The sequence below is a fragment of the Marinobacter sp. F3R11 genome, assembly GCF_003318275.1.
GTDB lineage: Bacteria > Pseudomonadota > Gammaproteobacteria > Pseudomonadales > Oleiphilaceae > Marinobacter.
The window spans coordinates 1-112172 of record NZ_QOCH01000004.1 but is presented as its reverse complement, the minus strand read 5'-3'; the positions used below and the strand labels follow the sequence as shown (position 1 = coordinate 112172).

The following is a 112172-nucleotide window of genomic DNA, read 5'->3' as shown; positions in this document are numbered from 1 at the left end:
CCAATCCCTAGCCAAATATTTTGCTGCACCTGCTTTAGCTTTTTCTGGCTGGGCTGCTCTGGGCCACCTCGTTACCTTGGATGATGAAGCTCCAGGCGAGTGGTCCAATCCGGAAGGTTCTAAGGCGATATGGAAACGCTCCGTCGTAGAGTTAATCATTAAGGTCGTGGTTTTTGCGGCCGTAGGCATAGCCTTCTATGTCTAGCCACATAACCAGTGCATTAAATTCGTTCCCGCCTGCGGCCTCCACCGGACGCCCCTGTCGGGCCGCCGCTAAACCAAGGCGTTATAAGCCAAGGCTCTGGTGATTTTTTGGTGGTTGGGTGCATGGGCCTTGGCGGAAAACCTGGAGTAAAGATTTAAACTTTCGGTAACGGCCAAGGCCATCGAACTCTGCATCAAAATTGGTAGCCGGCATTGGTTTTTACGGGTTATCGGCAACGTGCCCAGGTTGTGGGGCTGTTCGCCGAAAGTTCTGAGTAGGCCGGGTAAGTTGGTGGTTTGTATCGGTGCCGGACCGCGAGCCAGTGCTTGTTTTTTTTGGAGTACGCATGGACGTTTTGGTGTGGACCGGAAACCATCGGGTGACCGGCTTCTAACCAATGCATTAAATACGTTCCGGGCCGATGGCCCTCCACCGGACGCCCTAGTCGGGCGCCGTTTATGCAGGCGTTATGCACTAGGGTAGCTATGGAATATCTTCTCAGAAGGCTGGAATCGGAATTCGACGAAGCGGAAGGTTTGATTCGTATAGTCGACGCCGATTGGTATGCGGACGACCTGCGCATAAATCTATCCATATCTATGCGCGAAGAAACACAGCCTGAAATTTGGGAGGTGTCATGTGCTGGAGTAGTCGAGGAGCGCATAGCCTCGGTTGGTGAAGAGACACTATCCGTTAGCGAAGAGTCGGCACTTCTTATCCCCTATAGGGAAAGCGAAGTAGACCTCATGTTTTCAGAAAATCATTGTGATCCCGCATGTCTTTTGGGAATACTATTGAGTAACTGTATTGAGGTATTCGGAAGGGCAGAATATTTGCACCGGTTTTTGAATTTATACCCTACGGTCGACGGCATCGTTGCTTCTAAGTACGGCACGCTGGGTCGCTTTCCCCGGCCATTGGCAGACAAGATTCTACAGGCACTGAAAGAACATCCAATCCGAGTAAATCCCCTTGAGGGTAGCATTCCTAAACGGTGGACTGGCACAGAGTTTATAGCCTATCCCACGCTGAAAGCGCTTGAAGTGGGAGCGTCATACGTTATTGGAGAGAGCTTCAGTGCAGAGCGCGCATAACCAAACCATCAAATTCGCTCTGGACTTCCCCCGATTCAGTAGACACGCATTGATAACTCTTCAACAGGAGAAGAGCAATGCCGAAGATGATCACGGGGAAGAAAACCCAACAGTACAGCACTGAGTTCAAAGTCAAAGCGGTGGAGTTGAGTCACCAGGCCCACCGCAGCGTCAAAAGCGTTGCCGAAGCGCTGGATATTCACCCCTTCATGCTGTCACGCTGGCGCAAGGAATATCGTGAAGGAAAGTTCGCAATGAAACGGGTCAAGAAAGCGCCGGCAGACGCCAAGAAGAAAATACAGGAGCAGGATGAGGTTGCCCGCCTGAAACGCCGCATATCGGAGCTTCAGGAGGAAAATGACATCCTAAAAAAGTTTCAACGTTTTCTGGCCGAGGAACGACGGAAGCGTTCCGGTTCGTCTGGAAACACCGACGGGAATACAGCATAAAAGCGCTGTGTCGTCACCTGAATATCTCTCGGTCTGGCTACTATGCCTGGGTAAACCGAAAACCCGGTCAGAGAGCTGCTGAGAATGCGGATCTGTTACTAAAGATCCGTCGCATCTACGACAGTAGCAAAGGTCGCTACGGCAGCCCCAGGGTCTATCAGGCACTGCGTCGGGAAGGCGAACAGGTTGGTGAGAATCGTGTGGCGCGCCTGATGCAGGAATGGGGTATGAAAGCGCGTGTGATGCGAGTGTATCGTCGAATGGCTAAACGCCGTGAAGAACTCAAAGCCCTCCCTAATCATCGCCTGAGCGTTGAAAAGCCCGTTGCGGTGAATCAGCAATGGAGCAGCGACGTCACCTACATCAAGCTTGGCAGAAAGCACGTGTTCCTGGCCGTCGTTCTGGATCTGTTCTCGCGCCGGATCGTGAGCTGGCGCTTGGATGAAAGCTTGAATGCGGCACTTGCCAAAGGCGCGCTGCGGGAAGCATTTGCAGTGAGGCAGCCGGCAGCCGGATTGCTGTTCCACACGGATCGAGGCACGGAATACCGAGCCCATAAAACTCAGCTATTTCTGAACCAGAACCGCGTGTGCCATAGCATGAACCGGCCGGGTCAGTGTACGGACAATGCTGAGGTGGAATCCTTCTTCAAAACCCTCAAGGGAGAATTGCTGCATGCGACAAGTTTTGTGACGATGCGGCAGTTACGGAAACATATAAAGGGCTATATTGATGGCTTTTATAACAGCCAAAGGCTGCACAGTAGCCTTGGCTATCGGTCTCCGATAGAGTTCGAGGGAATTAACTGATTGGGCGTGTCCATTTTATTGGGGGAAGTCCAGCCCTGCGGGCTGGACGCGCTAACGCGCGCCGCTGCTTTGGGCGTTATGTTCTAGGTGGAAACCTCATGATCAGGAAATCAAAAAATCGGATTTTGAGTCATTTTGATCGACGTATTCGGCGGTAGTTCAGGCTCAAAAAACCTACACATTTGACTTCGATCTGACATTATAACAGGCGTTTAATCGCCGTTGCTCCGATATACGCAGGAGAGCTTGGGATAACGGTAGTGTAAGTTTAAAATGTTTCTATTTTTTAAGCTTTTATAAAAAAAGCCGTTCTATTCATTTTAGGGCTGTCTGATGAAATCCTTTTCTACAATTGCGTATCTTCTTCTTGTTCTCATGATGGTATTTTTTTACTCAATGAAGTCAGATAATTTGGCTAGCTCAGAGTGGGAATTGAAGGAGGTTGACGGGAAATGGCGTAACCCTACAGGAGGCGCTCATGGCCTCATCTTAGATGACGTCGACTATCCAATCAGCATTGTAAATCAGGATGTAAGACTTTTTTATTTGAAGATAAGTTCGGGAGATATGGTTAAAGTAAAATTTACCGAGAGATCTCGAATTGGGGCTCTAAGCTACAAAGGCGAAATTGTTTTCGATGAGCGGGATTTTATCCGGGCTGACGATATAGCAAGAAAAGTCACCTTGAATTTTACTATTCATATTACTATTTTATACATAATAGTGATTATTTTTCTAATCTATAAAAAGCTATAATGATGTGTTTTTTAAAATTCTGATCTTATTGCTGATTTTATAAGACCGAAATCGAAGTTCCTGTTGCGGAAAACGCGACGAAAAATCGTACGTGTTCGAAAAAAACGTGGTTCTGGATTCTTATTAAATTTAGCCGAATACAATGGGATCAAACAGTCACATTTGCGATTGTGGCTACATGCTCATATGGGGTGTGTTGATAGCTATTTCATGTATAAGTGGTTTCGAACACAACAAGTGGCTGTTGGCGGACGCACCTACGCTGCGCTCCGGCACGCCGCAAAGCCAAAGCGTTAAGTGTCTATGAGAACTGAGTACGATATAGAATTAATGCAATACGCCCAAAGTGCGCTTCTTGGAGAGGTCGCGCCTTCCTTTAGGGCTGTATCGTTTCAATTATCTCCTGACGGTGAGGATTTTATTGCTCGCTTTATATTCGATGGTGAGCCGAGCGAAGAGGCTAAGGAAGTAGCAAGCGTTGTGTTAACCAACATATTTGCAAATTACTCCAAGAACCATCGCAGCTATAAGGAGGAGATGCTAGTTATTCCATACCCAAATCAAATGGAGCATCTGCCACTATTGGTTTATCTGCGTAACGAAGATGATTGGAACTCATGGTCAAAATTGTACAAAAATACTTAACAAGCAAAGGCAGCATCGCCCTGCGGGCTGGATGCGCTAACGCGCGCCGCTGCTTTGGGCGTTATACCTGAGAGGGAAGATGAGCCTGAAAGATCACTTTGAATTGCTGTCCATTTATAATCAATGGATGAATTCTAAAATTTATGAGTCTGCAAGTTCGCTCTCTGCAACAGACTTAACTAGGGATCGCGGGGCTTTTTTCGGTTCTATTCTTGGAACTCTGAATCACATCGTCGTTGGTGACACCATCTGGTTGAAGCGGTTTGCCACCCATCCATCCTGCGTGGGTTCGTTGCAGGAGGTCGCCAACCTTCCAAATCCGACAAGCCTAAGCCAGATAGTGTTTGAGGATATTGCTCGCTTATCTGAACACCGGGCTTGGCTTGACCGACAGATTATCAGCTGGGTAGCGGGGCTAACCGAAGGTGATCTGAATTTCGTTCTCAACTACCACAACACCAAAGGGAATCCGGCCAACAAGCGATATTCGAGTCTTGTTCTCCACTTTTTTAACCATCAGGCCCATCATCGAGGGCAAGTTTCTGCTTTATTATCACAAGCGGGTGCGGAAGTTGGAGTTACTGACCTATTGGCTCTGATTCCGGAGGAAACTCATGTATAACAAAAAGCTGCACGCGGATAAATTACTCGCTGCGCTCCCAAATTACCGGTGAGCTTGGCGTTATGAAATTGAGTAGTTCATGATTCGAGGTATTAAGTTTTATTTTCCGTTTTTGGCTCCGGCGCTTTTGGCAATGGCGTTTGCCGCATATGTGTCCTTCCTGGATAACACTGAGTGTGCGTTTTTGCTTGGGATTAATGTGTCACTTTTGGGTCTGGTTATATTCTGTTTCGTGTTGCCAGGTACTTTTGCCATAGGCTCGCTGTACTTTCTCTATTTTAGTATCAAGAGCAGAGGGAGCGATTTTTATCCACCCTCTGGCATCCCATGGTCTGGAATATTTAGGAAATGCAGCGGAAACCGGGCGAAAATACCGAAGCTAATGGGCTACCTTCTCCCAATAGCCGGTGCTTGGACGGTCTGGCTTGGTATATCATCTTTTATTGAAATCGCTGATGGACGTACGCTTTCCGAAATGAGTGCTGCTATTGGTTCAGCATGTGAGCATTCATAACCATGCCCGTCACGGCTATGGCCCTCCCGCAGGATGCTTGGACACGGAAGTTTCTATAGCGCCGACAGCGCATATCTTTTTAGCCAGAAAAGCTGCTTGGGATGGGAAGTCATGGACAGTGCCAAAGTTCGAGGAGCTGCCAGATTGAGTTACCATATCGCCTGAGCAGAGAACGTTCGCAGTATGCTCAGTTCAAGCCCGGCAAACAGGTAACAAGTTTATCAGCCATTGTCTGGACATCCTCCCCCGGTATTCAGCCCCCCGACCAGCCTGCAAGAATAGGAACGTAGACGACCAGCAACAACACGCCGATCAGTCCCAGCAAGTAGGGAATGATTGCCCGGGTTATGCGCTCCAGAGGCAGTTCTGTGACAGAGGATGCCACATAAAGATTGATTGCGACCGGGGGGGTGATCATGCCGATTGCCAGGCCGACCACGATAACCAGGCCGAAATGAATGGGGTCAATTCCCAGTTGCAGCACCAGTGGCAGCAATACCGGCGTCAGAATGATCAAGGCACTGGCTGTTTCGATGAATACGCCGGTCAGTAGAATTATCCCGACTATCAACAGCATGATTACGTAAGGATTGGTGGAGATAGACAGTACGGCTTGAGCAATGGCACCAGGTACCTGCCAGCTGGAGAGTGTCCAGCTCAGTACTGCAGAGGTAGCTATCACCAGCATGATTACTGAGGTGGTAATCGCCGAGCGAAGCAAAATGCGGTACACGTCGGGCAGCTTGAGATCCCGGTAAATGAACAGTGAAACCAGTAAAGCGTAATTGACCGCCACTACAGCCGCTTCACTGGGAGTGAAGATGCCCGAGAAAATGCCTCCCAGAATAATAACTGGCGTCATCAACCCCCAGCTGGCGCTTTTCAGGGTGCGCCAAATAGTGGTGACGGAGAGTGGTGTGCCTTTGGGATATTGGCGTTTGTAGGCCTGCGTAATAGCAATAGCCATCAACCCCAGCCCCATGGCGAGCCCCGGTAAAAAGCCGTTCAGGAATAACTCAGACACGGATTGCTGAGCAATCACCGCGTAGATAATCATGGGTACGGACGGTGGTATGACGACACCGATGGTGCCGCTTGCAGCAATCAGGCTGGCGGCGGAAGCCGGGTCGTAGCCCTTTTTACGCAATTCCGGCACCAGGCTTGATCCCACTGCTGCCGTGGTTGCCGCTCCAGAGCCAGAAATTGCAGCGAAGAACATACCGGCCATTACTGATACTACCGACAGGCCTCCCCGTAGAAAGCCGAACAGGGAGTCGGCGAAGTTGACCAGCCTCTCACTGACCTTGCCCTGAGCCATCAGATCGCCGGCAAGAATGAACATGGGAATAGCCACCAGGGCAAAGGAGTTAATGCCCTGGAACATTTGCTGGGTGACCACCATCAAGGGTACATCTGCCTGACTTAGGGCGACCATGGTGCTGGCGCCTATCGCGAGGGCGATAGGCACGCCAAGTAGCATGAATACGAAAAATAGTCCGAATAGCAGCACGGTCATTGGCCTGGCTCCACAAGGTCTTCGCCACCTAACAGTAGCGCCGCGAGATCGACCAGAGCATACCAGACCATTATCGCTGCGCTGATCGGAATAACGGCGTAAACATAGGTCATGGAGATCTGCAGGGAGGCAGACTTCTGAAAACTCTGTACTTGCATGTAGCGATAGCCTATTACCACTAAGGCTACCAAAAATGCGATCACAGAAAGCGTTGCTACAATGCGTGAAACCTGTTTCAGGTGTCCCGGCAGGATGTCCACAGCAAAAGTCACTGCAATATGCCGGCCACGCTGAAACGCCAGCGTAGCTGCCAGGAAGGTGATCCAGATCAGCAAAAAGCGAGCGACCTCTTCAGTCCAGCCCACTGCGCTGAACAGCACCCGGGATAGAACCTGCAGGGTGATTACCCCAATCAGTGCCACCATGCCAGCAAAGACCACGGGCTGGATGATTGCATCCAGCCCGCGCTCAATTTGCTTTAGTGGCTTTAACAGCGGGTGAGTCGATACAGACACTTACTTGAGCGCCTCTTGAATGCGCGGTAGGTAATCGCCAAACTGCTCGCCGTACTTTTCATAGATCGGAGCCACAGCGGATTGGAATGCCGCAATATCAGGGTTGTCATTGATCTTCATTCCGGCTTTGCGCAAATCTGCCAATTGCCCGGATTCCATCTCAGCGTTTACTTTGCGTTCATGCTCGGCTGCTTCCTGGGCCGCATCGGTCAGTACATCCTGAGCTGCTTCCGGCAGTTTGTTCCAGGCGGGCATGCCCATCACAAAAATCGCCGGGGCATAGGTATGCCGAGACAGAGTCATATAATTCTGAGTTTCGTTTAACTTGAATGAGTGGATGACATTGACCGGGTTTTCCTGGCCGTCAATGGTACTTTGTTGCATCGCCGTTAGAGCTTCCGTCCAGGCCATTGGAATGGCATTGGCACCCAGTTCACGGAATGTATCCACGTACACAGGGTTTTCCATCACGCGAATGCGAAGGCCGTCCATGTCCTCCGGCGTATTGACCTCGCGTTCGCTGTTGGTCAGATTACGAAAGCCGCGTTCGGCATAGGCCAGGCCTTTAAGGTTAACCTCAGAGAGCTTGTCGAGCAGTTCCTGACCGATGGGGCCGTCGAGCACATCGTATGCAGCTTCTGGTGAAGGGAACAAAAATGGCAGTTCAAAAACAGCCATCTCGCCAACAAAGTTAGCTACTGGACCGTTAGTGATCACACCCATATCCACAGTGCCGATCTGCATGCCTTCCAGCAGGGTGCGCTCGTCGCCCAGGGAAGCATTCGGGTAAAGTTCAATGTTCACTGCGCCTTCTGTGCGCTCGGCCACCAGTTCCTGAAATTTAACGGCTGCAATATGAAAGCCATCCTGCTCGTTGACCACGTGTGCCAGGCGCAGGGTAACTGGGTCCATATCAGTAAAATCAGACGCAAAAGTGGTGCTGGCTAATGCCAGGGACATACCGAGTGTGAGCGTACTCAATGCAAGTTTTTTCATTATATTTGTCCTTGAGCTCAAAGGGATTAGATGTGTGACGCCCCGAAATAATGCACCAAGGCGGAACGAATGGCTAATGAGACTTTTTTTCGCCTCCCATTCACGCATTTTGTGTAGCCAGTAGCTGGCTCTGTGGGTGAGGTGCAGCCCTACCGGAGTGGCAGGATTTTTCATGATAGTATCGACTCTGCGTATGTTGCGGTTGAGTAAAGCTGCGCGCCATATTTCGAGCCAGCTTGGGGATCAGGGAGCCGTAATGAGTGGAGATGCAACAGGGGGTAAATCCCAATGTCTGTTTGTGTTTTTTCTGATTCGAGCTTCGTTGCAGGCGTTGTTACTGACAGTTCTGCTCTCTGCTTGTGCCCGGGCAGATACCTTTAACATCTCGTGGGATAACGACCTGCTTCTGGGACTGGATCAGGGCTATACCAATGGCGTACGCCTGTCCTATTTAACGTCAGCATCCAGCGATGCCAAGTCAGACTCTGCCAGGGTTTCACGTGCGGTAGGTGAGTGGTTTGAGGCATTTCCGGGGGTTAATCCGGAAAGTCAGGACCAGGCTGTAGCGTTCAGCCTTCGACAGCTCATGGTTACCCCCGCTGACATTTCCCGTGAGGAACCGCTCCTGAGTGATCTTCCCTACGCTGGTTATCTTGCCCTGAGCAGTGCGGTATGGAGCTGGGATACAGAAACCATTACCGGTTACGGCATTCATATTGGCGTGGTTGGCCCGGAAAGCGGGGCTGCTGCCTCGCAAAAATGGGTGCATAAGCTTACCGGCAGTGAAAAGCCCAGAGGCTGGGATGAGCAGTTAGGTACGGATGTCGTCGGGGGCGTGCAGGCCACCCATGCCCGTAAACTATGGCGAAGCGGCAGCAAAGGTGAATTGGAGAACGAGATTGCGTGGGTTGGTTCTGCAACGGCTTCCAGCTTTCTTACCAGCGCAAGAGTGGGGGCAATATGGAGACTAGGGAAATATCTTCCAGTGAACTTTGTACCGGACTACGCGGGAACCTCCAGCACTGTCGGGTTACCATCAGCATTAAATGACGCAGGTGAGGGATGGTCTGTGTTCATGGGGCTGGGCCTGGAATATATTCCCTATTCTTATCTGAAAGACAACGCGGCCCCTTATCAGTTTAAGGAAAGTCTGTTGCTGGGGCAGGCTGGTATCGGTGCTACCTGGCAATGGCAGAATCTCCAGGCTGGTCTGATCATCCGGGCTACTTCCGGTGAAGAGCAGTCCAACAAAGACAGCTTCAGCTTCGGCACTCTGTCTCTGACCTGGACCTACTGAGTCCTTTCTCGCTCCTGGACGCTCGTTTTTATATCCCGTATTTAAACCCGGACTCACCATGGGAATGCATGCATCATCTTGGGCTTTGGCCTGCATTTTCGCACTAAAACGAGTCTGTAGGCCGGGGCCTTCGGGTTCCTTTACATGGTGTTTGTGCAAAGTGCACATGTTCAGGTTGGGTTCGGCTATACCGTGAAGGCCCCAGACAGGGTATGGCACGAAGGTTGCGGGCTCTGTTTGTGTTCACACCAAACGGAGAAATTGCGATGACATCCCAGACAACCCCCCAGGAACAGGACTATCCTTTGAGTCCGGTTCCCATGGATCAGCGTAAAAGCCTCTGGTCCATGGGTTTTGTTTTGCTCGGCTTTACTTTCTTTACGGCGACTATGTGGGCTGGCGGTTCCGTAGGCGTGGCCTTCGATTTTTCCACCATGCTTCTTGTTCTGGGCACAGGTAACCTGTTGCTGGGAATCTATGCGGCCATACTTGGTTATATTGCAGCGAAAACCGGCCTGAATACCGCTCTGATGAGCCGCTTCACCTTCGGGGAAATCGGCAGCAAGCTCTCGGATATCATTCTGGGCTTTACGCAAATTGGCTGGTACGCGTGGGGAACTGCAACCATGGCCATTCTCCTGGTTAAACTGACCGGCCTGCCTGAAAGCTGGACCACTCCCTTAATGGTGTTATTCGGGTTCGGCTTCTGTGTCACGGCTTTTGTTGGCTACCGTGGTCTGGAGTTGCTATCGCGGTTTGCGGTACCAGCGATGATTATTCTTGTCGCCGTGAGCATGACCATCGCAACGTCCGATGCCGGCGGTCTCTCTGGCCTGCTGGCAATTACGCCTTCAGAGGACATGACCGTGGCTGCGGCGATTACTCTGGTGTTCGGTACCTTCGTTAGTGGCGGAACCCAGGCTACTAACTGGACGCGTTTTGCCAGGAGCGGGAAGACGGCTGTTATTGCCACACTGCTCGCATTTTTCCTCGGTAACGGGCTGATGACCTTGATTGGAGCTTTCGGTGCACTGGTTTATCAGCAGGCCGATATCGTTGACATCATGGTGGCCCAGGGGCTGGCAACACTCGGTATTCTGATGTTGTTCCTTAACCTGTGGACGACCCAGGACAATACGGTCTACAACTTTGCCGTTGCAGGCTGCAACATGCTCCGTACCCGCCGTCGAAAGCTGGTAACAGTCGGCGGTGCGGCGATTGGTACTGCACTGGCAGTGTTGGGGATGTACGAATGGCTGATTCCGTTCCTGGTTCTCCTTGGAACATTTATTCCACCTATCGGTGGTGTGATCATGGCCAGCTATTTTATTGGCTACAAACGGCAATACCCGGACCTGGCGCAGACAAAACTGCCTGCATTCAACGTACCCGGGCTGGCGGCTTATGTTATTGGTTCTGCTGCAGCTTACACCTCACCCTGGATTGCACCCATTATCGGGGTTGTGGTTGCTGGTGCCAGTTTCGGGCTGGTCTTGTTGATCAGCGACGGGGTGCGTGAAAGGCGAGCTCAGGTGATGGGGACAGTCTGAATGGCATTGCGCTGCCGGGATATACCGGAACTTGCCGGCCTTGAATCGATCAGGCTTCGGGCGGGCCACTGTGGCGGAGACAATGAAGTGCGCTGGCCTTATCTCGCGGAGAACCGTTCGTTTCGGCCGTGGGTTAAAGGTGGGGAGCTGGTCTTCGTAACCGGGATAGGCCGGCAGCGCAACCCTGACAACCTGGCTGAGTGCCTGTATGAGGGCAAGGGATGTGGAATTTCCGGTCTTGTGGTACTCACAGGCGACGCATACATCGGCCAGTTACCCAGAGTGCTGAATCAATTGGCGGATGAACTCGCCCTGCCGCTGTTTGAGCAGCCATACTCCCTTCCAATGGTTGAGGTCACCGAGATTATCAGCCGGGCGGTCGTTTCGTCGGAACGGATAGACTCAAGGCCCCGAGGGGACTCACTGGCAGAATCCCTGGTGAGCCTGGCCGGATCCCGTGAGGTGGAAGCAACAATCCGGCGTTGTCTGCCGGGTGTGGACAATCTGCTTCCTGAGTCAGCCGATATTCTGGGAGCCTGGCTTGCTCATCGCGGCAATCAGTGTGCAATGGCTGAAGCACTGGGGTGCCATCGCAATACTATCCGGAACCGAATGCACCGTCTGGCCGGGGAGTTGCCCGGGGACAGGGATGTGGCCGAAACGTTCAAAGACTTGATACTGGCGCACCTGCTGACACAGCAATCCGGGCCGGCAGATGTTTATAAGGAGACGTAATGAATCATTCATTGAGTAACATTATCAACGCCCGGCTTCAGGGCCGCGACGGGTTATACAGGATTTCCATTGGTAACGGTCGTTTTTCCGATATCTCGGCTCAGACTGGTTTTGATGATGCTGGTGAGGGAGATCTTGATGCGGGTGGTAATCTCGTGGCACCGCCTTTTGTAGAGCCACATATCCATCTGGACGCGGCGATGACTGCCGGTGAGCCCCGTTGGAACAAGAGCGGGACTCTTTTCGAAGGGATCGAGTGCTGGGCTGAGCGCAAGGTTACTCTGACTCGCGAAGATGTTATCGAACGGGCCGAACGGACTCTTGCACTCTTTGCCGATCATGGCATCCAGTATGTCCGTACCCATGTTGATGTAACAGATCCCCGGTTGACTGCCCTGAAAGCCATGCTGGAAGTTCGGGAGCGTGTTGCTGACACAGTGGATCTTCAGATTGTTGCCTTTCCGCAGGAAGGTATCTGGTCATTCAGGAACGGCAAAGAATTGATGGAGGAGTCGGTGAGAATGGGGGTCGACGTGGTTGGCGGCATTCCTCATTTTGAGTTCACCCGGGACTATGGTGTCGAGTCCGTGCGCTGGCTGGTGGAACTGGCCCATAAAAATGACCGCCTTGTTGACGTTCACTGTGATGAAATTGATGACCCGGAATCCCGCTTTCTGGAAGTTCTGGCGGCAGAGGCATTGCGCCTGGACTATGGCTCCCGGGTAACCGCAAGCCATACCTGTGCTATGGGCTCATACAACGATGCATACTGCAGCCGGCTTTTCCGGTTGCTCAGGAAATCCGGCCTGCGCTTCTTGTCCATGCCAACCGAAAGCCTGCATCTGCAAGGGCGATTCGATGGGTATCCGAAGCGCCGGGGCCTGACCCGGGTGCCGGAACTACTGGATGCCGGCCTGAAAGTGGCGTTCGGGCAGGACTCTATTCGTGATCCCTGGTATCCCCTGGGCAACGGCAATATGCTGCGGACTCTGGATGTCGGATTACATGGCTGCCACATGCTGGGTATGAGCTGGATTGAACGCTCACTGGAATTAATCACCGACAACGGTGCTGCTGCGATGGATCTCAAGGAGTATGGCATTGCTGAAGGCATGCCGGCCCGATGTGTGGTGCTGCAGGGGCAATCACCCTATGAGGTGCTGCTGGGCCAGCAACCGGTTCTGGCGTCGGTACGTGATGGTCGGGTACTTGTAAGTCGTCAGGGCCAGGGCACTGCGACTCCACACTAAATGTATTCGGTCAAATATTCCAGCGGGGGGACTAATCCGGGGTCAGGTTGCAGAGTTCTGCAAGCGTCAGGCGCAGTTCCCGCAAATCCACAGGTTTCGATAGATAGGCATCAAAGCGTCCGGTGGTATTTTCTGCGGGTTGAGGATTGCTGTTCTGTGTTGCCGATAGCAGGATGACCGGCACATCCGGCCACAGGGATTTTGCAGCTCTCAGAACGTCATCGCCTGAGGCTCCTGGCAGGCAGTAGTCCGTAACAATAACCGCGGGTTTATTGCAACCACTGGATACGCTGGCTCTGAAGCCTTCGGCGGTAGACGAAAGCTCTACCTCGAACCCCAGGTCGGTCAGTTCGCTGTCCAGTAGTTCGCGAATCTGTGAAGCGTCTTCCACAACCCATGCTTTCTGGCCCCGAGCGTCAAAGACTGGCAGAAACTCATATACAGCCGGGAGTGAGGGGGTTACGAGTTGCTCATCCCCGCGAATATACGGAATTGTACAGGTAGCTGTAGTGCCTTTTCCTGGCTCGCTGTCGAGGTGAAGTGTCCCACCCAGGCTCTCTGTAAGTTCAAAACAAATCGCCAGGCCCAGCCCCGAGCCAGGGTTGTTTTCTGAGCCCTGGTAATATGGCGTGTAGATTTTTTTGAGTTGATCGGGGGGGATGCCCCGGCCTGTGTCACTGACTCGGAAAATGAGCGACGGTGTAGCATCCTGAGGGAATTCCAATGCAATGGATAAGGAAATCTCGCCCTGATCTGTATATTTTGCGGCATTGTCCAGCAGATTTAGCAAAATGCGCTGCAACTGCTTACTGTTGCAGCGAATTACCGTAGGGAGATCTGTTTCTAGCTTTAGCTGGAAGCGGTTGTTTTGCGTGTGCGCGATGATGTGTGCGTGGTTGACCAAATTGTCGATAAAGGCGATGAGATAAATGTCGTGAAATTCATCCTCATTTGCTGTGATATCGCGGGCATAATCTACCAGGCCATCTATGAGCTCTTTCATGTAACGCGCACGGTCCTGAATGACCTGAGTTGCTTTTTGAGGGCTTATCGAGTGGGTGGCCTGCAGTTGTGCGTAGCCCAGAATAGCGGTTAACGGAGACCTTAAGTCATGGGTTACCTGGCCCAAAAAGTTCACTTTTGCTTTGCTGGCTTTTCGAGCGGTTTCGAGCGCCATGTTCAGGTCTTCCGTACGAAGTTTTACGGTCTGCTCCAGAACTTTCCGGCTTTCCTTTTCTTGCAGTTCCAGCGCCTTGGCAGCTGATTTGATCTCATGTTTTTGTTGCCAACTGTAGGTCAGCATCAAGGTCAGAGCGATCACAATTTCGATGCCAATGCGGTAGGGCGCGAAATGGGCGGTGTAGTAAAAATTGAATGTGTAGCCGAGCAACAGGAACGATGTGGTAGCCCAGTAAGCCGAAAGTAACAGTAGCATCCACAGCATTGAGTTTTGGCCGGGGCGCCTTAGTTGTAGAGCTGGGGTGATCATGAATGGCCAGCTGATCAAATACGAGGATAGGAGCAGGATCCCCAGTTTGCGAATAGTTGCGCCATCGACAACAAACGTAAGGCCAGCAAAGACGACCACTGACAGAGAAGTCAGAAGCAGAAATCTTCGCCAGAACCGCTGATGATTGAGGCCCAGGATGAAAACTGACGTGGCCAGAAATAATTGTACCGAAAGCATGGCTGTGGTTGTCCTCAGATTGACCGCGTAGCTTTCAAGAAAGGGCAATAAGTAGTTGCTTAAAAAGCCATTTTTCTCGGCTTCCAGAACAAAGGCTGCTAGTAGCCAGGTTCCCGTGACCAATAACCCGGCATTTAGCTGGAAAACAAGAACCAGCAGTAGCGTTAGAATGCCTGCCAAAAGAGCCGCCAGGATGGTCCGGTTTTCAGTGAGGCTTTGGGTATATGAAGCCGGTTCCCAGCTTTTTACGCTGATGAATGGAAGGTTGTCGCTGTATATTTTCAGGAATAGTTGCTGTGTCTCACCAGCATTGAGGTTTACCGGGATGATGGTTTTTCCATTATTTACGGCACGGTTCTGAAGTGGTGTGGCCAGCCCTGTGGTTTTTTGCCAGAGGGTTTCGCCTGTAGCCGGGTCGAGAAAGAATGCGTCTACACGATTCAGCCGCCATGGTTCCAGAACCAGCCACCGGATCAGAGCCTGATCACTGCTGTTGTGCAGTGAGGCTGTCAACCAGTTAGTTGTATGCTGGCGTGGTGCCTCCAGGATGTCTTCATCCGGCTGCACCCAGCCTGTAAAACTCCGGGCGTCACTGAGGTCTTGAATTTCGTTGTTGCCTGGGATCGCCAGCATGACACTGATGAGCTCACTTTTGTCCGGCATTTTTGCAAGGTCTATGGAAGCGCTTGAGCTGGCATCTGCGTGAGCCAGAGCGGGTAAGGATGTAATTAGAAATAAGGCCGCAACAATAGCGGGGAGTACGGCTACCCAATGACGCTGTATCAAAAGTTGTTCCTGGGATCAGTTGTGTTGCTGGCGGAATTCTCTGGGCGATAAACCGAACCGCTCTTTGAATGCAGTGGAAAAGTTTGCGCTGTCCTTATAACCAACCTGGTGTGCGATATCTTGCACCGGGAGCCTGGTTTTTTGAAGTAGTGCCCGGGCTTCTTTCATCCGCTCTTCCCTGAGATATTCGTATACTGTTGCGCCAGCACATACCTTGAAAGCCATATTCAGTTTCTTGCTGTTGGTTCCTGTCAGTCTCTCCAGCTCACTTATAGGCAATGTTGAAGACAGTGACTTCAGAAGATGAACACGGGCAGAGTGAAACAGGATTGCATGCAGGTTGTTCGCCGGGAGAGGCTCGTTTTTTCGAGATTCCTTGGTGTCTGTGGAGCGTGGCCGGTTCCTTAAGTGAATGACCAGCCGCAACTTGACCTCATTAAAATCAAAGGGCTTGTTGATGTAATCAACGGCCCCGGCCAGAAGACCTCGAACTCGCTGCTCAGCAGAGGTCATGCCGGAGATAAAAATGACCGGAATGTCCCGTGTTCTTGGGTCCTGAGTGATAATTTTACATGCATCATGACCATTGCAACGAGGCATTTTCGCATCCATCAGGATGATGTCAGGCTGGCGCGCGCGTGCCTGTTCGATGCCTTCAAGACCATCGTTAGCATAAAACAGCTGGCAGCCCTGGCTTTGGAGATAGGCCGAAATCAGCATACGGTCAGCTTCTTCATCTTCAATGATCAAAATCCGTTTTTGTGCTAATGCCTCCATCCCTTGCCCTTTCACTTCCTTGCAGTATGGTTTTTCAGGCTGAACAAGCCCCGAATTCTAACAGCACAGGGTACACAGAGTTTATTACAAAGCGTTGTAGTTATTGAAGAATACGTAAATTTACTGACATCGAAACCAGCTTGTCATAGTACAAAAAATACTGCGCGCAGGCACAGGTTTTGTCGCGCAATCAAAAGTCTTGTGCCTGGGGAGTGTTAGGGTCACGTAATCCGGTTTTAATAAGTTCGTAGCTTTATATCCCAAACCCGCGTAACGACCACACCCGTTTCAGTGCTAGCAGCCTGAGCGTGCTGTTCAGAGGATTTTATGGCCAGAATACCCTTCGCCGCGAAACTTGCCCTTGTGTCATCTTTAAGCCTTGCCGCAACGGTTGTTGCTGCACAAGAAAAACCACAAGACGATTTATTGAGCGTTGTGCAGGAAACGCTGGAGACCAACCCTGAATTGCAGATTCGTCTGCATGCATTTCAGGCCTCGACCCATGACCAGCGCGAGGCCTTTGGCGGGTATCTGCCGTCTCTTGATGTCAGCGCCGCCGGGGGCATTGGCGCCCGTGAATACGATGGTCGCGGTAGCTATAACCGCAATTACGCTGAGGTGTCGCTTACCCAAATGCTGTTTGATGGATTTCGGGTGCGAAATGCCGTCGCCAGAGCAGAGCACAGCAGTCGGGCACGCTATTACGAGCTTCTGGATGAGGCTGAAACCAAAGCGCTGGAGTCCAGCGAGGTTTATCTGAGCGTCCTCCGTTACCGCGAGCTGGTTACCCTCGCACAGCAGAACGTTGCAAACCATCAGCGGGTGCAGCGCCATGTGAGCGATCGCGTTAGCCGGGGAGTCAGTAATCGTGCTGATCTGCAGCAGATTGATGGACGCCTGTCCCTTGCCCGTTCTAATTTAATGACCGAGGTTGCAAACCTGCAGAGTGTAACAGCCCGCTTCCAGCGACTGGTCGGTCGTTTTCCCGCAGAGCACTTAACCCCGTATGAAGTTCAGACGGAGGAAGTACCAGAGGAATTGTGGCAGGTACTTAAAACGGCCTATGCCAACAATCCGGCACTGTTTGCTGCATTTGAGGAGATTCAGGCATCTGAGGCCTCATATGGGGAGGCGAAAGCCGGGCGCTATCCGACAATCGAGTTCGGTGCCCGTCATGGTACCTACAAAAATAATAACAGTTTCGATCAGCGTACAGACCCGAGCTCTTACGGGGATGAAACCGTCATTGAGTTGCGGGCCCGGTATAACCTGTACCGCGGAGGCAGTGACCGTGCGGCCGAGCGCGCTGCAGATCGCCGTATCAGCCAGGCAGAGAGCATGCGGGACAAAACCTGCGTTGATTTGCGTCAGACAGCGACCATTGCTCACAGCGACGTACGTAATCTGGAAGTGAAGCTTGATTCTTTGGCGCGTCATCGTGAGGAGGCTGAGGGAGTGCTTACTGCTTACCGTGAGCAGTTTGATATCGGGCGTCGTTCGCTGCTTGATGTACTGGATTCGGAAAATGAGTATTTCCAGGCAGAGCGGGCCTACATCAACGGTATGTATGATCTGGAAATCAACCGCCTTCATACCCTCCACAGCATGGGGCGCCTGCTGGAAACTCTCGCGGTAACCAGTGAGGATTTGCCAGATCTGGGGGATATCAATAAGTCGGTAAACCCGGGGTCAAGTCGCTACTGTACTCTGCCGGATGATGGCGCCCTCGGCTTTGATCGCTTTCTGCAAACGCCAGATACGGAAGAAGTCCTGAGTCTGGGTAGCGACACTCTCTTCGATATAGGCAGCGCTGAATTCAAGCCAGAAGCCATGGCCCGTCTGCAGCAGTTTGCCCAGCGACTGTTGGAGCGGGGAACAGTGAAATCGATCAATATTGTTGGCCACACTGACAGTACCGGTTCCGATGCACTGAATCGCGAATTATCACTTGCCCGGGCGATAGCTGTGCGGGATGCGTTGATCGACAGCGGCGTTACGGACACAGTGATGCTGGTGTCAGGCGTTGGTGCGTATCAGCCCTATGCGAGCAATGACACAGCAGAGGGCAGGGCGTTGAACCGTCGTGTCGAAGTGCGTGTTACTCATGCCAGAAAATAGGCCTGAAAGGCGGTTATGGATCTGACTGACGACTCCTTAAGCGCTTGTTTGTTGTGGCTGGCCGCCGAAAACGGTACCACAACGAGTCGCGATGCGCTGATTGCAGGGCTGCCGTTGGTTGACGGTCGCTTGTCGCCGTCTGTATTTGCCCGCGCTGCAGAGCGGGTTGATATTAAGGTGAAGCTGGTACGCCAGCCCTTGGAGCGACTGAATAGTTTGCTGTTCCCTTGTGTTGTCTTACTGGAAGGCAATCGAGCCTGCCTGCTGCAAAGCATAGATGCGGAGCGCCAGAAAGTTCAGGTTCTGTTGCCGGAACTGGACATGCAGGTAGAGGAACTGGAGCTTGCCAGCTTCAAAGAACGTTATTCGGGCGTCACGCTTTATTGTCGTCCGGAATTTCGTTTGGACCAGAGCAAGGTTGGCACCAGCCCGGCTGCGGGTAAGGGGCATTGGTTCTGGAGCGTAATCAAGGCCAACAGGCCGGTGTACCGCGATATTCTGATTGCGGCTTTTTTCATTAACCTGTTTGCCTTGACGATGCCGCTGTTCGTCATGAACGTGTATGACAGAGTGGTACCGAACCACGCCACTGACACGCTCTGGGTGCTCGCTTTGGGAGCGCTTCTTATCATATGTGCCGATCTGGCTTTACGCCTGTTGCGCAGCTGGTTTGTTGAGCTGGCGGCGAGCCGGGCTGATATCACATTGTCGGCTCGTATAATGGAGCGCATTCTGGGCGCCCGCCTTGAGCACGCACCATCCTCTGTAGGTTCATTTGCTGCCAATGTTCAGTCTTTTGAGTCCGTGCGCTCCTTCATCGGCTCAATGACTGTTACCGCGTTGATTGATCTGCCTTTTTTCCTGTTGTTTGTCATCATCATTGCCCTGATCTCTCCCGTATTGATTATTCCGGTACTGATCGGCGCTGCAGTTATCATTCTGTACGCGCTTTCGGTACAGGCCACCATGCATCAGCTTTCAGAAACCATGAGCCAGGCCAGCGCCCAGCGCAACTCCGGATTGGTTGAAAGCCTGGTTGCTGCTCCAACCCTTAAAAGCTTCAACGCTACCAGCCGTATGCAAAACGCATGGGAGCAATCCACCCGGTTTTTATCGGGCTGCTCGGGCAAGCAACGCATACTCGGTATGTCTGTCGGGGCGGGTGCGTCATGGATTCAGCAGGTTGTTTCTGTCGTGATGATTATCACCGGGGTTTATCTGGTGATAAACGGTGAGCTGAGCCAGGGAGGCCTCATTGCGGCCTATATGTTGTCTTCCCGTGCCATGGCGCCTGTTTCGCAAACAGCTTCACTGCTGACTCAGTATTACCAGGCGGCCACAGCTCTGACCTCCGTTGAACAGATCATGGATGCGGAGCAGGACCGGGTGCCCGGAAAACAGTTAATCAGTCGTGGCAAACTGCGTGGCGAAATTGAGTTGCGCAACGTGACGTTTCAGTATCCGGATGAAGAGCGCGAGGCTCTGTCAGAGGTATCACTGCATATCCGGGCTGGCGAACGGGTGGGAATACTCGGGCGGGTTGGATCTGGCAAGAGTTCCCTGGAAAAACTCATTCTCGGTTTGTATCGCCCTACCTCTGGCAGCCTTCTGATAGATGGTGTGAACATAGGCCAGATTGATCCCGCAGAGTTACGTCGCAACATTGGTTATATTCCGCAAGACGTGCAGTTACTCAGCGGTACGGTGTACGACAATGTCACTCTGGGAATAGAACACCCCAGCAATGAACGGCTGATGCAGGCCATCAATATATCTGGCCTGAAAGCTCTGGTAGGTGATCACGCTGACGGCCTGTCGATGCAGGTAGGTGAAGGTGGCAGTCGTCTGTCCGGCGGGCAACGTCAGACGATTGCAGTGGCCCGGGCTGTGATGGCCGACAGCAGCATTCTGTTGCTGGATGAGCCTACCAGTGCCATGGACAGCATGCTGGAAAATCATGTCAGCAAGGGCTTGAACCAGCTTAGTCAGGGCAAAACCCTGTTATTGATAACTCACCGCACCAGCCTTTTGGATCTGGTCGATCGCCTGATCGTTATGGATGCGGGGAAAATTGTTGCCGATGGTCCGAAGCAGTCTGTATTAAAGGCGCTCCAGCAGGGAAGTATCCAGCGGGGGGCAAAATGAGCGAAGACGTTAAGGTTGTAGAGAAAGCTGATCAAAAGCACCTTGAGCAGCAGGCTTTTGAACGTTTGCAGATGTCTGAAGCTGCAGGCGCCAGGGGCAGGAGTTTTGTCGATCGGCTGTTCAGGCCTTTTTTCTCGGCTTTTCGCAACAACTCAAAACAATGGTCTGCTGATGCGGACCAGGCCATAGAGCAACAAGGCATTCTGCGCGCCCGTAGCCTGTTATACGGCATTGCGTTGACTTTTACACTGCTGATCGTCTGGGCTGCATTTGCACCAATAGATGAAGTGACCCGTGGTGAAGGAAAGATAATTCCGTCGCGGCAATTACAGATCATACAGTCGGCAGATGGCGGTGTGATTGAGGAAGTATTTGTCGAAGAGGGTTCAGAGGTAAAGCAGAACGACCTGCTGGTGCGGATAGATCCCACCCGGTTTGTTGCCAGCTACCAGGAAGGCAGTGCGCGGGCGTTTGCGTTGGCTGCAAAAGTTAAGCGGTTACGTGCTCAGATACAGAATGAGCCGCTTGAGCTTGATTTCAGTGAAGCTGTCACACCTGAGCAAGAGCAGATCTTACGTCAGGAACAGAGCTACTACCAGGCCAGCCTGGATGAGTTGCGTGATCGACTTTCAGTTGCACGAGAGCAACGGGCACAGCGACAACAGGAATTAAGTGAAGTTCAGGCGCAGGTGTCTGCCGCTGAAAAGTCCTACCAGATGTCGACACAGGAGTTGCTGGCGACTCAGCCATTGTTAGCCTCTGGAGCTGTGTCAGAAATAGAAGTCCTGCGCCTGCAGCGGGACCAGGCTGCTGCTGATGGTGAGCGGCTTCAGGCTGCCGCCCGTGTCCGCCAGGTAGAAGCCAGTATCCAGGAGGCGGAATCCAGGCTGTTGGAGGTTGAGTCTTCGGCCCGCAATCAGTGGCGTGCAGAACTCAGCGACGCAAATTCACAGTTAAACAGTCTGGAAAAGAGTGTCGCCGGATTGGCTGACAAAGTAAGGCTGTCGGAGATCCGCTCGCCAGTAAATGGCACAGTACAGCGAGTGCTTTTGAATACCATCGGCGGGGTTGTCCAGCCCGGGAATGCGGTCATGGAAATAGTGCCCAGTGATGACCGGCTTCTGGTTGAGGCCAAAATTGCACCCAAGGATATCGCTTTCCTGCGCCCCGGGTTACCCGCGACGATAAAACTTCATGCCTATGACTTTTCTGTTTACGGCGGGCTTTCGGCAAGGCTCGAACATATCAGTGCCGACACCATTACCGATGAGCGTGATAACACGTTTTATCTGGTGCGCGCCGTAACAACCGACAACGAAGCCACACAACAGTTATCTGTTATTCCCGGTATGACGGCGCAACTCGACATCATGACCGGAAAGAAAAGCATTTTATCTTATTTACTTAAACCGTTGCTGCGCGCTAAAGCCAATGCTTTGAGCGAGCGCTAAATCAGATTCCTTACATGCGCTCAAGCTGCATGCATCACTATTTTATGAGGTCCATATGACTACTCTGGCGATTATTGTATCTATTGTAGGACAAGCCTGGGCAGAGAATGCGAATGGCGAACGTCGTGTGCTTGCAGTTGGTGACCAGCTCGGTGTTGATGAAACACTGATACTGGAAGAGGGCGCCCGTATTGATCTGGACTTTGGAGATAACCAGCAGCTGACCTTTGTTGGCGAACAGCAAGTCACGGCGGATCAGAGAAGTGAACTTGTTGAGCAGAATGAAAATGTACCTCCTCTGGACGCATCAGAACGACCGGTAGTGGATGCGCGCCCGCAGCCAGGTCAGGACTCAGCGCCTGAAGGGCACAGCTTCGTCCAACTGGTACGTATCGGCGAAATTATTGAAGCAGATGGCATAACTCCGCTTACCGTTGCACGCATTCAGGAGGTGCTGCGTCCGTTCGGAATGAGCTTGCCGGAAAGAGAGTTTACGAGAGAATGGCGCTATGAGCACGGTTCCCATGATAGTCAGCCAGAAAGCGGGTCCAGACTGTCACAGCTGACCATTTCAATTGATGTCATTGCCGGCGACGACCTTATTGATGCCGCTGAAGCCGGGCAGGCTATTACGCTGACAGGCACCGTAGGCGGCGGAGCGAAACCGGGCGATGGAATAAACGTTACGGTTAACGGTAAAGACTATAGCGCCACCGTTAACCCCGATGGCAAAACCTGGGAAGTTGATGTGCCGGGCAGTGAACTGGCACAAGACAGCAGGGTTCAGGCACGGGTTAACAGTGTTGAGCCTAATGGAACACCCGTTTCGGTTGGTACTGAGCGGCCCTATGAGGTTGATGATGCAGCCCCTGGTGCCAGTGTTGAATTAGTAGGCGCTGGCCCGGATGGCGTCTACAACGAATCCGAAATCCCGAACGGCAAAGTACCTGGTGTTATCACCCTCGATCCCGATACCGAGCCAGGTGACACCATTGTCGTCACTGACGGCAATGGCAATGAACTGATTAACCGCCCTGTCACTCAGGATGATATCGACAACGGCATCAATGTGGATGTACCGGTTGATCCCGGCCAGACTGATGTTGAAATTAACCTGGAGCTGAGTGACCCGGCCGGGAACAGCAGTACGACCAGTGACAGTAAACCTGTTGATATTGTCACGCCTGCGGTTGAGGTTGAGCTGGAGGAGGGAAGTGATCCGGACGGCAATTATAATTTAGCCGACACCGCCGACGGCATAGTGAAAGGTACCATTACGCTAGACCCCGGCAATACGGAGCCTGGTGATACCATTTTAGTCGAGAACGGCGACGGCGACGTGTTGATAAACCGCCCGGTGACGCAGGATGAGATCGACAACGGTATTGTGCTGGATGTACCTGTCACCCCTGGACAGACAGAAGTTGAACTGATTGCAACAGTTACAGACCCGGCTGGCAACAGCAGCACAGACACCGATAGCAAGCCCTCCGATAACAGGCCCCCGGAGGTCGTTAATCCGGTCAATAACCAGGCTAGTGATGATGGTGAAATCGTTAATCTGGACCTTGGCTCAAGCTTCAACGATGCAATTGATGGCGGGGACCTCATTTACAGCGCCAATGGCTTGCCAGACGGGCTTAGCATCGACCCCGATACAGGTATTATCAGTGGCACCATCGACAAGTCTGCCAGCCAGTTTGGTGGTAATGGTGAGCATACCGTCACTATTACTGTTGCCGACCAATCCGGAAACAGTACCGACACTGATTTTATCTGGAATGTCAGCAACCCTGCGCCGGTTGCTCAGGATGACTCCGTCACATTATATGAAGACAGCACCTTAACGGTTGATAGCGCCAATGGTGTTCTGGCTAATGATAACGACCCGGATAGTGATAACCCGCTTAGTATCAGTAGCTACACTGTCGATGGACAAACTCTTGATGCCGGCGATACGGCAACGATTGCAGGTATTGGCGAGCTGACACTGAACGCAGATGGTAGCTATGATTTTGTACCTGAGCCCGAATACAACGGCGTTGTGCCGACTGTCACCTACACGGTGGCTGATGCAGATGGTGGCACTAGCACTGCTGATCTGAATATTACAGTTGAGCCTGTACTCGACATCAGGTTAAGCACCCCTGCACAAGTGAATGAAGGCGATAAAATCACGGTTACTGCAACCGTTGAAACGCCGGTGCAGGATAATCCGCTCTACGTCATCCTGGATAATGGCCAGACAGTTACCATCCCGGTTGGTGCAGTCAGTGGCAGCACCGAGGTTGATAGTCGTACAGATGACCCCTACACCCAGGGTAGTACAACCCTGGAGTTTGAAGTTGTAGGCGCAACCGGCGGCAGTGAACACATTAACGACTCAAGTTTTGGCAGCAAAGCCAGTACAGAGGTTGTTGATAGCAGTGATGCAACCACCATCAGTGTCTCTACCACGGATACCACCGAAGACGCCGCTGGCGTTACCTTTAATTTCCAGCTGAGCAATCCGCCGGCAGCAGGCGAAACTGTTACGCTGACAGTAGATGTTGAAGGCACTGAACACACCGTAACGGTTGATGCCAATGGATACGGTGACTTGTTTATCAATACTCAGGACTCCGATGTTTACATTGATCCTGACAGCGTGACTGCAGAAGTTACTGCCATCAATGGTGGAAGCTTTGAAGCGACGGATCTGTCGGGCGCAAGCGCTACGGCGCAGATTGTCGACACAATCGATCCTGTGTATGCACAGATTACGGTTGATCATGATTCGGTACTTGAAGGTGGCTCACTTAACTACACCGTGACACTGGTGGATGCCAACGGTGCCCCTGCGCCTGCTGTTGCAGGTAAAGACGTTACCGTCAATCTGGATTGGAGCGGTGCAGCTGCCAATACCAGCGATATCGGTACGTTACCCGCAAGCGTGACGGTCAGCGGGGGTAGTGCTTCTGCGAGCTTCGCAGTAAATACCAGCCCGGACACAGTCGCGGAGCTGAGCGAGCCGCTTACTGTCACCATTGAAAGCGTTATTGATAACGCTGGCACGGAGCCCGGTTTTGAGAACCTGCAAGTGAGCTCTGGCAGCAACAGCGTCACGGCTCACGTGTTGGATGCACCCACAATCGAAGTGCTGGATGATAATGGCAGTGCCAATGGTCAACTCACTGTGCATGAGCAAGGCCTGAACACCGGCGATGGCTCAAATACAGTCAGTGGCGTACTGCGTATTACCGCACCGTCCGGACTTGATTCCATCGAAATTGGTGGGCAGGAATTCACCCTGGCGGACATCGAAGCTCTGGATGGCACTCAGACCATCACGGTTCCCGGCCATGGTGAGATCATTCTGAACGGCGCTACCATGGTGGAAACCGCCAATGGCCAGCCCGCGGTGTGGGAAGTTGATTTCGACTACGAGTTAACCGACGCACAAGCGCACAGTGCACAAGGTGCTGATGACGCACTGAAAGAGATTGACTTAACAGTGACTGCCACAGACCCGCAGGACGCCGCTAACAGTGTTACCGGCTCTGGCAGCCTTGGCGTATTGGTGGTTGATGACGTGCCCGAAGTGGATCTGACCGGTGTAGAACTGGATGAGGCCCGGGTAGAAGAAGCGCAGATTGGTGCACCTGGGGGCGCCCAAGCCACCGTTGATTTCTCCGGCGCCTTTAATATTGATCACGGAGCTGATGGTGACGATGGTGTTAGCTATGAGCTGGTGGTTGATAGCCCTGTTTCAGGTCTTGTAGACACGGCCAGCGGCGACCCGGTAACGCTGGTTGATAATAACGGTGTTGTCGAAGGCCATACGTCCAGTGGGGACGTGGTCTTTACCATTGAGGTAAATCCGGCCACGGGCGAAGTGACGCTGACCCAGAACCGCGCTCTGGAACATCAGGATCCGCTCACCCCTGACGACGCCGTCAAAATCACTAACGGTGCGATTGACCTGAAAGCCACAGCCAAAGATGGCGATGGCGATGAGATCAGCAATACCGTCAATATTGGTGACCGGTTCGTATTCCAGGACGATGGCCCGGCAGCCGTGGCGGATAGCAGCAACGTCACCGAAGGCGGCAGCACAACGGGCAACGTACTGGATAATGACGAGCCAGGTACTGACGCATGGGCGAATAACGGCAATTCGATTGTAGGTGTTATATCCGGCGGCGGCAGTGCTGTTGAAAACGCAAACGTAGGCCAGGCCATTTCCGGCTTATACGGCACACTCACGTTAAATGCCGATGGCAGCTATACCTATCTGGCCAACCCGGACAGCGTATCGGCCGGAGCCGAAGACCTGTTCACCTACACTGTGAAGGATGGTGACGGCGATCTCGCAGAAACCACGTTGACCATTAATGTGGCCGACGTGATGGCTGCACCCGAAGACACCCCAACAAGCGTGGGTGAATCGGGTGTTGCAGGTGGTTCTGCAGAAGCGTCCGGCAGCGAAATGGCCAGCGGTAATCTCAGCCTCCAGGCTGGCTGGTCTGTTGGAACCGCCCAGAGCGGTACCAGTGCTCATGGTACCTGGGCCGTCGACACTGACGGCACCTACAGCTATACGTTGACAGATTCAACATCAGGCGATAACACCAGTGACAGTTTCAGTTACACGGCTATTGATGCGAATGACAACACCGTCATTAATACGGTGACAGTCACTATCGTTGACGATGTGCCACAGGCTGTTGCTGATGAAAGTGCAGTGGTTGCAGAGGGCGAAACCCTAAATGTTGATGCCGCTGGCGGCGTACTGTCCAACGACACCTCCGGCGCCGATGGCTGGTCGGATACCGGAGAGGTTGTCGGTATCGAAGCGGGCGATACAGGCACCACGGCTACAGGTGGTGTAGGCGGCCGGATTGATGGCCAATACGGCTATATCACCCTGAATGCGGACGGTAGCTACGAGTATGTTTCAACCGCAGATGCCATTACGGCGGATGCCGAGGACGTATTCACCTACACCGTTCGTGATGGGGACGGCGATGAAACCAGCACCACGCTGACCATCAAGGTAGCCGACGTGACAGGTACACCGGCTGATACTACAACGAGTGTGGAGGAATCTGGCCTCGAAGGTGGCTCTCAAGAAGCGTCTGACAACGAAATAACCAGCGGTAGCCTCAACCTTCAGGCAGACTGGTCTGTTGGAGCTGCCCAGAGCGGTACCAGTGCTCATGGCAACTGGACTGTCGATACTGACGGCACTTACAGCTACACCCTCACCGAGCCGACTTCTGGTGATAGCACCAGCGATAGCTTCAGTTACACGGCTGTTGATGCGAACGGCAATACAGTTACCAACACAGTAACGATTACCATCAACGACGATCAACCGGTAGCCGTTGCGGATGTAAGTGCAAATGTCACAGAAGGCGCAACCCTCAACGTTGAGGCAAATGGGGGCGTGCTGTCTAACGACACTGCCGGGGCTGATGGCTGGAGCAATAGTGGCAGCGCGGTCATTGGCGTGCGTGCCGCAGGTGGTGACACCAGCACTGAGGTAAGCAGCGGTGTTGCAAGCTCAATCGCCGGTCAGTACGGCACTCTGACATTGAATGCAGATGGTAGCTATAGTTACGAAGCCAGTGCCAATGCCACCACAGCAGATGATCAGGATATCTTTGTCTACACGGTCGAGGATGCCGACGGGGATCGCTCAACCACCACCTTGACCATCAACATTGCGGATGTAACGGGCACGCCGGCAGGTACAACTGGCTCTGTGGATGAGGCCGGCCTTACTGATGGTTCTGACGAAGCGTCAGGCAGGGATTCGACGACTGGCAACCTGAACCTGCAGACGGGCTGGAGCCTGGATTCCACCAGTGTGGGCGATCAGGCAGGAAGCCGCGGTACCTTGACCATCAATGGCGACGGCACATACAGCTACACGTTGACCTCGCCCGTTGACGATGTTGATGGCGCGGATGAAACCGAAACCTTCACCTACACCGCAGTAGACCAGTACGGCAACACCGTAGAAAACACAGTGACCATCAACATTGTCGACGACGAGCCGGTAGTGACTCTGACGGGTACGTCTCCTGGCAACCTGACTGTTGATGAAAGTGATTTTTCGGGTGGCAGTGTTAGCAGTACCAATGCGGACTTTGTGACAGGTGTGTTTGATTCGGCATACGGCGCAGACGGCGCGGCGGCTGCAGATGCAACGGTTTACAGCCTGAACGTATCAGACGGCACGGCCAGTGGTGTAACCGATACGGAAACCGGTACCGAAATCCATCTGTTTATGGATGGCGATGATGTGGTTGGCCGTGTGGGCAACGACTCTAGCGGTGATATTGCCTTCCGTATCGAAATAAACGAAAGCACCGGCGCGGCGACCCTGACCCAGAGCCGTCCGTTGGAGCACCCGGACGCAGCCTCTCACAATGATGAGCTGCGTCTGACTGACAACGCCATTCAGTTAGTTGCCAGCGCAACGGATGGTGACGGTGATACAGGCACAGCATCTGTGGATGTAGGCGGCAAATTTGTCTTCAGGGATGATGGCCCTTCGGTGTCCGCGGCCCCCACAGACGGCACAGTCTATGAGGCACATCTGGCTCAGGGTAGCGCCACGATTAAAGATGCCAGTCAGATTGAGGTGTCCAACAGCCTGAACGTGGTGTTTGGGGCTGATGGTGCAGGGGATGTGCAGTTTACCGCTTCAACAGTTGCAGGTCTTGATACTCTTGGTCTGGAATCCTCCGGCGCCTCCCTGAACTACGAAATCAGTAACGATGGGCACACGCTGACAGCCTATAAAGGTAACGTGGTTGACGACATTAAAGTATTTGTTGTCGAAATTACCGATCCTCAGGGCAGCCCGGGTTATGAGTTTGAACTGCTTGGGGCAATTGACCATGTCAATGAGTATGGGGACTCCGTTAGCGGTTTGAATCTTGGATTTGAGAACCTTCATATTACTGATGCAGATGGTGACGGAACAACGACGGATTTTAGTGTTGTTGTTATAGATGATGCGCCAGATCCCACTCAGGCTCAGGTCCACACGGTCGATGAGGACTCGGACGGCACTGACGACGCTAATACCTTCGCCACCAACGCTGATGCAACGAAAGATAACACCACCATTGGCGATGGCAGCCCGGGAACCGCGGCGCCGAGTCATGGTACTGCTACCGTCAATAACGATGGCACGATCACTTACACGCCTATTACCAACTACAGTGGAACGGATACGTTCACCTATACCACGGTGACGGATAACGAGACCAAAACCTATACGGTTGAAGTGACCGTTAACCCGGTGTCCGATGCGCCAGGCTTTACTGATGGTGGGAACGTTACGACGGACGAGGACGTTGCTGTCGCCCTGGGACTGAACACGCCTACCATTACCGACGATACTCAGGAGGCAGGAGCCAGCGCGGATTTTCCGGAGCGCCTGAGTGCAATTACGCTGGACGGTATTCCGAGCGGCGCGCAGCTGTTGGATGGCAATAGCTCGGATGCACTGCTGTTCGCCGCTGACGGCTCTCCCATTACGGTGCTGATTCAGGAGTATCTGGATGGTGACAACCACCTCAATGGTCTTGATGCAGGCGATGTTGATCTGGTGCTGACACAAGATCAGTTCAATGCGTTGAAGGTCCTGCCACCAGAGCATGATGCGGATAACTTTACTGTTACAGCTGGCGTGGATTCCTATGAGGTGGATACCAATGGTGATCCTGTCGCGGGCGTGGATCCGGCGAGCACGGAAACCAGCGTCAACGTCGACGTCGTCGCAATTACAGATCCCGTTAAATTGTCGATCAATGGCATGGAAGAAGGTTCTTATGATGCGACTATTGATGAAGACACGGCGTTCGATCTGACCAGTGTGTTGTCTGCCAGTTTTGAAGATTTGGATGGTAGTGAAACGCGGGAACTGGTGATTGAAAGCCTGCCCGCGGGCAGTATTGTTAATGTGGACGGTACTAATACGACCGTTGGTGCTGACGGGAAAATTACCATTCCTGCACCGGATCTGAATGATTCAGCTACGGATTTTCCAGTCGTTAGCATCACACCACCCAAAGACTTCAGTGGTGATATAGAAAACATCTCTGTCACTCTGAAGGCTGTGGATACTGATTCAGATACTGATCTTGATAGCTATGGTGGAAAGCCGGGAGAAGAAACCAGTTCGGTCACCCTTAACCTTTATGTTGAGCCGGTTGCCGGTGATGTAAACACTTCCAGCAGCCTGGAAACTAATGAGGACACCGCAGTTGCCTTCCTGTCAGGTATTCAGGTAACAGATGACAACAGTGATGGTGGTAGTGAAATTATCACCGAAGTCAGCTTTACAGTGCCTACAGATGCCAATGGCGCCTGGACAATTACCAAGCCTTCAGTTGGCGAAAATACTGACTGGGAGGTAGTGGAGTCTGGTGGGTCGTACACCATTACAGCCTTGGGTAGTTACGATCTTCAGGATGTTCTGGGCGACTTTGAGATTACCCCGCCAGGCCACAGCAGTCTGGATGCTGATATTGAGGTAACGGTAACCTCTAAAGATACCCAGACGGTGAATGGTTCACCGGTCACCCATGAGGCTACAACCAATCATAATGTTGCTATCACTGTAAAACCGGTAGCTGAACGTACCGATTCAGATACCGATGGCCAGGATGGTAATGATGTTGATATGACCGCCGGTCATGAATACACCACCGAAGGTGAAGAAGACCAGTGGTTCACTCTGGGGTCCGAGAGCGGATTTAATCTGGGAGGTGGCTGGAGCGTTGAAGATGATGAACAGGTGTTCGCCGCCTTGACCCCTGAACTGACAGCTGACAATGGTATTCAAACAAACCCTGCTGGTTCCCAGTTCAGTTACACCGATGGCTCGGGTAATACGATCACCCAAACCTTCGGCGGCGATGCCGTCCGTGTTCCGGTCGAATACCTGGATAGCCTGCAATTCAAGGCACCGGAAAACTTCTCTGGTCAGTTCAAAATCAACGTGCAGGCCGTGACTGTGGATACCGATGATGATGGCGGAGAATCGGTCGAGGCGGTTAGTGGTTCTGCTGAGTTGACTAATATTCTCATTAAGCCGGCTGCGGATGAAGTAACCACCACGGTCACTGCGCGGGTTAAAGGTGATGAAGATGATGAGATGCCGTTGTCCATACGGCCCAGCAGCTCAGATCCTTCTGAAACCTTTAACGTCACTATCGACAGCATTCCCGATGGCGCTGAGCTGAAGTATGGCACTGATACCATCTCAAAAGCGTCCCCTGGTGGCTACACCGTTGCGGATAACGGGGATGGTACCTGGAAACTGGTGATCGAAGATTTCGATCCGGTTACCGGAGATGAAATGAAAATTACTCCACCCGAACACTCTAATGAGCCGTTTACCCTGAAAGTTGAAACTATTTCAGTAGACACTCTGGAGGTGGGTGGCACTCCGTATCATAGTGAGTCAGACCCGTTTGAACTGAAGATCAACATTACCCCCAAAGGGGATGCAGACCCGGCAAATGTTGCTGTTAAAGTGGTTGGAGATCAGAGCTTCACCGAAGCCGATGTGGACAGCGCTGACGGCGTGATGCTGACAGAACTTCTTGACGGCACTCCTTCACTGGTTGATACCGACGGCTCCGAAACCCTGAGCTTCAAGCTCTCCGATCTGCCGGACGGCTTCGGCGTGGAGGGTGCTACCTCTCTGGGCAATGAGGAGTGGGTCTTTGCAGCCAGTGAACTGAGCAGTGTGAAAATCACCACCCCGACCAATTTCAGTGGCACTTCGGCCGAGTTCACTCTGGCTGCGGTCACCACCGAAAACGATGGTGACTCGCTCACGGCAGAGCACAAAGTTCAGGTCAGGATCACTCCGTCGCCGGAAGCGACCATGAATCTGAGCACTGGTGGGGTTGAGGATACGCCTGCAAAACTGGACTTCAGCGCCCAGCAGCAGAACGGTGAAACCGGGGAGACCATTACCGAAGTCTGGATCAGCAAGGATGATCTTGATAACGCAGGCGGCTATATCCTGACCTATGGCGCATCAGGCAGCGCTCTGGATGGTACTGAATCGGGTGTCACTCTGGAGGACGGCTGGTATAAGCTGGACAGCACCGCCATGGACAATATCTACCTCAAGGGTGGTGACAACTGGCACGGTAACGGCAGCTTTACCGTTCAGTACAGGGTTGAAGATCCGGGTGATGATGGCACCGTATCTCCGGCATCCGAAATGTCCGGGGATCAAACCTACAACGTTAGCGTAACCGCAGTCACCGACCAGCCGGATCTCACGGTGACGTCTGGTGATATTTCCATGACCTCAACAGGTGATGCAACCATCAACCTGAATATCGCCAACGAAGGTATCAATGGCGGTGACTATGATGGCAGCGAGAAGCTGACTCGTATCCTGCTGGATAATGTGCCCGAAGGTGTCATCGTTGAGGGAGCCGATTTTATCGGCGGAAACCAATGGTTGTTTATCACCGATGACAGTTTTGGTTCAGCCCTGACTCCGTCAATTAGTCTTAAAGTACAGTCGGAAGCGGGTGGCCTGACTGACCACGAAATCTCCATTACGGTTACTACGGAAGATGCCAGCAATGGTCAGCTGAAGACAGATAGCACAACTGTCTCTTTAACAACGAATTTCCCGGCTGGAGATGAAAGCCAGGAGCCAGCGGAGATTATTGCCTGGGAGCAAAGTGAGTTTGACCCAACTGAAGACATCGCATTTACACTGAATGAAGCCTTCAATGGCGAGATTGAAGACGGTGTTACCGATAACGGCTTCAATATCACTCTGTCCAACCTGCCGGTAGGCACGGTTGTAACCGGCATGACCTCAACCGTTATCGGTGGCGAAACGGTGTGGACGGCTTCAGGAACTGGGGGAAATAGCGAGCTGCAGACCCTTATGGACAGCATCACGGTAACCCCGCCGGCTGACTGGAATAGTAATAAGGGCAACTTTGACTTTGATGCCAAACTGACCACCTATGTGCCTAGTGGTTTGAGAGATGACGAGACCGTTAACGCCAGCTTTGATGGGGTACAGCCGGTCAGTGATGAGCCGGAGATCAGCATCAGCGCACCGGCTGTGGATGAAGGCAGCGATCTGACCTTTACCATCGATCTGTCCAATGGGGCGGATGATCCCAATTGGACTCTGGTGGATGGCAAACTTTATTTGCAGCTGGATGAGTCAGGTATTGATGGTACGGGTGTACTTGAACAGGGCGGAACGGCCCTGAGTACTTCTCCGGTTAGTGGCGTCGCCGGGATTGCGGATGGTGACTACTATGTGATTGAGGTGACTGACCCGGCCAGCACCATTGCGCTGAGCTACACCGCTTCCGGCGACCATGTGAGCGGCTCCGTGAGCCTCTCGGCCTGGACCAGGAGCCGTGAAACCGGTTCCAGTGCAGTTGAAACCGGCACGGTGACCCAGGCCGGAGTGATCAACCCGGTCAACAGCGGCTACGACTTTGCCGTGGCGGATGTATCTGGCACAGAAAACGCCAGTCAGTTAGTGGCAGCGGACAAATCCAACGTGATTCAGTTGAATGTGACCGATAGCGGCCTCGAAGACAATGATGGCTCCGAATCCATCGGCACCGTGCTGCTGCGCGATGTGCCCAACGGCTTCCTGGTCTATGTGGGTGACAGTGCCAGCGATGCATCACTGGCTGACCTGTCCAACAACGCCGGTGGTGACGGCACCACCAACAGCTGGCTGCTGGGGAATGGTGAAATCCCGAACTATATCGGCATTATGCCCCCTCAGTACTGGAGCGGTACGGTCAGTGATCTGAAGCTGCAGGTTACATCCGGTGAAAATGCGCTGACCGAAGATTTTGTTAGCGAGAAAATTTTTGACCTGAAGGTTAATCCTCAGGCGGATGGTGTGATCTTGGCGCCCACGCCGAGTTTTGGTGAAGAAGGCGATAGGATTGTGCTTAACCTCAACCATGAGCTCAGAGATCCGGAACAGATTGATCTGCTGGATAGCTCAACGGAAACTCTGACCCTGGAGTTCTCCGGCATGGGCGAGCATGCCGCCTTCTATGTGGATGGCAGCCTGATCAGCGGTACCGATAAGGTCTCTTACAATGAAACCTCGGGCGTCTATACCCTTAGCGGCTTGACCACGGAAGATGCGGAAAAACTGACCTTTGTGCAGGCGGCCAATGCGCTGAATGACGTCAGGGTCAGAGCGAAAACCGTGGAAAGCGAAAATGGTGACAGCTCCGAGTGGACTACTCTGGACAACGACCCAAGCACTTGGGCCAGTATCGACACCAGCGGTGTGACAGAGCAGTATTCCACCACCGGCGATGACACCCTGCTCTGGACCGGTGAAGGCATCGACGGCTTCGGTGGCGAGGATACGATTCAGCTCCGCTTCGGTGAGAACCTGAGTGCACAGGATCTGACAAACCACCTGCAGAACATTGAATCACTGGACCTGGGAATTGGTGGAAGCAACGCCGTTGGGGATAGTGGCCAGGGAATAAGTGTCCAGGACGTTCTGGATATAAGCGGTGACAATGAGATGCTGACCATTGACGGCGACAGTGAAGATACTGTCTATCTGAGTAACGAGTGGACAACAGATGGAAACAGCAGTGGTGGCTACGTTACCTATGAAGGTGCTGGCGGTGTTACGGTGAACATTGCCGAGTCGATAACCAATATTGAGGTTGTTGATTAAGGCAACTGCCCATTTGCTGAACAGTCCGCCAGGCTCACGGCTTTGTCCGTGAACTATTCACTGTATACTGCAGGTTTCAAGAACGACCTGCCGTTACGGGGAAATCAGTTTGTCTGGCGAGACTGTAAGCTACGGATTGGAAAGCATCGTCCTGCACCACTCCTTCAAGCAAGTGAAGGGACGAACCATCAAAATCGATTGCCGCGAACGAACGCACCTTGGTGGTGTGAACGGGGCCGGCAAAACGTCTGTTCTGGCTCTTGTTCCGGCTTTCTTTGGTGAAGAGCCGGAACGGATAGTCACCAAGGCATCGGGTAAACTGTCCTTTCTGGACTATTATCTGCCCACTTTTCAAAGCCTCATTATTTTCGAGTACCGGCGACATACAGGGCTTTATTGCGCGGTAATGTATCGTCATGCTCAGGGTAAGCCCTGTTATCGCTTTGTGGCCGGGTCCGCCGAAGAAACTTTCTTTGCAGCAGAAATCAAAGAGCTTCTTCAGGGTGGGGCCAGTGCAGACGATGTGTTTGCTGCTCTGCGCCAGAGAGGCACAACTGTCTCGAAGATGATCGATACCATTACCAATTACCGGGCAATCATTCAGCGTAATCAGAAACTTCTGAAGCGTTTACCTGCGGACGCCCGGGCCCTTCGCGCACTGGCTGCAGAGTTCGGCCTGGGTGACAGCGATACCCAGATGACCAATATTGAACGGCTCACCCATGTGGTGCTGAACAAGCATCGGCTTCTGAGCAGCTTCAAGACCATGATCTGCGAGACGCAGTTCGAGAATATCCACCAGCATGCAAGGCCCCGGGCCATTGACCGCAAGGATCTGATTGCGGATATACAGAGCCTTTCCGCCTTTGCGGGTGAGGAAGAAAAAATCCGCACCTGCCTGAGAAAAGACGCAGAGCGCCGGGCGATACTTGAACAGGCCGATAAAACGGTCGCTAATTTGTTTGTAACTCTTGAGGAAGCCCGGGAAAAAGCGGGGGAGTTGAGTCAGCAAAAAGAGCGACTTGAAACAGAGAGAACCGATCAACGATCGGCATTTGAAGAAGCGGATCGCCAGCTTGCTCGCCAGATTACCGATCACAACGCTGATTTTGAGTCGTTGGACAGGCAGGTTGCGGCCCTGCACCGGCAGAACGAAAAGTATGAGGCAGATGATCTGCCCGATCTGGCCCAGCGTTTTGACAACCTCGCGGACTACCGGCAGCGGCTGGCGACGGCACAGGCTGATTACGACAACCTCACCGGTAAGGCCTCCGCCATCGAGGGTGAATTCGACCTCGAGAAGCAACGTATCCAGCGCGAACATGAGAAACAGCAGGCTCAGCGTCAGCAGCGCCTGAGGGAAGCTGAAGCTGCACTGACCTCTGCGAAGCACGCTTATGAACTGAAGCTGAACTCGGTCAAAGCAGACAAAGTGACAGCTGTATCTGAATACAAAGATACCCGGTCGCTCGAACGCTCGGAGCTGACCAGCGAACAGGCCCGTTTATCGGCGCTCAGGGATAATCCGGGGCAGACCGGGGCGGAACAACAGGAAATCGCTTCCGCAGAGCAGGCTTCCGAGGAAGCTTCCGAACAGCTCGCTCAGGTGCACGAAAATCGTCTGGAAGCCGGGCGTAAGCGGGATCAGGCAGATAGAGACTGGAAAGCAGCTCAGGAACAGGTTCAGCACATGGATGTAAAAGTCCAGGAGCTGGAAGACAGATTTAACGAGCTGCAAAAACAGATCGCCCCTGAAAATGGAACCTGGTTGTCGCAGCTACGTAGCCAGGACCCGGAGTGGGGCAGCCGTCTGGCAAAGGTGGTTAATCCGTCGTTGCTGCACAGAAAGGATCTGGCACCAACCCGTGATCCGGACGCCAGTGAAACAGCATTGATGGGGTGGCAGCTCGCGCTGGATGCCTTGCCGGTGCCGGATTTTGCCGCGTCCGAGGAGGCTCTGCAGGAGCGCAGTCGAAGCATCGACACCGAACGGCAGGAGGCAATTAAACTGCGGGCAGAAACCGAGCGTGAGGCCCAGCGCCGGCATGCTGCCTATAAAGAACGTGCTGAAATTGCCGAACGGCTGGAAACAGAGTTCTCGCTGGTTGAACGCACTCGCAATAACGCCCAGGACAGGCTTGCCAATGTGCGCCTGCGAGTGAAGGAAGCGCAGGCTGCCCGAGTCGCAACAATCAGCAAGGATCTTGAGGAAGTTCAGCGCAAGCTGAAGGCTTTCGATGAGCAGACCGGAGAGGGTATCCGGGACGTTGAAACCAGTTTTCATCAGCAGATTCTGGATATACGGGCTCACTGGGCGGAGCAGGAGTCGGAGCTTCAGTCCAGCGTTGACAAGCAGAATGAACTCATAGCCTCGGCAGATTCTGAATATAAAGCGCGCCTCAGGAAAAAGCGCCAGATATACGATCAGCGCCTGTCTGAAGAGGGTATTGATCCGGAAGTAGTTAAAGAGGCCAGGGAGGCCCTGGCTAAACTCACCGGGACAGTCGAAAAAATTATCGCGTCTGAGGACCTTGTACGCGGATACCGGAAATGGCGTGAACAGGAATGGAGCAAAGTTGAAACGCTTACGGAGCAAGCCAACCAGGCCAATGCAAAGCGCGAGGCAGTGCTCCGTGAACGGAATGAAGCCGAGCGAACCTGGAAGGAACAGGACCGCAGGCTGAAGGTATCAATTGCCGAGCACCAGAATGCTGTCAAAACGCTTCGGGATCAGATGGAGGCCGCCGAAGGTGTGCTTAAGCACTTCCCGGGTGAGACTCTCGCTGAAGGCTTTCCGGGCAATATTGCTGATCTCACGCAGGAGCTTCAGGGTGCTTATCAGAAGCTGGAGCAGTTGCGTAAAGAGGTGGTTGGCACCTTTGATCAGGCCACATCCATCCTGAACCGGTATGACAATACCCAGATCCAGCAGGCCTGGCAGAAGCTGTCTGCCTACCGGCGGAGCCAGATGACCGGTGAGGTGCTGGAGCACGAGGAAAGCTTCAAGCTGGCGCGGGTTCCGGATCTGCGTGAGTTGCTGGATACCGATATACCTCAGCTACGTGATGCGCTGATTGATCAGTTTGTGTCCGAGGCAGGCAGCCTGGTTAAGTATTTCGACAGCCTGGAAGTAATGGCGCGTGAGGTGAAAGCAGTTTCGGGTTTGCTGAAACGCAAGATCAATACGGATCAGCAGATCGAGAGCCTGAGTGATATTCAGGTGGTGCTGGAGCCTCGTGTCTATGAAGACGAAACCTGGCAGCCTTTGAAGGAATTTGTGGAGCAGTGGCAAACATGGATTCAGATGAATCGTCGATCTCTGCCGAACGATGCGATTCTGAGGCGGTTTAAACTGGTTACAGATACCCTGAGCGACGCCAAAGTAAAAGAAAGTGTCGAGTCGATGATCGACATGCGTCTGGAAATGAAAGAAAACGACCGGCAGGTGGTAATCCGTACGGATGCTGACTTCCTGTCTGCCAGCTCAACCGGCCTGACGTATCTGGCGATCATGACCGTGTTCATGGGCCTGACACGCTACCTGTGCCCTGATCTGAATACCCGTATTACCTGGCCCATTGATGAACTGGCAACACTCAGCCCCAACAATATTTCTCATCTGGCCGATATGCTGGAAGCGAATAATCTGACCATGATTTCTGCATGTCCGAAGCTGGACAGAAGTCTGCGCAAGTTCTTCGAAAACAAGATTTCGCTGAAACAGGGCCGGATTCATACCTACGAAACCTCAGCGAATCAGGGGAAGCATGCAGGGACCTTCGCCAGTGTGAGCCATGGCAGTCAGCCTTCCCTCGCAATAGCAGAAGCAGAAGAGGTGCCAGACCATGAGTAGTCCGTTATTTGAACGCACTGTGACAGCCCTGCTTCAGGAGCGGGTGATCTGTGAAGTCAGTGACGATGAGCTATACAACTATCTGCTCTTGCCGGGTAACCAGGATGCGGTGAATCGCTTTTTGGGTCAGATTAACCGAACGCTTCGGCAGACCAGCGCCCGCGATGCGTTTGTGTGCGCATATCTGGATACCTCAGATGCAGAAACCAGGGAAGCGATCCGTCATCAGTTCCGGGATGTTGCCAATAATCTTGAGGCCTTCGTGCAGTTCCTGCGGCTTGTGATGATGCTGGGAGCAAATGATCGCCCGGTATTGCCCGGCGACAAGCTGTCTGAAGGCGCCATACTGGAGCGCATTGCAGCAGCTCCGGCACTGGAATCAAAGCTGAGGTCGCTGGCAGAGAAAAAGGTGTTTCACACCAAACGCGCAGATTCAGCCGGCCAGATTCGCGCGGTACTCTCCAGCCTGGAGAAAATGGGCTACCTGAAACCTGTGGGCACCACAGGCAGCCTGTTCCGGGCCACTGGCAGATGGAGCTGGCTGTATGATGCCATGACATTCATTCAGGCCCATGAAGGCATCCGGTCTTCTGAAGATGCGGATTCCGAGCAGATGAGGCTTCACTGATGGCTCGCGCTCAAGACGCTCACAGCACGCTCCGCGCCCTGGCAAAGTATGGCGAGGCGATTCTGGAGGCGCACCTGTGTAACGGAAACCGCATTCCGGATTCCGATGACAATCTGGGGCTGATTGAAACCCTGGAGCATCATCGGCTGGTGTGGCGCATTGGGGAATCTGAAGATCTTCAGCTGAAAAAAGTTCTGGTGCAGTTTCTCGATCACATAACGGAATCTGAGAGGCGACGCTACGCCAGCGCCCAGGTGCACATCCTGTGGCAGCAACTGAGTGAGTTGTTCCAGGAATATAAAGAGGCCAAGAAGCGGTCCGCCCTGACTGACATTGACCGGCTTGAAGGCGAAATCAAAGAGTGTCTGGCGGATGTGATCGAAGATATCCGCAACGCTACCGAGGCTTTTGCCACCTATATCAATACCGGGTTTGCCTACATTACGGATTTGCATCTGCGTATCCGTGAAAATGAACGGGTTATTGAGCGGGCTGGCCGCCTGATTACTCTGTTCGAGAGTTTTCGTATCCGGGAGCTGGCGGAGCAGGCGGGGTCGGACGCTTTTCTGAAGCGGCTCTTGTTACGCCACCTGCCGGCCACTCTGGAGTCTTCCCAGAAGAACCTTTCCTATGCACTTAACCAGCTGCGTAAAATGCTGGTTCGTATGCGTGAAGACCAGCGGTTGAGCCGGATGGTCGGTGCCTTTGAAGCACACTTTATTAATAACCGAGGGTTTGAACCGTCTATTGATCACCTGGACTTGCGGCAGGTTCCGGAATCTCTGAATACAGTGGCTTCTTTCCAGATACGTGGCTTCGGGGATATATACGATTCTGCTGATGATTTTGAGCTGATAGAGATAGCGGCCAAAGCCCGGACGGTTCCTGCTGACATTGAGGACAGGCCCGTTCCGGATGGCGTAGACACCGTCAACTTCGACGTGGCAGGTGAAACTGAAACAGAAGAAGACGACCCGGTAGAAGAAGCTATTGAAGAGTTGATTCAGCTGGTGGTCGACGGAACGCTTGGCGACCGGGCTATCCTGGCTTCCGAGGCACTTGCCGGTACCGGTCTGGGGATCGACAAAGCTGACTGGCTGCAAGCCATTGTGTCTGAAATAGAATCCCTGCCGGATGGAGATCAGCGCCATATTGAAGTGATCTACCACCAGATCCCGCATCGGATCTATCCGGACAATGTCATGGTTTCTGACCTCACCTTGAGGCATAACCATGCCGGCTGAGATTACGGCCATAGAGCGCATGCTTAAAGCGGGCAAATCGAAGGTTCAGCGTAATAAGCTGTGGGAACAGATCTGCGCCGAAAACGGGGTAGGGCAGGTCATTGGCCGGGAAATTCATTTTACGCCCGATGATAAACAGCGATTGCGGGACTATATACGGGCAGAACATGGTGTGGATCCGCAATATGATTCCCGTGCCGGTGGTCGCATGGTTATGGCCCGCCAGAACGCCAGTGAAAAGCTCAGCAGAGATTCGGTCTTTGGCCACTTGCTTGTACTTGCGACTGCAGGCAGCACGAAGGTGAGAGTCAGTGGCGCTGATGTGAAAACGCCTCAGGGCAGTGTGCTCAGCGTGCAACCGGAATGCCTGGATACTGATTACCTTAAATCCAGTAAGCTGGTGATCGTTGAGAACGGCGGCGTGATGCCCTGTTGGGCAGACATTAGACTACCTGAGTCCTGGAAGAGTTCAGTGATTCTGTACCGTGGTCACCGGGAGAATGCCCGCGCCGTAGCGGAAATTACCAGGGCTCAGCCTGCAGACAGGCTGGCCTGGTTCTACGATTTCGACCCGGCGGGACAGGTCATTGCACTTGATCAGGGTCGAGGGAGTACTCTGGTGCCTCGGGTCTGGCGAGAGTTCGGCAGGCATACACCGTTTAACCAACCAAAGACCCACCGCAATCAGGCGCTGGCCCTGAAACGACTGAAAAGCCGGGCCAGCGGTGAGCTCCTTGCGATTGCTCAGCACATGGCGAGTGAAGAGCTTGCGCTGATGCAGGAGCACATGGTCCTGCGACATGTGCAATTGGCGGCGTTACCCATTGAGTGTGAGAAAATGGGTATAACGCCGGATTAGCTTCGGGCTCAGAAGCTACCTTCAAGCCTCGCCACAAGGCCTCTGCCGGGCGACAGGATTTCACCTTCAGTGAGGTGCTCCCTGTACCGCTTATCCAGCAGGTTGTTTCCCTCCAGGGTAACTTTCAGGTTGCTCAGATTACCGGTTGAGCCGAAGTCCCACCCCAGTGATATATCGATGGTTGCATAGCCTGGTGTGCTGCTCTCTGTATTGTTGGAGAATATGTCTGCCGTTCTGTTCTGTTCAGCCACTGCACGAACCTGGCTATGCCAGTTGAAGCCAGGGCGTGACTGCTGACCAAGGCCAAGGGTCAGTTCGGGTGCGGGCATCTGGTAGAGCGGCTCGTCATCCTGTTTGTTTTCGCCGCGAAGCCAGGTAAGGCTGCCATCAAGATCAATGGCAGGGGCGCTGGCGTTGAGCGCCTCCATAGGCATGACGAACCCGGCTTCTGCACCGTAGATCGTGACCTCGTCCAGGTTTTCTGTTTGCTTGATTGGCAGGTTGTTGCTGGGGTTGTTGGTTCCTGTTACCCGGCCAGCAATGTAGTCGTCGATCCGGGTATAAAAAGCTGCGATCTGGTATTCACCCAGGCGACCGCGCCCTTTGACTCCGATTTCCGCGCTGGTGGATTTTTCCGGATCCAGTTGTGGGTTACCCTGGTGGAAGTAACCATCGCCCCGCGATGCATCCTCAAAGCGTTCGCGCATATCCGCAGCACGGTAGGCTGTGCCTAAAGAAACATAGGGATTCACCATAGGGCTCAGGTTGTAGATGGCGCCTGTGGACCAGGACAGTGTCTCGTTGGTGTTTTTCAGGCCAGTTGTAATGGCGCTCGTGCCATTGCCCACAACACTGGCATCACCGGTAACCTTGTCATACCGGGCTCCAATCTGGATATTCCAGTTGCCGGTAGCAATGTCATCTTGCACAAAAACACCCTGACTTTGTATTTCCCCGTCCCCGAAAGGAGAATTGGAAACCACGGTGTCAGATGTCGCCGGGCTATAAGTAAACCGTTCCGGGTCGGCAGTCATTTCCCAGGCTTCCAGGCCCACCGTCAACAGGTGAATGCCTGCAACCGGCAGTCTGTACTGGGCTTTGGCCCCGTCAGTGTCGAAGCTGACGTCATTCCACACCTGGTTGCGATCCCTGAAATCCCAGTAGGCTCGTATCTCACGCTCTACCTCCTGGCGGTAAATACTGGCTTCCAATGTTCCGGATGCGATCGCGGCTTCGTAGCCGAGTTCCGCGAGGGTTCTGGTCTGTTTCGGTGAGTGAATGGTCAGTGTGCCATTTCCTCCAGGGCCGGATTTTGCCGAGCCAGGGTACCAGACTTCACTATCTTCGTGATTCTGCAGATTCAGGGTCAGCTTCTGAGTGTCCGTCAGGCGATAGGCGTATTTTACAAGCATGGATTCTGATCGGTAACCACTGTTCAACACATCTCCATCCGGAGTTTCATAGTCATCCACATCTTTGGCTGCAGCTCCCAGAACCAGGCTGTGATCCTTGCTGGAAAGTTGAAGCAGAGCGCCCCCGGCCAGGCTGCTGTCTGCAGTCCCTGTGCTGGCAGAGAAACGGCCGTGGGTTTCTGGTGTCTCTGTAAAGCCGGGTTCTGGTGTGCGCAAGTTGACCGCTCCGCCCAATGCACCGGTTCCATGCAGTACAGACCCCGGGCCTTTCACAACTTCTACACTGTCCAGCAGGCTCATGGCTGCCAGGGAGGCTATAGCGCCCTGAGGTTGGGCGGAGTTGAGCCGAACACCATCTACCAGCACGACAACACTCTCCTTCTTCAGGCCGCGTATGACAGGGTTGCCACCCCAGCCGCCACCATCACCCTGAACAGCAAGGCCCGGTTTGCCTTTGAACAGGTCCCCCGCAGTTTTTGATGCAGCAGCGTCACTGGAGTTTAGTTTTTCTGTTGTGCTGGCCGTTTCCAGGGTATCTGCTTCGTAGCCTTTGGCTGTCACAACCAGTTCATCCAATTGTGTTTGTTGGGCGTAGGCGGTCAGTGGTAAGGCGGCGGTTGTTGATAATGAAAAAATAGCCAGGCTCAGGCGGCTGGGTTTCATAGGTGCTCCGGACGAAATGTAGGGAAAGTTTGTGCTTGAATGATATTGGTTATCAATACTAATACAAACGCGAATGAATATCGTTTGAGAATTGTCAAGAGTCCCCGGGAAAGTAACGGTTATTCTGTTCCCTCGTTAGATGAGCATGGAATTATGAGTCGACTGATCAAAGCGAGCCTGGGTTGGGGTGGCAGCCTTACCGGCATATTGCTGTTTGTGGCTATGTGGGAGTGGGGCAGCCTGCACTATGGCAACTTCCTGTTGCCCGGGCCCAGGGATGCACTGGCCTCTATACACGGATTCTGGCAGGAGGGTGAGCTCTGGGGCGCTATCTGGGCGACAACATGGCGAGCTATGGCCGGGTTCGCCATAGCGGCGTTTACGGGGTTGATACTAGGCTTGATGGCCGGCTTGTCTCACACCCTTGGGCGGGCACTGGAGCCGGTATCCACCGTGCTGCTGGGCATTCCTCCTATCGCCTGGATTGTGCTGGCTATTCTCTGGTTTGGCAGCGGCTCCATGGCTGCTATCTATACCGTTGCCGCAACAACCCTGCCGGTTACCTTTGCCGGCGCCCAGATAGGGGCCCGGACTCTCGATAAACGTCTGCAGGAGATGGGTGATGTCTATTGTGTGCCCGGCTGGATGCGGCTCTGGGACTTTTATCTGCCTCACATAGTGTCTTACGTGTTCCCGGCACTGATTACAGCTCTGGGTGTTGCCTGGAAAGTCACAGTGATGGCGGAACTGTTTGCAACAGAAGAGGGTGTGGGAGCGGGCCTGGCAATGGCGCGGGTCAATCTGGATACAGCCGGCGCCATGGGCTGGATTATGGTGGTGGTTGTGCTTTTGCTGATTGCAGAGCACGGGTTTTTAAGGCCACTGCAAAAAAGGATGGAACCATGGCGAAAGGGGGCGGTGCAGGCAAAATCATGATGAGTCTTAACAATGTCTCTCTGGTTCTTGGCCCGAATCAAATTCTACAGGCTGTGGATTTGCAGGTTCAGCCCGGCGAATCAGTCTGCCTTGTGGGCCCTTCAGGTTGCGGAAAAACCAGTCTGTTGCGGCTCGCAGCCGGGCTTGTTGAAGCTTCCGTCGGATCGGTGAAAAACAACTTTTCGTGCACGGCTGCAGTATTTCAGGAGCCTCGTCTGCTGCCCTGGCGACGCATGCTGGATAACATCGCACTGGGCCTGAAGGCCCGGGGCGTTCCGCGCAAAGAGCGCCAGATCAAGGCCCGGGAACTCGCGGATTCGGTTGGCCTTGCCGACAAGTATGCGTTGTTCCCCCATGAACTCTCCGGAGGTATGCAGCAGCGTGTTGCTCTGGCCAGAGCCTTGGCGATAGGAGCGGATTTTCTGTTGCTTGATGAGCCTTTCAGTGCGCTGGATGTCGGGCTGCGCAATGAAGCTCAGGAGCTCGTGCAGCATCTCGTGGTTGAGCGCGGGATTTCCAGCCTGATGGTAACTCACGATCTGACAGAAGCCTTGCGGCTGGCTCATCGCGTCATTGTTATCTCAGGCTCTCCGGGCCGGGTGGTTTATGAACACCGGGTTGACGAGCCTTTTGCGGACCGGACTCAGGCCTGGCTTTACGAGGCTGCCGCACATTTGTTACGGCTGCCTTTAGTGAATGAGAGTTTTTTGTACAATCCACAACTGGAGATGGCATGAACAGGATACACCGTCGGGATTTCCTTAAGCTGGCGGCCAGCTCTGCAGTGCTATCGGCACTGCCAATCCACCGGGCCATGGCGCAGTCATCCACAAAGCTGGGTGCGGCAACACCTTATGGTCTCCCACAGGTCATCCTGACCAGAGCGCTTGAGGATCCAGCGGTGCAGGGGCGCATTCCGGAGCGCGACCTGAAAGCCTGGAAGGACCCCGACCAGCTCAGGGCATGGCTGGCGAGAGCCGAAGTGATGCTTGCCGCAACGCCCACTAATGTGGCCGCGAACCTGTATAACCGTGGGGTCCCCCTTGTACTGATGAATGTAAATGTGTGGGGCACCCTCGGTATGCTGGGATTGACGGAGAGGGGCAGGCTGCAGTCTGTTGATGATCTGGCCGGCCGTCACGTCGGAGTCCCGTGGCGCGGCGATATGCCCGACCTGGTATTCCGCTATCTTCTCGGTAAAGCCGGCCTCCAGATAGGGCGGGATCTGAAAGTGTCCTATCATTCCAGCCCCTTCGAGACCGTGCAGATGTTTGTGGCACGGCGTCTGGATGTGGCAGTTTTACCGGAGCCGATGCGTACAGCTACACGATTGCAGGCGGCTCAGTTTGGTCAGGTGCCTGCTGAGCTGGATATGCAGGAAGAATGGGCACGCCTGACAGGCGAAAAGCCCGGGCTGCCGCAAGCTGGTGTTGTGTGTCGTCGGGAGCTTCTGGATCGGTATCCGGAACAGGTTGCAGTGTTGCAGGGTGCCATCCGTCGTGCAGTGGACTGGGTCGTTGCAATGCCCCGGGAAGCAGCTGTAACAGGCAGCCAGCATTCCCCGCTGTCCACGAGCGTCTTTGAAGGGGCAATACCCCGTACACGTATTCGCATGGCCTCGGGAATGGAGTCCCGGAAGCAGCTCGAGTCTTTCTTCACGGCGCTGACGGAACTTTCCAGCGGGTTTATCGGCGGCAAGTTGCCAGACAGTGATTTTTATCTGCCAGATCCTTCTGCTGAGTCTGGAGGCCAGGGATGAAGTCTTTTCATTCGGTTTTCCAGAGTCCCTGGCTTGCCTATGGGTTCCGCCCGTTTTTTTTATTGGCTGCTGCCTATGCACCGATTGCTTTGATTCCATGGGTGGGCTCGCTGCTACAGCAATTCACTTTGCCCATGGCGATGACGCCTCTTGAATGGCATGGACATGAAATGCTTTTCGGGTTTGCGACTGCTGCCCTGGCCGGCTTTCTGTTGACCTCGATTCCTTCATGGGCCAGCGTGCAGCCGATCAAGGGTAAAACGCTGGCGGCTCTGGTTGTTCTCTGGTTGCTGGGCCGGCTTGGATTCTGGATGTCGGCTAGTTTGCCGGAGGTTTTGGTTGCAGCTGTGAACTTTGCCTTTCCACTCTCTTTGATCTTCTGGGCACTGCCTGCGTTGTTGTCTGAGGGAGGACGTCGTCACCTGAGTATTGGTCTGGTGTTGCTGGCGTTTGTACTGGTTCAGGGGGTGTTCTACCTGGGCTGGCTTTGGCCCGGCCTGGTGTTACCGCCCCTGGTTCTCCTGAATACTGCCGTTAACATCCTGCTTGTTCTCATTGCGCTTACCGCGTCGCGTATTGTGCGGGTGGTGGCGATGGCTGCGACAAAAGAAACCGGACAAGCTGCGCCTCTCCGGTTAACGCCGGCCCGTGAATATCTGGCGATTACTGCGCTTATTGCCTATGTGGTGGCGGATATGCTGGCCCCGGGCCACCCTGTTACGGGATGGGTTGCGTTAGCGGCTGCTGCAGCTCAGGCCGACAGGTTAAGTGAATGGCCGTGGGGAAAGGCAATGGGAAGGCTGTACCTGCTGTTATTGACGACCGCATACTGCTGGATGGTGGCAGGCCTTGTTCTGGTAGGTGTCAGCGCTTTGGTGGATGGCTTGCCGGGTTATGCCGGCCGCCATGCGCTTTCAGTCGGGGCGGTAGGTACGGCCATTCTTGCAGTATTCTGTATCGCTGGCCTGAGGCACACCGGCCGCGCCCTTTTGCTGCCCGGAATAATATGGCCGGCATTGTTTATGGTTGTCTTCACTGCATTGCTGCGAACTCTGGTTCCTGTCTGGTGGCCTGAAATGTATCTGTTGGCGGGCGTCGGCTTGCCATTTCTGTTCTGGTTTGTCGGGTTCGGTCTGTACCTGGCTGGTTACGCCGGTTTTCTGGTTAATGCCCGGGCCGATGGGCAACCGGGCTGAAGGGAAGTCCCGGTTATGCTCCCTTGGTTCTGATTTGTGGCGAAACCTTTTTTGTGTATGAATACAACCCCATACCAGACATTGGTAGTGGTCCTCTCCCCCCGTGGCATCCCCCGCAATAATGGTCAGGCAAAAAATTGCCTGAATAATCAGCAACTAACGTCAGTTTAAGGGTTTTATTACGATTTTCTGACGGAATATTGACGATTTTTTAACTGGAGGGATGACGAGATTCACATCGATAATCGAGCGCGTTTTGTATGATTTAACAAATTCGACGATATATTGGTGTAAAAATACTATGAAACGCGTCATTAAAGTGTCACAGGCATGGATAGCCGCGTTTGCCTTCGGAGTTTTGCTTACAGGGTGTGGCGGTGGTTCTGACTCTGCCAGTTCCGGCACTGTTTCTGGTTCTGCCGCGAGCGATACCGAGAATACCGTGAGTCTGCCGGCGGTTCCCGAGCAAGAGAAATCAGCAGTGTTGAGCTGGAGTGCGCCTGACAGCCGTGTAAACGGTGAAGGAATCAAAATGGCTGAGCTGGATAAGTACATCATCCGCTATGGCCAGGATGCCGATAACCTTGACCGGGAGGTTATTATTTCCAACGCTCAGGAGGAGGCCAACATGACACACAAAGTGACCGGGCTGGATGCCGGAGTCTGGTACTTTACTATCCTTGTTCAGGATAACAATGGCCTTTTGAGTGCTCCCTCAGAAGTTGTGGACAAGGAAATCAAATCCTGATTGCAGTCCGGGCTATCCACGCCGTAAGCCAATGTGGTCATGACACCGGATCTACAGTGGGCAGTTTCAGTGTAAAAGTTGAGCCTTCTCCAGGGGTGGAAACCACATAAATTTCACCCCGGTGTTTCTCGACTACTGTTTTTACGAACGACAGCCCCAGGCCTGTACCGTGAATACCTGCAAGTTCGCTGCTTTTCTGGCGTCGGTAACGGTCGAAAAGATAAGGCAGTTCCTCTGGATCTATTCCAAAGCCGTCATCTGCAATCGTGAGACATGCCTGATGCCCTGCGCGAAACACTTGCAGGCTCACAGCTGAGCCGGCAGGGCTGTATTGTACGGCGTTGGTAAGCAGGTTAATAACTGCGCGCTCAAGTAATTCGGCATTCCCTCTTAGCCACAGATCTTCGGTACCTTGTAACTGCAGCTGGATGTGTTTTTCCAGCGCCTGCTCGCTCACGCTGTCACGGGCATTTTCAACAATGGCCAGAAATTCGCACTCATAAAAACGGGTTTCTGTCAGTTGTTCGGCACGTGCAAGCTGAACAAACTCTTCAGCCAGGTGATAACTTCTTCTTGCCAGTCGTCCCAGCTGTTCCAGTTGGTTTTGATCGATATGAGTGGGGTCACGTTTCAATTGTTCTATCAGTGCCAGTTGTGACACCAGTGGTGAGCGCACATCGTGGGAAATAAAGTCAATTGCCTCACGGTGTTGGCGCTGTTGTTCACGGAGTTCCGAGATGTCTGAAATATTGGCAATAATGCCGTATTGAGTGCTGTCCGGAAGGGCAAAAGGGGCGAAGTGAATGAGAAAGTCTTTTTCCCGGATTTGCAGATCCACCGTCCGGCTTTGCAGCAGCGTGAGCGTTTCCGAGACAGTTTCGTGCCAGGGCGGGGTTTCGCGGGGATCATGACCTTCCAGAAGCCGGGTCAGAGGGAGTCCCTCCAGACTGGGCATAGGCTCTCCGAACCACTCTTCAATATGGCCATTGGCAAGGCGGATGATACCAAGTTCATCGGTAACGATGATGCCATCTGGCATGCGCTCAAAGCTGCGGCGGATAAACTCATGCATGTGGTTGAGCCGTTCAGTGGCCACTTTGATGCGTTCGATCCGTGCTGAAATATTCTCGCCGGGCCCGAGCAATTCTTCTGCCGGGTCAGAGTCTGCAAGTTTCAGTCGGCACAGGTAGCGATGCGTGGCTTCCATGCTCAGATCATTGGGCAATGTAAGACCAAGCGTGTAGCTGATGTTGCCGCGGTTAAGTCGAAGCCAGCTCCGGTTTCCCTCGTTATGCCACCGCCCGGGTTTCAGGCTATCCGGAATATCGGCGGGTCCAAGATTGCAGGTGGCGAGGGTGATGTTATTTTCCATCAATAACCAACCCTCCGGCTGAAACAGTGCCTGGAGTTGTTCGAGAAGCAGTGTCAGTGGCCGTTTTGATAGATTTGGTAAAGATACCCGGGGACTGCGAGCCAGCTCACCCAATTGCCGGTTGAGGAATTGATTAGCCATAGCCAGACGCAGGCCGCTGGCTATGGGAAAGGCGAACAGGGGAATGATCAGGGCATGGGCAGCCGGAAGCCAGATCTGGAGATTTGTTAGTGTGAAGACGCACAGGCAGGTTATTGCCGCGCCAGCCGCAATGCACGCAAACAGCGTGCGGGCAGGGCGCATGCGGGGTAAGAGCTTTGCCAGTATTATCAGGGCAATGAGGGCCAGAAGTATTCCTGTCCATGCTGGTGCAGGGCTGATGAGTCTTGCTTGCTGATTCGCAGAGAATATATTGGCGTGGAACTCCACTCCGGATATTGGCCTGCTGTGCCCCGTGGAGGGTGTTGGCAGAATGTCTCCCAACCCTGCGGCAGTGGCGCCGACAAACACGGTTTTGCCTTCAAACACCTCGGCAATCGCCGGCGTATTGAGGACATCGGTGTAAGAATAAGTCGGCAGTGTGCCGGCACCGCCTGCTAGAGGAACGATCCGATAATCTTCGCGTACATTTACAAATGGCGGCAGACCCTGAGAGTCGGGTTGCCTGGAGCTGACACCGGAGGCTGCGAGCCCCAGAGCTGGCCAGAGTTGGCGAGTCATTCCGTTGAATAGATAAAGGCCCCTGGCAATTCCGTCATGATCGAGTTCTATGTGCGCATGCCCAAGGCCTGAAGCGGCAGTAATAAGGTCGCTTGCAGGAAACTGTTCACTGAGAAGCAGGCGTGAGCTGGGAGGCGATATATGGACGGGCAGAATGACCCTGCCGTGGGCCTCCATGGCCCGTTGGAACTCGGCATCGTCCGGGGATGGCTCCGGGAAGAGAATGTCGAATACGATGGTATCGGCACCGGCCTGGTGGAGTTTCCTGATAAGCGCTGCGTGGGTTTTTCGTGGCCAGGGCCAGCGACCTTGTTGAGCCAGGCTCAGATCATCAATCGCAACAATGACTACGTTGGGGGACACGTCAGGAGCGCTGGCGAGCATTGCAGAGTCAAGAAGCCAGTAGTCAACACGTTGCGGCAGCGCTGTTAACTCTGCCAACAGGAATATCAACAGGAGTGCCGTGCCGAGTGTCCATGGTGTTGTTTTAATAGGCGGCCTGTCCCGGGTCATGAGTTCTGCTGTAGGTGTTGATCGGTCAAGATATTATTCCAGGTACAATTCCCTCCCTGGTCCCCAGCGACTTTGTAGCGGGCCGTCAGAAAGAGCTTTCAAGCGCACAAAATACCGTCTTCCGGGAATAAGACGCAAGGCCGCTGTGGTATCTGGCAGCGTTGCTTCCTTGATAACGTTACGGAAACCTGGCTCTTCCGCCAGTTGCATACGGTAGCTGACAGCGGTATCAACCTTTTGCCAGAACACGCGAACCTGGCTGTCGATGTAATTGATACTGATGATGCGCACCGGAGGGAGTGTTCCGTTTACGATGAGTTTGCGCGGTTGCGTTGTTGCCACCGAATTTCCGCCGGCTTCTGTAACCACACGCCAGTAGTACTGGCCAGGGCTCAGAGGTCGCGATGGCAGGGCTGTTGTTTCTGGTGCCCATTCGCTGGTGGCTACAAGGTTCCTGAAGGCTTCGTCTTCTGCAATCTCTACCCGGGCCACTTCATTTTTTCCGTTGAGTGTCCAGCGGAATTCGGGCATGTCGTCATTCACGCTGTCTCCGTTTTCCGGTGTCAGCAGGCTGGCTGTGCTGGCTTGCAAATCTACCTCTATTGGCAGTATGTCGGGCATTCCTGCCATGCCTTGCTGGTCCAGAGCCGCCAGGTGAATTTCGTACGGGCCGTTGTCCAGACGGCTTATGTTGAAGCTGTTGCCACTGACTTTTCTGCTCTCAACCCAAAGCCCGCTATCGGTTTCAAAAATATCCAGGCGATAGCTGGTTGCCGGGTTTTGTTGCCAGGTCATCTCTGCCGGTAGCTGGGTGAGTATCGGAGGCAGCGGGTTAATTTTCGGTGCCGGTGGCATCTTGCGTATGCTCAGTGTGCTGTGGCTGCCGCTACTGACGGTTGCGCTGTAGCCGGCCGGAATGCGCTGATTCTGGTTTGGCGCTCCGAAATCAACCACCCCTTCGATTACCTGCAGGCTCGTGCCTTCCGGGCCGGTCTGCAGTGAGAATGCGGTGCCGCGCACTGCGGCAATGGCAGATGGAGTCTCAATTTCGAAGCGGGCGCCGCCACTAATGACCGGCTTTACACGTGTGTGGACCTCTCCCCGGCTCAGTCTGAGCCGGGTGTCGACCATGCCGGACTTACCATACTGGGTCAGGCGGTTGAATATCAGCCTGGAATCCGGGGAGAGGCGGACTTCCGAACCATCCGCCAGGGTGATGGTTGCGGCGCCTGTTCCAGAAAGCACTTCATCTCCAACCCTTATCAGCGTGTCCTTCGTCAGACGTTTTTTCCGGCCATCGATACCCGATATCAATTGAACGTTGCCAGAAACCGAGGAGGCGCGCGCCGGGTCGGGTTGTCTCTTCAGCCAGGACAGAGGGATGTGAATGCGATCGCCTTCTCCAAGTGTGGCGGGATTCTGAATTGAGTTGTATTGAAGCAACTGGCCGGGGCTATAACTTTTGGCCAACAGATCATTGGCCGCTTCGGCAAAGCTCTCGCCGGACCTCAGGGTATAAGTCCACTCGGGCATCAGGTTGCTGGCAGGATTTATGGCTGTGGTCGCTGACCCCCGGGTAATGGACAACTCGGCCCATGCAGGCATGCCCAGCGTCAGAAGGGCCAGTATCAGACATGCTTTGGTGACATACGATATTCGATATTCAGTCATTCTGTACTTGCACTTCCTGGTTTGCTTCCGGTGTTCCTGCCAGGTCTCCATCTACAATTTCGGCCGTCATAGCTTCCAGACGGTAGCCACGCTGGTAGATTGTCTTGATGCGGAAACCATTTTCCGGGTTCAGGCCCAGTCGGCGCCGCAGGCGGCTCATGTGTGTGTCTACGGTTCGGGTATTGATATCCCGCGCGAGCCCCCACACTCGTTCCAGAAGCACTTCCCGGGTGAGCAGGCGGCACTGGTTCTGAAACAGGAACAGGGTCAGGTCAAAGTCTTTGTCGGTCAACGTAAGCTGTTCACCGTGGAGGGCAATGGTCCTTTGCTGTGTATTGACCTCAAAGGGCCCGTATTTAAGGACTTCTTTTTCATTGTTCGGATTGGCACGACGTGCCAGGGCGTTAATACGGGCAACCAGTTCTGCGGCCCGGGCAGGTTTCGCGAGAAAATCATCTGCGCCCGCGTCAAGAGCTTCGACAATATCGGATTCACTATCGCGCTGGGTCAGAAACAGGACAGGGATCGGCCAGTTGATCTGGGCTCTGACGCTTTTCAGAACGTCGATGCCAGTCATGTCAGGAATCTGCCAGTCAAGAATCATCAGGTCATAGCTACGGTGTAGTACAGCACTGAGAAAGCTCTGTCCCGTCGGAAAACTGTCGCAGTGATGGCCGCGCTCAGACAATATTGACTGGATATGCTGCGCCTGTTCCTGTTGGTCTTCAAGCAGAGCAATGCGCATTGCGCCTCCTGGTGTAAATGATGTCACGTTGCGATTCTGTTTCGCTGTAAGCGATACAGTATGTCCTGCCATATCAATTAATTGTCACAAAATGCTGAGCGGTATTCAGTTTCGTTATGTAGCCTTGCGTAAACGGGTGGCAGGTTTCCCGTCATCGTCATCAAGTGTTTGTCGGCAGGCAGGGAAATTACTACAGCCCCAAAACCAACCTTTTTTGCCTTTTCGTCTAACCAGGGGGGAAAAACAGTGGGGGCAGGGGATGGGTTTCTGGTCGGTACCATCTTTCGGAATCGCATCTTCAATGGGGCGAGTGCCGCGGCAATCGGGATAACGTGTGCAGGCATAAAATTGGCCAAACTTGCCATCCCGCTCCGTCATGGGCGCACGGCATTTGGGGCAGTTCGGAGCTTTGGTCGGTGCTCCGGTATATGGCGAATTGACAGTGGGGCCAATGAATTCACGGATTTCCGCCTTTAGCGTTTCCAGGAATTTACGGGGGTCGTCCTCGCCTCTGCGGACGCCCTCCAGGGTTGCTTCCCAAACCGCAGTTCTGTCTGGTTTGCTGACCGATTCCGGTAGTGCACTGATCAGGGCCTTGCCTTTGTCCGTGGCCCGGATATGCCGGCTGTCCCTGTACAGGTAATCCCGTTTGAACAGGGTGTCGATAATGTTCGCACGGGTGGCCTCTGTTCCAAGGCCGTCGGTATCACGCAGGGTTTTTCGCAACTCGGGGTCGGTTACAAATCGGGCAATGTTTGTCATCGCCGACAGCAATGTAGCGTCGGTGAAGTGCTGTGGAGGTTTGGTTTTGCGCTCATTCACGGAGCAGTCTTCGCAAAATACCGGTTCACCCTTGTCCAGGCGTGGCAGAGGTGATTTTTCTGCTTCCTGTTTGCTGTCCCGGAGCTTCAGTTCCAGTGCTTTCCAGCCCGGTTCCAGTACAGCCGTTTCAGTGGCGCGGAACCTGTGTTCAGCTACACGTACGGTAAGCCGGCCTTCACGGTGTATGGCATCTGCTGAAAACTGCATCAGATAATAGCGGCTGATAAGGCCATAGATTTTTAGTTCAGCATCGCTGAGTTTACCGTTGGGCGCGGTTCGGCTGGTTGGAATAATTGCATGGTGGGCGTCGACCTTTTTGTCGTTCCAGGCGGCGGTTCTGCGATTGAAATCTGCGTTGTTGCAGGCATCTGCAAGGGCAGGAATGATTCTGCCTATGGCTCCTGTAACCTGCTCGCGCTGGGCATAGTGCCCCTCGGGCAGGTATCGGCAATCGGAGCGCGGATAGGTTATGAGTTGGTGGCGCTCGTAAAGATTCTGAGCGGTATCCAGCACATCCTTTGCACCCATGCGGAACAGACGGCCCGCTTCTATCTGCAGCGCAGATAATGAAAGTGGCAAAGGTGGAGCTTCGGGGCGATCGCGAAACCGGGACTCAACAACCGAACCTGGCCGGTTATTTACTGCAGCAGCAATCTGTTCGGCGGTTGCTCTGTCCAGAAGCCGGTTTTCTTCGTCCAGGTGATCCTGAAACTGGTCATCGGGAAGCCAGCGTGCGGTGAATGCCTGCTGATCCGCTTCATCCTCCTGGGCTTTGAAACGGGCTTCCAGGCGGAAGTAGGGCCTGGGCTCAAAGTTTTCGATGATGTTGTCCCGCTCTACCACCAACCCCAGTACCGGTGTTTGAACACGCCCGACGGAATAGACCCCTTTTTGCCCCTGTTGCTGGTAGCTCAGCGTATAAAAGCGGGTGAGGTTGATGCCATAGAGCCAGTCTGCCCTCTGGCGGGCGAGTGCAGAATGGGAAAGCCGGCGAAACTCCAGGTTGTCTCTGGGGTTCTGTATGGCCCTGGCAACGGCCGCCGGAGTCAGGTCATTAATGAGTATCCGCTTTACGGGGGCTTTGGTTCCAAAATAGCGAATTACCTCATCAACCAGTAGCTGACCTTCTCTGTCGGGGTCGCCGGCGTGAATTATGGTATCAGCCTGCCGGATCAGGGACTCCAGTGTTTTAAGCTGCTGACGCACATTGTCTTTTGGTGTGACCTGCCACTTATCGGGGAATATTGGGAGGTCGTGCTGGCGCCAGGCTTTCCAGGCCGGGTTGTAGCTGGCGGGTTCAGCCGGTTCCAGGAGGTGGCCAATACACCAGCTTACCGTGACCGCCTCATTGCCCTGGCCGCACCGGATCCAGCCCTGGCCCTTTTGGTGAGGAGCTGGAAGAGCAGCGGCAATGGCTCTGCCGAGGCTTGGTTTTTCGGCGATATAAAGGAGCATGGTTTGGTTCTGGCGTTATCTGGGTTGGAGTCGGAGGGAAATGTGGCGGTTTGGTAGATGGGTGTCAAGGTTCGGAGGCTGCCTCATCTGTAGTAAACTGTTGGTATAAGCTGTTATGAGACATCGCCACCAAATTCCGGGCGAATATTGAGAGTTAAAGCGTTATGAAAATCCAGAATACAATTGAAGCGAAGCTGAAAGAAGCGTTTGATGCCAGCATTCTTGAGGTGGAAAATGAAAGCCATATGCACAGTGTGCCCCCTGACTCTGAGACGCATTTCAAGGTGACTATGGTGTCACCGGCATTTGTCGGACAAATGAAGGTCAAGCGGCATCAGGCAATTTATAAGGTGCTTTCGGAGGAGCTGGAAATGGCCGGTGGCGTGCATGCGCTGGCCCTGCATCTATACTCTCCGGAGGAGTGGGAAGCTTCCGGGCGGGTTGCTCCTGCATCACCCAACTGTCTCGGCGGTTCGAAGGCGGATTCGCAGGCAGCGGCTTCAGACGCCCAAAATCAGAATGGAGTGCGTTCATGAGTCAGTTTTTTCAGATTCATCCTGAAAACCCGCAAAAGCGATTGGTCAAACAGGCTGTAGAAATTCTCCGCAGTGGTGGTGTTATTGTCTACCCCACCGATTCAGGTTATGCCCTTGGCTGTTATTTGGGTGAAAAACCCGCTGCTGACAAGATCAAGCGGATTCGTAAACTGGATGACAAGCATAACTTTACCCTGGTGTGCAGGGACCTCTCGGATATCGGAGTCTATGCGAAAGTAGACAATACCCAGTACCGGCTGCTTAAAACATTCACGCCGGGGCCTTATACGTTCATTCTGGATGCTACGAGCGAAGTGCCTCGAAGGTTGCTGCACCCCAAGAGGCGTACGATTGGCGTGAGGGTGCCTGATAATGCGATCGCTCAGGCGCTTCTGGGTGAGCTGGGCGAGCCCATTATGAGTAGTACACTGATTTTGCCGGGCGAGACTGAGCCAATGACTGATCCCTACGATATCCGGGATACGCTGGAGCATGAGCTGGATCTCATTATTGATGGCGGTTTCTGCGGAATGGAGCCTACCACTGTGGTTAACTTTACCGGCGATGCACCTGTGGTGACCCGGGTTGGCAAGGGTGATCCGGCCCCTTTCGAGACATAATGCTCAGGCACGGGTGTTCAGGTTGAAGGCGTAGGAACCTTGAGTTACTGCAACTTCGACCTGATCAACGGGAGCTGAACGCCGAAGGGTATCGTAACGGTGTACCAGGTCCTGTAGCCCGTTGAATTGCTGGTCTTCGCTGACTATTGTGTCCAGCAATGAGTTATTTACGCCATAGGCCTGATTAAGCTTCATTGCATTATCCATGAAGTGCAGCGTTGGCTCATTTACGCTCAGCCGGCTGAAGGCCTCTGTGAAGTTCTTGTTCACGTTCAGGTCATTTTCTATACGGGTGCGGGTTTCCTCTGCCACTTTGCCACCCACCTCAATCCTGCCGCTATCATTTTTATTGACGCTGACTGCCGTAGTGGGGTTCAGATTGTATTCGGCAAGTTTGTGCCGCAAGGTCTCCTTTACAAAGGCAAGATCCTGCCCCACGGTTTGCTTGTAATCTGCCAGGGGTAGCTTCTGCGATTTCAGTTTTCCCATATCGTTCAGGGAGTCGCCGGAAGGCGTGAAGCGGTCGTCACCGGGGCTGGAAGATTGCACTGTCTCTGTCCCCGAGGCCCCTTTGGCCCGCTGCCCCTCGGCTTCCGCGGTTGATCGGTTTTCCAGTGTTTGCTGAAAACGGGTGCTTGCCTGAATCAGGGTAGTCAGCAGTGACATGATGTTTTCCTCCATGGCCAACAACTGGCGCGCCAAAAAAATGCTCTGTTAAACAGCAGAAGCACATTTCGGGCCACTTGGCGGAAAGGCTCCGTTCTGACCTGTGTCAGTAAATAATTGACGCAAATCTATAAAGTTAATCGCCACAATGCCGTCAATAAAAAATAGAACCTTTGAGGAACTCCGGTCGGTTATGAAAAAACAATACTCAATCCGCTTTCTGTTACTCGCTGCTTTGGCAACCGGGTTTTCACTTATTCTGGTATTCACCGTGCTATACAGCGCGAACGCCCAGCGTGATCATATGGAAGAGTTCAGCCACAAATATGTGGAAGGCCTTGCCAAGTCCTATTTTGATGGCCTGAATACCATGATGGTGACCGGCACGATTGGCAACCGTGATGTGCTTCGGGACAAAGTGATGGCCCCGGAGGATGTGCTGAATGTGAGAGTGATCCGCAGCGACCAGTTGAACCGGATGTTTGGTAAGGGGACCCAGGCCGAGCAGGTGCGTGATTCTGCTGATAACAGGGCTCTGGCGGGGGAGCGAATTGAACAGTATTCAAGTAATGATGATGGCCGCGTTTATACGCTGATTGATCCGGTTATTGCCCGGGAGAACTATCAGGGTGTGAATTGCCTGGGTTGTCATCAGGCACAGGAAGGTGATGTTCTTGGTGCAATCCGGGTGGACTACTCTCTGGCTGACAGTGATGACAGCTTGCGTCAGCAGCTGCTGGCGAGTGGTGGTATTCAGGTTATTACTTTTATTGTGGTGTTTTTCCTTACCGCCCTGGCTTTGAATCGCCTGGTTTTTTCAAGATTGCGCCGGCTACAGGCCAGCATGGATGAGATTTCGGGAAACTCTGATCTTACGCTTGAGCTGGATGTGACCCGCAACGATGAAATCGGTTCTGTGTCTCTGGCGTTCAACCGCATGATGGCGAAAATCCGGGACAGCATGCATACGGTCATGGATAACGCTGCACAGGTGGAGCAGGCAGCCCGTCGTATTGCAGAAAAGGCGGACACGACAGGCCATGAAGTGATGGCGCAGAGGGACAATACGGATCAGGTTGCCAGTGCAACCACGGAAATGGCTGCTTCTGCCGTCCAGGTGCGCGGAAACGCCAACCACACATCTCGCAAATCAGAAGAAACCGCAGAGTCAGCCAGCAGCGGTGAGAGCCTTGCGAGAGCTGCAGTGGAGGGTATTGAAGCGTTAAATACCGAAGTGCAGGGCGGTGCCAGGCGAATCGCTGATCTGAACGAGCGCACCGGCCGGATGGCGGGCATGCTGGAAGAAATCTCCAATATCGCCGAGCAAACGAATCTGCTTGCGCTTAATGCGGCTATAGAGGCCGCCAGAGCAGGAGAGCAGGGGCGTGGCTTCTCTGTAGTTGCTGATGAAGTTCGTGCGCTGGCATCTCGCACCCAGGTTTCCACAGAAGAAATCCGGGAAACGATCAACGGGCTTAAAAGCGAGGTAGTCGATTGTGTAGCTACCATGCGCCACGCGTCGGATATGGCGGGCTATCAGGTTGAAGCCATCTTGAAAGTAGAATCCGAGCTACAGAACATCGCCTCCGCTGTTCGGGAAATTACCGCTCTCAATCAGGAGATGGAAAGCGCTGCGAATGAGCAGAGCGATGTGTCAGAAGCCATCAATCAGAATGTAATTGAAATCAGTCGTTCTGCAGAGCAAACGTCAACGGATGCGCAGGAAACGGCGGATATTGCGGGTGAGCTGCTTATGATGGCAGAGGCCCTCAGAGAAACCATAGAGCAGTTCCGCCTGAACAAGTGAGGAAGATAGCAGGGCGGCCTTTTCGGGCCCGCCCTCGCATTTATTGCCCCGTACTCAGCCCTGCCGGGTAACATTGATAATCTTGAGATGAATATTGTTGCGGCCACGGATTGGCCACTCAATGGAATCGCCTACCGAAAGCCCGAGCAGAGCAGAACCTGCCGGCGCAAGAATAGAAATCTTGCCGTCTCCGCTGCCCACTTCATGGGGATACACCAGCGTCAGTTCCTGTTCCTGGCCGCTATCCTCATTTTTAAACCGAACCTTTGAGTTCATGGTTACTACGTGTTCCGGCATTTCTGCGAGCGGAACAAGAGTGGCACGGCTCAGTTCGTCATCCAGGCCCTCAGCAATATCTGAATCACCCTGTTTTTCGATCAGGGTTGTTAAGCGGTTAAAATCTTCTTCAGCAACCAGTATTGGCGGCATGTCAGCCATAGTAAACTCCCAAAAATGCGTTTGTGATATGAACTATCTGGATTCAAACGCCGAATCCGGCGTTCTATAAGCGGATTCAGCGAGAAAAGAGAAAGGCGAACAACACACCAGCAGTGTCTGCCTGTTTGCGGACACTGAAACGGTAGAAAGGAATGGTCTCTGAGAAAAGCATTCTCACAGGCTCACCTGTTGCGTTGTATCTGATAATAAAAAGGAAGAGCAGCACTTCGGCCGCTTTCGTCAATCTATAAGCTTTTGCCGGGTTCCACAAGTGGGCGCGAAGAAAACCCGGGAAATAAAATGTGAAGGGGCGTGGTTGCATTTATTTCTCCCCTTGAGCCAGGGTTTCGCAGGGCATAAAGCTGTCTCAAAAGTGTCTCAGAATTGTCATTATCCCGCTCTAATATGTGTCGGAAATGCAAACACATTTAAGGTTTAGGGGCAGCTATGGTATTTCACAAATCTCTTCTGGCATTCGCCATTTCGGGTTCTATCATCACACTTGCGGGCTGCACAGACGATGGTGCTGACGGTGCTGACGGAGCAGCTGGCATCAGTCAGTCGCTTATTGAACTGAATGTGCTGGGTACCTACGCCAGCGGTGTGTTCGATGAAAGCGCGGCGGAGATTGTTGCCCACGACCCGGTGAATCAACGATTGTTCGTTGTGAATGCCAACGATTCTACGGTAGACGTTCTGGACATCAACGATCCGGAAACTCCGGTTAAACTCGGTACTATCGATGCGACGGCTGAAGGTGCATCCGCAAACAGTGTTGCGGTATACGGTGACCTGGTGGCTGTAGCCATTGAAGCGCAGGTAAAGCAGGACAACGGAAAAGTGGTGTTCTATAACACTACTGACCTGAACAAAGTGGGTGAAGTGATGGTTGGCGCTTTGCCCGACATGGTTACATTTACCCGTGATGGCAAGGCCCTCCTGGTTGCTAACGAAGGCGAGCCGAGCGATGACTACCAGAATGATCCGGAAGGCTCTGTCAGTATCATCGATCTTTCCAATGGCGCCAGCGCTGCAACGGTAACCACTGCCGGTTTCACCGCGTTTAATACTGATCGTGCGGCTCTGATGGCTGAGGGCGTACGTGTATTCGGGCCGGGAGCCAGTGTGGCTCAGGATATGGAGCCGGAATACATTGCTGTATCCCTGGATAACAAAACAGCCTGGGTTGCACTTCAGGAAAACAATGCCGTAGCTGAGCTGGATATCACTGCAGGCGAAATTACCGCCATCATTCCGCTTGGGTTCAAAAACCACAGTATTCTTGGCAACGAACTGGATGCCAGCAACCGCGATAATGGTATCAATATCCGTAACTGGCCGGTGTTCGGGATGTACAACCCGGATGCTATCGCAAGTTACGGTTACAACGGTAAAACCTATTACATCACCGCCAACGAGGGTGATTCGCGGGATTATGACGGCTTTACTGAAGAATTCCGGATTGGCGATCTGACCCTTGATGCAACTGCATTTCCGAATGCGGCGGAGCTTCAGGACGATGCCAGCATCGGGCGTCTGAATGTTACCTCTACGCTGGGATATGGCAGCTCCTGCGATCCAAGTGATCCTGCAGTCGTGGAAACCACCTGCGTGTACGAGGAACTTTACGCCTATGGAGCGCGTTCGTTTTCGATCTGGTCAGCGGATGGTACTCAGGTATTCGACAGTGGTAGTGAGTTCGAACGCATTATTGCCAGCCTGATCCCCGACAACTTCAACAGCAGCAACGACGAAAACTCCTTTGATGACCGTTCAGATGACAAAGGGCCTGAGCCTGAAGCTATTACTGTAGGCCAGATTAATGGCCAGACTTTTGCCTTCATCGGCCTTGAGCGAGTCGGCGGAATCATGGTGTACAACGTGACAAATCCGCAGAACCCTGAGTTCGTGCAATACCTGAACAACCGGGATTTCTCCGCGTCACAGACTGATCTCGAGAATGGACTGGCCGGCGACCTGGGGCCAGAAGGCATGGTCTTTATCCCAGGGAGTGAGAGCCCGAATGGTAAACCTGTACTTGCAGTGGGTAATGAAGTGAGCGGAACCACTACTCTGTATGGTATTGATGTGATCGAGCTGTCAGCAAACTGATTCAGGTTTTCTGCAGACATTTCTTTACCGGGCCCCCTGAGGGCCCGTTTTGGTTTGTGTGCGGGGTTTGTAGGGCTATAGCTATCGCCCGTTCTTGGTAGTTGTTAACGAGAAATTACTTTTTGTTTATTTTTTTATTTCTTTTGTTAAAATTACAGGCAGCTTGAAACTACATGGAGGTTAGGAGTACGGATGTTAGTCTCATTTTTTCGATGGATTCCCCTTTCACTCGTCGTGATTTTGCTTCCAACCGGTGTTTCTGCTTCAGCTATTCAGCTCAACGAATGGGCGTTTAATATTGACGGTAATGTTTCCGAGTATTTTGCCGGCGACGACTTACCGGGTTCCGGCAGTCTGGATAGCGAGACAGGACTAGGAACACTGGATTTCGCATTTTCTTCCCCGGGTTCTCATTCGCTGCTTGCTTTTTTCGATTTCGAAATTGCGGCGAGCAGCAATACTTATTTCAATGAGTTTGGCAGTGCTACAGGAACCCCGGTTTCAGGTCAAAGCTGGCAGATTGATGAGCCAGGTTTCGTGTTTGGCACAATCTACGATAACTTTCTTGATGACTCTCTCAGCAATGCAAATTTCCTGCCTCAGTCCGCGCCAGATGATGTCTCCTTCGCTTTAGGCTGGAGCTTTGAGCTTTTGGAAAATGAAAGTGCAGAGCTTTCGTTGTTCACCAGTGAAACTGCCCCATTAGACGGCTTTTACCTTTCCCACAGCGATCTTGGCGCTGACGTTGATCAGTCCATCTATTTTTGGGGCGAGTTGAATATCAGTAGTAGCGTTCCGGTTTCAGTGCCGGAGCCATCCTCTCTAGCTCTCCTGCTGCTTGGCCTTGTCGGCCTCACTTTTTCCCGGTTTCCCAGGTAGTTGTTTCTGGTGGGAACCAGAATTATGCAGATCGACTAATTTCAGAAAGATATAGAACAAGGGATTAACATGAAACGGAGCTTTTGCCTCGCTTATTTCACTGGCGTGCTTTTGGCTGGTTCACACCTTTTGTCCTCTCCCCATGCAATGGCCAGTCAGGCTCCGTTAGCGGCTGACGTATTGGTGGTGATCGATGAGTCCGGATCGATGTCTGGTGAGCAACGCTGGATCGGTGAAATGATTCCGCTCCTTGACGAAAACCTGAAGCAGTACGGCATTGGCAATGAGGCGCTCGAGAATCTTTACGGACTGGTCGGGTACGGTAGTTCAAGCGTTGTACCACGTTCATTGCTTGTAGGTGGTGAAAAACTGGGTTCAGCCTCAGCATTTGTCGATGCGACGGCGGGCCTGGTAACAAGCGGTGGTACGGAAGATGGGTGGAGGGGTATTGAATACGCACTGGACGAATACCCCAAGCGTAACGGCGCCGCAGTTAACATCATTCTGGCGACCGATGAAGACAGAGACAACACTGCAAGTTCAATAACCTATCAGACGGTCAGGGACAAACTCAGCGAGAACCGCGCTCTGTTGAACGCTGTTATTAATGCCCGGGTCCTGTGTGCCGATGGAACAAGTGCTCTGGGGGTGGATAGTCTAGGAACCGGCTATGTTGCAGATGGGAACGGTGGGTTCACCACCTGTGAAGGAGCGTCTGCACGGTCAGGTTCTGGCAATACCATTGCCCACTATGTTGACTTGGCGATGGAGAGTGGAGGGGCTGCATGGGACCTCAATTTTCTGCGTTCGGGTGGGACAAATGCGGAGTCCTTTACCCGGGCTTTGCTTGATATCAAAGTAGAAGAGATCCTTAGCCAGAGACCTACGGGTGACCTGGTCGCAGTTGTTCAGGCTACTCCCAATCCTGCGGTAGCAGGTGAGGTTATTACCCTGGATGGAACAGGCTCGTTTCATCAGAATGATGGCAGCTCAATCGTCCGCTGGGAATGGGATCTCGATGATGACGGCATCTATGATGCTGAAGGGCCGGTTTTAACAACCAGCTTTCCTGAACTCGGGCAATACCCGGTTACGCTTCGTGTAACCGATGATAGCCAGACACCACTGGTTGAAACCGCCCGCGTGATTATCGATGTAGATACACCTCCCTTACAACCAACTGCGAACGCAGGCGGTCCCTATTTATTCTGTCCACAAACCCAGCCCTGGTATGTTGATGGTTCTGGCTCAGTAAACCCTGATGACGGGCTTAGCGAGCCGAATCAACCAGCCGATAAACTCACTGCGTGGGAGTGGGATCTAGATAATGATCTTGTTTTTGACGATGCCAGTGGTGAACGGATAGACGTTACTGATCAGTTTGCAGGAATGGGTACAGGGGATTACCTGATCCGGCTGAAAGCAACGGATAATACTGCAAACGCATTCCCAAGCAGTGGGCAACCGAATTTGTCTGATATCTCGGTTACTCAGGTTCGGATACGCGATGCGTCGGATGCTGCATGCAACTGCCTGACTGACCTCGCCGCACGGGCGAAAATGACAAAAGTCCAGCTTACCTGGAGCGATTCCGGGGCTCCTGCCTATGCAATATACAGAAGTGAGCAGCAAGGCGGGCCATACACGCAGATTGCCACCACAGACAATCGCTACTCTACATATCTGGACACTGGTCTTGAGCTGAATACAACCTACTACTACGCCGTGAGTGAACTGGGCACGGATGGACGCCCGACCTGCCGGTCGAGAGAAGTGAGTGCCACGCCGTCTGCCCGAAGGCTCAACGCTTCGAACCGTCCTCCTGAGATACATTCCACGCCGATTGTAAGCGCGGTAGAGGGGGAGCTGTATCAGTACCTGGTTGAGGCGACAGATCCGGACAGTCGAGACACTATTGAATTCAATTTGCAGGTAGCTCCGAGCGGTATGGTTATCGATGCCACTGGCAATATTCAGTGGACGCCGGTTAATGCTCAGGTCGGGGAGCAAACAGTAGTTGTCAGGGTTTCCGATATACAAGGGGAATTTGACGAGCAGGTATTCACCATCAGCGTGACGAACGTTAACCAGGCTCCCCGTATTGTCAGTAATCCGGAAACCAGCGCCACAGAGCGCGAATCCTATAGTTATCAGGTGCAGGCGATAGATCCTGATTTTGGTGACATCCTGTCTTACCAGTTAATCAATGGTCCTGCAGGTATGGAACTGGACTCCAGTAGCGGGCTTGTGTCCTGGATACCCCAGGACGGGCAGGCCGGGGTTCAGGTAGTCACCATAAGGGTGGCCGATGCTGCGGGAGAAATTGATACCCAAAGCTTCGAAGTAAGTGTACGGGAAAGAAATCATCTGCCTGTCATAAGCAGCGAGCCTGTTGGCGAAGGATCCGTTGCTGCTGAATATCGATATCAGGTGCAGGCTACTGATTTAAATGCTGATGATGAACTTACGTACGCGCTAGGGGAATTCCCTGAGGGAATGATTATTTCTCCATTAACCGGAGAAATCACCTGGACGCCGGTTGCAGGTCAGGAGGGTGTTCATTCTGTATCCGTGATTGTGTCGGACAGTCGTGGGGCATCCTCCTCACAGAACTTCCAGGTGCTGATTACAGAGCAGAATTTCGCTCCGGTATTCACGACCGACTCGTTACCGGATGCGACGGAAGGGCAGAGTTACAGTTTTATGCTCACCGCTACAGATCCAAACGAAAACGAGACGCTGACTTTTAGTCTGGTTTCCGGTCCTTCTAATCTGCAGATTGATCCTGCCAGTGGCGAAATTGCCTGGCTGCCTGTCTCTGCTCAGGTTGGTGAAAACCCGATAAGTGTGAGGGTGACTGACTCTCACGGGCTCTACGACCAGGTGGACTATGTGTTGAATGTTATCAACGCAAACCGGGCACCTGAGATCATTTCAACTCCGTCGCTCACTGTGAGTGTCGGCCAATCTTTTGAATATCAGGTTGTTGCAACCGACGACAGCGGAGCAGACCTGGAATATCGGCTGATAGAGGGCCCCTCAGGGCTGTCCATGAGCTCAGGTGGTCTCATAACCTGGATGCCAGAGGCAAGTGATGTGGGCGCAAACCGCATCACGATTCAGGTTGTTGATCAGGATGGAGCATCGGACATTCAGGATTTCAGCCTCCAGGTAACTACAGGAAACCAGAGCCCGGTTATTGAGAGCATTCCGTCTACCGCTACGAGGGCAGGTCAGCCTTATTACTACACTGTCTCAGCTACGGATGCTGATGGTGATAGCCTGACCTACAGTCTCACTCAGGCGCCAGTCGGGATGGTCATCAGTTCTGCGGGACAGGTCAGCTGGACACCTACAACAGAGCAGGTGGGGGCTCATGGCGTGACCATCAGCGTGACTGACGGCAAGGGTGGGAGTGCCACTCAATCATTTATGCTTGAAGTTACCGGCAGCAACGCCGCCCCTTCAATTGTGAGTTCACCCTTGTCGCCAGCAGTGGTTGGTGAAGTATATCTGTATGCCGTTGTTGCTACAGACCCTGAGGGCCTGCCACTTACTTACGCACTTGTCACAGCTCCAGGCGGTATGACCATTGATGAGTCTACAGGCGAAGTGCAGTGGCAGCCGTTGGCCAGCCAGATTGGAAGCCATCCTGTAGCGATCCGGGTTGAGGACAGTGCCGGTGCGTCCGTTACACAGAGTTTCACTCTAACGGTTATTGAAAAGAATGCAGCCCCTGTTATCGAGAGCAATCCACCGGTAAGTGGACTTGTTGGCGAGCCTTACCTGCATACTTTCCAGGCCTCGGATGAGGATGGAGATTCACTGAGCTGGAGTCTGGTATCTGGCCCTGAAGGAATGTCCCTTGATGCTGTTACGGGTGCACTTTCATGGACACCGACAACTTACCAGGCCGGTTCTCAGGAGTTCATCGTGACCGTTACCGATTCGAAAGCGACTGTGGGCAAGACATACATAGTCATGATCGGTGGTGACGTTGCACCACCCCGGTTGGGTAATAAGCCCAAGGATGTCGCTGAAGTTGGAAAGCCTTATGTGTACCAGGTTATTGCAATTGATGCAGATGGTTATACGGCCGATGTGAAAATTGTCTCGGCTCCGGACGGAATGGTGCTCAGTGATGAACAAGGCACACCCACGATCAGTTGGACTCCGAGTGAGGGGGATTGCGTGAAAAGCGTCACATTGGAATTACAGGATGTCTTCGGCCGAACTGCTGAAGTCAGCTGGGATATTCAGGTGCTGGCAGCCCCCAAAAAGCTAAATCGAATCCAGTGCTCAGCGCAATCTCAAGCGTGTGGCGGCTAAGAGAACTCAGGGAGAGAGATAATGTTTTCAGATTTTAGAACTGAGGCTATGTTTTCTGTGCGTTTCAAGCGTTTAGTCAGTGCACTGGTGCTGTTCTTTTTCTCGTTCACTTTCTATTCGCCGGCTGTCCTTGCAACGTTAAATGAAGTGGAACGGCAGTCAAACCCGTCGCAAAATTCACTCGCCTTTATAAACCCGATTGGTGAGACGATAGAGAAGCTTGGACAAAAAGTCAGTTCGTTAAGCCAGGTGGTTGCCAAAGAACGGATGGACCAGATTCCGGCACAGCTTGGCAATATAGAAGATCTTGCAAAGGTATTTCACGAGAGAGATGAACGGGTAAGGGAAGAGCTTTATGCAGAGCGCCAGTCGCTTATAGAGCGTGGTCTGCCCGACGAGATTCTGGCCCGGCACGAGCAGTTTGAGCAGAACTACAGGAATCACGCGGATAGTATTGAACTGGGCCTCGAAAAGCTCGCTCGCTGGGACGATAGTGAGAGAGACACTGAAGAGTTGCTCAACACGCTGAGGACTCTTCAATCTCACTTACAGTACCCTGTACGTAACCCGCAACAAAGTTTCAGCGGAGATCTGGATTTTGTCTCGCCGGCTCCGCGGAGCCTGTACACCAGTCAGTCGGCTATCGAAGGTTTGCTTGGGGTTAACGGCGAACCTGCATGGGACCTGAGTGACTATCTGGAAACAGACAGCGCAACAGCCACCAGTGATCGTATCAGGGATATCGTCACAGAGCTGGGCCCCGATCCGTTAGCGCTATACACCTGGGTGCATGACACCATCCGTTTCGTGCCAAGCTACGGCGTGATGCAGGGTGCTGATTACACCATTCAGAGTGAGCAGGGTAACGCCTTTGATACAGCCAGCACTCTGATTGCGCTCTACCGGGAAGCCGGCATCCCGGCACGGTTCAGCTACGGCACTGTGGCGATATCTGCAGAAGCTGCCCGGAACTGGGTGGGAGGTGTTTCCAATATTGATGCGGCAACAAATATTCTCAGCCAGGGAGGTATTCCGCAGCAGCAGTTCTCCTATGGCGGAGCCTCCGAAGAAGTGGAGATGGAGCACGTTTGGGTTGAAGCCTGGATCGACGGCGAATGGGTAGGTCTGGATCCCAGCTTTAAAGAGCATACCTTCACTGAAGGGATGGATGTCCGGAATGAGCTTCCCTTGGACGCGGAAGCGTTCCTGAACAATGTAAAAGCCTCAGCGACCGTGAATGAAGCGGAAGGCTGGGTGCAGGGGATGGACCCTCTTGTCGTCCAGAACGAACTGGACGCTTATCAGGCTTCGGTCGAATCCTTCATCGGCGCGACTGGCGATGACACCACGCTTGGTGACGTACTGGGAACTCAACAGATTGTTCCTGAAGGTGCCAGCGTAATCGAAGACGTGGTATTGCCATTCAATCGTGTGCGTGCCAGTGCTGTGATCCCCAACCTTCCAGAGTCGCTTTACTATCGTTTTCGCCTGCAGATCGGGAATGCTACCGGAGGCATTTTGGGTATACCTGTGCAGTGGGCAGGGACTGCAGCAGAGCTGGATCGCCTGACTCCAGAGCTTGTTGGCAAGTCTTTGGCGATCAGTTTCAGGCCAGCTACCGAACTTGATCAGCAAACACTGGAAAGTTATCTGCCGGAGAACCCGGAGACGGTTGAGGACCTTCCATCCCAGTTGCCGGCTAACACCATCAATATGATTGGTGAGATAACAGTTGATGGCGATGTCGTAGCAACCACCTCGTCGGTGAGCCTGGGTCAGTCCCTGATGGTGCGCCTGGGCTTTGAAGCACCAGAACGCAGCTGGGATTACAGCGAGAATAACCTCGTTGCTGGTCAGTATCAGGCTGTCGGTATAGATATGCAGGGAATCAGCCCGACACAGCTGATGTCGCTGCAAGCGCAGCTGGAAAGCGTAAAAAACAAGTTAGAGGCTGAGAACTACAGTGGCCTGACCAAGCATGATCTCGTGGGCGGCATTCTTCAGTCCGGCATTCAGGGTTACCTGGCAGAAATCTATGCTATGGACAAAATCGCTGCTATGGCATCGGGTGTTGTGTATAACCGAAGCCCCAGCTACGGAACCTTTTCCACCCAAATGAATGTGTCCTATTTCTTTGGTTCACCAAGAAATGTTCTGTTCAGTGGCGTGGTTATGGATGTAGACCGGATTTCATCAAATACGGAATCTGTGGATAACTGTTATGAGGACTGGGTGGCGTTCAACCGCAGCTCAGGCATGCGTTCCAGCGCCTATGAGCACCTGATCCCTGAGCGCTTGTTCTCTACAGAAGACGAACCTGCAGAGGGCGTATCGACCGCCAAGGCACTTTCGCTTGCCATGGCCCAGGGGCAGCGGATTTATACCCTGACGTCTGAAAATGCCTCCAGTCTCAGTCAGATCACGATCGACTCAGAGGCCCGCTCTGAAATACAGTCGGCCTTGCAGCGAGGTTATGAGGTCACGGCTCACGCCCAGCCGATCAATGTGAATGGCTGGGAGGGGAGCGGGTATTCCATTATTGATCCTGAGCGTGGAGTGGGAGCCTATAAAATAAGTGGCGGGGTTAGTGGTGGATTTTTGGACGACGATACCGCTAATCTCTTGACGCTTTTGGGAATAGGCGGCGGCTTGGTTGGTATTCTGGCGAGTGTAGGATTACTTGTATTGTTGTCAGGAGTTATCTCTTTGGTGCTCGCACTTAATGGATTTTTGGAGTTTAGTTCGAGTATTGATGGGACTAATTGTAGTAATAGTGGAGCGGCGGAATTGTATGTTGGTCTAGTATTCGGTGCTGCAGTTCTTGGCTTGCTCTTCGGAGGGCTTGCTGCATTCGCGCTGCTAACCTGGGTTGGCTTTTTTGCTGCCGGCGCTATAAGTGGTTCTTTTATAGAAGGAAAGATATGTAAATAATTTTGAAACTTATGAATGGAAGTACTCGAAAGAGCCGGAGTAGATCGGATGTCGTAGTCTTTTGTCATAGCTTGCTAGAGCCCTATCAAGGGGACTTTGGAAAGGGATACAGCTAAAGCCCGTCAGTTAAAAGTAAGGCTTGGTTCCACTGAATAGAATGCAGAGTCACTTTTTCGGTGCGTTAGGACCAGCCTCTTTTGCCGGCAAATGTAGATAAAAGGAAAATTATGGAACGGTTACTATATCTTTTATCATTGTGCCTTGTTGTGTGTTGTCTGTGGGCAGTCATATCGGGGAGGTTGTTTCTCGGGGGGCGGATGGTTGAGCGTGACTCTGAGCGAGCGAGCTTTTATTTGGGGTTGTCCGCCTATATTGCAATAGCGGTCTTTGCTATTTTATTTGGAAGGGCTATATAGTGTGGCCTTTTGCTATAGCCATAATTTTCCTTATGTTGCTAATGGTGATAATTGCTTCGTCGCTTTTGACTGGTAAGTTCATTCCTTGGTCTTCGCAACCTATACACTACCAGAATAGCCCTGCTGCTTTTTTAATGTATGTTGCAATTTGTTCGTTAGTGAGTGCGATATTAATGATAGCGATATGGAAATTTTCGGACTTTTTTGGTATTGATTTTTTTATCGGTTAAATTGAAGTAATAGATAAAACACCGCTTGTGTTCAAAGCTCCTTAGTCTTCGCCCCAGAATGCCTCTTCCGGTGTGCGATATTTTTGGCTGATTATGCAGTCTGCGCGCGGCTCGCCTGATGGCCTTTCTGGATACGTTGGAAAAAGAATATTTTCATAAATATGAGCTTTCTCATAAGCATGCATGAAAATATACCGGGTCTTTAAGACATGTACTCCATCATGAATATGATATCGATTGGTGGAGCGCTGTTATTCGTTTCATTCTATATCTGGTACCTTACGTGGCCTGTCGTTGAAGGCGTCGTGACGCACGTTGATGAATGGGTTCACCCAGGAAATCGCGTTGTCGGACCGCGTAAAAAACGTCGGCTGCGGTACCGATATGAATGGAATTCATCTCAACGTGGAACTGCTGGCCAAAGCCTTTTTTTGGCCTATGCATTATCGCCCAGAAAAAGAGTGGGCGAGTCAATCAAAATCAGCGTTTGCCAGAGCTTTCCTCGCATAAGTTGTCCCCGGCGCCCCATGTTTGAGTTCGCGGTTTTACTGGTATGGCTGATTATTCTGATGGCGCCGGTTTTTATTTCACTATTAGAAAATCCGGGCTGAACAAGGCTGGTAGTTCACACACGCCGCTGGCATGCAGGGAAGCCAGAAGATTGTTCCCTGAGAGGCAGGTGCAGTGGCTGTCTTCTTTCGGAAGGTGGCCCTTATGCCATTGTATAAGGCCTTTAGCGAAGTTTTCTTCGCGGTACCTGCCGCTCCTTCCAAACAGTATTCCTGGTTTTAATCTATTTGCACGAGTGGGGTAGGTGTGGAGTTGGTGCCCTCGGCAGGACTCGAACCTGCTACCTTCCCCTTAGGAGGGGGACGCTCTATCCAGATGAGCTACGAAGGCGCTTCTTTAAGAAGACCGGTATGATAACGGCCAGAAGCTTATGGCTCAAGGTGTTACCGTGATTTCTAGCTGACTGGGAGTATGTTTTGTCTGATCCGTTCTCATTATCCATTATTGTCCCGGTCTGGATGGAGGCGGGGGGGATTGTAGAAACCCTTGAAGCTCTTCAACCCCTGCGTTCTGCAGGGCATGAGGTTATTGTTGTGGATGCCGGCAGCACGGATGGTAGTGCCGGTCTGGCGGCTCCGCTGGCGGATCGGGTGATACAGTCGGGACAAGGCAGGGCTGTCCAGATGAATGCCGGGGCATCGGTTGCAAAAGGTGATGTCCTGCTGTTTCTGCATGCGGATACCCGGCTCCCCGTTGATGTCCAGGCTTGCCTTGAAGATTTTTTTTACAGTAACAAAGCCTGGGGTCGCTTTGACGTGCGCCTGAGTGGCCGGGGTGCGATGCTTGGGGTGGTAGCCTGGTTTATGAACAGGCGCTCCCGGTTAACGGGTATCTGCACAGGTGATCAGGCGCTTTTTGTGCGCAGATCCGTTTTTGAGGCTTTGCAGGGTTTCGATCAGCTACCGATCATGGAGGATGTCGAGTTCTCTCGCCGGCTATGCCGTATTTCCCGGCCTTTTTGTGTTCGCTCGTTGGTTATAACGGATAGCCGCCGTTGGGAGCAGCGGGGTGTCTGGCGTACCATTTTTCTTATGTGGCGGTTACGATGGCGTTACTGGCGCGGAGAATCACCGGAATCACTTGTCCACTCTTACCGTTCGGACGTTCGTAATGACACAGACTGAAACCTCACATGCAGTGTTGATGCAATTCGCCAAATGGCCGGAAGCGGGGCGTGTCAAAACCCGTCTGATTCCTGCGCTCGGGATTTCCGGGGCGCTGGATGCGCACCTGGCTCTTACGGGTGCCGTACTGGACAACCTCTGTGGATCAGGACTTCCTGTGCAGTTCTGGTGGGATAGAAGCGTGGAATCAGTCCCTGCGGATGCGCAGGAGCTTGTCAGCACTATTGAGCAGCGGAGTCTGGTTCAGAAAATACAGCAGGGTGCAGATTTGGGGGCCCGGATGTTCGATGCTCTGAGTGCTGGACTTGAGTCATATTCCCTGGCTTTGATTGTGGGAAGTGATTGCCCTTCGGTTGAATCGGATTATGTTCATCAGGCAGTTGCTCGCCTGCAGGAATGCGATGTGGTTCTGGGCCCTTCAGACGACGGTGGTTATGTTCTGATAGGCGCCCGCCGTGTGGTTCCGCATATGCTCGATGGTATTGAGTGGGGCACGGAAGCTGTGCTGGAGCAGACTTGCGAAGGGTTGAAGAAGCTGGGGCTCAGCGTTAGTTTGCTGGAGCCCCGCTGGGATGTTGATGAGCCGGAGGATTGGGCGCGTTTTCAGCTTAGTCTGCTGTGACAGGTGGCTGCTGGAGGATGAGTTTACGTGCTTCGTCAGCGCCCAAACCTTCCCCTCCGGTTACGGCACGTAATGCTCTGCCTCTGTTTAACACCGCTTCCTTGTAGGTAGCCTTCAGATCTTCAAGGCTTACTGCTTTTACAGCTTCTGCGAGCTTTTCCCGGGAGTCAAAGTTGACTGAGCCCCGGTCGATCTCACGCCAGTAGCGACCTGAAATCTCTCCCAACTGGCGATCCTGCTCCAATATGCTGCTGATCACCGCCTGTTTCTCCTGGCCCAGGCGCTCCATGCTCAGTTCGCTGAGGGTGGCCTCGTAGCTTTCGGTAAACTCGCGAACCGCCTGATCAATGTCCTCCTGGCTGGCACCAGGGGATTGAATTACGAAGCCAAGGGCGGGAGTTTCGAGCATTTCAAATGGTGTGGCGTACACAATGTAGCCAAGCTGGCGAGTGGTGCGGATGTCCTCATAAAAAGGGCTGCTTATAATTTGTGCCAGCAGGCGGAAACGGGCGCGCTCTTCAAAGCTGGTGTTCTTGCCTTGCGTGTAAAGTGTATATCCGGTATCCGGGTGGTCTACATGCAGAGAAACCAGCATTTCATTGGCGGGAAGCTTGTGCACACGGCTGCGCTTAACGTCTACAAAGTCACTCTCGCCCAGAACAACAGCATTTACCTGCTGCGCCAGGTTCAGTGTATAGGCCTCTGTAATATTACCGTGAGCCATAAGCACCGGGTCGACTTCCGAAAGCAGGGTATTGGCGAAGGACCTCAGCTCATCGAGAGTTACCTCTCTGGCAGCTTGCAGTTTTTCTTCAGTGCTCCAGGTACCCTCTAGCAGGGCAGTCTGGATGAATTCCGAAGTCTGTTCTACCGGGCGGTCTTTGGCTTTGTTCTGCAGGCTGTCTATCAGATTTTGTCGGGCTATATCAAAGCGCTGTCGGGTTACTTCCGGAGTGGCAATCTGCATCAGAATGCGGTTCATCAGGGTGTGCAATTTGTCTGTGTAGCCACCAACCCTTACCGTGATGCCGCGCAGGTGTGGATAGATGCTGTAATTCAGCCCTGCAAGGCGGGCGGAATAAGCCCAGGCATTCAGGTTGTTGTTGATGCTGTCTACAAGCAGTCTTGTCAGGACATGGCTGCGTGCGGATGCCCGGACAGCCGGCGTGCGCAGGCTGAAGAATACGTTGGCTTTTGGTGTATTAAAGCGAGTGTCCCGGGCAAACCAGATAGCCATGCCGTCCTGATTACCCAGGAGCTCAGGCTTGTCCATGGTTGTTCCGGATACCATGGTCAGATTTTCAGGCACAAATGGGTTTGGTAAGGGCAGCCGAAGTGCTTCAGCCAGAGCTTCTGGCGCCCTGGTCCGGAGATCGTCCGCATTCAGGGGCTCGATTTGCCAGGGGGTGTCATACCACTGAGTCTGGTTCGGGCTTGTTAGCTTGGGTTGCGGTGCCAGCAAATAGGCCATCACATTGTCGGGTGTTAGCCTGGCAAGGATTTCGTTGTACTGATCCGGCGCATAACGCTCCATCAACCATGGTGCACTGAGAAGGACATCTGCTGGGTAGTCCTGGAGCTGGCTCGACAGCCGCATGGCTTCATGAACCGGTTCGCCTTGTTCGCGAAAGCGAAAGTCGATTCGGGCCAGGCGCTGCATTTCTTCAAAACGCTGCTGGTCAATGCCCCGTTCACGAATGATATCAATGTATCTGAAAACCAGTGGCAGGATTTCTTCATGCCGGTTCAGGCCTTCGGGCGTCAGCGCAATGCTTATGTCGAGGGTAGCGTTATAACCCGTGTCCATACCAATGCCTGCCGAAAGGCTATCTGCGAGACCATTTTTCTTGAGCACATCGAACAGGCTTCCCGGGCCTTCATGCCCAAGCAGGTTGGAGACGTAACTGGCGGGCTTGGTGAGGTAATTCTTTTGCTGGGATGGAATCGGGAACGACAGCGACAGGCTGCGCACATCCTTGATGGCTTCCACCGTCACCATTGCTGGCAGTTTATCGGTTTCATACAGGCTTGCCATGTGTGCCCGCGGTTTCAGATCGCGGTTTTCAATGGCGCCAAAGCGCGCGCGTACCATTGTCTCTAGCTTATCCAGCGTTTGCGGGCCGTAGACTGCAAGAGTCATGAGGTTGGCAGAGTAATGGGTTTGCCAGAACCTGATCAGGTCAGGTCGAAGGGGGTTGTCTTCCGTATTCTCCAGAGTGGTCAGGTTGCCGACGGCGAACTGGTGAAAGGCATGCTCAGGATTGCTGGTAGCTTTTTTGACGGAATAGAAACGACGCCCGTCTTCTTTTTGTTTGGCTCGGAACTCTGAATGAACGGCGTGGCGTTCACGTTCAACCAGCTCAGGAGTAAACAGGGGGGCGGCAAACTGTTGGGCAAAGCGATCCAGTGCAGGCTCAAGATAGTCTGCCTGGATGTCGAAAAAATAGTTGGTGTTGCGAAACGCGGTAAAAGCGTTGTGGCTGCCACCATGGGTTTTGATGAACTGTTGGTATTCACCGGCTTTCGGGTACTTTTCTGTACCGAGAAAGAGCATGTGTTCCAGAAAGTGCGCGATGCCTTCCCGTTCTTTGGGATCATCTCCGCTGCCAATGGCTACGTCCATGGAGGCGGCAGCTTTTTCTGCATTCTTGTCGGATACCAGAATGGCTTTCAAGCCATTATCCAGTTCGATGAAACGGTAGTCGTTATTATCGTTCGGGCTCTTGTCCGGTGTTTGGGTTGCACTGGCAAAGGAGCTGACAAATAACAGGAAAAACAGCGCAAACACATTTGCTGATAGCGCCTGTCTTGGGGTCTTCAGGTGATTACCGATTTGCATAGGGTTTCTGTCATCCGGTTAAGGGTAATAAAGCTGGTTTTACCTGAGCAGGGTGTTGGGGATAACGGTGAGCTCCGCTCAGTGCATCATGGTATTGCGGGTATTTTCCGGCTGCTGGTCCAGAGTTTTTCGGGCCAGGTCTGCGGCCTGATCTGCATCGAGCTGACCGGATGCAATACGTTCAAGAACGGTTGCCATGATCGCAACAGACTGCCGGTGTTCAGCAAACTCTGCCTGGAACGCAGTGTCGATGGCCTGGTAAACCGCCTGGATTTTCTGTTCCCGGTCTCCGGCGTTCTTTGTCGTATCGTTGATGGCTTTCAGGCAGGCACGGGCAATAGCTATGTAGCGCTCGGTATTCGGGTTGTCATTCTGCATTGTCTGGCTTCCGGCATATTGCTTGAACTATGGAAAGAGTTGACGCCTGTAGACGCAATAAGTTCCTGATTATCGCATTGCTGGCGGCCTGTTTCATTGCTTTGCGGTAATTCACTGCCTGGGAGGGCGGGTGAAAATTACTGTGCTAGTCTAAAATCTGGTGTGTCCGTGAAAAAAACAGGTGAAACTGTCGGTTTCATGAGCAATATTAATATTTAAAACAATGAGTTGTAGGATTAGTGCTCTGGCAGGAGCAATATGTGTAAGTTGCATTCAAGTGCAATGCCACCGACATAAAGGCTGTATGAGACTTTGGTCTGATAAGGCTGGTGTGAACAGACAACAATAGAGCAACAAGCAGGGTGGGTTATCGATGGATTATTTCCTGACCGGTGGTACCGGATTTATTGGCCGTTTCCTCGTGGAAAAACTTCTGGCACGCGGTGGCACCGTGCATCTTCTGGTACGGGAACAGTCCCGTGACAAACTTGATACGCTGAGAGAGCGTTGGGGCGTGGATGAGTCCCGTGTTAAAGCTGTCATCGGGGACCTGACCAGCAAAAACCTGGGCCTGGACGCCAAGACCCTGAAATCGCTTACGGGAAAGGTTGATCACTTTTTTCACCTGGCGGCTGTGTACGATATGGGGGCTGATGAGGAAGCCCAGCAGGCTGCGAACATTGATGGTACCAGGGCCGCAGTGAATGCTGCAGAGGCAATGAAAGCAAAACGTTTTCATCATGTTTCATCGATCGCGGCCGCTGGCTTGTTCAAGGGGATTTTCCGGGAGGATATGTTTGAAGAAGCAGAGAAACTGGATCACCCGTATCTCAAGACCAAGCACGAATCTGAAAAAGTTGTCCGCGAAGAGTGCAAGGTGCCATACCGTATTTATCGCCCCGGCATGGTAATTGGCCACTCGGAAACAGGGGAAATGGATAAGGTCGATGGCCCGTACTATTTCTTCAAAATGATCCAGAAAATCCGTCGTACCTTGCCCCAGTGGGTGCCGACGATCGGCGTTGAAGGCGGGCGCCTGAATGTTGTTCCGGTGGACTTTGTTGTGAATGCGATGGACCACATTGCACATCTGGATGGCGAAGACGGCAAGTGCTTCCACCTGGTGGATTCCGACCCTTACAAAGTGGGCGAGATTCTCAACATATTCTGCGAGGCCGGCCATGCACCTAAAATGGGTATGCGAATAGACTCGCGCATGTTCGGTTTTGTTCCGCCGTTTATTCGCCAGAGCCTGAAAAACCTGCCGCCGGTGAAACGGCTGACAAGCGCGGTGCTGGATGATATGGGCATTCCAGAATCGGTGCTGTCCTTTATCAATTATCCCACTCGTTTTGATGCCCGTGAAACAGAGCGCGTACTGAAAGGAACAGGCATAGAGGTGCCTCGTCTGCAAGACTATGCCCCTGTGATCTGGGACTTCTGGGAGCGTCATCTTGACCCTGATCTGTTCAAGGATCGCACCCTCAGGGGTACGGTTGAGGGTAAGGTGTGTGTGATAACCGGTGCTACTTCAGGTATCGGCCTGGCGACGGCTGAAAAGCTCGCGGAAGCTGGTGCTATTCTGGTGATTGGCGCCCGAACCAGGTCTAAACTGGATGAGGTAAGCGCCGCACTGGAAGCCAGGGGGGGCAATGTGCACGCCTACCAGTGTGACTTTTCTGACATGGAGGATTGCGACCGGTTTGTGAAAACCGTTCTGGATAACCATGGCCACGTTGATGTACTGGTAAATAATGCCGGGCGTTCGATCCGTCGCTCGCTGGCGTTGTCGTTTGATCGCTTCCACGATTTTGAGCGCACCATGCAGTTGAACTACTTCGGCTCTGTGCGTCTGATTATGGGGTTTGCACCCTCCATGCTGGAGCGTAACCGGGGGCACGTGGTTAACATATCTTCCATCGGAGTGCTTACAAACGCACCACGCTTCTCGGCCTATGTTGCATCCAAGTCGGCGCTGGATGCATTCAGCCGCTGCGCTGCATCTGAATGGTCAGACAGGAATGTGACGTTTACCACCATCAACATGCCATTGGTGAAAACGCCAATGATCGCTCCCACCAAGATCTATGATTCTGTGCCGACGCTCACGCCGGAGGAAGCAGCGGATATGGTCACGAGTGCGATTATTGACCGCCCCAAACGCATCGCTACGCGCCTTGGTATTTTTGCTCAGGTATTGCATGCGCTGGCTCCCAAGATGGGAGAAATCGTGATGAACACAGGGTATCGCATGTTCCCGGATTCGTCCCCGGGTGTTGGTGGTAAGGTTATTGAGCGGCCCAAAGTGTCTACGGAACAGGTGGCATTCGCAGCAGTGATGCGAGGCATTCACTGGTAAATCGCATTTTCTGCAGTCCTGAAACAAAAAAACCGCGCTTCAGGCGCGGTTTTTTCAGGGGGTTATTCCGCTGTTCTATTCAGCTTCATCGGAAATCATGGGTGGCGGAAATCCGCCCAGTTCTTGCCAGCGGTTGACGATGCCGCAGAACAGGTCGGCTGTTTTTTCTGCATCGTATGCCGCGGAATGAGCTTCTTTGTTGCTGAACGGAATGCCCGCCAGCTTACAGGCCTGGGCCAGAACCGTGTGGCCATAAGCCAGACCAGCAAGAGTAGCAGTATCGAACGTGGAGAAAGGGTGGAACGGATTCCGGTTGATTTCCGCCCGCCGTGCCGCAGCAAATACGAAGTTATGATCAAAGGTTGCGTTGTGGCCCACCAGGATGGCGCGCTTGCAATCATTTGCCTTGACCGCTTTGCGGATGGGGCCGAAGATTTCACTCAGGCCTTCACGCTCAGGAACGGCTTCACGCTCCGGATTCCAGGGATCGATCCCTGTGAAGTCCAGCGCGGATTGCTCGAGATTTGCCCCTTCAAATGGGTCAATCTGTTGCAAATGGGTTTCAGCGCGCCGTAACCGACCGTCATCATCCATGGTCAGTATCACCGCAGCAATTTCCAGCAGCGCGTCACGTTCCGGATTGAACCCACCAGTCTCCACATCGACCACAATGGGCAAAAAACCCCGGAATCGGCGGGACATAGGGTGCGATTGCGGGTGCGGTTGTCTGTTTTCGTCAGTCACTAAGGCTCCGGTCGTGGCTGTTTATCAGGAAGTCGTAGGTAAATTACGCCAAACGCCAGTTGATGGTTTCGCCAGCTTTCAGCGGAACGATGGTACCACCTGCCAGGGGTAATTCCTCTGGCATAGTCCAGGGTTTTTTCACCAGAGTGATGGTACCGGTATTTTGCGGCAGACCATAGAAATCTGCGCCGTTCAGGCTGGCAAATGCCTCCAGCCGGTCGAGAATGCCAAGTTCGTCAAAAATATCCGCATACAGTCCGATTGCGCCGTAGGCCGAATAGCAGCCAGCACAACCGCAGGAGGCTTCTTTTCTGTCCTTTGAATGGGGGGCTGAGTCGGTTCCCAGAAAGAACCGCTTGTCACCACTGGCGACGGCATCTCTCAGTGCTTGCTGGTGACGGTTGCGCTTCAGAATCGGAAGACAGTACAGGTGAGGGCGAATCCCCCCTGACAACATATGGTTGCGATTGTACATAAGGTGCTGGGGTGTAAGCGTCGCGCCAAGGTTGTCACTCTGGTGATGCTGAACAAACTCCGCGGAATCGGCGGTGGTTATGTGCTCAAGCACAACCCTGAGGCTGGGGAAGGCTTCCAGTGTGGGCGCCAGCACCTGGTCAAGGAATACCTTCTCCCGGTCAAAAATATCAATGTCTGCATCAGTCACTTCGCCATGAACCAGCAGCAGCATGCCGCAATCTGCCATGGCCTCCAGTACCGGATAGATGTTGCGTATATCCTGTACGCCAGAGGCGGAGTTTGTGGTAGCTCCGGCGGGATAAAGCTTGGCTGCAACAACGCCTTCGGCTCTTGCCTCAAGTATATCTTCGCGGGTAGTGGACTCTGTGAGGTAAAGCGTCATCAATGGCCGGAAATCAGTACCTTTGGCCGCTGCCAGAATGCGATCCCGGTAGGCTGATGCTTCGGCCGCATTGGTTACTGGTGGCACAAGGTTCGGCATGATGATCGCCCGGCCGAAACAGGCAGCAGTTGCTGGCACAACGTCCTTAAGAAAATCTCCGTCCCGAACGTGGAGGTGCCAGTCGTCGGGGCGTATAAGGGTTAGCTGTTCTGTCATTGGCAGATTCCGCGGTACCATCAAAAGGTTGTATGAAAGGGCGTATAAAAGCGACGTAAAAGGTGTTTCCACCTTTGCCGGCGCGCGAACCCTGAAAAATTTGGCAGATTATAGCAGAACACGCCGGTGATTGTTTTTCCTCTCGTAACCTAAAGAAAACAGCATGGGTGCCGTTAAACATGGAAACCACGGAACATCGTGAACCAATGGTATAACTGCTCTGGCGCCTGTGAGGCGCTCTTATGGGACTCTTATGGTATCAGGCCTTCCCGATAAAACACTGAACATGCTGGCCGTAATCGCTCTCGGGCTGTTTTTGCCCGGAACTGGTCTGGCCGGAAGCTATGGTGCCGGAATCTCAAACAGCCAGTGGTATCTTGCGGAGTCTGTTTTCGAGTGTTCTCTGGTGCATGAAGTGCCGGGCTACGGGCGGGCTGTTTTTCGTCACAGGGCCGGGGAGGGCCTGTCATTTTTTCTTGAATCCGAATCCCGGCTTATGCGCCCCGGACGTGGCTCCCTGGTTGTTGAAGCACCTGCCTGGCGGCCGGGCGTAGCGCCTAGACCGGTTGGTGCTGTACAGGTATCTGACGGACGCAGGGCGGTCTCACTTGAAACCCGGCAGGCGGTGATTCTTGCGCAAAGCCTTTTGGAAGGCATGCGCCCAACCGTTACCCGAGAATCCTCATACGATGGCAGTCCGGTACGAGTGCAGGTTTCCAACATCAATTTTAACAGCCAGTATCAGCGCTACAGATCCTGTGCTGCGAACCTTCTGCCTGTAAACATCGATCAGATCGGGCGTTCAAGAATAGCCTTTGCCAGTGGCAGCAAGACGTTGTCACAAGCCGATATGGATTTACTGGACAATATCGTTGCCTATCTGATGGCTGATACGACGGTGGAGCGGGTATTTGTTGACGGGCATAGTGATCGTATCGGTAATCGTATTGATAACCGGGCGTTATCTGAGGAACGCGCCAATGTCGTGGCGGAGTATCTGAAGAGTCGCGGAGTGGATCCGGACATGATTACTGTAAGAGCTCACGGGGACCAGTTCCCGGTATCAAGGCGCGCTGCCGATAACCGTCGCACGACGATTCGCCTGCAACGCGAGGGCGACCGCCCCGGGTTTCAGCAAGCCAATGGCTACGGCGGTACTTCTGCAGGTTAGCTCACCTGTCCTGCCAGGTTTCAGGCGGCTTCAGTAAACTGAGCTCAATACTTCCAGGTGAGCGTTCACGCTTTCTGCCAGAGCTTTCAGGTGGTAGCCCCCTTCCAGCGTCGAAATAATCCGGTCGTTACTGTATTCGCTCGCAATGCCCACCAGCATTTCTGTAAGCCAGCGGAAATCCTCGGCTTCCAGATTGAGTTCCCCCATCGGATCCAGGCGGTGAGCATCAAATCCGGCAGAGATCAGAACAACCTGGGGTTTGAATGCGTTCAGGCGTTTGATCCAGCCGTCCTCTACCTGTTTACGGTACGCTTCAGCCGAACAGTTCGCTTCGATGGGGATGTTCACTATATTGTCGGCTTGGCGGTGCACGTGCGAGTGTGGGTAGAAGGGGTGCTGGAAGCTCGAACACATCAGTATGCGTTCATCTCCGCTCACAATGTCTACGGTGCCGTTCCCTTGATGCACATCAAAATCAATGATGGCTACCCGTTCAAGATGGTGGAAATTGAGTGCCCGCATGGCAGCAAGGGCAATGTTGTTGTAAAAACAGAAGCCCATGGATTTGCTGCGTTCAGCGTGGTGGCCTGGGGGTCTTGCGCAGATAAACGCATTGGTAACCTGGCTGCTCATGACCATATCCACGGCCTGAACGTTGGCACCTGCAGCCAGTTTTGCGGCGCGCAGAGTGTCTGGCATCATGGCGGTGTCCGGGTCGGTAAATACCCGGCCACGAGTAGGTTGCATCATGTCGAGTTGTTGCAGATAGCGTTCCGGGTGCACGTTTAAAAGCTGGTCCCGTGTGATCTCCTCCGGGCGTACCCAGTCGAGCTTCTCAGCAATCCCGGTATCTGCAATATAACTGATGATGGCTGCCAGGCGGTCAGGGCTCTCCGGATGCTCTGGCCCCATGTCATGTTTTTGGCAGTCATCATGGGAAAAAAATGCGGTGGTCATAGATCTCGAAACGCCCCGACTATACTTGTATTCTCTGTGATTTTATCAGGGATATTCTGATGGCGCTGTGTTTCTTTGGTCTTATATGAGGCAATAGGCATTTCACATCGGATCGTCTATGCATAAGATAGGGAAAACACCTGTTTAAGGAGAGTCAGCTTGAGCACCCGGTATCTGGAAAGTCTGTTCAATCCTGCGTCAATAGCGGTGATAGGGGCATCTGAACGGGCAGACAACCTCGGCGGCATGGTGTTGCGGAACCTGATGAGTGGCGGCTATCCCGGCAAGCTTCTGGTGGTCAACCAGAACGATTATGAAAATGTCCACGGCGTACCCTGCGTTAAAAAAGTCTCCAAAATGGAGTTTTCACCGGACCTTGCCATTGTCTGTACGCCACCGGATACAGTGGCCAAGACAATCAGGCGCCTGGGCGAAGCTGGTGTGCGCGCCGCAATTGTGATGACTGGCGGGATGTCCCGTACCCACAGTAAAACGGGAAAACCGTTGATGTATGCGGTTCGGGATGCGGCAAAGGAAACCGGTATAAGGGTTCTCGGGCCGAACACGATTGGCTTTATGGTTCCTGCCAGAAGCCTGAACGCCACTTATGCTCATATGGGGGTTCTGCCCGGTCGCGTGGCGTTTGTGGGACAGTCGGGCACCATTGCCAGTTCGGTGATTGACTGGGCGTTTGCACGTGGAGTTGGTTTTTCCTATTTCCTCACCCTTGGTGATGGCATGGACATCGATCATGATGATTTGATTGATTACCTGGCCCAGGACACCCAGACCCGCGCAATTCTCCTGCACATTGAGCATATTCCAAACGCCCGGCGCTTTATGTCGGCGGTGCGGGTAGCCTCCAGAACAAAACCTGTGATTGCGGTTAAATCCGGACGAGTGCCCGAATCCGAGTGGCTGCCTCATGAGCTTCCCGACGGTATTGTTCGCAGTGATCCCATATACGATGCCATGCTCCAGCGCGCCGGTGTACTGCGGGTAGACGGGCTTGGGCAGATGTTTGATGCTCTGGAAACACTCACTCGCATGCGCCCTCTGCGCAGAGAATCTCTGGCAATCATGGCGAACGGAGTGGGTCCCGGAGTTCTGGCGGTTGACCGGCTGGCAGATCTGGGGGGGGAGTTGGCCTCTCTGTCGGAATCCAGTGTTACTGCCCTTGCGGAACTCCTGCCGCGGTACTGGACACGCAAGAACCCGATCGATCTCAACTACGATGCATCACCTGAGCTATACGGGAAAGCGATCAAAATTCTGGCAAAAGATCCTGAAGTTGCCAATTTGCTTGTGTTGTATGCTCCCAGTCTGACGGAAGACAGTCTGCAGATTGCCGATGCGGTAGTTCAGGCGGCAAAGGGGACGCGGCTCAATATCTTTACGTGCTGGCTGGGGCAGAGCACAGTGATGGATGCCCGCGAAGAGTTCTATCGCGCCGGTGTGCCATCGTTTTTCAATCCGGAGAAGGCGGTTGTTGCCTTTATGCAACATGTACGGCATCAGCGAGTACAGCGCCTGCTGACAGAAACTCCCGAATCGTTTACCGACCATTTTGCAGACCATGCAAATACCCGGCGGTTGGTTATGAATGCGCTTGGATCCGGGCGGAAACATTTGTCGAGCCGGGAGGCCCGGGACGTAATTCGCAATTACGGTATCAGCGCAATTGAAACGGTTTATTGTGACGATGTAGAAGAAGTGCTCGAGGCATTTTCCATTGAGCGTCGACCGGTGGATGTCACGATTGTTCACGAGCAGTCCTGTCAGCCGTTTATGACTTTGACAGCCGCCCAGCGCCGCTACAAGGGCACCATGCAGAAGCTGAGTAGTGAGACTGAAATCATCGATGCCTGCCGTTTTCTGATGGAGGAATATCAGAAGCATTTTCCGGTTAGCGGGTTCCTTGGCTTTGCCATGCAACTCTCCTATCAGCACGTTGGCGGCATTGAGTTCAGTGTAGGTATCACCCGGGATGTCCAGTTTGGCCCCTTGGTAGTCTGTGGAGCCTCCGGTGCCCATATCAACGTAATCTCGGACCGCCAGATTGCACTACCGCCACTGAACATGGTACTGGCCAGGGAGCTGTTGCGCAGGACATACATGTATAAGCTGCTCAAGGAACACAGCCTGAAGCCGGAAGCAGATATCCGGGCGGTTTCCGAAACGCTGGTCACACTTTCCCAGATCGTGATCGACAACCCTGAGATCCGGGGGCTGGAAATTTCGCCTCTGCTATTCAATGATCAGGGCGCAGTAGCGGTTAATGTAGCTATCAATCTTTCTGAAACACCGGGCCGGCCCATTATTCAGCCTTATCCGAGAGAGCTTGAGGAGTGGATTGTGCTGCCCAAGTCGGGGCGCCGCGTAATTATTCGTCCGGCCCTTGCTGAGGATGAACCCTCGCACCGGGCATTTCATGAGCTGCAGTCGCCGGAATCCATACGTTACCGGTTCTTCCAGTATCGTAAGCATTTTTCCCGGGAAGACGTTGCTCAGATGGTGCAAATCGACTACGACCGGGAAATGGTATTTATTGCCAACGCACCCAGAGAAGATGGTAAAGGAGAAGAAACTCTGGGTACCGTTAGAACCTGGACAGATGCGGATAACCTGCAGTGCGAGTTCGCGGTAATGGTGCACGATAAAATGAAAGGCGAGGGCCTTGGCATAGCCCTGATGCAGAAAATGATCGATTACTGCCGCGCCCGCGGTACGGTAGAAATGGTCGGTAACGTGCTGGCAGATAATCGCCCGATGTTGCAGCTTGCGGAACACCTGGGGTTTGAGGTGAAGTATAACCCTGAGGAAGAAGTGATGGATTTGCGGCTGGTGCTGAACGAGCCGAAAACTGCCTGGCAGAAGGAGAGGCTGGGTAAGAGGACCCACTGACACCTTTCGCGAAAGGCGTCAGTGGAGGCGTTCATTCGCCCGGTTTAATACTTACTCTTCAATGATTGCAGAACGGTCTTCACCGCCCAGGGCTTCGAGCAATCCCGGGATCAGTCTTGACAGTTCAAGGGTCATGAGGGTGAAGGCCGCGTCAAATTTTGCGACGGCATCATCCACATCTACGTCGTCGAGCTGGTCCTGCAGAGTTTCGCCAAATTTCAGCCGGCGAATACCCAGCTCCTCATCGAGGATGAAAGACACATTCTCATCCCAGGTCAGGGCCAGTTTGGTGACCTGCATGCCGGCTTCCAGGTGGTTGCGGATCTCGTCTGCTTTCAGGTCCAGGCCTTTGCAGCGAACCACTCCACCGTCTTCCGAGGGGTCTTTCAGCTCACATTCATTGCCCAGAACTATAGTGCCTGGCAAGTCGATGGTTTCATTCAGCCAACCTGTTAATGTGAAAGCTGGCGCCAGTTCCACAACGGGTGGCCGCACAGGCAGGGAGCCCAGGCTTTTACGCAGGGTTGAAGCCAGATCTTCCGCCTGTTTCGCAGAGCCTGCATCGACAACCAGAACACCATCCTTCGGAGCCAGGTAAGCAAAGCTGCGGCGGTTCCGGGAAAATGCCTGGGGTAACATCTCCAGCATCACCTGCTCTTTGATTTCGTCTTTTTCCTTACGACGAACCTTGCGGTCTTGTTCAAGCTCAATGGCTTCAGCTTTCTCTTCAACCGCATCCTTTACTACTGGCCCCGGCAGAATTTTTTCTTCCTTGCGCAAGGCAATCAGGTGATATCCATTGGCGCTGTGCACAAGCATCTCACCGTGTTTGCCCAGAGGCGGAACCCAGCCCTGCCGATTGGTTTCCTGTGGGCCGCAGGGTTTGAAAGCGTCGTTGCTGAGCTTTTCTTCCAACTCCTCAGCAGAGATATCAAAGGGTTTGGTAAAACGGAAAACGCGGGCATTGCGAAACCACATCAGGCTTGATCCTTGTCTTTCATAATTGCATGATCTCTACGAGAATTGTTTTAACGATAAAACCCACCACGCCTGCTCCCAGTACGGTAAACAGGGCAATGGTGCCAAACTTTCCAGCCTGTGATTTTTTTGCCAGATCCCAGACGATAAATCCCATCCAGCCAATAAGGCCTGTCAGAAGCACCAGCATGGCGATCTGAGAAAATACTGCTTCATTCATGGCGTGCTCCGAACTCAATCTGAATTACTGTTCATCCCGCAGGAAAACCCAGTTGTTCTTATCAGATTGGTCTTCGCTGAAATAGTAGCCGTCAAGGTCAAAACCTTTGAGGTCGTTAGCGTCGGTGATACGGTTCAGGATGGCGAAGCGGCACATCAGGCCGCGGGCTTTCTTGGCGTAGAAACTGATCATTTTGTATTGACCGTTCTTCCAGTCCTTGAATTGGGGGGTGATCAACCTTCTTTCAAGGTCTTTTTTTCTGAGACTTTTGAAATACTCGTTCGAAGCCAGGTTTACCAGCACTTCGTCGTCGTTCTTCAGCAGGCGGTTTATTTCCTGGGTAAGGCGGTCGCCCCAGAAGGCGTAAAGATCCTTGCCGCGTTTGTTCTCGAATTTTGTTCCCATCTCCAGCCGATACGGCTGCATCAGGTCAAGAGGTTTGAGTATGCCGTAGAGACCGGACAGCATGCGCAGATGCTTTTGGGCAAAGCTGAAGTCCTGCTCGCTGAAGCTTTCAGCATCCAGCCCGGTGTATACATCTCCTTTGAACGCCAGTATGGCCTGGCGGGCGTTCGCAGGGGAAAAGGGTGTGTGCCAGCTCTGGAACCTCTCTGCGTTCAACTGACCCAGTTTGTCGCTGATGCTCATCAGGTTACTGATCTGATGGGGCTCCAGTTCCTTTAACTGATCAATCAGCTCGCAGGCGTCATCCAGAAAGTCGGGCTGGGTATAGGTTTCCGTTGCCAGCGGGCTCTCATAGTCGAGGGTTTTGGCGGGAGAGATAACCATCAGCATGTCAGATAATTCCTCATTGCAGAAACGTAAGTAACTGATCCTGGTTAAACGGCCAGTCGAGTTCTTGCCCGGTATCGCCCCGCCGGAGCACGGGAATCCGTGTGCCGTAGCGTTGTACCAGCTCTTCTGATTGCGCTATATCCACAACATCCACGGGTACAGGAGCCGGCATTGGTGTGTTCACCAGCAGAGCTTCTGCGAGCTCGCACAGGTGGCATTGGGATGTGGTGTAAAAAAGCAGGTCCATTATTTGGGTTGAGCGTCCACTTGTTGTCCGTTTACGCCTGCGCTGTCTTTACCCATCAGGTACAGGTAAACCGGCATAATCTCTTCCGGTGCCGGATTTTGCTGGGGGTTTTCAGCGGGGTAGGCATGGGCGCGCATATTGGTTCTGGTGGCACCCGGATTAAGACTGTTAACCCGCACGTTGTGGTGCTCGTCATCCAGTTCATCAGCCAGGAGCTGGCTCAGTCCTTCAACTGCAAACTTGGATACTGCGTAGGCCCCCCAATAAGCCTTTGCTTTGCGGCCTACACCAGAGGACGTGAAAATTACCGATGCTGCATCCGATTTGCGTAGCAGGGGAATCATCGCCCGGCTCAGAAGGAATGGAGCCGTCACGTTCACGTGCATGACCTTGTTCCAGATCTCCGGATTGTACATTTCCACCGGGCGGCGGTCGCCAAGAATGCCAGCGTTGTGCAACAGGCCATCAAGCTGTCCGAAGTTATCTTCCAGGGTCATGGCCAGTTCTTCGTAATTTTTTGCGGTAGCGCTTTCAAAATTCATTGGCACAATGGCTGGCTTCGGGTGCCCTGCCGCTTCGATTTCGTCGTAGACCGACTCCAGTTTACTCACTGTTCTGCCAACAAGAATCACTGTGGCGCCGTGCGCAGCATAGGTCTTTGCTGCTGTGCGGCCAATACCACTGCCTGCACCGGTCACCAGTATAATGCGATCTTTTAGTAGATCCGCGGGTGCCTGGTAATCTTGCATAACCTGTCTCCGTGTCAGCCTGAGGTTCATCAGAGTGCGTTAAAGTTAATCGGGCTCAGAAGCGCGTTATTGTAACAGCTTTGCGAGATCGCTGACTGTGTCGGCGATGACGTCAGCTTGCCATAGATCAACGGCTTCGGGCTCTTCGATATAGCCATAGCGTACGGCGATCGTTTTCATATTGGCATTACGACCTGCTTCTATATCCCGTTCATGATCACCTACATACACAGCTCTGGCAGGGTCCGCGCCGATCTGTTTGCAGGCGAGAAAAAGAGCTTCGGGAGCAGGTTTTCTTAAGGTGACATGGTCCGGGCATACCAGCGAAGCACAGCGCTCTTCCAGGCCGAGAGCTTTTACCAGGGGGGCTGCAAAACGTACTGGTTTGTTGGTCACTATGCCCCAGGGAATGCTCTTGTGCTCCAATGATTGAAGCAGTGCGTCCATGCCCTCGAACAGGCGGGTTTCGACCGCGACACCAACCTCATACAGATCAAGAAATGCTGTATGTTTGTCGAGATAATCCGGATGCTCCGGCTCCAGCCCAAAGCCCACCTGCACCATGGCCCGTGCGCCATTGGACACTGATCTGCGTATCAGATCCGCAGGCAACGCTTTAAGCCCGTGCTGCTGGCGCAATTCGTTAAGGCAGCGGATAAAGTCCGGGGCAGTGTCGATCAGTGTGCCATCAAGATCGAAAAGGACGGTTGAGGGTTGTTCAGTTTTCACGGATATCCCGGGCGTGCATAAGATAATTTACATCAACATCCCGGCCCAGCTTGTAGGAGCGGGTAATGGGGTTATAGGTCATGCCTGTCAGTTCACGAACGTCCAGCCCTGCGTGGCGCAGGTAATCGGACATTTCCGAAGGCCGAATAAACTTCTTCCATTCATGGGTGCCTTTGGGGAGCATATTCAGCACATATTCGGCTCCGACAATGGCAAACAGGAAAGATTTCGGGTTGCGGTTGATGGTAGAAACAAACATGTGTCCACCGGGTTTAAGGAGGGCTGAGCAGGCTTGGATGACTGAAGCGGGATCAGGTACATGCTCCAGCATTTCCAGGCACGTAACGACATCATACTGGCCTGCATGCTCAGGATCGCGGGCAAGCTCCTCAACAGTCGTTTGCTGGTAGTCCACTTTGACTCCGCTTTCCAGGCCATGCAAACGCGCAACGGCCAGGGGCGACTCGCCCATGTCGATACCGGTTACGTGGGCTCCGCGCAGAGCCATGCCTTCTGACAGCAAGCCTCCCCCACATCCTATGTCAGCTACTCGTTTACCAGCCAGAGATACCCGCTCGTCAATGTAGTTGAGGCGCAGCGGGTTAATGTCGTGCAATGGTTTGAACTCGCTGGAGGGGTCCCACCAACGATTGGCCAGTGCTTCAAACTTGGCAATTTCGTTCCGGTCCACATTCTGGTTTGTCATGTTGCGCTCTGCCTGATCAATCTGTCGGAATTTGTTTAGTCAGCCTGTTGTTGGCGGATTTGCTTTGCCCAATCCTTAACACGGAGCATCAGGTCGGGAACATCTATACGTGTCAGCTTGCCATCCTGTACTTGTGGCACGCCGTGAATCCAGCTATGAGATACCGCGCGGCTGTGATTGCTGTAAACAAGGTGAGAGGCAGGATCATAAACCGGCTGAGTAAACGGGTCACTAAGATCAACCGCAATAATGTCTGCCAGCTTTCCTGCTACCAGTGAACCCAGTTCGTGGTCACGACCCAGGGCTTTCGCACCATTCAGTGTTGCCCCCTGAAGCGCCTCATGAGCTGAGAATGCTGCTGCATCATTGGCGACCACTTTTGCCACCATCGCGGCAGTGTGGATTTCACCGAAGAGGTCCAGATCGTTATTGCTCGCTGCGCCATCGGTGCCGATCGCCACATTAACCCCCCGGCTCATGAGCTTGTAGGCAGGGCACAGACCGCTGGCGAGCTTAAGATTAGATTCAGGGCAGTGGATAACATGCGCCCCGGTTTCTGAAAGCAGGGCAATATCCGGATCACTGACCTGAGTCATGTGGACACATTGGGTTCTGGGGCCAAGAACGCCAAGCTCTGCAAGCCGTTCCGTAGGGCGTTTCCCCATTTTCTCCACGGCATCGGCTACCTCAAATTCGGTTTCATGCAGATGAATCTGGATACGCGCGCCTGTTTTTTCAGAAAGCGCGACCGCTTTTTGCAAGGGCCCGTCAGAGACGGTGTAAGGCGCATGTGGGCCAATGGCCGGCATGATGTAATCGTTACCTTTCCATGCATCTATCAGGGCTTCGCCTTTACTAAGATATTCTTCAGGCCCCGAGCCCCATACGGTTGGGAAGTCCAGCAGAGGAAAGCAGATCTGGGCGCGCATGCCGGTATCATGGGCCATCTGAGCCACAGTTTCCGGGAAAAAATACATGTCCGAGAAGGTTGTTGTGCCGGTTCTTAACATCTCTGCCATGGCCAGTTGTGTGCCATCGGCAATAAACTGTTCGCTGATAAAACGGCTTTCCGCCGGCCAGATATGGTCGTTCAACCAGGTCATCAGGGGTAAATCATCCGCCATGCCGCGGAACAGTGACATGGCTGCATGGCCGTGCATGTTGATCAGTCCTGGCATGACCACGTGGTGGGGCAGGTCGATTGTCTCACGGGTGCGGAATTCGCGATCTGCCACTTCTGTGGGCAGCACTGCTGCAATTCGGCTGCCCTGAATAATGACGGCCTGATGCTCAAGCACGATTCCGGATGGTTCAATGGGAATCAGCCAGCGTGCGTTGATACGAATATCGGCTGCGGTGATGGTATCTGCCGTCATGAGCCCTGCCTTGCAGCGCCGGCCACAAAAAAGTGTATAAGTGCGCCGGACAATGAAATGTAGCTCGGAAGTATAACCGTTATACTGGCCGTTTTCAGCGTTAAGAAACGGTAGCCAGGCAATGAATAATCCTACGGAATCTACTTTCTCCCGTGCAATGGGTACGGTCGCCCTCAGATGGCATGGCAGCCGGCTGGAACTGCTTGATCAACGCCTTTTGCCAGCGCAGGAGTGCTGGATATCTCTGGAAGGCGCTTCCGGCGTTGCCCGGAGCATTCGGGATATGGTGGTGCGTGGCGCACCGGCTATTGGTATCAGTGCAGCCTACGGCGTTGCCCTCGCTGCCAGAAATGCCGTAAGCGGCGACTGGAAAGCTGAGATCAGGCAGGCTATACGAGAGTTATCGGCATCCCGGCCCACCGCTGTAAATCTGTTCTGGGCCTTGCAGAGAATGGAGCGGGTGTTTGACTCATGTGAGTCTGTTGGTGAGGCCCAAACAAGGTTGGCGGATGAAGCTGCGGCTATCCACCACGAAGACCTGGCCGGCAACCTGGCTATGGCTGATCACGCGCTCACTGCAATGGGACTCTCTGCCGACAACGCCCTGCCTGTCTCGGTGCTGACCCATTGCAATACAGGTGCGCTTGCGACAGGCGGTTACGGAACTGCGTTGGGCGTGATTCGCCGGCTCCATGAAAAGAAGCTACTGACACGGGTTTATGCGGATGAGACTCGTCCATGGCTTCAGGGTAGCCGCCTTACTGCCTGGGAGCTGATGCGGGATGATATCCCTGTGACGTTAAACGCTGATGGTGCTGCTGCGGCCATTCTAGCTGCGGGTGCGGTGCGGTGGGTTCTGGTGGGAGCGGATCGTATTACTGCCAATGGCGATGTTGCCAACAAGATTGGCACCTATAGCCTTGCGGTGCTGGCACGCCATCACAATGTGAGATTTATGGTTGTAGCGCCCTCCAGCACGGTGGATATGTCGCTGACGTCGGGTGCTGATATCCCCATTGAAGAACGTGATGGATGTGAAGTTCGTGAAATAGGCGGCGTTCCCCTGGCTCCGGATGGTGTGCCGGTTTTCAATCCGGTGTTTGATGTAACGCCTGCAGATCTTATTGACGTTATTGTTACGGAGAAAGGGGTCGTCCGGAATCCGGATATGGCAGGAATGCAGGAGCTATTCGGTTGATGGTTTTTTTCCGGCGGTGGCCTTTGTACCCGGCAGCTCACTCTGTTGCTTTTCGAAGCTGGCGCGGAGTTCGGCTACCTGTTTTTCCTGCTCTTCTGCGAAGTGCAGAGACATCTCAAAACCCTGTCTGGTGAACTCCAGTACCTTGTGGAAATCTTCATCTGACAAGGTTCGAGCAGAATCATGACGACGGAAGATATTTATGAATTCCCGTTCCCGCTCAAACTGCAGGGGTATTCTCGCCACACCCCACTCATTGAGAGTCTGCCAGACCTCGGGGTTATAGTTTCGGGTAGTGCGCATAATGAACGGGATCGGGTCGTTCCGGGCGATCAGGGCTGCCAGGCGGAGGATCAGTTCAAACGAAAGTGTGGCTGTACCGTTCTCTATGGCTTCAAGAATAGACTTGTCGCGAAGATTAAGGGCTTCACTCATCTCCGATAGCGTCAGCCCTGCAACTTCCCGGATGTCCTTCATGGAATGGCCTGCAGCCAGCATGGCCCGGAGTTGATCCTGAGAGTTGATCAGCACTCGCCCCAGGCGCAGCGAAGTGTCTGTGGCCCGGGCTCCGAGGCGAAAAGCCGACCCTGTCAGGCTGGCAAGCCGATCGATAATTCCTTCCGGCTCTTTTTCTTCTACGGTTGGTTTTCCGAGGTTATCCAGTTCTTCCAGCGAGCGCATGGCGTGGAGGGCATCAAGCAACATGTCCTGCAGGGCCCGGTTTTTACTCTGGACTTCCTGCTTGCTGCCTTCCGGCTTGCCGGTTTTCTGGCTCATATTACCGGGCTTCAGCCTGGGCCGCGAATTGTTGTGGGCTAAGAATTGAGGCCATCCGACTATCCATTTCCAGCATGTCCGCCATTATATTGCCGCCTTCGCGGATCACGAAATCCAGCTCTTCATCGGTAGTGCCCAGGTCAGCAGCCTGCAGATCCTGCCACTCCTCCAGCGCCTCCACAGACTCGAAAGGTGCTTCGCCGCGTAATTCCCGACGTGCATTGGCAATGGTCAGCCGGGTGCGTTCTATCTGTTCCTGTTCTGTCTTGCGCTCATCAAGGTTAAGGCTCACTGAGTCTCTTTGGCGCTGCTCTTCCAGGAAATCAATTTCCTGTTGAAGGAGACTGAACTCCGGGTTTGTGGCAAAGCGGGCGTCGTGACGTTTACGGAGTTCATCGATGATCCCGCTGAAATCAAAATACCTGGTATGAGGAACGGCGTCGATCTGATCCCAGGGCAGGGCATGATCGAGTGCATCTTCACCAATGCGGTTTTTGTCGATCCGGGAAGGAATCTCTATGTCGGGAATTACACCTTTGTGCTGGGTTGAGCCTCCGGAGACGCGGTAAAACTTCGACTGGGTAATCTTGAGTTGGCCATGGTTCAGTGGCCGGACAGCCTGCACTGTACCTTTACCGAAGGTTTGCGAACCAACAACCAGGCCGCGCCCATAATCCTGGATTGCACCGGCAAAAATCTCTGAAGCCGAAGCGCTCATGCGATTAGTGAGTACTACCAGAGGTCCGTCATAGGCAATTGAGGCATCTTCATCATTCAGAACCTGAACCTCGTTGCTTGAATTACGAATCTGAACGGTAGGGCCGGTATCGATAAACAGGCCTACCAGATCGTTCGCTTCATGCAGTGCGCCACCGCCATTATTGCGTAAGTCGATTACCAGCCCATCTACCCCATCCTGCTGCAGTTCAGCAATCAGTTTCCGGACGTCACGTGTCGTACTTTTGTAGTTGGGGTCTCCGGCCTGCATGGCGCGGAAATCGGCATAGAAAGTCGGAATTGTAATTACGCCCACTGTGTATTTTTTTCCATTGCGCTCAAATTCAATGGAGTCTTTGCTGGCGCTTTGCTCTTCCAGTTTTACTTCATCACGGTTGATAGCAATGGTTTTGGTCAGAGTTTCATCGGTCGCGCTGGCAGGAACCACTTCGAGGGTGACCACAGAGTTGCGCGGGCCGCGGATAAGGTCGACCACTTCATCCAGGCGCCAGCCGATCACGTTGACCGGTTTCTCGCCTTCCTGTGCAACCGATACTATCCGGTCTGCTGGCTGGAGCTGGCCCTGTTTGGAGGCGGGGCCGCCCGGGACCAGTCGGACCACTTTGGTGTACTCGTTATCCGCCTGCAGAACTGCACCAATGCCTTCCAGTGAAAGGCTCATGTTTATGTTGAAGTTTTCAGAAGTGCGCGGCGAGAAGTAGGAAGTGTGAGGATCCCACATGCCCGTAAATGCGTTCATGTAGGCCTGGAACGCATCTTCACTACGCGCCTGATAGGCACGTTTGAGTTGGCCTTCATATCGGCGTGTAAGGCTTTCGGTGATCGCTTCATCATCGGAACCATCGAGACGTTGTGCAAGCACCGCATTTTTGATGCGCTTGACCCAAAGCTCATCAAGGGCTTTCTCGTCGGGTTCCCATTCGGCGTCTGAACGGTCGAGCAGAATGCTTTCGTTGGTACTGAAATCAAGCTTTCCGATACCATCGTTAATGGTTTTGAGCGCGAACTGGAGACGTTCGATAATACGTTTCTGAACAAGGTTGTAGATATCAAACCCGGGTTGAAGCTGGCCAGTTTTAAGCGCAGACCCTAACCGGCTTCTCACTGTGCTGAGCGCTTCTATGTCGTTGCCGGTGAGGTAAACCCGCTGGCTATCGAGGTAATTCAGATAAGCATCAAATACATCCCCTGAAAGCTTGTCGCTTATACCGAGGTCACGGAAGTGAGTAAACTGCAGTTGTCTGGCTATGAGAATGTTTGCCCGTGCCTGATCAATCGTTGGTGCAACGGGGACATAGGCTTCAGGCTCAATTGTTTTTGCCTGTATTCCAAAAGGCGCTGACAGGAGCAGAGCAAGAGTAAGTGCTTTACAGACGCCTACCCGGCCTGCTTTGAAAGGCGCGCGACGGATAGAGATTTTTTCCGCGATGGTCATATAGGCATACCTGATGATGCTGGGTACCTGCCAGATGGAACTGGAGCCGGTTAACCCGTGGGCTGATTGATTTATTGTAGGCAAGGGCTACACCCGTTGCTATAGGCATGGCGTATCGATTCGTGACAATCTGTCCATGAACATGGAGCCAGGGCTGCAAAAACGGAAGCATCAGAAGCAGTTCGGGTAATGCCTGGTGGAGGGGGCAGGCCTCCACCATTCATACCGTTCAGATGAAGAGTTTTTCCTGTTTTGCGTGCTCCAGTAACAGAGCTGGTGGTGCAAAACGTTCTCCGCAGGTCATGGCCAACTCTTTGGCCCTATCAGCAAAGGCTTTGACCCCGTACTGATTGATAAACTGTATGGCTCCGCCAGTCCAGGGCGGATATCCGATACCAAAGATACTGCCAATGTTGGCATCTTCTACTGTGCGTAAGACGCCTTCTTCCAGACATCGTACGGTTTCTATAGCCTGAATGAACAAAATGCGGTCTTTCAGCTCCTGCAGCTCCACCAGTCGGGCTTTATTGCTATCCACATATAGAGTTTCCAGCTCCGGCCACAAATATTTCCTGCCCCTGGCCGGATATTCATAGAAGCCCGCGCCGGCAGCCTTGCCTTTGCGGCCGTGTGTCTGAACCATCTCATCGATGATGGCTTCCGCCGGGTGTGCATGCCATGTGCCACCGGCTGCTTCGGTGTCTTTCCGGCTCTGGGTGCGAACGTGCTGCATGAGCGTCATGCTGACTTCGTCAGTGATCGCCAGTGGTCCGACAGGCATGCCCGCCAGTATGCCTGCGTTCTCGATGCTAGACGGGTGAATACCTTCACCCAGCATACATATGCCTTCATTCACAAATGTGCCGAAAACGCGGGAGGTGAAGAAGCCGCGACTATCGTTCACAACCACCGGAATTTTGCCAATCTGCTGAACATAATCGAAGGAGCGTGCCAGAGTCTCGTCTGAGGTTTTCCCGCCCACAACGATTTCAACAAGCTGCATCTTGTCTACAGGAGAGAAAAAATGCAGACCAATGAAGTTTTGTGGCCTGTCAGAAGCTTTTGCCAGTTGGGTGATGGGTATGGTGGACGTATTGGAGGCAAAAATACCGTTGCTGACCAATTTCGGCTCAGCTTCTGCAGTAACTCTGGCTTTCAGATCGCTGTCTTCGAACACTGCCTCGATCACGAGATCGCAGCCCTCAAGATCGGCGGCAGAGTCCGTGGCCCTGATGCGGCCCAGTATTTCTGTTTTTTGTTTTTCGGTCATATGTCCCCGGCTGACCTTTTTAGCCAACAGGTTTTCAGAGTAGCTTTTGCCTTTTTCAGCTCTATCGAGAGAAATATCCTTAAGTACTACTTCGATACCGCAAGTGGCTGTGGCGTAGGCAATTCCCGTGCCCATCATTCCTGCTCCCAGCACTCCCACCTTTTTGAAGTGTTTTCTGGTTACACTTTCAGGGCGACTGCCGCCAGCCTTAATCTTATTGAGCTGGAACCAGAAGGTGCCCGTCATGTTCTTGGCAACCTGGCCAGTCACCAGTTCGGTAAAGTAGCGGGTTTCGATCAGGCTGCCGTTATCGAAGTCAACCTGTGCACCTTCGACGGCGGCAGACAAAATGCGTTCCGGGGCAGGATAGCAACCCCTGGTTTTCTGTTTCAGCATAGCAGGAGCTATGGCCAGCTTTTGTGCCATGGCCGGGTGGTGGGGGGCTCCACCTGGTAGCTTGAACCCCTTTTTGTCCCAGGGCTGCTGGCATTTCGGGTTGGCCTCGATAAATGCCCGGGCTTTAGCCAACATTTCTTCTACAGAGTCGGCCAGCGCATCAACCATGCCGGCTTTCAGGGCAGCTGATGGGCGCACTTTTCTGCCTTCCATGAGGAAGGGGAAAGCGGCTTCTAGGCCGATCATCCTGGGCAGGCGCTGGGTACCGCCACCCCCGGGGAGCAGGCCAAGGGTTACTTCGGGCAGGCCCAGCTGAATAGCGTTATCGTTCAGGACGATGCGATGGTGACACGCCAGAGCGATTTCAATACCGCCGCCCAATGCAGTTCCGTTGATCGCTGCGACCACGGGTTTGCCGCAGGTTTCCAGTGCGCGCATGCGGGCCTTCAGACGGTTCACCATGTCTTCAAAAACCTGAGCATTCTCGCGAGTGACTTTGTGAAGTTCTTTCAGGTCACCACCGGCAAAGAAGGTTTTTTTAGCAGAGGTGACAATAATGCCGCGGATATCTTCCAGGTTGTCCTGTACTTTGCAGACGGCTTCATCTAGGGCCTCGCGGAACACCTGGTTCATGGTGTTCGCGGCCTGGCCTGGCATGTCGATAGTGAGAGTCAGAATCTGATCTGAACCCAATTCATAACGGATGGCACTCATAACCGGTTCTCCTTACAGAAAAGTGTAGGGCTCAGACGCGCTCAATGATGGTGGCGATACCCATGCCTCCGCCAACGCACAGAGTTGCCAGGCCGAAGCGCAGTTCACGGCGCTCCAGTTCATCGAGCAGTGTGCCCAGGATCATGGCTCCTGTAGCACCCAGGGGGTGACCCATAGCGATGGCGCCGCCGTTGACATTTACTTTCTCGTCCGGAACCGAAAGTTCTTTCTGGAAGCGCATTACTACAGAGGCGAAGGCCTCATTCACTTCAAACAGATCAATCTGATCAACCGTCATACCTGCTTTGTTCAGGGCCTTCAGGGTGGCCGGGGCAGGGCCGGTAAGCATAATGGTGGGGTCGGTGCTGGTTACCGCAGTGGCCACAATGCGGGCGCGGGCCTTGAGCCCCATGGCCTTACCTTTTGCCTCGCTACCGATAAGAACAGCAGTAGCGCCGTCTACCATGCCGGATGAGTTGCCGGCGTGATGAACATGGGTGATCTTCTCAACGTAGTGATATTTTTCACGGGCTACATTATTAAAGCCCAGCTCTCCCATCATCTGGAAGGATGGTCTGAGGCCTGAAAGGGACTCAAGGGTAGTGCCGGCCCTCACATGTTCGTCGTGGTCCAGAATGACTACGCCGTTCTGGTCTGTGACCGGAATGATTGATCTGGCAAAGTAACCCCGTTTCCAGGCATTGGCTGCTTTTTGCTGGGATTTTACCGCGAAGCTGTCCACGTCTTCCCGGCTGAAACCTTCCATGGAAGCAATCAGGTCTGCGCCAATCCCCTGAGGCATGAAGCCGGTATGCAGATTGGTCTGAGGGTCCATTGCCCAGGCACCGCCATCAGAGCCCATAGGTATGCGGGACATGGATTCTACGCCGCCGGCAACAACCATATCTTCCCACCCGGAGCGTATTTTCATGGCTGCCAGGTTAACGGCCTCCAAACCTGATGCGCAAAAGCGGTTGAGGGTAACGCCGGATACTTTTTCGTCCCAGTCTGCAGCGAGTGCAGCGGTTTTGGCGATGTCCGCACCCTGATCACCAATGGCTGTGACACAACCAAGCACGATATCGTCTATCTGGGCGGTATCCAGTCTGTTCCTCTGCTGCAGTGCTTTAAGAACTGTCGTCAGCAGTGAAATCGGCTTGACGCTGTAAAGGGCCCCGTCTTTTTTACCGCGCCCTCTGGGAGTTCGGACCGCGTCGAAGATATACGCCTCAGTGGTCATGGTTTGTCCTCGGATGATTGTTGCTGTGTGGATTATTGACCAGAAGCATCACCTTAGCGTTTTGATAGTGCCGCAGGTAATGACGTGGCCTGCCAATCGGAGTGGCGAAATTGCTCAGAAACGGTGACAGGTAAGCTTGTGGGTTCTATCTTTAGACAGAGGCAGAGGCCTTCCAAAGGCTTCCATGCACGTTCAGGAGGCAAAAAATCATGTCTTTCAGAGATGCCATCGACAACTTTTACGAGCGTTTGGTGATGGACGCCATTGATGCTACGAGAGAGCCCGGGGATACTGCCGACTATCTGACTGATGTCATGTGCGTCGCTCTGAACCGTTTACCTCCCAGGTATTACCGGCACACCATTGATATGATGTTTTATCTGGCGGATGAGGAGCTCAGGAGTATGAAAGACAAATCCCTGGCTGCCGTTCAGGGTGCCAGGGAATTTGTCAGAGAGCATCAGCGGGAATGAGGCTCCTGATGCTCAGTTTGTGATCAGTTTGTCCAGAGCACTGTTCAAGCGGCTTGCCAGCGCGGCATCGGCGGGCTGGTCAGTGGACCGGAGGCACCAGCTGGCAACGATAGCTTCAACGCTCTGGAGTGGGTTGTCTGCTTTTTCTGCTGAGCCCATTCCTTCAGCCAGGCGTTGAACCTGTATTTCCATGCGTTTTTTCTGGTCTTCGGCCGGGGAGGGTACGCCCACCAGAATCTCTGCGCGAATAACCAGTTCCTGATCATCCAGTTCGCCCAGGGTTTCTGAGAGGGCAGCCCATTTTTCCGGGAAGGCGACTTCCTCGGGCGTTTCGTCCATCGTGCGCGCGAGCACAAGGGCTTGCCATTCGGAAATGCTTGTTTTGAGTTTTTGTGTGGAAATGGCCAGACTCAGCCTTTGTTTTTCTTTCTGGATTTGTTCTTTCACACCCGAAGATACGCTACCCGTATCCAGGCTACCAAGTGTGCTGGCCGCTTGTTCCAGAGCCTGGACGTCCTGATCTGTGCCGATATTCCTGACCTCTTTCACCACAGCTTCCGCTGCAATATCTGCCTCTTTCTCAGCCTGCTTCTGCTCTGAACGCTCAGTGTCACGACGTGCAAATATTTCATCACAGGCTTTACGGAACGCCTGCCAGAGCTTGCGGTCTTCTCTGTGGCGGGTGACTCCGATGGCTTTCCAGTCTGATTGCAGTGCTTTGGCTTTGTTCATTGCCTCTTGCAGCGGCTGGTGTTCAGTCAGCGCCTGAGCCTGCTCTACGATAGCTTGTTTGAGGGCTTCGTTTTTCCGGTGTTCCTCTTCGAGAGGTGCTTCAATTTTGTGGAGCAGGTCGTCAAACTGCTTTTGTACCTGCCGGTTGTCCCGGAACTCTATAGGCCATGCCGATTTCCATTCCTGGCGTGCCGTCTGCAAAATGCGGTCTACGGCTTTCCAGTCAACGGTGCTCCAGTCTGCGTCGTTAACAAAATGCTCCAGCTCAGCACAGATTGCTTTGCGTTTTTCCAGGTTTGCCTGCTTAAGGCCTGACTTGGCTTTAAAATAGGCTTTACAGGGTTCATAGGCTTTGTCAGATGCCTGCTTAAAGCGAGACCATAAAGTACGGTCTGAAGATCCACCCAGATCCCGCCACTCCTGCTGTAGCTCTTTTATGCGTTCGGACTTTGCCTCTGGCTCGATCGGCTGTTCTGCAAGGTATTCCATCTGTTCACACAGGGCGACCTGCTTCGGCTCTGTCGCGAAGCCTTGCCAGTCAGTGAGTTCTCTCAGTTGAGCTGTAAGCAATTGGATGCGCGCCTGAAAACTCCTGCTGTGGCGATGATCAAGAGCCTTCTGATACTGTTGTACAGCTTTCAGAAGTTGCTTGGACTCTTTCAGTTGCCTGGCTTCAAGCGCCTCTTCCAGTTTGTCCAGAACTGCTTTCAGGCTATCCGCTGTTGCTTGTTGCTGCTTCAGGTCATCACTCGCTTTAACCGTGGGCTTGGATTTGGGCTTTCCTGCGAGTTTGCGGGCCGGAACCAATAGTTCCGGAGCAGGGAAGCCTTGAGGCCAGTTGATCTCTTTGAGCAAAGCCAAAGCACGCTCCCGGTCTTCAGGGGCGACGTCTTCCTGCTCAGCAACTACAGAGAGGGCGTGCAGTGATTCTTTTTCCTGGCCGATATGCCGAATTGCTGCAATATAGCTACGCAGTGTCATCATGGCCGTCTCGTAGGCCTTCTGCTCCGTTTTCTCAACCTGGGTATCGCGGGTAGCTTCCAGCCAACGGTTTTCCTGGGTTTTCTGAAGGGCGTCCAGCGAGGCAAGGGAAACAAGTTCCTCAACAGGCTGATTACGAAGTTCTTCAAGCGTCTGGGTCATGAGTGCCAGGGTTTCATCCCGCTGAGTTTGCTGCTCACGCTGACGTTGCTCTTCAATCCGGGCAGCCTGCATCCCGGCAACGCGCTCCCGACAGCGGTGTACAGACTGCAGGAGTTCGCTGAGCTGGTCTGGCGAAGCACTGGCCTCAACGGCTGCCCACTGGTTCAGGAGTGTATCCAGGCGAGCGTCATAGAGTTTGGTATCATCCGTTTTTGCCAGGTCGCGGGCGCTGCTGATCAATGCCGTAATAGTCCCTGATATCTCTTCCTGGCGGGCCTGTTCTTCCCGGATAACCAGCAGCTTCTGCCGGACCACCTGATACACACCCTTGTCTCGGGTTTTTGCCTGCTTTTGAACTCGTTGAAGAAGTTCTGCGTCCTGAAGCTGGTCAGCGGCTTTGAGCCGGATGTCTGCAGTTATACCTTCAATCGCCAGGCCAGCGGCGACTTCCTGCGTCGGCGCTGCTTGCAGTGCCTGAAGCTGCTGCTCCCTCAGCTCTGCCCGCTTATCCTCCGCAGGTGCAGTAACTGGTTGCGCCTGGGCTGTAGTCTTGCGTACCGGCGCTGTGGGTTTGCGGGATTTGAAAAGTTTCTGGAGGAATGCAGCCATGACGATGTCCTTAGGGATTGAAACCAGTCTGCAGTGTCGGGCAAAGTAAGCCGGCACCGGCCATCAGCGCTCTTTGATGTGCAATCTATTGAACTGGCCGTATAGTCGTCACAGTCTTCAGAGCGCCGGATACTGCCGTCGGGGATTTGTGAATCAGCGCCGACGGAATTGGAACGGGGCTAGTCTAGCGTTTTGTGAGCGTTTGCGGGAAGGGCTGAATGGCAAAACAGAAAAATAGTGACGATCAGGAGTACCGGACGCGCTCGGTTGCGTTGAGACTGCTTGCCCGTCGGGAACACAGCCGGCAGGAGCTGACGCTGAAATTACAACAGCGCAAGCTGGATGACTCGATCATTAGTATGGTCCTCGATGATTATGAGAATGAGGGCTGGCTGGATGATAACCGTTTTGCCGATGTTTATTCGCGCCAGCGGATTGACCTGGGTTATGGCCCTTTGAAAATTCGGGCGGAGTTGCAGCAGCGTGGTATTCATCAGACCCCGGGCTGCTTTGATGAACTCGCAGATGCAGACTGGGTCCGGAATGCGGTTTTACTGAGGGAGAAGCGTTTTGGCCTGGCTGACCTGAGTGCAGACTGGAACGAAAAAGTACGCCAGGCCAGGTTCCTGACTCGCCGTGGCTTCACTGCAAACCAGGTGGATCGGGCACTTGAGGTTGTTGATCCGGCCGACGCTGGCATCTGAGTGTCAGAGAGTTGGCGGTATCATCCCAAGCTCGGGAGGAAGGCTGGCTCGCATATCCGGCTCTTCATCGGAGGCTTCGGCCCGAGAGTGTCCGTCAGGGTTGGGTTCTAATCCGACAAACTGTGAGTCTGTGGAGGTGTCAATGTCCTCTGTCGGCTTGGTCATTCGGGCGAGTACATCATAGTAACGGCGAATATTCTGCACATAGAGAACCGGCTCGTGGCCCCGGGCATAACCGAAGCGGGTTTTTTTGTACCACTCTTTCTGCGAGAGCAGAGGCAGAAACTCTTTTACATCCATCCAGCGGTCAGGGTTTTTACCTGCGCTTTCTGTAAGCCGGCGGGCGTCCTCAAGGTGCCCAAACCCCACGTTATAGGAGGCCAGTGCGAACCAGGTGCGATCTGGCTCGGCAATATGCTCGGGAATCCTTTCGTGAACCATACGGAAGTACTTGGCTCCACCTTCAATGCTCTCGTCTGCATCCAGGCGGTTGTTGATGCCGATGTAATCGGCTGTATTGCGTGTCAGCATCATCAATCCACGAACACCGGTTGGTGAAACCGCATTGGGGCGCCAGTGTGATTCCTGATAGCCGATAGCTGCAAGCAAGCGCCAGTCCATATTGAACATGGAAGCGTGATCCTTGAACAGCGCCTTATAGGTGGGTAGCCGGTTTTCTACATGGTGCATGAAGGTTCGGGCGCCCACGTAGTTCAGGTGATCCAGATGGCCATAAAAGCGCTCTGAAAGCTGGGCGATAGTGCCATCTGCCTCCATCTTCGCCATAAATGCTTTTGCCGCGGTGATGAGCGAGGCGTCCTGGCTCGATGGGAAAAGCCATGTCAGTTCCTTGGGCTCACCGAGGGTGAATCCCTGCTTTACCTGAGGAAAAAATACGTGGTTAAGCTTGAGTTCATTGGAGGAGACAACGGCATATGAGAGTTCTCCTGTTTCCACCCGGGCAAGAATGCCGGCAGCATCCAGTCCATGGTGGACCTCCCAGGAGATGTCTGGCGCCACGCCTGCGTGGGCTTCCAGCTGGTATTCGTGGTTACTGTCAGAAACCAGATGCAGGGTTTTGCCGGCCAGGTCGGAAAGTGTCTCCGGGCGATCTGCATCGCGGTTATAAACAACGACAGACTGGGCTTCGATACCGGCGGGAAGTGTCTTGTACTGGTTTTCAAACAACGGCTGTGCAGAAAGGCCGGCCAGCCCGATGTGTGCGAAATTTTTTGAAAGCACTGAGAGTACTTCCGTATTGTCTTCCGCGACTCTCAACCTGAGCTCAACGCCAAGCTCTTCCGCAAAGAGCTTGGCCAGCTCGTAATCATAGCCGGTTGGCCCGTCGCGCCCCTCATAATATATAGAAGGAGCAACCCGGGTAATAACGTGCAGTACACCCTCGTTGCGGATTTCCTGCAACGTGCTCGGTTGGCTGCACCCCGTGACGGTCAGCAGAACCAACGCGCAGACGAGGACTGATATGTATGTTTTCGCTGCGTCGTATGCAGTAAGAATTCTGGGCAAGTCCCTGATCTCCGTTACCGCTAAATCATCGGGATGCGCGAAAATAGGCTGGCTGCATCCGGTGTCTTTCGGGCGTGGCTTCCATGTCCACGGCCTAATGATCCCTGCTGCAGCATGGGGGGTCAATAAAGTTGATCAATAATCATGCAAAACAATGTCAATTGTATACTTGGGGAATAATGTTTCCGTGCTGTATCCCGGCACCGCTTTCAAGTATGATGTGCGCCTTCTCAGAATGCACCCGGACTTCCCCGTTTCGCGCGATACAGGTTGATATCATGCTTGAACTTCGCGGCGCACCCGCGCTTTCTTCATTCCGCTCTCATAAGCTGTATGCAAAAATCCAGGCTATTGTGCCGGAGATTGAGCATGTTTATGCCGAATTCATGCACTTTGTGGATCTGGAGGGCGAGCTTTCCGATTCCGAGCAGGCCATCCTTGACCGGCTCCTGACATATGGGCCTGATGTGCCGAGTGAGGAGCCTGACGGGGTACTGTTTCTCGTTGTGCCACGGCCGGGCACCCTGTCCCCCTGGTCCAGCAAGGCAACCGATATTGCCCGTAATTGCGGTTTGCGCCAGATTCAGCGCATCGAGCGTGGTACCGCTTTTTATATCAAGGCGGGCAAGAAACTCGGCCTGGATCAGCGTGAGAAGGTAGCTGCACTGCTACACGACCGCATGACACAGAAAGTCTTCCATGAAATGGGCGGTGCCCAGTTGCTGTTCAGTCACGAAGAGCCGCGCCCACTGGAGCGGGTCCCTGTTCTGTCCGGGGGGCAAAAAGCCCTGCTGGATGCAAACAGACGCCTGGGGCTTGCGCTGGCAGATGACGAGGTAGATTACCTTGTAAAATCCTTTATCAGCCTTGAGCGGGATCCTACCGATGTTGAGCTGATGATGTTTGCGCAGGCAAATTCCGAGCACTGTCGCCACAAAATATTTAATGCCTCCTGGGATATTGATGGGGAGGGGCAGGAAAAGTCCCTGTTTGCAATGATTCGAAATACTTTCGAAATGAACAGTGAAGGGGTTTTGTCTGCATATAAGGATAATGCTTCGGTTATCCGGGGCAGCCGCGGAGGCCGGTTCTTCCCGGATCCTGAAACCGGCGTTTACGGTTATAACCAGGAAGACATTCATATTCTTATGAAGGTGGAGACTCATAACCACCCCACAGCCATCGCCCCGGCTGCAGGTGCTGCAACTGGCTCTGGCGGGGAAATCCGTGACGAAGGTGCTACCGGCCGCGGCTCCAAGCCGAAAGCAGGGCTCTGCGGTTTTACGGTATCCAATCTTAATCTGCCTGAAGACCCGCAACCATGGGAAATCAATTACGGTAAGCCCGACCGGATCGCTTCTGCGCTCGATATCATGATTGAAGGGCCTATTGGCGCCGCAGCCTTCAATAATGAATTTGGTCGTCCAAATATAGCCGGTTACTTCCGGACATTTGAAGAGAGGGTTGCCGGTTCCGCCGGAGATGAAGTCCGTGGTTACCATAAGCCCATCATGATTGCCGGTGGTCTCGGCAATATCCGCGCTGAGCATGTGGAAAAAGGTGAGATACCGGTAGGTGCCAAACTCATCGTACTGGGTGGCCCTTCCATGCTTATCGGGCTGGGGGGCAGCGCTGCGTCCTCTATGGATTCCGGTTCCAGTAACGAGAATCTCGATTTTGCATCTGTACAGCGGGATAACCCGGAAATGGAGCGCCGGTGCCAGGAAGTGATTGATCGCTGCTGGCAGATGGGCGAAGACAATCCCATGTGTTTTATCCACGATGTCGGTGCCGGCGGCCTTTCCAACGCCATGCCGGAACTGGTGAAGGATGGTGGTCGTGGTGGTAAGTTCCAGCTGCGGGATGTTCCCAGTGATGAGCCGGGAATGTCGCCACTGGAAATCTGGTGCAATGAGTCCCAGGAGCGGTATGTTATAGCGGTTGCTCCCGAGAACCTGGATGTTTTTGATGCTTTGTGTCGCCGGGAACGTTGCCCCTATGCGGTAATCGGCGATGCAACAGAAGCTCATGTTCTCGAATTGAGCGATTCCTATTTTGGCGACAAGCCCGTTGATCTGCCAATGGATGTACTCTTTGGCAAGCCTCCACGCATGCACCGGAGTGTTACCAGAACATCATTTACCAAGCCGGTGTTTGACTCTTCCAGAATTGACCTGAACGATGCGATCCGCAGAGTATTGCGGCTTCCTTCCGTAGGCTCAAAGAGCTTCCTGATAACCATTGGTGATCGCACGATTACCGGGCTGGTTGCCCGAGACCAGATGGTTGGTCCCTGGCAAGTACCAGTCAGTGATGTGGCTGTTACTGCGAGCTCCTTTGATGTGCTTACTGGCGAAGCCATGGCCATGGGTGAGCGTACACCGATCGCAACGGTGGACGCTCCCGCATCCGGGCGTATGGCCGTGGGTGAGGCAATTACCAATCTGGCGGCTGCCGCCATTGATAAGCTCTCCGATATTCGTCTGTCAGCTAACTGGATGTCCGCAGCGGGACACCCCGGTGAGGATGAAAATCTGTACGAAACCGTGCGAGCGGTTGGTATGGAGCTCTGCCCGGAGCTGGGGATCACAATTCCGGTGGGCAAGGACTCCATGTCCATGAAGACCGTGTGGGAGGAAGATAACGGAGAACAGAAGAGCGTTACTGCGCCGCTGTCCTTGATTATCAGTGGTTTTGCTCCAGTGACAGACGTTTCTCGGACCCTTACGCCGCAGCTTATAACGGACGCGGGCGTTACTGATGTGATTCTTGTGGATCTGGCCGCGGGGCAGAATCGCCTGGGTGGGTCAGCGCTGGCTCAGGTCTACCGTAATGTTGGTGCGGTTGCACCGGATCTTGATGACCCCGAAGACCTGAAAGCGTTTTTTGCTGTTATCCAGGGCCTGAATTCCGACAACAAACTTCTTGCTTATCATGACCGCTCGGATGGTGGTTTGTTTGTGACCCTTGCGGAGATGTGTTTCGCGGGCCGCACCGGTGTTGACATCAAGCTTGACGGTCTGGCAGATGAACCCAGCCAGTTTGCACGGGAACTGTTCAATGAAGAACTGGGTGCCGTCATTCAGGTGCGCAGGGAAGATACTGACTTTGTTCTGCAGCAGTTTTCAGCGGCAGGCCTGGGAGATCACATCAGTGTTATCGGTACACTGAATGACCTGGACCGTGTTCGTCTGACGTTTGAGGGGGCAATGGTTATAGATGACTCGCGAATTGAGTTGCAGCGCCTTTGGTCTGAAACCAGCTACCGGATCCAGTCTCTCAGGGACAATGCTGACTGTGCACTCGAAGAGTTTGACAACCTGCTGGACGCTGATGACCCGGGGCTTCACGTAAAGCTCTCCTACGACGTAAACGAAGATATTGCAGCACCATATATCAATAAAGGCGCCCGCCCCAGGGTTGCTGTTTTGCGTGAGCAGGGTGTTAACGGACAGGTTGAGATGGCCGCAGCATTTGACCGGGCTGGTTTTGAATCTGTCGATGTGCACATGAGCGACCTGCTTTCCGGGCGTGCAAACCTGGAAGCATTCGACAGCCTTGTCGCCTGTGGTGGCTTCTCATATGGGGATGTGCTTGGTGCTGGTGAAGGCTGGGCAAAGTCCATTCTGTTCAACGATCGTGTACGCGATCAGTTTGCAGCCTTCTTTAATCGTCAGGACACACTTGCACTTGGTGTTTGCAATGGCTGCCAGATGCTGTCCAACCTGCATGAACTGATTCCCGGCAGCGAAGGCTGGCCGCGATTTGTCCGTAACCAGTCTGAACAGTTTGAGGCACGGCTTGCAATGGTTGAAGTGATACCGTCACCATCTGCGTTCCTTGATGGTATGGCAGGTTCGTGCATGCCAATAGCCGTTGCACATGGAGAGGGGCGGGTAGAGTTTTCAGGGAGTTCGTCCGCTCTGGATCTGGCAGAGAGCGAGCGCATAGCCCTTCGTTTCGTGGACAACCGGGGTAAGGCAACGGTTCGTTATCCATACAACCCGAATGGTTCGCAGGATGGTATTGCCGGAGCGACCACCCAGGACGGCCGTATCACAATTATGATGCCACACCCTGAGCGTGTATTCCGGGCTGTCCAGCACTCCTGGCGTCCAAAAGACTGGCAGGAAGATGGCTCCTGGATTCGTATGTTCAGGAATGCACGGCGCTGGTTCGGCTGATCAAGCGCTGATCAGAAAAGCCGACTTTGGACTGGCCTTACAAGGTGCCTTTCCATGGTCGGTTTTTTTATGGCCGCAATCCGGCTTTTCAGCGTTTTTCAAGCAAAAAAAATTGTCATATTGCAGAAATAGGACTTGACTCAATATGTTTATGCACATTTAGGGAGGTTCTTTGTGTGTTCCGTGAACAATGCATGTGATATCGGTTCACTTTTTGATCTTTTCGTTTAACATATTGAAAAATAAAGAAAAAAAATATTGGGTGAATTTGTCGCCAATTTAACGTGAGGGCAGTAATTACGGGGTTTATAGAGGGGTTCCCTAAAACTTTCCCCAGAGTTATCCACAGATTCTGTGGGTAAGTGTCTAAGCTATTAATCTGTACAAAAAATATCCTGCCAGGAGGAAGGTTCTATGTACAAAATATGCTATTTCGTTCCCGAGACCCATCTGGAGAAAACAAAACAAGCGCTATTCGATGCGGGTGCCGGAAGCATCGGCGATTATGATTCATGTGCCTGGCAGTGTCGTGGACATGGACAGTTCCGGCCTCTCGAAGGGAGTCATCCTTTTCTGGGAGAAAGCGGGTCGCTTGAGGTTGTTGAGGAGTTCAAGGTTGAGCTTGTTTGCGCGGATGATCTGATCAGGAAAGCCATTAGCGCCCTCAGGCAGGCTCATCCTTATGAAGAACCTGCTTACGAGGTTTACCGGATGGAAATATTATAGGTCGTCCTTGTTCCGGGTGGCGGCCATAGGGTGCCGGATGTCGCTGACGTGAACGTCGAAGAAGTCTTTTTTCATATCCGCCAGAAACAGCTCCAGTGTTTTACGCACTGTAGGGAAGGATATATCCTCCCACGGGATGTCATCCGGAGCAAAAAGGCGACTTTCGAGGGATTCCTCACCGGCACCAAACTGTCCGCTCTTAAGGGTCGCCCGGTAGAACATGTGTACCTGATTTATATGGGGAACATCGATAATAGAATAGAGCCCCTCAATATGTACTTCGGCGAGCGCCTCTTCCAGAGTTTCCCGCTCAGCTGCTTCAACTGTGGTTTCGGCGTTTTCCATATATCCTGCGGGCAGAGTCCAGTAGCCATAACGGGGCTCTATTGCGCGGCGGCATAGCAGTATCTTGCCTTCCCAGACCGGCACTGTGCCAGCGACGATACGGGGGTTCTGATAATGAATCGTGCTGCAGTTAACGCATACATAACGGTGACGGTTGTCGCCTTCGGGGATACATTGTTTAACCTGATGGCCGCATGAACTGCAGTACTTCATGTTTTTCCCCGTATACTTGGATTAATGGAACGTTCAGTTTAATGATCCTAGCTGTCGTTGTCTCATTCAACACCGGATTTGCTCAGGAGTTCCGATTTGCGTGATTTACTAGTTCAGCGTTTGACGGGTTATGCACCGAGGACGCTCGACCTCAACTATCCTGAAGCTGGCATCCTTGTGCCGGTTACGGATGACCCGGGTAATCCCGAAATGATATTTACTTTGCGTTCGGAAAATTTAAGTACGCATCGTGGTCAGGTTGCTTACCCCGGAGGAAAACGTGATCCGGGGGATTTGTCGCTGGCTGCGACGGCTTTGCGTGAAACCCATGAGGAAATCGGATTGCCACCCGATCAGGTGGAAATTATTTCGCCGCTGAGTCAGGTGATGTCGCGTTACGGGATCCTCGTAACCCCCTATGTTGGTGTTGTGCCAGAGGAGCATCCGCTGGAGCCAAATCCAGGGGAGATTGATAGTGTGTTCCGTGTTCCCCTTTCCTTTTTCCTCGAGGATCGGCGTGAGCGTACTGATGCGCTTCCTTTTCAGGATCAGACAATTCATGTGCCTTGCTACCGCTGGGAGCGTTATCAGATCTGGGGGTTATCGGCTGTGGTTCTGGTCGAATTTTTAAATGCTGTGTACGATGCCGATATAGACTTGCTTAAACCCCGGACATAGTAAGGAAGATTCATGCTGTACGAACTTGATGGCCGAGCGCCGGAATTAATCGGCGATAGCCAGTATGTAGCAGACAACGCTACCGTGATCGGTAATGTAGCTCTTCATGAGCAAAGTAGTGTCTGGTTCAATGTTGTGATACGTGGAGATAACGAGCTTATTACGGTGGGCCCTGAAACAAACGTTCAGGATGGCTCTGTTCTGCATACAGATCCGGGTATGCCTCTGACCCTGGGTAAGGGTGTCACCGTTGGTCATAAGGCTATGCTGCATGGGTGTGAGGTTGGAGACTATTCGCTGATTGGCATAAATGCAGTTGTATTGAATGGCGCAAAAATCGGAAAGCATTGCCTTATTGGTGCGAACACCCTTATTCCTGAAGGAATGGTTGTTCCTGATGGCAGCCTGGTCGTGGGGGCGCCAGGAAAGGTGAAGCGACAACTGACTGAGCAGCAGCAGAAGGCCCTTGGGCTGAGTGCTGCGCATTACGTTCAGAATGCAGGTCGTTATGCGGCAGGTCTGAAGCCTGCAAAAATTTGAGGCTGATTCGCTATGGTTATCGAGGATAAGGTTCGTTCGCCCTGTGTGAGCATATGTGCTCTTGACGAGCGCGATATATGTATAGGGTGTCAGCGTACCAGTGATGAGATTCTGCATTGGACCTCAATGACCAATGGTGAGCGCAAAGCAGTACTTGAGAAAGTGGCTGAGCGTGAACAGGAAATTGCACTGTAAATGAGTGTGGACGTCTTTGATGGGGATCGGCCCCTGCTGGAGGATTCGATTTGAATAATGCTGGTAAAGTTACGTTGGGTACGCCGCTGAAAAAGAACGCCTTCAAGGTGCTTCTTTGCGGTTCAGGTGAACTTGGGAAAGAGGTTGCGATTGAGTTGCAGCGATTTGGTGTTGAGGTGATCGCTGCGGATCGTTATCCGAATGCGCCAGCCATGCAGGTAGCCCATCGCAGCCATGTGATAGACATGCTGGATGCAACAGCCCTGCGTAATATTGTGGAACTGGAAAAACCCGATCTTATTGTCCCGGAAATCGAAGCTATAGCGACTGCAGAGCTCGTCCGGCTTGAACAGGAGGGGTATAGGGTCATTCCTTCTGCCAGAGCGGTAAATCTTACGATGAACCGGGAAGGAATCCGGCGGTTGGCGGCAGAAGAACTGGGGCTTAGCACTTCGCCTTATCGGTTTGTAGATACTAAAGAGCTGTTTGTTGAAGCCATCAATGCCATTGGCTTGCCTGTTGTTGTCAAACCTGTAATGAGTTCTTCCGGTAAAGGACAGAGCACAGTTACGGATGAGGGTCAGATTGATGCTGCCTGGGAGTATGCCCAGACGGGTGGCCGTGCGGGTGGGGGCCGGGTCATTGTTGAAGGCTTTGTGACGTTCGATTATGAGATCACTTTGCTGACTGTAAGGCACTCCGGCGGAGTCAGTTTTTGCGAGCCCATTGGCCATCGCCAGGAAGACGGTGATTATCGCGAATCCTGGCAGCCACAGCCAATGAGCGCCAAGGCACTGGAGCGGTCTCGTGAAGTTGCTCTGAAGATAACTGAGAATCTGGGTGGTTATGGGGTGTATGGGGTAGAGCTGTTCATCCATGGTGATGATGTCTACTTTTCGGAAGTTTCTCCCCGGCCTCATGATACGGGGCTGGTTACGCTGATCTCTCAGGACTTGTCGGAGTTCGCTTTGCATGCAAGAGCAATACTTGGTCTGCCGGTTCCTGCTATCCGGCAACTGGGTCCGTCAGCCTCCGCTGTGATTCTGCCTCAGGGTGATTCCTCGGAAGTCGCCTTTTCCGGTTTGGATGTGGCGCTTTCGGAAAAGGATGTACAGCTAAGGCTGTTTGGTAAACCCGAGCTTGCGGGCCGACGTCGGATGGGGGTTGCTTTGGCTGCGGGGGCTAGCATCGAAGAGGCAAAAACCAAAGCTGTTACGGCGGCCAGAGCGGTTGATGTTCACCTGTAAAAAACTGCAGCAGCGGGTGTGGGGTTCCGGGCGCGGGGGGAGCTTTCGAAAGGGTTCGCTGAAACAATTTGCAAATAGTTTCGTAACCCCGTTGACACCTCCGCTCAGCTCTGTAGAATGCGCATCTCGCTTGAGGGGCGCCCCGGGATGTCGGAGTGTTTTGATAGGGTTAACCGTTTGAATTTTATAAAGAAAATGCTTTCAGGTTTCTTTGAATAACGGTTGACAGGGATGGGATTCGATGTAGAATAGCCTCCTCGAAACTAGTAAGTATCAGCCGGTGAATGTCGGTGGTTTTGGAAGAGGCTCTTCTGAAGCAGATCGAAATAAACGGTTGACAAGGC

77 protein-coding genes and 1 tRNA gene are annotated in these 112172 nt (G+C 53.1%); 45 read left to right on the top strand and 33 right to left on the bottom strand.

Annotated features, from left to right (window positions below; genetic code table 11):
* The 7 genes from DS878_RS15505 to DS878_RS02575 form a co-directional block, all read left to right on the top strand.
* Positions 1-205, top strand: a 205-nt coding sequence (locus DS878_RS15505) for a hypothetical protein (protein ID WP_222837422.1), incomplete at its 5' end; no start/stop codon positions are given.
* A 485-nt stretch (positions 206-690) separates the two neighbouring features.
* Positions 691-1299 (top strand): hypothetical protein, encoded by a 609-nt coding sequence (locus tag DS878_RS02600; protein ID WP_113814402.1) that lies wholly within the window; start codon positions 691-693, stop codon positions 1297-1299.
* 77 nt (positions 1300-1376) lie between these two features.
* Positions 1377-2557, top strand: a protein-coding gene (locus DS878_RS02595; RefSeq protein WP_113814395.1) for an IS3 family transposase whose coding sequence is annotated in 2 segments (ribosomal slippage) — positions 1377-1673 and positions 1676-2557 — 1179 coding nt in all. Because the reading frame shifts where the segments join, the coding sequence is not laid out codon by codon here.
* 333 nt (positions 2558-2890) lie between these two features.
* Positions 2891-3313, top strand: a complete 423-nt coding sequence (locus DS878_RS02590; protein WP_113814394.1) for a hypothetical protein — start codon at positions 2891-2893, stop codon at positions 3311-3313.
* Between the two features lie 303 nt (positions 3314-3616).
* Positions 3617-3958 (top strand): hypothetical protein, encoded by a 342-nt coding sequence (locus DS878_RS02585; protein WP_113814393.1) that lies wholly within the window; start codon positions 3617-3619, stop codon positions 3956-3958.
* A 79-nt stretch (positions 3959-4037) separates the two neighbouring features.
* The gene (locus DS878_RS02580) at positions 4038-4580 is read left to right on the top strand and encodes a DinB family protein (protein ID WP_113814392.1); all 543 of its coding nucleotides are present in this window, start codon (positions 4038-4040) and stop codon (positions 4578-4580) included.
* A gap of 79 nt (positions 4581-4659) precedes the next feature.
* Positions 4660-5094: a hypothetical protein gene (locus tag DS878_RS02575; protein WP_113814391.1), complete on the top strand. Its 435-nt coding sequence runs from the start codon at positions 4660-4662 to the stop codon at positions 5092-5094.
* Positions 5095-5347: 253 nt separating this feature from the next.
* On the opposite strand, the gene DS878_RS02570 is transcribed toward DS878_RS02575, so the two are convergent.
* The 3 genes from DS878_RS02570 to DS878_RS02560 are packed head-to-tail and all read right to left on the bottom strand — an operon-like array spanning position 5348 to position 8121.
* A complete protein-coding gene (locus DS878_RS02570) occupies positions 5348-6610 on the bottom strand; it encodes a TRAP transporter large permease (protein ID WP_113814390.1) in 1263 nt (420 codons plus the stop codon).
* The gene (locus tag DS878_RS02565; RefSeq protein ID WP_222837421.1) at positions 6607-7125 is read right to left on the bottom strand and encodes a TRAP transporter small permease; all 519 of its coding nucleotides are present in this window, start codon (positions 7123-7125) and stop codon (positions 6607-6609) included. Before DS878_RS02565 ends, DS878_RS02570 begins: the two co-directional genes overlap by 4 nt.
* The gene (locus DS878_RS02560; RefSeq protein WP_113814389.1) at positions 7126-8121 is read right to left on the bottom strand and encodes a TRAP transporter substrate-binding protein; all 996 of its coding nucleotides are present in this window, start codon (positions 8119-8121) and stop codon (positions 7126-7128) included.
* Positions 8122-8293: 172 nt separating this feature from the next.
* On the opposite strand from DS878_RS02560, the gene DS878_RS02555 reads away from it, so the two are divergent.
* From DS878_RS02555 to codA, 4 genes are all read left to right on the top strand, one after another.
* Entirely contained in the window at positions 8294-9418 is a 1125-nt protein-coding gene (locus DS878_RS02555) for a lipid A deacylase LpxR family protein (protein ID WP_261977561.1), read from the top strand.
* 266 nt (positions 9419-9684) lie between these two features.
* Positions 9685-10968: a cytosine permease gene (codB, locus tag DS878_RS02550; protein WP_113814388.1), complete on the top strand. Its 1284-nt coding sequence runs from the start codon at positions 9685-9687 to the stop codon at positions 10966-10968.
* Positions 10969-11703 (top strand): PucR family transcriptional regulator, encoded by a 735-nt coding sequence (locus tag DS878_RS02545; RefSeq protein WP_113814387.1) that lies wholly within the window; start codon positions 10969-10971, stop codon positions 11701-11703.
* Positions 11703-12953, top strand: a complete 1251-nt coding sequence (codA, locus tag DS878_RS02540; RefSeq protein WP_113814386.1) for a cytosine deaminase — start codon at positions 11703-11705, stop codon at positions 12951-12953. Before DS878_RS02545 ends, codA begins: the two co-directional genes overlap by 1 nt.
* 31 nt (positions 12954-12984) lie before the next feature.
* Here codA and DS878_RS02535 read toward each other — a convergent pair whose 3' ends face one another.
* Positions 12985-15426, bottom strand: coding sequence for an ATP-binding protein (locus DS878_RS02535; RefSeq protein ID WP_113814385.1), 2442 nt, complete (start codon positions 15424-15426; stop codon positions 12985-12987).
* A gap of 15 nt (positions 15427-15441) precedes the next feature.
* The gene (locus DS878_RS02530) at positions 15442-16203 is read right to left on the bottom strand and encodes a response regulator (protein ID WP_113814384.1); all 762 of its coding nucleotides are present in this window, start codon (positions 16201-16203) and stop codon (positions 15442-15444) included.
* Between the two features lie 327 nt (positions 16204-16530).
* Here DS878_RS02530 and DS878_RS02525 point away from each other — a divergent pair, with 327 nt between their 5' ends.
* From DS878_RS02525 to DS878_RS02490, 8 genes are all read left to right on the top strand, one after another.
* Positions 16531-18321 (top strand): TolC family outer membrane protein, encoded by a 1791-nt coding sequence (locus DS878_RS02525; RefSeq protein WP_113814383.1) that lies wholly within the window; start codon positions 16531-16533, stop codon positions 18319-18321.
* Between the two features lie 15 nt (positions 18322-18336).
* Positions 18337-20466 carry a type I secretion system permease/ATPase gene (locus tag DS878_RS02520; RefSeq protein ID WP_113814382.1) on the top strand — a complete coding sequence of 710 codons (2130 nt, stop codon included), beginning with the start codon at positions 18337-18339 and terminating at the stop codon, positions 20464-20466.
* The gene (locus tag DS878_RS02515; RefSeq protein WP_113814381.1) at positions 20463-21917 is read left to right on the top strand and encodes an HlyD family type I secretion periplasmic adaptor subunit; all 1455 of its coding nucleotides are present in this window, start codon (positions 20463-20465) and stop codon (positions 21915-21917) included. Before DS878_RS02520 ends, DS878_RS02515 begins: the two co-directional genes overlap by 4 nt.
* Before the next feature lie 55 nt (positions 21918-21972).
* Positions 21973-34641, top strand: coding sequence for a DUF5801 repeats-in-toxin domain-containing protein (locus DS878_RS02510; RefSeq protein ID WP_113814380.1), 12669 nt, complete (start codon positions 21973-21975; stop codon positions 34639-34641).
* Positions 34642-34750: 109 nt separating this feature from the next.
* Entirely contained in the window at positions 34751-38494 is a 3744-nt protein-coding gene (locus DS878_RS02505) for an ATP-binding protein (RefSeq protein WP_187298716.1), read from the top strand.
* Entirely contained in the window at positions 38487-39122 is a 636-nt protein-coding gene (locus tag DS878_RS02500; RefSeq protein WP_113814378.1) for a condensin complex protein MksE, read from the top strand. Before DS878_RS02505 ends, DS878_RS02500 begins: the two co-directional genes overlap by 8 nt.
* The gene (locus DS878_RS02495) at positions 39122-40366 is read left to right on the top strand and encodes a hypothetical protein (RefSeq protein ID WP_113814377.1); all 1245 of its coding nucleotides are present in this window, start codon (positions 39122-39124) and stop codon (positions 40364-40366) included. Before DS878_RS02500 ends, DS878_RS02495 begins: the two co-directional genes overlap by 1 nt.
* Positions 40356-41225, top strand: a complete 870-nt coding sequence (locus DS878_RS02490) for a hypothetical protein (protein ID WP_113814376.1) — start codon at positions 40356-40358, stop codon at positions 41223-41225. The genes DS878_RS02495 and DS878_RS02490 overlap by 11 nt, the downstream gene beginning before the upstream one ends.
* A gap of 8 nt (positions 41226-41233) precedes the next feature.
* On the opposite strand, the gene DS878_RS02485 is transcribed toward DS878_RS02490, so the two are convergent.
* Positions 41234-43300: a TonB-dependent receptor plug domain-containing protein gene (locus DS878_RS02485; protein ID WP_113814375.1), complete on the bottom strand. Its 2067-nt coding sequence runs from the start codon at positions 43298-43300 to the stop codon at positions 41234-41236.
* Between the two features lie 153 nt (positions 43301-43453).
* Between DS878_RS02485 and DS878_RS02480 the strand changes: the two genes are divergently transcribed.
* The 5 genes from DS878_RS02480 to DS878_RS15575 all read left to right on the top strand — a co-directional run bounded on the left by DS878_RS02480 (position 43454) and on the right by DS878_RS15575 (position 47939).
* The gene (locus DS878_RS02480) at positions 43454-44236 is read left to right on the top strand and encodes an ABC transporter permease (RefSeq protein ID WP_113814374.1); all 783 of its coding nucleotides are present in this window, start codon (positions 43454-43456) and stop codon (positions 44234-44236) included.
* Positions 44203-44973, top strand: a complete 771-nt coding sequence (locus DS878_RS02475; RefSeq protein WP_222837420.1) for an ABC transporter ATP-binding protein — start codon at positions 44203-44205, stop codon at positions 44971-44973. Before DS878_RS02480 ends, DS878_RS02475 begins: the two co-directional genes overlap by 34 nt.
* Positions 44970-45995 (top strand): ABC transporter substrate-binding protein, encoded by a 1026-nt coding sequence (locus DS878_RS02470; RefSeq protein WP_113814373.1) that lies wholly within the window; start codon positions 44970-44972, stop codon positions 45993-45995. The genes DS878_RS02475 and DS878_RS02470 overlap by 4 nt, the downstream gene beginning before the upstream one ends.
* On the top strand, positions 45992-47191 hold the full coding sequence (locus DS878_RS02465; RefSeq protein WP_113814372.1) for an NnrS family protein: 1200 nt from the start codon (positions 45992-45994) through the stop codon (positions 47189-47191). The genes DS878_RS02470 and DS878_RS02465 overlap by 4 nt, the downstream gene beginning before the upstream one ends.
* A 301-nt stretch (positions 47192-47492) precedes the next feature.
* Entirely contained in the window at positions 47493-47939 is a 447-nt protein-coding gene (locus tag DS878_RS15575) for a fibronectin type III domain-containing protein (protein ID WP_261977560.1), read from the top strand.
* A 37-nt stretch (positions 47940-47976) separates the two neighbouring features.
* Here DS878_RS15575 and DS878_RS02455 read toward each other — a convergent pair whose 3' ends face one another.
* The 4 genes from DS878_RS02455 to DS878_RS02440 all read right to left on the bottom strand — a co-directional run bounded on the left by DS878_RS02455 (position 47977) and on the right by DS878_RS02440 (position 55237).
* Positions 47977-50544 carry a CHASE2 domain-containing protein gene (locus DS878_RS02455; RefSeq protein ID WP_113814371.1) on the bottom strand — a complete coding sequence of 856 codons (2568 nt, stop codon included), beginning with the start codon at positions 50542-50544 and terminating at the stop codon, positions 47977-47979.
* A gap of 33 nt (positions 50545-50577) precedes the next feature.
* Positions 50578-52215 carry a FecR domain-containing protein gene (locus DS878_RS02450; protein ID WP_113814370.1) on the bottom strand — a complete coding sequence of 546 codons (1638 nt, stop codon included), beginning with the start codon at positions 52213-52215 and terminating at the stop codon, positions 50578-50580.
* Complete coding sequence (locus DS878_RS02445) at positions 52208-52960, bottom strand: response regulator transcription factor (protein WP_113814369.1); 753 nt, start codon at positions 52958-52960, stop codon at positions 52208-52210. Before DS878_RS02445 ends, DS878_RS02450 begins: the two co-directional genes overlap by 8 nt.
* A gap of 114 nt (positions 52961-53074) precedes the next feature.
* Positions 53075-55237: a DNA topoisomerase 3 gene (locus DS878_RS02440; protein ID WP_113814368.1), complete on the bottom strand. Its 2163-nt coding sequence runs from the start codon at positions 55235-55237 to the stop codon at positions 53075-53077.
* Between the two features lie 164 nt (positions 55238-55401).
* Between DS878_RS02440 and DS878_RS02435 the strand changes: the two genes are divergently transcribed.
* Together DS878_RS02435 and DS878_RS02430 are read left to right on the top strand one after the other, a co-directional pair.
* A complete protein-coding gene (locus DS878_RS02435) occupies positions 55402-55773 on the top strand; it encodes a BolA family protein (protein ID WP_113814367.1) in 372 nt (123 codons plus the stop codon).
* Complete coding sequence (locus tag DS878_RS02430; protein ID WP_113814366.1) at positions 55770-56393, top strand: L-threonylcarbamoyladenylate synthase; 624 nt, start codon at positions 55770-55772, stop codon at positions 56391-56393. The genes DS878_RS02435 and DS878_RS02430 overlap by 4 nt, the downstream gene beginning before the upstream one ends.
* Before the next feature lie 3 nt (positions 56394-56396).
* On the opposite strand, the gene DS878_RS02425 is transcribed toward DS878_RS02430, so the two are convergent.
* On the bottom strand, positions 56397-57059 hold the full coding sequence (locus tag DS878_RS02425; RefSeq protein ID WP_113814397.1) for a hypothetical protein: 663 nt from the start codon (positions 57057-57059) through the stop codon (positions 56397-56399).
* Positions 57060-57252: 193 nt separating this feature from the next.
* Between DS878_RS02425 and DS878_RS02420 the strand changes: the two genes are divergently transcribed.
* Positions 57253-58866, top strand: a complete 1614-nt coding sequence (locus tag DS878_RS02420) for a methyl-accepting chemotaxis protein (RefSeq protein ID WP_113814365.1) — start codon at positions 57253-57255, stop codon at positions 58864-58866.
* A 54-nt stretch (positions 58867-58920) separates the two neighbouring features.
* On the opposite strand, the gene rnk is transcribed toward DS878_RS02420, so the two are convergent.
* Positions 58921-59304 carry a nucleoside diphosphate kinase regulator gene (gene rnk / locus DS878_RS02415; protein WP_113814364.1) on the bottom strand — a complete coding sequence of 128 codons (384 nt, stop codon included), beginning with the start codon at positions 59302-59304 and terminating at the stop codon, positions 58921-58923.
* A gap of 447 nt (positions 59305-59751) precedes the next feature.
* On the opposite strand from rnk, the gene DS878_RS02405 reads away from it, so the two are divergent.
* The 4 genes from DS878_RS02405 (at position 59752) to DS878_RS02390 (ending at position 69555) form a co-directional block, all read left to right on the top strand.
* The gene (locus DS878_RS02405) at positions 59752-61416 is read left to right on the top strand and encodes a choice-of-anchor I family protein (protein ID WP_113814362.1); all 1665 of its coding nucleotides are present in this window, start codon (positions 59752-59754) and stop codon (positions 61414-61416) included.
* Between the two features lie 192 nt (positions 61417-61608).
* On the top strand, positions 61609-62295 hold the full coding sequence (locus tag DS878_RS02400) for a PEP-CTERM sorting domain-containing protein (RefSeq protein ID WP_113814361.1): 687 nt from the start codon (positions 61609-61611) through the stop codon (positions 62293-62295).
* 69 nt (positions 62296-62364) lie between these two features.
* Positions 62365-66624, top strand: a complete 4260-nt coding sequence (locus DS878_RS02395) for a putative Ig domain-containing protein (RefSeq protein WP_113814360.1) — start codon at positions 62365-62367, stop codon at positions 66622-66624.
* Between the two features lie 21 nt (positions 66625-66645).
* The gene (locus DS878_RS02390) at positions 66646-69555 is read left to right on the top strand and encodes a transglutaminase-like domain-containing protein (RefSeq protein ID WP_113814359.1); all 2910 of its coding nucleotides are present in this window, start codon (positions 66646-66648) and stop codon (positions 69553-69555) included.
* A 1469-nt stretch (positions 69556-71024) separates the two neighbouring features.
* Here DS878_RS02390 and DS878_RS02380 read toward each other — a convergent pair.
* Positions 71025-71101 (bottom strand) — tRNA-Arg (locus tag DS878_RS02380).
* 86 nt (positions 71102-71187) lie between these two features.
* On the opposite strand from DS878_RS02380, the gene DS878_RS02375 reads away from it, so the two are divergent.
* Both DS878_RS02375 and DS878_RS02370 read left to right on the top strand, forming a co-directional pair.
* Entirely contained in the window at positions 71188-71895 is a 708-nt protein-coding gene (locus DS878_RS02375; RefSeq protein ID WP_187298715.1) for a TIGR04283 family arsenosugar biosynthesis glycosyltransferase, read from the top strand.
* Positions 71882-72517, top strand: a complete 636-nt coding sequence (locus tag DS878_RS02370) for a TIGR04282 family arsenosugar biosynthesis glycosyltransferase (RefSeq protein WP_113814356.1) — start codon at positions 71882-71884, stop codon at positions 72515-72517. Before DS878_RS02375 ends, DS878_RS02370 begins: the two co-directional genes overlap by 14 nt.
* Here the strand turns inward: DS878_RS02370 and DS878_RS02365 are convergent.
* Together DS878_RS02365 and DS878_RS02360 are read right to left on the bottom strand one after the other, a co-directional pair.
* The gene (locus DS878_RS02365; RefSeq protein ID WP_113814355.1) at positions 72504-75356 is read right to left on the bottom strand and encodes an insulinase family protein; all 2853 of its coding nucleotides are present in this window, start codon (positions 75354-75356) and stop codon (positions 72504-72506) included. The two genes, DS878_RS02370 and DS878_RS02365, sit on opposite strands and share 14 nt — an antisense overlap.
* A 78-nt stretch (positions 75357-75434) precedes the next feature.
* A complete protein-coding gene (locus DS878_RS02360; protein WP_113814354.1) occupies positions 75435-75734 on the bottom strand; it encodes a hypothetical protein in 300 nt (99 codons plus the stop codon).
* Between the two features lie 373 nt (positions 75735-76107).
* Between DS878_RS02360 and DS878_RS02355 the strand changes: the two genes are divergently transcribed.
* Positions 76108-78093 carry an SDR family oxidoreductase gene (locus tag DS878_RS02355; protein WP_113814353.1) on the top strand — a complete coding sequence of 662 codons (1986 nt, stop codon included), beginning with the start codon at positions 76108-76110 and terminating at the stop codon, positions 78091-78093.
* A gap of 75 nt (positions 78094-78168) precedes the next feature.
* On the opposite strand, the gene rnt is transcribed toward DS878_RS02355, so the two are convergent.
* The gene (gene rnt, locus DS878_RS02350) at positions 78169-78837 is read right to left on the bottom strand and encodes a ribonuclease T (RefSeq protein ID WP_187298714.1); all 669 of its coding nucleotides are present in this window, start codon (positions 78835-78837) and stop codon (positions 78169-78171) included.
* Positions 78838-78880: 43 nt separating this feature from the next.
* A complete protein-coding gene (pyrC, locus tag DS878_RS02345; RefSeq protein WP_113814352.1) occupies positions 78881-79912 on the bottom strand; it encodes a dihydroorotase in 1032 nt (343 codons plus the stop codon).
* Between the two features lie 253 nt (positions 79913-80165).
* Here pyrC and DS878_RS02340 point away from each other — a divergent pair, with 253 nt between their 5' ends.
* Positions 80166-81083 carry a flagellar protein MotY gene (locus DS878_RS02340; RefSeq protein WP_113814351.1) on the top strand — a complete coding sequence of 306 codons (918 nt, stop codon included), beginning with the start codon at positions 80166-80168 and terminating at the stop codon, positions 81081-81083.
* Between the two features lie 30 nt (positions 81084-81113).
* On the opposite strand, the gene DS878_RS02335 is transcribed toward DS878_RS02340, so the two are convergent.
* Complete coding sequence (locus DS878_RS02335; protein WP_113814350.1) at positions 81114-82040, bottom strand: histone deacetylase family protein; 927 nt, start codon at positions 82038-82040, stop codon at positions 81114-81116.
* Between the two features lie 159 nt (positions 82041-82199).
* Between DS878_RS02335 and DS878_RS02330 the strand changes: the two genes are divergently transcribed.
* Positions 82200-84944, top strand: a complete 2745-nt coding sequence (locus DS878_RS02330; protein WP_113814349.1) for a GNAT family N-acetyltransferase — start codon at positions 82200-82202, stop codon at positions 84942-84944.
* Positions 84945-84995: 51 nt separating this feature from the next.
* Here DS878_RS02330 and rdgC read toward each other — a convergent pair whose 3' ends face one another.
* The 8 genes from rdgC to DS878_RS02290 all read right to left on the bottom strand — a co-directional run bounded on the left by rdgC (position 84996) and on the right by DS878_RS02290 (position 90744).
* A complete protein-coding gene (rdgC, locus tag DS878_RS02325) occupies positions 84996-85922 on the bottom strand; it encodes a recombination-associated protein RdgC (protein WP_113814348.1) in 927 nt (308 codons plus the stop codon).
* A gap of 19 nt (positions 85923-85941) precedes the next feature.
* A complete protein-coding gene (locus DS878_RS02320; RefSeq protein WP_113814347.1) occupies positions 85942-86142 on the bottom strand; it encodes a DUF2788 domain-containing protein in 201 nt (66 codons plus the stop codon).
* A gap of 24 nt (positions 86143-86166) precedes the next feature.
* The gene (yaaA, locus tag DS878_RS02315) at positions 86167-86937 is read right to left on the bottom strand and encodes a peroxide stress protein YaaA (protein WP_113814346.1); all 771 of its coding nucleotides are present in this window, start codon (positions 86935-86937) and stop codon (positions 86167-86169) included.
* Positions 86938-86950: 13 nt separating this feature from the next.
* The gene (locus tag DS878_RS02310) at positions 86951-87184 is read right to left on the bottom strand and encodes a glutaredoxin family protein (protein WP_113814345.1); all 234 of its coding nucleotides are present in this window, start codon (positions 87182-87184) and stop codon (positions 86951-86953) included.
* Positions 87184-87933, bottom strand: a complete 750-nt coding sequence (locus DS878_RS02305; protein WP_113814344.1) for a YciK family oxidoreductase — start codon at positions 87931-87933, stop codon at positions 87184-87186. The genes DS878_RS02310 and DS878_RS02305 overlap by 1 nt, the downstream gene beginning before the upstream one ends.
* A 66-nt stretch (positions 87934-87999) precedes the next feature.
* Positions 88000-88662, bottom strand: coding sequence for an HAD-IA family hydrolase (locus DS878_RS02300; protein WP_113814343.1), 663 nt, complete (start codon positions 88660-88662; stop codon positions 88000-88002).
* On the bottom strand, positions 88652-89368 hold the full coding sequence (gene ubiG / locus DS878_RS02295) for a bifunctional 2-polyprenyl-6-hydroxyphenol methylase/3-demethylubiquinol 3-O-methyltransferase UbiG (RefSeq protein ID WP_113814342.1): 717 nt from the start codon (positions 89366-89368) through the stop codon (positions 88652-88654). Before ubiG ends, DS878_RS02300 begins: the two co-directional genes overlap by 11 nt.
* 35 nt (positions 89369-89403) lie before the next feature.
* A complete protein-coding gene (locus tag DS878_RS02290) occupies positions 89404-90744 on the bottom strand; it encodes a TRZ/ATZ family hydrolase (protein ID WP_113814341.1) in 1341 nt (446 codons plus the stop codon).
* 121 nt (positions 90745-90865) lie between these two features.
* On the opposite strand from DS878_RS02290, the gene mtnA reads away from it, so the two are divergent.
* Positions 90866-91942, top strand: coding sequence for an S-methyl-5-thioribose-1-phosphate isomerase (gene mtnA, locus DS878_RS02285; RefSeq protein WP_113814340.1), 1077 nt, complete (start codon positions 90866-90868; stop codon positions 91940-91942).
* Here the strand turns inward: mtnA and DS878_RS02280 are convergent.
* The 4 genes from DS878_RS02280 to DS878_RS02265 all read right to left on the bottom strand — a co-directional run bounded on the left by DS878_RS02280 (position 91931) and on the right by DS878_RS02265 (position 98512).
* Positions 91931-92719, bottom strand: a complete 789-nt coding sequence (locus DS878_RS02280; protein ID WP_113814339.1) for a helix-turn-helix domain-containing protein — start codon at positions 92717-92719, stop codon at positions 91931-91933. The genes mtnA and DS878_RS02280 overlap by 12 nt on opposite strands.
* Position 92720: 1 nt before the next feature.
* On the bottom strand, positions 92721-94892 hold the full coding sequence (locus DS878_RS02275; protein ID WP_113814338.1) for a carboxy terminal-processing peptidase: 2172 nt from the start codon (positions 94890-94892) through the stop codon (positions 92721-92723).
* A gap of 229 nt (positions 94893-95121) precedes the next feature.
* Positions 95122-97272: a 3-hydroxyacyl-CoA dehydrogenase NAD-binding domain-containing protein gene (locus DS878_RS02270; protein WP_113814337.1), complete on the bottom strand. Its 2151-nt coding sequence runs from the start codon at positions 97270-97272 to the stop codon at positions 95122-95124.
* Between the two features lie 31 nt (positions 97273-97303).
* The gene (locus DS878_RS02265; protein WP_113814336.1) at positions 97304-98512 is read right to left on the bottom strand and encodes an acetyl-CoA C-acetyltransferase; all 1209 of its coding nucleotides are present in this window, start codon (positions 98510-98512) and stop codon (positions 97304-97306) included.
* 209 nt (positions 98513-98721) lie between these two features.
* On the opposite strand from DS878_RS02265, the gene DS878_RS02260 reads away from it, so the two are divergent.
* On the top strand, positions 98722-98985 hold the full coding sequence (locus DS878_RS02260; protein ID WP_113814335.1) for a late competence development ComFB family protein: 264 nt from the start codon (positions 98722-98724) through the stop codon (positions 98983-98985).
* A 12-nt stretch (positions 98986-98997) separates the two neighbouring features.
* Here DS878_RS02260 and DS878_RS02255 read toward each other — a convergent pair whose 3' ends face one another.
* Entirely contained in the window at positions 98998-101469 is a 2472-nt protein-coding gene (locus DS878_RS02255; RefSeq protein ID WP_113814334.1) for a DUF349 domain-containing protein, read from the bottom strand.
* 218 nt (positions 101470-101687) lie between these two features.
* Between DS878_RS02255 and DS878_RS02250 the strand changes: the two genes are divergently transcribed.
* On the top strand, positions 101688-102173 hold the full coding sequence (locus tag DS878_RS02250; protein ID WP_113814333.1) for a regulatory protein RecX: 486 nt from the start codon (positions 101688-101690) through the stop codon (positions 102171-102173).
* 3 nt (positions 102174-102176) lie between these two features.
* Here DS878_RS02250 and mltF read toward each other — a convergent pair whose 3' ends face one another.
* Positions 102177-103658, bottom strand: a complete 1482-nt coding sequence (gene mltF / locus DS878_RS02245) for a membrane-bound lytic murein transglycosylase MltF (RefSeq protein WP_410003447.1) — start codon at positions 103656-103658, stop codon at positions 102177-102179.
* 320 nt (positions 103659-103978) lie between these two features.
* On the opposite strand from mltF, the gene purL reads away from it, so the two are divergent.
* Together purL and DS878_RS02235 are read left to right on the top strand one after the other, a co-directional pair.
* Positions 103979-107884, top strand: coding sequence for a phosphoribosylformylglycinamidine synthase (purL, locus tag DS878_RS02240; RefSeq protein WP_113814331.1), 3906 nt, complete (start codon positions 103979-103981; stop codon positions 107882-107884).
* 414 nt (positions 107885-108298) lie between these two features.
* The gene (locus DS878_RS02235; RefSeq protein WP_113814330.1) at positions 108299-108610 is read left to right on the top strand and encodes a YqfO family protein; all 312 of its coding nucleotides are present in this window, start codon (positions 108299-108301) and stop codon (positions 108608-108610) included.
* Here DS878_RS02235 and DS878_RS02230 read toward each other — a convergent pair.
* On the bottom strand, positions 108605-109168 hold the full coding sequence (locus DS878_RS02230; protein WP_113814329.1) for an NUDIX hydrolase: 564 nt from the start codon (positions 109166-109168) through the stop codon (positions 108605-108607). The genes DS878_RS02235 and DS878_RS02230 overlap by 6 nt on opposite strands.
* 96 nt (positions 109169-109264) lie before the next feature.
* On the opposite strand from DS878_RS02230, the gene DS878_RS02225 reads away from it, so the two are divergent.
* The 4 genes from DS878_RS02225 to purT are packed head-to-tail and all read left to right on the top strand — an operon-like array spanning position 109265 to position 111828.
* Entirely contained in the window at positions 109265-109846 is a 582-nt protein-coding gene (locus DS878_RS02225; RefSeq protein WP_113814328.1) for an NUDIX hydrolase, read from the top strand.
* 12 nt (positions 109847-109858) lie between these two features.
* On the top strand, positions 109859-110386 hold the full coding sequence (locus tag DS878_RS02220) for a gamma carbonic anhydrase family protein (protein ID WP_113814327.1): 528 nt from the start codon (positions 109859-109861) through the stop codon (positions 110384-110386).
* Between the two features lie 12 nt (positions 110387-110398).
* Positions 110399-110581, top strand: a complete 183-nt coding sequence (locus DS878_RS02215) for a DUF1289 domain-containing protein (protein ID WP_113814326.1) — start codon at positions 110399-110401, stop codon at positions 110579-110581.
* A 50-nt stretch (positions 110582-110631) separates the two neighbouring features.
* Positions 110632-111828: a formate-dependent phosphoribosylglycinamide formyltransferase gene (purT, locus tag DS878_RS02210; protein WP_113814325.1), complete on the top strand. Its 1197-nt coding sequence runs from the start codon at positions 110632-110634 to the stop codon at positions 111826-111828.
* Positions 111829-112172: the final 344 nt, after the last annotated feature.

Bases quoted from the DNA above. Each gene is read 5' to 3' on its own strand.
- DS878_RS02600 (WP_113814402.1), top strand. From the start codon at position 691: ATGGAATATCTTCTCAGAAGGCTGGAATCGGAATTCGACGAAGCGGAA.
- DS878_RS02590 (WP_113814394.1), top strand. From the start codon at position 2,891: ATGAAATCCTTTTCTACAATTGCGTATCTTCTTCTTGTTCTCATGATG.
- DS878_RS02585 (WP_113814393.1), top strand. From the start codon at position 3,617: ATGAGAACTGAGTACGATATAGAATTAATGCAATACGCCCAAAGTGCG.
- DS878_RS02580 (WP_113814392.1), top strand. From the start codon at position 4,038: ATGAGCCTGAAAGATCACTTTGAATTGCTGTCCATTTATAATCAATGG.
- DS878_RS02575 (WP_113814391.1), top strand. From the start codon at position 4,660: ATGATTCGAGGTATTAAGTTTTATTTTCCGTTTTTGGCTCCGGCGCTT.
- DS878_RS02570 (WP_113814390.1), bottom strand. From the start codon at position 6,610: ATGACCGTGCTGCTATTCGGACTATTTTTCGTATTCATGCTACTTGGC.
- DS878_RS02560 (WP_113814389.1), bottom strand. From the start codon at position 8,121: ATGAAAAAACTTGCATTGAGTACGCTCACACTCGGTATGTCCCTGGCA.
- DS878_RS02555 (WP_261977561.1), top strand. From the start codon at position 8,294: ATGATAGTATCGACTCTGCGTATGTTGCGGTTGAGTAAAGCTGCGCGC.
- codB (WP_113814388.1), top strand. From the start codon at position 9,685: ATGACATCCCAGACAACCCCCCAGGAACAGGACTATCCTTTGAGTCCG.
- DS878_RS02545 (WP_113814387.1), top strand. From the start codon at position 10,969: ATGGCATTGCGCTGCCGGGATATACCGGAACTTGCCGGCCTTGAATCG.
- codA (WP_113814386.1), top strand. From the start codon at position 11,703: ATGAATCATTCATTGAGTAACATTATCAACGCCCGGCTTCAGGGCCGC.
- DS878_RS02530 (WP_113814384.1), bottom strand. From the start codon at position 16,203: ATGGAGGCATTAGCACAAAAACGGATTTTGATCATTGAAGATGAAGAA.
- DS878_RS02525 (WP_113814383.1), top strand. From the start codon at position 16,531: ATGGCCAGAATACCCTTCGCCGCGAAACTTGCCCTTGTGTCATCTTTA.
- DS878_RS02520 (WP_113814382.1), top strand. From the start codon at position 18,337: ATGGATCTGACTGACGACTCCTTAAGCGCTTGTTTGTTGTGGCTGGCC.
- DS878_RS02515 (WP_113814381.1), top strand. From the start codon at position 20,463: ATGAGCGAAGACGTTAAGGTTGTAGAGAAAGCTGATCAAAAGCACCTT.
- DS878_RS02510 (WP_113814380.1), top strand. From the start codon at position 21,973: ATGACTACTCTGGCGATTATTGTATCTATTGTAGGACAAGCCTGGGCA.
- DS878_RS02500 (WP_113814378.1), top strand. From the start codon at position 38,487: ATGAGTAGTCCGTTATTTGAACGCACTGTGACAGCCCTGCTTCAGGAG.
- DS878_RS02495 (WP_113814377.1), top strand. From the start codon at position 39,122: ATGGCTCGCGCTCAAGACGCTCACAGCACGCTCCGCGCCCTGGCAAAG.
- DS878_RS02490 (WP_113814376.1), top strand. From the start codon at position 40,356: ATGCCGGCTGAGATTACGGCCATAGAGCGCATGCTTAAAGCGGGCAAA.
- DS878_RS02485 (WP_113814375.1), bottom strand. From the start codon at position 43,300: ATGAAACCCAGCCGCCTGAGCCTGGCTATTTTTTCATTATCAACAACC.
- DS878_RS02480 (WP_113814374.1), top strand. From the start codon at position 43,454: ATGAGTCGACTGATCAAAGCGAGCCTGGGTTGGGGTGGCAGCCTTACC.
- DS878_RS02475 (WP_222837420.1), top strand. From the start codon at position 44,203: ATGGCGAAAGGGGGCGGTGCAGGCAAAATCATGATGAGTCTTAACAAT.
- DS878_RS02470 (WP_113814373.1), top strand. From the start codon at position 44,970: ATGAACAGGATACACCGTCGGGATTTCCTTAAGCTGGCGGCCAGCTCT.
- DS878_RS02465 (WP_113814372.1), top strand. From the start codon at position 45,992: ATGAAGTCTTTTCATTCGGTTTTCCAGAGTCCCTGGCTTGCCTATGGG.
- DS878_RS15575 (WP_261977560.1), top strand. From the start codon at position 47,493: ATGAAACGCGTCATTAAAGTGTCACAGGCATGGATAGCCGCGTTTGCC.
- DS878_RS02455 (WP_113814371.1), bottom strand. From the start codon at position 50,544: ATGACCCGGGACAGGCCGCCTATTAAAACAACACCATGGACACTCGGC.
- DS878_RS02450 (WP_113814370.1), bottom strand. From the start codon at position 52,215: ATGACTGAATATCGAATATCGTATGTCACCAAAGCATGTCTGATACTG.
- DS878_RS02445 (WP_113814369.1), bottom strand. From the start codon at position 52,960: ATGCGCATTGCTCTGCTTGAAGACCAACAGGAACAGGCGCAGCATATC.
- DS878_RS02440 (WP_113814368.1), bottom strand. From the start codon at position 55,237: ATGCTCCTTTATATCGCCGAAAAACCAAGCCTCGGCAGAGCCATTGCC.
- DS878_RS02435 (WP_113814367.1), top strand. From the start codon at position 55,402: ATGAAAATCCAGAATACAATTGAAGCGAAGCTGAAAGAAGCGTTTGAT.
- DS878_RS02430 (WP_113814366.1), top strand. From the start codon at position 55,770: ATGAGTCAGTTTTTTCAGATTCATCCTGAAAACCCGCAAAAGCGATTG.
- DS878_RS02425 (WP_113814397.1), bottom strand. From the start codon at position 57,059: ATGTCACTGCTGACTACCCTGATTCAGGCAAGCACCCGTTTTCAGCAA.
- DS878_RS02420 (WP_113814365.1), top strand. From the start codon at position 57,253: ATGAAAAAACAATACTCAATCCGCTTTCTGTTACTCGCTGCTTTGGCA.
- rnk (WP_113814364.1), bottom strand. From the start codon at position 59,304: ATGGCTGACATGCCGCCAATACTGGTTGCTGAAGAAGATTTTAACCGC.
- DS878_RS02405 (WP_113814362.1), top strand. From the start codon at position 59,752: ATGGTATTTCACAAATCTCTTCTGGCATTCGCCATTTCGGGTTCTATC.
- DS878_RS02400 (WP_113814361.1), top strand. From the start codon at position 61,609: ATGTTAGTCTCATTTTTTCGATGGATTCCCCTTTCACTCGTCGTGATT.
- DS878_RS02395 (WP_113814360.1), top strand. From the start codon at position 62,365: ATGAAACGGAGCTTTTGCCTCGCTTATTTCACTGGCGTGCTTTTGGCT.
- DS878_RS02390 (WP_113814359.1), top strand. From the start codon at position 66,646: ATGTTTTCAGATTTTAGAACTGAGGCTATGTTTTCTGTGCGTTTCAAG.
- DS878_RS02370 (WP_113814356.1), top strand. From the start codon at position 71,882: ATGACACAGACTGAAACCTCACATGCAGTGTTGATGCAATTCGCCAAA.
- DS878_RS02365 (WP_113814355.1), bottom strand. From the start codon at position 75,356: ATGCAAATCGGTAATCACCTGAAGACCCCAAGACAGGCGCTATCAGCA.
- DS878_RS02360 (WP_113814354.1), bottom strand. From the start codon at position 75,734: ATGCAGAATGACAACCCGAATACCGAGCGCTACATAGCTATTGCCCGT.
- DS878_RS02355 (WP_113814353.1), top strand. From the start codon at position 76,108: ATGGATTATTTCCTGACCGGTGGTACCGGATTTATTGGCCGTTTCCTC.
- pyrC (WP_113814352.1), bottom strand. From the start codon at position 79,912: ATGACAGAACAGCTAACCCTTATACGCCCCGACGACTGGCACCTCCAC.
- DS878_RS02340 (WP_113814351.1), top strand. From the start codon at position 80,166: ATGGTATCAGGCCTTCCCGATAAAACACTGAACATGCTGGCCGTAATC.
- DS878_RS02335 (WP_113814350.1), bottom strand. From the start codon at position 82,040: ATGACCACCGCATTTTTTTCCCATGATGACTGCCAAAAACATGACATG.
- rdgC (WP_113814348.1), bottom strand. From the start codon at position 85,922: ATGTGGTTTCGCAATGCCCGCGTTTTCCGTTTTACCAAACCCTTTGAT.
- DS878_RS02320 (WP_113814347.1), bottom strand. From the start codon at position 86,142: ATGAATGAAGCAGTATTTTCTCAGATCGCCATGCTGGTGCTTCTGACA.
- yaaA (WP_113814346.1), bottom strand. From the start codon at position 86,937: ATGCTGATGGTTATCTCTCCCGCCAAAACCCTCGACTATGAGAGCCCG.
- DS878_RS02310 (WP_113814345.1), bottom strand. From the start codon at position 87,184: ATGGACCTGCTTTTTTACACCACATCCCAATGCCACCTGTGCGAGCTC.
- DS878_RS02305 (WP_113814344.1), bottom strand. From the start codon at position 87,933: ATGCAAGATTACCAGGCACCCGCGGATCTACTAAAAGATCGCATTATA.
- ubiG (WP_113814342.1), bottom strand. From the start codon at position 89,368: ATGACAAACCAGAATGTGGACCGGAACGAAATTGCCAAGTTTGAAGCA.
- DS878_RS02290 (WP_113814341.1), bottom strand. From the start codon at position 90,744: ATGACGGCAGATACCATCACCGCAGCCGATATTCGTATCAACGCACGC.
- mtnA (WP_113814340.1), top strand. From the start codon at position 90,866: ATGAATAATCCTACGGAATCTACTTTCTCCCGTGCAATGGGTACGGTC.
- DS878_RS02280 (WP_113814339.1), bottom strand. From the start codon at position 92,719: ATGAGCCAGAAAACCGGCAAGCCGGAAGGCAGCAAGCAGGAAGTCCAG.
- DS878_RS02275 (WP_113814338.1), bottom strand. From the start codon at position 94,892: ATGACCATCGCGGAAAAAATCTCTATCCGTCGCGCGCCTTTCAAAGCA.
- DS878_RS02270 (WP_113814337.1), bottom strand. From the start codon at position 97,272: ATGAGTGCCATCCGTTATGAATTGGGTTCAGATCAGATTCTGACTCTC.
- DS878_RS02265 (WP_113814336.1), bottom strand. From the start codon at position 98,512: ATGACCACTGAGGCGTATATCTTCGACGCGGTCCGAACTCCCAGAGGG.
- DS878_RS02260 (WP_113814335.1), top strand. From the start codon at position 98,722: ATGTCTTTCAGAGATGCCATCGACAACTTTTACGAGCGTTTGGTGATG.
- DS878_RS02255 (WP_113814334.1), bottom strand. From the start codon at position 101,469: ATGGCTGCATTCCTCCAGAAACTTTTCAAATCCCGCAAACCCACAGCG.
- DS878_RS02250 (WP_113814333.1), top strand. From the start codon at position 101,688: ATGGCAAAACAGAAAAATAGTGACGATCAGGAGTACCGGACGCGCTCG.
- purL (WP_113814331.1), top strand. From the start codon at position 103,979: ATGCTTGAACTTCGCGGCGCACCCGCGCTTTCTTCATTCCGCTCTCAT.
- DS878_RS02235 (WP_113814330.1), top strand. From the start codon at position 108,299: ATGTACAAAATATGCTATTTCGTTCCCGAGACCCATCTGGAGAAAACA.
- DS878_RS02230 (WP_113814329.1), bottom strand. From the start codon at position 109,168: ATGAAGTACTGCAGTTCATGCGGCCATCAGGTTAAACAATGTATCCCC.
- DS878_RS02220 (WP_113814327.1), top strand. From the start codon at position 109,859: ATGCTGTACGAACTTGATGGCCGAGCGCCGGAATTAATCGGCGATAGC.
- DS878_RS02215 (WP_113814326.1), top strand. From the start codon at position 110,399: ATGGTTATCGAGGATAAGGTTCGTTCGCCCTGTGTGAGCATATGTGCT.